Here is a 115,343-nt window from a genome sequence, read left to right as displayed (position 1 = left end):
AGAAACCGTTAGAAAACATCCGATAGGAAAAATTGCCGAAAGAACAATTGGTTACGACCGTATTGATCCGGCAACTGGAGTTGAAGTTGGAAAAGGAATTGAATGGGCATTTAAAAGTTATTTGAACGGAAAAGACGGGAAAATCCTAAAACAAAAAATCGCAAAAGGGCAGTGGAAACCCATTCGTGATTTAAATGAAGTAGACCCAATTGACGGTTATGATGTTATTTCGACAATAGATGTTTTCATTCAGGATATTGCACATCACGCTTTGTTAAAACAACTAGAAGATTACGAAGCAGATCACGGTTGCGTGGTAGTTATGGAAACAGAAACAGGCCATGTAAAGGCGATTTCGAATTTAGGAAGAGCAGAAGATGGATCTTATTACGAAACAACAAATTATGCTATTGCAGAATCTCAGGAGCCGGGATCGACTTTTAAACTAGTTGATTTAATGGCAATTTTAGAAGATAAAGTTGCTGATACAAGTACGGTGTATGATAGTCATGGCGGTGTAGTTAAATATTACGGAAGATCTGTACGTGATTCACACACGGGTGGTTACGGAAAAGTTTCTTTAGCACGCGGATTTGAACTTTCGTCAAATACTGTAATGGTTCAGGCGGTTTATGAAAATTACAAAAGTAATCCGTCTAAGTTTGTGAATCATATTAACGGATACGGATTAAATAAGACATTAGGATTGCATTTTAAAGGAGAAGGAAGACCCTATATTCCGCAGCCTGGAGATAAACATTGGTCAGGAGTTTCACTTCCGTGGATGGCTTTTGGATATAATGTTTCGGTAACACCAATGCAGACTTTGGCTTTTTACAATTCAGTTGCCAATAATGGGGTTATGGTAAAACCACAATTTGTATCTGAAATTAAAGAATGGAACAAAACGATTAAAAAGTTTGATGTTGAAGTAATAAACCCAAGAGTTTGTTCGCCTGAAACAATAAAAAAATTAAAAGCCGTATTACTAAATGTGGTGAAAAAAGGAACAGCTTCTAAGTTGTATTCAAAAGATTTTTCGATGGCAGGAAAAACAGGAACGGCTCAGATGAATTATGGAGGAAAAGAAGGAAAATCAGCATTGTATTATGCATCATCTTTCGTAGGATATTTTCCGGCAGATCATCCAAAATATTCTTGTATTGTGGTAGTTCACAAACCAAATACATCAAAAAATAATTATTACGGAGCAGATGTTGCAGGGCCGGTTTTTAAAAGAATTGCCCAAAAAATATTTACAGATGCACCTTCAACAAATCAAATAAAACAGCTGGATTCTAAAATTGCAAAACAAGAAAGCAGCTATGATAAGTTTGATGTAGAATCAAGAAAAAAATCAAATGCAATTCCTAATTTAAAAGGAATGCCCGGAATGGATGCCGTTGCTTTACTTGAAAATCTTAACGTAAAAATTAAGGTAAAAGTAATAGGAGTAGGAAAAGTGAAAAAACAATCTATTCAGGCGGGACAAGCAATAAATAAAAACACAACAATAGTATTAGAATTATCGTGAAAATACTAAAAGACATATTATACAAAGTGGCTATCGAATCTGTAGCAGGTTCAACAGAAATTGGTATCCAGAAAATTGAATTTGATTCACGTAAAGTAGAGTCAAATGATATTTTTGTGGCCATTCGCGGTTCATTATCTGACGGGCACGACTATATCGAAAAAGCGGTTCAGTTAGGTGCAAAAGCTATTATTTGTGACACACTTCCTCAAAATATTGAGAAAGAAGTAACCTATGTTCAGGTAAAAGATACCAATACAGCATTGGCTTTTATTGCGGCAAATTATTTTGGAGATCCATCTTCAAAACTAAAATTAGTAGGTGTAACAGGAACAAACGGAAAAACAACAATTGCATCGTTATTATTTCAATTGTTTCAAAAAGCAGGATTTAAAGTTGGTTTATTATCAACCGTAAAAATCATGGTTGATGATACAGAATATCCTGCAACGCATACAACACCAGATTCAATTACAATCAATCATTATTTAAATGAAATGATCGAAGCTGGGGTAACGCATTGTTTTATGGAAGTAAGTTCACACGGAATCCATCAAAAACGTACAGAAGCTTTGCATTTTGTAGGCGGGATTTTCACGAACCTTTCGCACGATCATTTAGATTATCACGCCACTTTTGCTGAATATAGAGATGTAAAAAAATCATTTTTTGATTCTCTGCCAAAAACAGCTTTCGCATTATCAAACATCGATGATAAAAACGGAACTGTAATGCTGCAAAATACGACTGCAAGAAAGTTTACATATGCCCTGAAATCGTATGCTGATTTTAAAGCAACAATTTTAGAAAGCCAATTGTCTGGTTTGTTATTAAAAGTAAACGACAATGAAGTTTGGGTAAAACTAATTGGAACTTTTAATGCTTACAATGTTCTGGCTATTTACGGAACTGCAGTTGAGTTAGGAATAGATAGCTTGGAAGCATTGCGTTTACTATCTGATCTAGAAAGTGTTTCAGGACGTTTTCAATACATTGTTACCGATTCAAAAATAACAGCAATTGTAGATTACGCACATACGCCAGATGCTTTAGAAAATGTTCTAAAAACGGTTGATGATATAAGAACCAAAAACGAACAACTAATTACAGTTGTAGGCTGCGGCGGAAACAGAGATAAAACAAAAAGACCAATTATGGCAAAAATTGCTACAGATCTTAGTGATAAAGCAATTTTAACATCAGACAATCCAAGAAACGAAGATCCGGAAGTGATTTTAGACGAAATGGAACAAGGTGTAGAAGCTCATAATTATAAAAAGATATTGAGAATTACAGATAGAAAACAAGCCATTAAAACCGCTTGTCAATTGGCACAGCCAAATGATATTATTCTGATTGCCGGAAAAGGGCATGAAACCTATCAGGAAATAAATGGTGTTCGCCACCATTTTGACGATATGGAGACTGTAAAAGAAATTTTAGACCAACTAAATAAATAATAAAATTTTTAAGTTCAAATACCACTAGAATTGGAATTTGGAGTTTCAAAATTGGAATTTAAAAAATAGAAAAATATGTTATACTATTTATTTGAATATTTTGACAAAACACTTGATTTACCAGGAACAGGAGTATTCCAGTATATCACATTTAGATCGGCTTTAGCATTTTTGCTTTCATTGCTTTTGTCAACTATTTATGGTAAAAGGGTGATTAACTTTTTGCGTCGCCAACAGGTTGGAGAAACAGTTCGCGAACTTGGTTTAGCAGGTCAAAACGAGAAAGCTGGTACGCCAACAATGGGGGGATTGATCATCATTTTTGCCACATTAATTCCGGTTTTTCTATTTGCAAGACTGCACAACATTTATATCGTATTGCTTATTGTAACTACGTTATGGATGGGAACTATTGGTTTTGTTGACGATTATATTAAAATATTCAAAAAAGACAAACAAGGATTAAAAGGAATTTTTAAAGTAATTGGTCAGGTTGGTCTTGGGATAATTGTTGGAGCAGTTTTATATTTTAATCCAGCCGTGACAGTAAGAACAGATACAGGTCGTACAGATGCTTTTAAAGCAAATTTAAGCACAACGGTAGTTTTACCAGCGCCAGTTGAAGAAAAATCGACAGCAACCACAATTCCTTTCGTGAAAAATAATGAATTTGATTATGCCGAAGTGCTGTCATTTATGGGAGACGGATATGAAAAATGGGCTTGGTTGGTATTTATTCCAGTTGTAATTTTTATCATCACAGCAGTTTCAAACGGAGCCAATTTAACAGATGGAATCGATGGTCTCGCGGCCGGAACCTCCGCAGTCTCGGTACTCGCACTCGGAATATTTACATTCGTTTCAGGAAATATCATTTTCTCAAACTATCTAAATATAATGTACATACCCAATTCGGGGGAAATGACCGTCTTTATATCGGCCTTTGTAGGAGCTTTAATTGGATTTCTTTGGTACAATTCATTTCCGGCGTCCGTATTTATGGGAGATACAGGAAGTTTGACTATTGGAGGAATCATTGCGGTTTTAGCCATTGCCGTTCGTAAAGAAATATTGATTGTTTTATTCTGTGGAATTTTCCTTGCCGAAAGTGCTTCAGTAATTATTCAGGTGACTTATTTTAAATATACTAAAAAACGTTTTGGCGAAGGCCGAAGAATTTTCCTGATGTCGCCGTTACATCATCATTATCAGAAAAAAGGATATCACGAAAGTAAAATTGTGACCCGTTTCTGGATTGTTGCCGTAATGTTAGCCATATTATCAATCGTTACATTAAAATTAAGATAGATGAGATTAGTGGTATTGGGCGGAGGAGAAAGCGGTGTTGGAACCGCGATCCTAGGTAAAAAGAAGGGATACGATGTTTTTGTGTCGGATTTTGGAAAGATAAAAGAAAGCTATAAAGAAGTTCTTGTCATTAATAAAATTGCCTGGGAAGAAGAGAAGCATACCGAAGATTTGATTCTAAATGCTGATGTAGTGATGAAAAGTCCGGGAATTCCAGAGAAATCTCCAATAGTTAAAAAGTTGATTGAAAAAGGGGTTAAAGTGATTTCAGAAATCGAATTTGCCGCTCCTTACACAGAAGCAATGACAGTTGGAATTACCGGAAGTAATGGTAAAACAACCACTACAATGCTCACGTATCATTTGCTTAAATCGGCCGGACTCAATGTAGGTTTAGGAGGAAATATAGGAAAGAGTTTTGCCTGGCAGGTAGCCGAAAATAAATTTGACGCATACGTTCTTGAATTAAGCAGTTTTCAATTAGACGGAATAATAGAATATAGGCCTGATATAGCGATAGTTACAAATATTAGCCCGGATCATTTAGACCGATACGAATATAAATATCAAAATTATATCAATTCGAAGTTCCGAATAACGATGAACCAAACCGAAAACGATTATCTCATTTATGATGCAGACGACGAGGCAAGTGCAGAATGGTTAAAAAACAACAAAACAAAAGCAAAATTAATTCCTTTTTCTCTGACTAAAAGTTTTGACGAAGGAGCTTCTATAAATAACAACAAAATGGAAATAAAGATCAACCAAGAAGAGTTTACAATGGAAACAGAATACATTGCGTTAGAAGGAAAACATAATATGAAAAACGCAATGGCAGCAAGCTCTGTAGCAAAATTGATGCAAATTAGAAATGCAACAATTCGTGAAAGTTTATCTAATTTTCAAGGTGTTGAACACCGTTTAGAAAAAGTGTTAAAAATCCAGAATGTACAATACATTAACGATTCAAAAGCAACAAACGTAAACGCTACTTTCTTTGCTTTAGACAGCATGAATGTTCCAACTGTTTGGATTGTTGGAGGAGTTGATAAAGGAAATGATTATAACGAATTAATGCCATTGGTTCGTGAAAAAGTAAAGGCCATTATCTGTCTTGGAGTTGATAACCATAAAATTATTAATGCTTTTGGTGATGTTGTTGATATTATGGTTGAAGTGAACAATATGAACGACGCTGTAAAAACAGCTCAAAAATTAACTGAAAAAGGCGATGCCGTTTTATTGTCTCCAGCCTGTGCAAGTTTCGATTTATTCGAAAACTATGAAGATCGTGGAAAACAATTCAAACAAGCAGTACACAATTTATGATTTTAGATTTTAGAGTTTAGATTGGTCTGAACTTTGAAATTATAGATTATAAAACATTTAAGTTCTTTTTGATTATGACGACGGATGAAATGAAGTTGAGAACAAAAAAGTTCTCTTTAATGATAATTGAATTGGCTGAAAAAATGCCAAATACAAATGTGGTTAGATCAATAACTAATCAAATAGTAAGAAGTGGAACATCTGTTGGAGCTAATTATCGAGCAGTATGCAGAGCCAGAAGTGATAGGGAGTTTGTTGCTAAAATGAATATAGTTTTAGAAGAAGCAGATGAGACTTTATTTTGGTTAGAAATTATAAAAGAAAAAATGTGGATTGCAAAATCTGAATTAGAAACAATTTGGAAAGAAGGAAATGAACTAACAGCAATTTTTGTCAGCAGTTTAAAAACAGTAAACAGAAGAATAAATAAATAAAAACCGAAGGTTTAGAAAATAATCTAAAATCTAAAATCTAAAATCTAAAATCAGAAATCTACAATGAAGCAATTGGTAAACAAACTAAAAGGAGATAGGGTAATATGGTCATTCGTGGCTCTATTGGCGTTGTTTTCGTTTATGCCTGTTTTTAGTGCGAGTAGTAATCTGGCGTATATCGGTCACGGAACCGGAAATACATTAGGTTATCTGGTAAAACATTTGGCACACGTTTGTATAGGTTTCCTTATTATTTACTGGGTTCACAAAGTGCCGTATCATTATTTTAGAGCAATTTCAAAAATTGCGCTTCCGGTGGTTTGGTTGTTGTTATTATACACCTTGTTAAAAGGAACTGTAATTGCAGGAGCAAATGCAAGTCGTTGGATTCAGGTGCCGTTCATTGGAATTACGTTTCAAACATCAACATTAGCGGCAAGCGTATTGTTTATTTATGTAGCCCGTTATTTGTCGAAAACCAAAGAAGAAAATGAGCCGTTTCAAACCTCATTTATTCAGCTTTGGGTTTCGGTGTTTATCACTTTGGCATTGATATTACCGGCCAACTTTTCAACTACAGCGTTGATTTTTGCCATGGTAATGATGCTCACGTTTATTGGTAAATATCCATTAAAATACATTGCCTTTATCATTGGCTCAGGAATTGCGATGTTAGCCTTTTTCCTTTTGGTGGCAAAAGCATTTCCGGAGTCAAGATTCTTCAGCAGGGTTTCAACATGGGAAAGTCGTATTATGAATTTTACGACAGACAAACCAGACGAAGATGATTATCAAATTGAAAAAGCAAAAATTGCAATCGCATCTGGAAGATTAGGCGGATTAGGGCCAGGGAAAAGTGTTCAAAAGAACTTTTTACCACAATCATCTTCCGATTTTATTTATGCCATTGTAGTAGAAGAATATGGTTTAGTAGGCGGAGTTTCAATATTAGTGTTGTATTTATTGTTATTATTCCGATTTGTGATTGCATCACATAAAGCCAATACCTTATTCGGAAAACTAGTCGTCGTTGGACTCGGATTCCCGATGATATTTCAGGCCATGATTAATATGGCTGTTGCAGTAGAATTGCTGCCGGTAACAGGGCAGACGCTTCCGCTGATAAGTTCAGGAGGAAGTTCCATCTGGATGACTTGTTTCTCACTTGGAATCATCATTAGTGTAACCAAGAAAGACGAAGAAATTGCCGAAGAACAAGAAGAAAAAGAAAGAAGAAAAGAAGCGCTTCAACGATTGATAGATAAAGAATTGGCAGAAGAAGATCTGCCGGTTGATGAAAGAGAAGAAATTTACGAAGAAGAAGCCATGTATTCCATTCAGGATAATTCAAAAAATCCGATGAATACAGTTTTAAACAAATAATAAAGGATAAATAGTTTAACGATAACTATTACGAGATATGACAAAGTATAAATTCATATTAAGCGGAGGCGGAACAGGAGGGCATATTTATCCTGCAATTGCGATTGCAAATGAATTAAAATTACAATTTCCTGATGCAGAATTTCTTTTTGTAGGTGCCAAAGATAAAATGGAGATGCAGAAAGTGCCTCAGGCTGGTTACGAAATACAAGGTCTTTGGATTGCTGGTTTACAACGAAAATTAACCTTGCAGAATATGTTGTTTCCTTTAAAACTGGCAGCAAGTTTATTGGAATCAAGAAGAATCATTAGAAAATTCAAACCAAATGTAGTAATTGGAACCGGAGGTTTTGCCAGCGGACCCTTATTGCAAGCGGCAGGATCGGCAGGAATTCCAACTGTAATTCAGGAGCAGAATTCTTTTCCAGGGATAACAAATAAGCTGTTAAGCAAAAAAGCAAATGCAATTTGTGTGGCCTATGAAAATTTAGAGCGATTTTTTCCAAAAGATAAAATCGTTTTGACAGGAAATCCGGTTCGTCAGGATTTAATTGATATTGATGATAAACGCGATGAAGCAATTGCTTTTTATGGTTTAGATCCAAATAAAAAAACATTGCTGGTTCTGGGCGGAAGTTTAGGCGCAAGAAGAATGAATCAATTAATTGAAAAAGAATTGCAAAATTTTCTTTCGCAGGATGTTCAAATCATCTGGCAGTGCGGAAAATTATATTTTGAAGATTATAAAAAACACAATCAGCAAAACGTAAGAGTAGTTGATTTTATTGAAAGAATGGATTTTGTTTACGCTGCCGCAGATGTAATTATTTCAAGAGCAGGAGCTTCATCAGTTTCAGAATTATGCATTGTGGGGAAACCGGTAATTTTTATTCCGTCTCCAAATGTAGCCGAAGATCATCAAACAAAAAACGCACAGGCTATTGTAGAAGCTAAAGGTGCCATTTTGTTGAAAGAAACTGAACTAGACAGCGAGTTTAGCATTGTTTTTGAAGCGCTGCTGAAAGATGACGGAAAACAAAAACAGTTAAGTGCAAACATCAAAAGATTAGCAAAACCAAAAGCAACACAAGATATTGCTGCTGAAATTGTTAAGTTAATCCAGCGATAAGCTTTAAGCAATAGGCTGTAAGCTTTATACTTGCTGCTTAAAGCAAAAAGAATCAAATAATAAAGGCAAAGTTAGAAAGGCCTAAAGCTTAAAGCGTATTGCTTAAAGCAAAAAAAAAGCAAATAAGAAATGAATTTAAATCAAATACAAAACGTTTATTTTATTGGCATCGGAGGAATCGGAATGAGTGCCTTGGCCCGCTATTTTAAATATATCGGGAAACAAGTTTCAGGTTACGATAAAACACCGTCAATGCTGACAAGTGAATTAATTGAAAGTGGTATTGATATTCATTTTGAAGACAATATTAGTTTAATTCCGTCTGATTATTATGTAGAGAATACGCTGGTAATTTTTACGCCTGCGGTTCCAAAAACACATTCAGAATGGAATTATTTCATAGAAAGAAATTATGAAATTAAAAAGCGTGCCGAGGTTTTAGGGATTATCACCAAAGACACTTTTAGTTTCGCAGTTGCCGGAACGCACGGTAAAACAACAACGTCAAGTATTTTAGGACATATTTTATACGAAAGCGGCGCAGATGTTACGGCATTTGTGGGCGGTATTGTAGAGAATTATAATTCTAATTTAATTGGAACCGGAAAAACGGTAACTGTTGTAGAAGCCGACGAATTTGATCGTTCGTTCCTGCATTTACATCCAAATATTGCCTGCGTGACTTCAATGGATGCAGATCATTTGGATATTTACGGAACAAGTGATGCTATTGAAGCTTCGTTTGTGGAGTTTGCTTCTAAAGTTGAAGATAAAAGCAAATTGTTTATAACCAAAGAATTGCCTCTTGACGGAGTTCAATGTGCTATAAATGAAGATGCTGTATACAAAGCATACAATGTTCGAATTGAAGACGGAAGTTATGTTTTTGATGTGCAGACGCCATCAGAAATTATAAAAGACCTTCATTTTGGATTGCCAGGAAAACACAATCTTATGAATGGGTTAATGGCTATTGCGATGGCAAAAACTTATGGCACCCCGACCGATGCCATCGCAAAAGCTATTGCCTCGTTTAACGGAATCAGAAGACGTTTTTCGTATCAGATTAAATCTGAAAAATTAGTTTATATAGATGATTATGCACATCATCCAACAGAAATAAATGCTGTTCATCAAGCTGTTAGAGAGTTATATCCGGAACGTAAAGTTTTGGCGATTTTCCAGCCGCATTTGTTCAGCAGAACAAGAGATTTTGCTGATGGATTTGCCGAAAGCTTATCTCAGTTTGACGAAGTGTTTTTAATGGATATTTATCCGGCACGCGAATTACCGATGGAAGGGATTACATCGCCGTGGCTGTTGGAAAAAATGACCAATTCGAACAAAAAAATTGTTGCAAAAGAAGATTTATTAGCGCAGATTAAAGCCAGTGATGCGCCGATAATTGTAACAATAGGAGCTGGTGATATTGGTGAAATGGTACCGTCAATTAAAAAAATGCTAAATGAAAATATTTAATTGGACAAATATTCGATTAGTACTCATTTTAGGGCTTGTTCTTTTTTTATATTCTTTCGCTCAACACCGAAACGGAGATAGAAAATTGAAGAAATCTATGGTTGTTTTTGTAGGAGAAAATACGCTTTTTGTAAAACCGGAAACGGTTAATAAATTGTTGATAGAAAATAAAAGGGACGCTTCAAGTATTAGAAAAGATGAAGTAGATTTGAATAAGATAGAAAAAAACCTTGATACACAAGACATGATTGAAAAGTCAGATGTTTTTGTAAGTATCGACGGTGTTCTAAAAGCGGTAGTAAAACAGAAGACACCAATAGCGCGAGTTTATGATGGTGATCGCTCTTTTTATATTGACTATGAGGGAAATAAAATGCCCTTGTCAGATAATTTTACGGCGCGAGTTCCTCTTGTTTCAGGGGCAATAAATGAAAAAAATAACGAAGATTTAGCTGCTTTATTTCGCACAATTTACGACGATGCGTTTTTGAAAAAAAACATCATTGCGATACAAATTATGCCTAATGGCAGCCTAAAAATGTTTAACCGAAACTATGATTACTTCATAGATTTTGGTCGTACAATGAATGTTGATAAAAAATTTAGAAACTATAAAGCGTTTTTTCAAAAAGCAGTTTTAGATAGTTCGTTATATAAATACAGCAAGATTGACCTTAGGTTTACGGAACAAGTAGTTTGCACAAAATAATAGAAAATGGAAAAAGATAACATTGCAGTAGGTCTAGATATTGGAACGACAAAAATAGTTGCCATGATAGGCAAGAAGAACGAATATGGCAAACTGGAAATTTTGGGTATTGGGAAATCCAAAAGTTTAGGTGTTGCACGTGGTGTTGTAAACAACATTACGCAGACTATTCAATCGATTCAGCAAGCAATACTTGAAGCAGAAAATAATTCAGGTTATAAAATAAAAGATGTTGTGGTGGGTATCGCCGGACAACACATTAGAAGTATTCAGCATACAGATTACATCAGCCGTAACAATCCGGAAGAAGTAATTGGCGAAAAAGATATTCAGCTTTTAATCGATCAGGTAAATAAACTGGCGATGTTACCGGGAGAAGAAATTATTCACGTTCTGCCGCAGGAATTTAAAATCGACGGACAGTCTGAAATAAAAGAACCAATCGGGATGTATGGCGGAAGATTAGAATCTAGTTTTCACGTTGTAGTAGGGCAGGCTTCTTCAATCAGAAATGTTGGAAGATGTATTCAGAGTTCAGGAATCGAATTATCAGGATTGACATTAGAACCATTAGCTTCGGCAGATGCAGTTTTAAGTCAAGAAGAAAAAGAAGCTGGAGTTGCACTTATCGATATTGGTGGTGGAACAACAGATTTAGCCATTTTTAAAGACGGAATTATTCGTCATACTGCTGTAATTCCTTTTGGAGGAAATGTAATTACAGATGATATTAAAGAAGGCTGTTCGATCATCGAAAAACAAGCAGAGCTTTTAAAAATAAAATTCGGTTCAGCATGGCCGGGAGAAAATAAAGACAACGAAATTGTTTCTATTCCTGGTTTAAGAGGTAGAGAGCCAAAAGAGATTTCGCTTAAAAACTTATCTAAAATTATTCACGCTCGTGTAGTGGAAATTGTAGAGCAGGTTTTTGCAGAAATCAAAGCTTACGGACACGAAGATCCCCGCAAAAAATTAATTGCAGGAATTGTTCTTACAGGTGGTGGAGCTCAGCTAAAACATATTAAACAATTAGTTGAATATATTACCGGAATGGACACCAGAATTGGATATCCAAACGAGCATCTGGCAGGAAACTCAAGCGAAGAAATTTCTAGTCCGTTATTTGCAACCGCTGTTGGATTAGTAATGAACAGCATTGAAAACAGCACACAAAGCGCAATTAGAATGGAAGTAGTAAATGAACAGCCAAAAGTTGTTTATAGAAATGTTCCTCCGCCGGTGCAGCGATACGAAGTTGAAGAAAACTACGTTGAACAAGTAGAAACTTTTGAAGAACCAAGAGAAGTGAAAACGACAAAGGTTGCTGCAGAATCTACAGAAACAAAAATAAGACGATCATTTTTTGATAGATATGTCGATAAAATCAAAGATTTTTTAGACAACGCTGAGTAAATATAAGCCGAATAAAAAGAGAAAAGGATTACTTTTTGCCCCAAGTCAAGAAGTAAAAAATGTACTAAATAAGAATTTCAAAAAACCAAAAAGATGATGAGCAACTCAGAATTTGGAAGTATTTCATTTGATTTACCGAAAAACCAATCAAATGTAATCAAAGTAATAGGTGTAGGTGGAGGTGGTAGTAACGCGATTAACCACATGTTTAAGCAAGGGATTAAAGGTGTAGATTTTATCGTTTGTAATACCGATTCACAAGCATTGCAAAATAGTTCAGTACCTAACAAAATTCAGTTAGGTATGAATTTAACAGAAGGTTTAGGAGCAGGAGCAAATCCTGATGTAGGACAGCAGTCTGCTATTGAAAGTATCGCTGACATTGAAAAAATGTTAGACCGTGGTACTAAAATGGTATTTATTACCGCAGGTATGGGTGGAGGAACCGGAACAGGTGCTGCACCAGTTATCGCACAATTAGCAAAAGAAAGAGAGATCCTTACAGTAGGTATCGTGACAATTCCGTTTCAATTTGAAGGGAAAGTACGTCAGGAACAAGCGCTTTTAGGAATCGAAAAATTACGTAAACAAGTTGACTCTTTAATCGTAATTAATAATAATAAATTAAGAGAAGTTTACGGAAACCTTGGTTTCAAAGCAGGATTCTCAAAAGCGGATGAAGTTTTAGCAACAGCCTCTAGAGGTATTGCTGAAGTAATTACGCACCACTATACTCAAAATATCGATTTACGCGATGCTAAAACAGTTTTGGCAAACAGCGGAACGGCTATTATGGGATCTGCTGTGGCAGAAGGAGAAAACAGAGCAAAAGATGCTATCGTATCTGCATTAGATTCTCCATTATTAAATGACAATAAAATTACAGGAGCCAAAAACGTATTGTTGCTTATCGTTTCTGGATCTAACGAAATAACGCTTGACGAAATTGGAGAAATCAACGATCACATTCAGGCAGAAGCAGGTTACAATGCCAATATTATCATGGGAGTTGGTGAAGACGAAACTCTTGGTGAAGCTATTGCTGTAACTATTATTGCGACTGGTTTTGATGTTGAACAACAAAACGAAATCGTTAATACGGAGCCTAAAAAGATCATTCACACGTTAGAAGATGAGCAAAGAAGTGTTCATAATTTAACAAACAGACCGCTTACTTCTTTTGATTTAAATGCAGAGACACCAACTGCAAAAACAGAAGATAAAGTAGTTTTTGAGTTAATGGAAGATACGGTTGCTCCCGTAATTCAAACTCCAGTTGCGCCGGTAACAACGCCAACAATTAATCAGGAAGAATTGGTAGTAATGTCTGAGTTTATTAAAAACCTTGACGTAACTTTTGAAATCGTTTCGCCAATTACTGATATTGATTTTAAAATTTCAACTCCGGCAGCAGTTGTTCAGGAAGTAAAACCTGTACAACAGCAAAGAACTTTTGAAAGAGAAGAACAAACTACTTTTTCATTTGATTTACCGCTTTTCAAATCTGAGCCAGAAGTGAAAAGAGAGCCAGCTGCAGAGCAGGAAAATAAAATCATGTTTGAGTTAACAAACGAAACTCGTAATATTAAAGTAAACGATCCAGTTTCATTTGTTCCGGTAACAGAACTTTCTGATAACGGAATTATCAAATATTCGTTAGAAGAATATATGGAAGTTGAAAACGAATTGACAGCTTCTAAACCAGTTGAAAAAGTGATCGAGGATACAGTTCCTGAGGAATTGAATATTACTTTAAAACCAAGAGTTGATTTTGCAAGTCAGCCTGATTTTACAACAACTTCAGAAGTTTCTCCAATGGAATTAACAATTGAAGAAACACTTCGTTTAAGAGCTGAAGAAAGAAGAAAGAAACTAAAAGAATTTAATTATAAATTCCATAATAACGTTTCAAGAATCGATGAGTTGGAAAAAGAGCCGGCTTACAAAAGATTAGGAATCGATTTATCGAATTCTCAATCTAACAATACAAATTCGAGAATTTCGGTTGGAACAGATAGTAACAACGATTTGCAATTGCGTTCAAACAATTCATTTTTGCACGACAACGTAGATTAATTTTACAATCATAATATTAGGATAGCCCGAAAATTGGATTTAATTTTCGGGTTATTTTTTTTATCTTCGCACAGAATTTAGAAATTTGACTTCTTTACCTAACTTTTAAAGTTAATTTTGTTGTCAGTTCAAGCGAAGTCGAGAACACTTTCGATACAGATATCAATTTATAAGCACTAGCTTATTCAAATAAAAAAATAAAAGATGAGTTTACAAACACAAATCATGGAAGAGATTAAAACTGCCATGAAAGCAAAAGATACAGTAGCATTAGAATCTTTAAGAGCAATTAAATCTGAATTATTATTAGCTTCAACAGCTTCTGGATCGAAAGAAGAATTATCAGAAGACGATGAAATTAAATTACTTCAAAGATTAGTTAAAACTCGTAAAGAAAGCGCAAGAATTTTTACAGAACAAAATCGTCCTGATTTAGCTGAACCAGAATTGGCTCAGGTTGCAGTAATCGAGAAATTTTTACCAGCACAGTTAAGTGAAGAAGAAGTAGAAGCTGTAATTGCAAAAATTATCGCTGAAACTGGAGCTTCAGGAATTGCTTCAATGGGTAAAGTTATGGGATTAGCTTCTGCTCAATTAGGCGGAACTGCTGAAGGAAAAACAATCTCAGCAATTGTAAAGAAACTTTTGGTTTAAAAATAATTTTAGATTTAAGAGTGTAGATTTTAGATTTCAACCAGCAATCTAAAATCTACACTCTTAAATCATAAATCTACTGACCGCGTAGTTCAACTGGATAGAATATCAGATTTCGGCTCTGAGGGTTGGGGGTTCGAACCCCTCCGCGGTCACTATAAAAAATGAAAGCCTGCAAAGTTTATATTTTGCAGGCTTTTTTATGGATCAACTAATTTTATTTTAAACAGTATTTCTTAAATTCTCAATCGCAATATTTAATCTTTTGATTATAATTACAAAATTAAACTTTATAAAGACTTCGCATAGCCTAAAAATATGGAATTATCTCGAAGATAAGCCGTAATCCAAATCAATGCCAATGGGATTGCAGGATTGAATATTGAGCCATCATGGGATAACTCTGTTGCCATTGCCCCTGCAAAATAACAAGACAGGAGAATAAAACCTATACGCATTGTCTTTGGAAAGACAAATAAGAGCGCAAAAGTCATTTCCATCAAACCAAGAAATATTGCTGAATTTGGTAAATTGAATTTAATTAAACCTTCTACCGACCAAGGCAGGTGAATAGCTTTCATAAGACCACTTACTACTACCATAAATGTGGTTAATGATATTAATAAAACAGTGATAATCTTTTTTGCTTTCATAAAAGTCTTTTCGATTAATTAGTTAAAGTTCTTGTTTCAATAATTAAAAAATAACCGATACGTTCTTTTATCAGCCATTTTCCATCTTTGAAAATGTATTTATCTTCATATTTAACACTGTAATCTGAGAGAATATCTTTTCCATCATTTTCTCTAATCATTTTTAATTGGGAGAAAGAAATTCCTTTTGCAGTAGCATCTCCAATTTCTACTTGATGCTGTCCATTCATTGTAAAATATGTTTTTACCTCTGAGGCATGTTTATTGAAATCCTTTTCCATATTCTCTCTTCCAGAAACAGATGATATTAATACGTTATTCATATAAACGTTATAGTTCATATCTGGGGTGAATAAATCCATTACTTGAGAGATTTTTTTTTCATCACCTAAAGAGGCGTATGCATCGATTAAGGTTCTCAATTCTTCTTTGATTTTTAAAATTTCTAATGTCATGATTTTAATGTTTTTTTTAAATTATTAGAGCAAAATTATAGTATATTAGCTTACAATTTATTAGTTGTTACTTAAAGGTTAGTAGCTTACAAAATTGTATATATGATGGATTCAGAAAAAAAGCAAATTGAAAATAAAGCATTTACTGAAGAATGCAACGCAGTTTTGATGGCTGTTTCCGACGCGCTATATGCAATAGGAGGTAAATGGAAATTAATGATAATAATTTCAATGGCTAGGGGAAATAAAAGATTTACCGAAATTCAACGACAAGTTAAAGGTATTTCTGCAAGAGTTCTTTCAAGTGAATTAAAAGAATTGGAGATTAATGGTTTCATTATAAAGAAAGTGGCTGTTGGATATCCCGTAACAATTGAATACGAATTACTACCTTATAGTCAAACGTTACAAGAAGTAGTAGAAGCGATGACAAAATGGGGGATGCAGCACCGCCAAAAAATTAAAACGGAAAGTTCATTGGATAAATCCAAAAACTGAATAAATAATATATAATTGAAATCTGTGAGGTAGCAATTACAGGTTTTTTGCAAAAATGTTCGCATAATATAAAAGTTAATTCTTGCAGTCTAAAAAGGAATTAAAGAGCTGGTATACCGAGCCTGTTACTGGATCCTCTAAAAAGAAGCCTGAGAGGTGAAAAATCTTGAAACAAGATTACAGTTATCACTTTTCACTGCCACAATCACACCGCCTGAATCAAGAGTTATATGGTCATACAACTGCCTGTTGATTTCTGGTGTAAACCAGCGTAAATGTATTTTTTCACCTTTGTCAACCAAGAAAACCCTTTCGGCAACGGCATTTTCATTTGCTGTTTTCAATAGTATTTCATCACTTAACCACTCTTCGAAGGGAAAAATACAGACCTGATTGCCGTCGAACGTCTGATCCGTAAAAGCATCTATCTTCAATTTTTAACTCTGCAAAAATATTTTTTTTAAAATTTAGGTAGGGTAAAAGCAAAGCAAATTGTTTTATTAAGTTATATACTTTCGTTATGTAAACCTCTTTGGTTTATTTTAAATAAAAAATTAATTGTTGGCTTATGGCTTTAAAGAATCAAGTTGAGGCGCAGCTGCCTACAGACTGGGGAATTTTTAAGATTATGGCGTATTCTGAGGATGTAGATGACTGGATGCCGCATATTGTTTTAGTGCATGAAAAGACAGATTTTAAAAAACCGGTTGCAGTTCGTTTACATTCGGAATGTTTGACTGGAGATATTTTTCATTCTTTGAAATGTGAATGTGGCAAACAGCTGCATGTTGCTATGGATTATTTTAGCAGCAATGGCGGTATTTTGATTTATTTACGTCAGGAAGGACGTAATATTGGAATTATTAATAAGCTTAAAGCATACAAACTTCAGGAGGAAGGTAAGGATACAGTAGAAGCTAATCTGGCACTTGGATTGTCAGCTGACGGACGCTCTTTTGATGAAGCTATAGCTATTTTGGAAGATTTGGATGTAAAATCTATTGTGCTTTTGACAAATAATCCTGAAAAAATGAAGGCTTTCGAGGATTCCAGTGTGGTATTGACAGATTGTATCCCCATTGAGATTGAGTCAACAAAAGAAAGTGAGGGTTACCTGCGTACAAAAAAAGATTTTTTCAAGCATTTTCTGAATTTGGATCCTGTTCAATAATGACACTTTGAGCGTATATGTATTTGATTTTATGAAAAGAAAAGAATTGACGGTCGATTGGTTATTTTATCACTCAGTTTTTATTTTGATTGGGTTGTTTATTGACATGGTCAATGGAACCGTATGTTTTTGTCTTATTGCAGGCGCTTTTGTTTTTTTGATCTTTCTGATTAAAAACTGGTCTGGATTTACAGAAAAAAAATACTGGGGCGGCATGCCTAATATGGTGACATTATTTCGGCTGATGTTGCTTTTTACGGCACCATTTATCATGAATGATCGTTTCAATATAGCTATTTTGGGTACTGCTTTTGTAATGCTGGATGGTGTTGATGGCTTTTTGGCGAGACGACTTGATCAGATTACGCATTTTGGAGGGATGCTTGATATGGAAGCTGATGCTTTTTTCTGTTTGATGTTTTCGTTGTTGATCGGATTAGAACATCCAGAAATGCGATGGGTTTTGGCTGCAGGAGGTATGCGGTATTTTTATAAAATTATTACGACAGTATGGAATAGAAAGGTTTTTGCAGAGGAAAAACAGAAATATGCCCGTTTTTTTGCAGGTTGTTATTTTGTTAGTCTGGTGCTGTTTTTTTATGTGGATTTTTCATTTGGAAAATATATTGTTGCGATTGGTAATGGGCTCGTTCTGTTTTCATTTTTGATTTCATTTTTACATTTTTTTAAAAAAAGAAGTGCGTGATTATTATTTTAACATCTGGCATTTGTGAAAAAATTAGCGGCGGAACAGTTTACAATACGAAGCTTTTTGAATTTTTAATAGCAAAAGGCCGCAGGGCAGCAGTTGATGTTGTACCAGATATTAATGGATATGATTTTAAAGATGATGTGTCCTATATAATTGATGGTATTTTGATTGATGAAAAACTGAATGTAACAAGGTTGAAGGGTTTTAAGATTTGTTTTTTGATTCATCTTTGGCCGTCTGTAAATGGTTTACACGTTAATAATAATAGGTTAATTAAGGTTGAGAAGTTGATTTGTGAGACGTTTATGATTTTTGCTACAGGAATGGTTTCATTAGATTATATAAACAATGTCATACAGCCTGCAGCCAAAACATGCTATTTAATAGAACCTGGTATTGATAGTGGTTGGAAGAAGAAAAATTGCTTTAATGAGAAACCGCAGAAAATAGTTTATCTGGCTAATTATATTGAAGGCAAGGGGCATATTAAACTTTTGGCGCTTGTTAAAAAGTTGAGATATTTAGATTTCAAGGTGGATTGTTTCGGAGAAATACTCTCAAAACCTTATTTTTTGGAGCTAGTAAATGAAGTTGAACGTTCTGAATTAGAGAGTATTACTTTTAATGAGGCTGTACCGCACGAACATATAAATGAATTGCTTTTAGAATATGATCTGATGCTGCATTTTTCGGATTATGAAAGTTATGGTATGGGAATTATGGAAGCACTTTGTGCACATTTACCTTGTATAATTACACCCACGGGTAATTTTAAAAAATATCAATCTATTGGTATTCAGGGTATTTTGAATTCGTTTGATGTGAGTGAAATGACAAATGCTGTAGAAGATGTTCTAAATTCTCCGGTCATGTATTTACAATTGATACAATCTGTAAAAGGATTAAATATGCAAAGCTGGGAGACTAACTTTGAATTGTTTTTAAGTAAAATAGAAGAGCTATGATAATTTTTGCATTTGTGTTTGGGTATCTTAGTTTACTTATTGAGTTGATATTTTTTCATGTGCCAAGTGTAGCAAATACACAGAATTTTTTCAAAAAAAACAATAATTATGAGGTTGATGAAAGTGAATATATTACTAAAATCTATAAATGGCCTATGTGGAAAAAAATTATGATTTTGGCAGTGCCGTTCTTTTTTATAAATGTTTATTTTTTGCTGCCTTTTTTATATTTTTTTCCGAATCTTCATGAAAGTAAATGGCTGGTTTTTGAAACGAATAATTGGCTGATTATTATCGGTACACTTTGTGTAATTGCAGGCAGATTGATAACATTTGGCTCTATGTTATATATGCGAAAAGAAAATAAACAAATACAAAATAGTTTTAAACTGCATGTAAGCGGCATTTTTAATTATTCCCGAAATCCGGGATTAGATGGTATGTTTTTGTTTTTCACCGGATTTGGCATTTTGTTTCCAAGTTTTTTAATTTGGGGAGGATTGATATTATATTTCTTTTATATGCGATTTAGAGTGAAAATTGAAGAGGAATTTCTGAAGAAATTATTTAAGGAAGAATATTTGGATTATATTATTAGAACGAAACGCTTTTTATTATTTTAAATGGAAAAAATGATTGAAAATCAGCAGCAAACAATTAAAACTTGGTTTGATAAAACGTATTTAACAAGAGGTGAAATGTATCTTCGGCCGAAAGAGGCGTATTATATTTTTGCTGAACTGCTTCAGATTAAACCTGATGCAAAATTTCTCGATGTTGCTTGTGGATTGGGCAGAATGTTAGAAATAGGATTAGATTATAAAGCAGAATGCAGCGGTGTTGATATTTCTAGTGTGGCAGTAGAAAAAGCAAAATTGAAACTGCCGGAAGCTGTAATTGTAGAAGCTAATGCCGAAGCCCTTCCTTTTGATGATAACATGTTTGATTTTGTTACCTGTCTGGGATCTTTAGAGCGAATGCTTGATAAAGATAAAGTGTTACAAGATATTAAAAGAGTTACAACTGCTGATTCCAGAATTTGTTTTATGGTAAGGAATTCTAATTCCTGGCGCTGGTTGTTTACTAAAAAACTTTTTTTTGCAGTTAATAAAAAAGGACATCAGGACGCAAAAAATTATCAGCAATGGAAAACTTTATTTGAGCAGCAACAGCTTGAAATTATAAGCTGTATCCCGGATCAATGGCCAATAATGCGCATATTACAGATTTTGACTTTTGGTAAATTTACTGGTTACAAAAACAAACAAAACAGTTTTACACCATTACAATATGCCAATGAATTTATTTTCATTTTGAAGAAGAATTAATTTGAATACACCAACCGACATAACGCAATTATATAATGCTCTTTTTGAAATTGAAGCTAAACTAAAATCCGATGGTGAATATCCAATTCATAAACGGTTAGATTTTGGGGGAATGTTTAATGATATTTATGAATTTTTGGTTTCAAAAATCGATATAAAAAATAAACATATCTTAGATGCTGGCTGTGGTGTGGGCTTCGGCAGTTTACTTTTTGCAAAAAACAATGCCGCAAAAATCACAGGAATCAGCGTTAGCAATTTAGAAATAGAAAGTGCTGATCGCAATAAAAATAAATATCATTTTGATAATGTTGATTTTAAAGTCAGCAATTTTGAAAATACAGCATCTTGTAATTATGATTTAATTTTTTGTGTAGAATCACTTAAACACTCTTTAGACTTTGATAAAGATTTTAATGCATTATTAAACGGGTTAAAGCCGAATGGTAAGTTAATCATTGTTGATGATTTTTTTGAAGGCAAAATTACAACAGCAGCATGTGAGGCTTTTATGTCTGATTGGAATTTGAATTTTTTATTTGCATTGTCTCATTTCTCCGGCATGCCGCATAAATTTACATTAGAACGGGAAGATTTAACACATTTTATGCCTAAAAAGTCTTTGTTTAAAATCAATATGCAGCTTCTGTTTTTTAAATTATTAAGACGTAAATCAATGCTTAAAAAGCTTTTTAAAGGCGGATTGTTACTTGATAAATTGTACGCAAAAAAAACAATGAAATATCAATTAATTATAATAACAAAACAAGAATGAAGCATACATTAATATATACGTTTTTAGGTATTCTGCCGCCCATCATTAGTTTTGTTTTATTACCTGTGTTTTTAAAATACCTAACTATAAATGAGTATGCAATATTGTCATTATCCAATGCTTTTTTTGCAATATTTTCTATAATTTTAAACTTAAAAGTAGATCAGGCGTTTAGACATATTTATTTTTTTGAGCCGGATAATACACCTAAACAGCTGGCATTGTTTAGGAATTTGTTTAATTTTCAGGTTATTATTTTTTGCTTTTGGATTCTCGTTATGTATCTGTGCGGCGATCAATTGTTTCATTTTGTTTTTAAAAACAATTTTTCGTTTTTTCCTTATACTTTTATAATGATGTTATCGCTATTTGTCAGCATGTTGAATGGCTTCTATTTTCTCTATTTGCAAAATAAATTTGAAGCTAAGAAGTATAGCTTATATTTTATTGTCAATATTTTGCTTACACCAATCTTACAGATACTATGTATAAAAATTTTTAAATTAGGGTTTTTATGGTTTTTGCTTTCTTCGCTTTGTGCTAACCTGCTTATGTTTTTGTTGATTATTTTTAATAACAGATTGCTTTTTAAAATTGAATTTTCAAAACCTGTTATCAAAGAAGCACTTCAGTTTTCGCTGCCGTTTATTCCGTTTTTGATATTATATAATTTAGAAAATCAATTAGACAGATTTTTTATAGAGAAGTTTTTGACACTTGAAGATTTAGTACGTTATTCAGTTTTGTTAAGCATTTCAAGTACCATTTTTATACTGTTTAATAGTCTGGATAATGCAATAAGACCGGAATTATTTTCGATACTTTCTAAAAAAACAGAAGGTTTTGAATTGTTAGTTCAGGAAAAAATGGATTTTTATCTTTTAATCGGTCTTATGGTATTAAGTTTTTTATCAGCTTTTGGTATAAATATTCATTGGTTTTTAAATCATCCAAAATATAATGGTATAAGTTTATATTTTCCGATAGTAGCTCTAGTATTTTTGCCATTAATTTTATTGCGTTTTTTAGGATTGATTTTAATGTATGAAAACAAAATTAAAAAGATTAATTATTTTGCAGTTGGTAAAATAGTATTGATGGCAATTCTATTTTATTTTTTAGTACCTCAGCTAAAAATTAATGGTGCGCTAATGACGATTGGAATTTCAAATTTGTTGAATGTTTGTGTTTTTTATGCTATTATTCAAGCAAAAATACTTCCCGGTCGAGAGATATATTTTTATGTCAGCCTATTTGTATTATTAAATAGTGTGATGTTGTTTTTGAATAAATCGACACTTGCACCCACAATAGCTATTCTTCAATTTGGTTTTTTTATTTTGATATTTCTGATAAAATATCAAAAAGAATTAAGAAAACAATGGCAACCATATAAAATAATCTAATATGAAAGTTAAGCCGGCCTATTGGGATCTGTTATTAAACATAAAAGAAACCTATCAAAGTATTGATGTCTCAACAGAAACGCTGAGCATTACTTATGAATATAATGTAATAAAAAGTACAGGTTCCTCTTTATCAGAATATCTGGCAGTCATTTGCTTTTATCCTGATAAAGAAAAAGAAGCTTTTTTTGAAGTTTTATATGGTAAGACTTTCCCAAAACAGCTAAAAAATGTTTTTAACCTGTATTTGGGCTATATATTAGTAAACAAACATTCTAAAATACCTTTCACCTGTGTTCACGTAGCACAAACTATTGATGGTAAAATTGCGACCGTGACCAGAAAATCTAAATGGATTGGTAATCAGGAAAATTTAATTCATAATCACCGAATAAGAGCACTGGTTGATGCAATACTTATTGGGGGTAATACATTTAGGATTGATAGACCAAAGCTTGATGTGAGACATGTAAAAGGCAAAAACCCTATTAAAGCCATAATTGCAAATTCACCGTTGGAACTTGAAGATTTAACACCGGGCAAAACATACCTTTTTAGTTGCAAAAACCTGTCATATAATCATATGCCTCCCGATGTAGAAGTAGTTAATATCAATGATGGGACTGAGTGTATACCTATAAAATCATTATTAGAAGTTTTGAAACAAAATGGTGTGCATTCTGTTCTTGTAGAAGGAGGGGCTTTAACAATTAGAAGATTTATTGAACACAAAATGCTGTCAAGAATAGAGTTTCATATTGCTCCAATGTTATTTGGTTCAGGTAAAAATGGAATTGAATTACAGGAAATTCAAGATTTAAACGAGGCAATATGTTTAAATAATCCAAAGTATTATAATATAGGAAATGCAATAATGATAGTTTCAAATTTATAGTTTATGAAAGCAAAGGCATTTTGGCATAACAATAAAAACACATCAGAAATAAAAACGGAACAGCTTAATTTTAGTAATATAAATCAAGCTGTTAAAATGCATACCAGATATTCTTCAATAAGTATAGGTACAGAAAAACTCGTTGCGAACGGCGAAATACCCCTAGATCTTTATACTAAAATGAAAGTAAATTATATGGGAGGTGGTTTTGATTTTCCTATAAAATATGGCTATTCATTAGTGGGAGAAACAGATGATCAAAGATGGGCACATGTTATGCATCCACATCAAGATCAAATTATAGTTAATGATAATGATTGTTATTTTTTTTCTCAGGAAGACATAGATCCTGTTGCTGCTACCCAGTTTTCTAATCTTGAAACAGTAATTAATGCCATTTGGACATCTAAAGTAAAACAAACAGATATTGTTTTAGTTTGTGGTACCGGAAGCGTTGGTGTTTTGTTGGCACAAACAATAAAAAAATATATTGGAGCAACAGTATTTGTTCAGGAAATAAATCCGGTAAAAAAAGAAAAATTAAAACACTTTGGGTTTGATTTATGTGAAAATAACCTCGAATATGATATTACATTTAATGTATCTGCCAATCAAAAAGGCTTGCAATATTGTATCGATCATACAGTTGAAGAAGGAAAAATAATAGAGTTAAGCTGGTATGGAAACAACCCTGTTTTACTGCAATTAGGTGGAAATTTTCATTATAAAAGACTGCAGATTATTAGTTCACAAGTATCTTCAATACCACATGAAAAAAAAGAAGTTTATAGCTTTTTGACCCGAAAACAATTAGTAGAACATTTACTTAAAACTATAGATTATAAGATTTTTATATCGAACACAATTCTTTTTGATGAACTCCCTCTTTATTTTGATCAAATTAGAAAAAACAAACCTAATGAAGATTTCATAACTATAGTAAAATATTAACCCAAATATAAAAATATGTATTTTGTAAAAATTAGAGAAAGCATGATGATTGCCCATTCCTTAAAACATCCCTTTTTTGGACCGGCACAAAATGTTCATGGAGCAACGTTTGTAGTAGACGTAACATTTAAAGCCACAAACCTTGACAAACATAATGTTGTAATTGATATTGGTCTGGCGCATAAAGTAGTAAAAGACATATTGTCAAAACTTGATTATCAAAATTTAGACGATTTGGATATTTTTAAAGGTAAACTCACCACTACAGAGTTTATAGCCCGATATGTCTATGACGAAGTAAGCTTAAAAGTAAAATCTTATTTTGAAGGCAAAATCAGCATTTCAATAAAAGAAAACCCCAATGCCTGGGCTGGTTTTGAAGAGGATTAATACAACGACAGATCTTACAATATATAATAAACAATAATATGATCGCAGTTACTATTTATTTATTACTTAATTTTTTGCTATTTGTTCCTTTGTATTTTTTCAATAAAGAAACCTCAACTTTTTTACCTATAGACCAAATCTTCAGGCGAAAAAGCTTGCGATTAGCAGGTAGAGCACTATTTGGGAGAATGAATAAAGACATATTTCGACTAAACATGGAATTCACAATAGTTATACTCTTGCTGTCAATATTGAAAAATTATATTAATTTTCAATATGTAACTATTCCATTTCAAATATATTATATACTTACCTTAATTGTATTTTACTATCACCATAGTATTTATGGTATTTATAATAACTTTCCTGCAATTGTTTCTGATTTTCAGCTTATTATAGAAGGTTTGAAAATCGCTTGGGCTGGGTATAAAAAGCAATTACTACTTGGTATTGGTGTTTTTTTAATTTTATTAATCCTCATCATTAAATTAAACATCATAATGCTTGCACAAATTCAAAATACGAATGTCATAATATTACAGATACTTGCATCAATTATTATATTCATACCACTTAGACACTTTTTTTTTCGCCGTATAAACTATATTTATTTGCAGGAGGAAAGCAATTTTGTACACTATTCAGGGATGGGAATTCAGGCTCTTTCATTTTTAATCAGTTCTAATATCTTTTTTAGTAAAAAAGCAAAGGACGAGATAGCTTTAATACCTCAAATTTATAACAAAACTAAGCTTATATTATCGCGAGTTCAAACGCTAAAGCAAAGTCCTAACATTTATTTTATAGCCTTGGAATCCTATGGAGCCATTTTATACGAAAACGAAGCATATACCCAGCCATACACTCAACTATTGGAAACCATACATCAAAAAATTCAAAGTGACCAATGGCATGCGACAAGTTTTTTATCAAATTCACCTGTAAGCGGCGGAGGCTCTTGGATGGCATTTTTTTCCGTTCTCAAAGGGATACAAATAAAAACAGATTCCCTATACCGTAAATTAGTCCAGCTAAGGGATCAATATCCTGTGCAATCCATTTTCACAGTATTAAGAAAATTTCAATACAACACCTTCTTGGTTTCAGGAATTGGAGGGTTTGAAAATTTAAAAGTGCCATGGAAAGAATTTTTAGAATTTGCAGATGTACAAGATGTAGTTACCCACAAAGATCTCAATTATACAGGTCCGTCATTTATTTTTGAGTCAGCACCAGATCAGTACTTTCTCAATCGATCAATTCAAATCATGAAAGAAAAGAACCAGGGTAAGCCCCTCGCTTTTTTTGTAGAAACTCTCAATTCTCATTACGATTTTTATACCCCCACAGTACTCTTGGATCAATGGGAAGACTGTAATACCACTTCTTTAGAACATTACAAACCAACAGATCCAAAAAACAATAACAAAGATAATTACTTTGAAGCCATTAAATATCAATTAAAGACCATTGAAAACTTAATTTTAAACGAGTCTCAAGATACTATTTTTGTCATTTTCGGAGATCACCAGCCACCAATGATAACAACCGACCAAAACTCGTTCAAAACCCCTGTGCATATCATTTCAAAAAACAAAGATTTTATTGCATTATGGCATCAAAAAAATTTTTCAAATAACCTCATCGTCGATATTGAAAAAACACCAATCGTCCATCATCACGAATTAAAAAACTTATTTCTAGAATGCTTTTTACAGCAATATTCAGTCTAAGGCCATGTAATTTCAGTAGGTATATTGTCAGATTAGATGTTTTTATATAAATCATAAAACAAGATCAATAAGATAAGGATAGAAATGGTTCCAGTAAAAGGTTCGAATTTTGTACCAAGGCATTCACTAAAACGGCCAAATATATAAAATATATTTGGCCGTTTTTTATAACTGTATTATTGGGTATTGTCAAAAATTAAAATGGAATATATAATCTTATTTAAAAAAATACCCAATCGTGACTTGAAAAACTCTATTTTTCATATCATTATTTATAAAACGATTGACATCACTTTCTTTAAAAACATTCGAATACGAAATATTATATCTTAAGTCAGTATAAAATTTATCTTTGAATTGATAGCCCAATCCAAAATTTACAGAGGTATCTATACCGCTTGAATAATCAGTCAGTTCAAAACTTTCCTTATTTTGGTACCCTAAAAAATTGTCTTCGTACTTATTTTTAGCATTAAAAAGAATTCCTATTTGAGGCCCCGCTTGAAGGCTTAATCCGTTTAGTACAAAATATTTTAGCATAACGGGAATATTTAAATAATTCAATTCAATAGTACCATTATAGTTTGAAATTATTACATCTTTATCAGAAAAAGAATGTTTAGTCCCCTGTTGGCTGTACAGCAATTCAGGTTGAAGCGAAAATCTTTTCGTCAACGGAATTTCGACCATTGCACCTGCCGTAAATCCGGTTTTTGATGATGAATTTAATTCGCTTTCATCGCAAGTCAGGGTTGAAATATTTAAACCTGCTTTTAGACCCACTTTAACTTTTTGATCTTGAGCTATAGCTGATACGCACAAAAAAAGTGCGCTTAAAATTAGCATTGATTTTTTCATTGCATTTTGTTTTTTAGATAGGCAGCTCTAGAATAGTAGAGCTGCCACTCTGTATTATTTTTACTTTTTAATAATCTTGGCGGTATATTTTTTGTCTTGTACACTGCATTCTAAAATATAAACCCCGTGACTTAGTGCGCTCACATTTATGTTTGAAGGTACATTTGCGTACGTTTTACTAAACATAGTTTTGCCATCTGTGGTGTAAATCTTGATTTGTGTTTCTCCTTCGGCCTTATCTGCTAAAAAGATATTTAGGTTATCTATAACAGGATTAGGAAATACTCTAAACGTTTTTGTTATTTTGCCCAATATCATACCTTTTGAATCAAATGGTGCTGATATTGCACTATTACAGCCGTTATTATTTATAATTTGTAAGCTGTAATTTCCTTCCCAAATCGTAATGATAGATTTTTGGGTTGCATTTGGTATAGGTCTGTCGTTTAAATACCATTGATATGAAGCTGCTTCGACTGAAGAAGTTAACTTTTTATCTCCCACAACCATAATCTCTGGTACGATGTTATTTTCAAGAATAGAAATATTGGTATTAAAAATTTTACCAATACCATTTTCATTGTAAACAGTTACATAATAATTGCCGCTTTCTGTTGTAGTATAAGTAGGGTCTGTTGAGCCGTCAAACCATTCATATGATTTGTAATTACCCGGAGACAAAACAACTTCTGGGCCGCATATATCCCCACTTACTAATTCAGATTCAAAAGTATCAAATGCAGCAGTTATGGTTTCAGTTAACGTACATCCATTTTTCATTATAGCGGTTACACTATAATCTCCTGCTTTATTTATTTCTATACCATTTGTACTATCACCAGTATTCCATTGATAGGAAAGAACATCTAATTTTTTGATGTTAAAATTAGTTCCCGCATCAATGTATAGGTTTTTGCCAGCGTATCCATATATAACGGGTTTGTCAAATATTTTAAAATCTGATGAAACTTCCTGATAGATATAATTCTTTACTTCATTATTGTATTGAATAGCATCATTCTCTAATTTTGCTACTACGTTAAAAACATGAGAATCACCGCTTGTATCAAGTTTAGGCTGTTTTTTGAAAATATATTCTATGCTTTGACCAACCGGAATTTCGGTAACAATAGACTCTGAAATAGTTTCAGCTGTATTAGCATATTCTAAATTTAATTGAATAGCGTTTTCTTTTATTGCAATTTGTCCTTCATTGGTTAGTTTAACTTTAAATTCAGAACCTCCGCAAATATCCTTAGGCGACAATATTTGAACAGATACATCTAAAAGAGGATCATTAATTACTTTTAAGTCATCAAAAACCATATAAGAATACCCAGCTGCTTTGGCATGTCTAAATCTAAACATTACAGATTTACCCGCATATTTACTTAAACTCACAGTTCCTTTTTGCCATTCCTTATCAGCATAAATTCCTTGTTTAGAAGTTCTCCATACTTCTTGCCATTCACCTCCCTTTGTTTTAATGTCAACAATAAGAGCATTGTGATAATTACTTTGCATTGCATAATAAAATTCTAATGCTGTTGCCTTGTCAGATAAGGTATATAATGGAGTTACCAATTCTCCATAAGTTGAATAATTTTCTAATTGATTGTACAACATGGTTGCAGCAGTATCGTTGGTATGATCTTTTTTTGGCAGTGTCAAAAAGGTATTATCAGGCTGAACAACAGCTCGCCATGGGTAGTTTTCATCGCTTTGATTTGAAACAAACCCTTTTGACCCAAACAGGGAGCCTTGAGATAAATTTGAAAAAGGTTCAAAATCTAAGGTTGGCGCTTTTGCCATAACCTGAAAAGCTTGTGTAAGACTTTCTGCTTTTTCTTTTGCCTGCCCGTTTACAATTAATTTTACTGTAATTTCATAATTTCCAGCCGGAAGTATTGGCAGCCTGTCTATTTGATAAGCAATTGTTTGATATTGCAATAAGTTAGTATTTCTATCTAATACAATTGGTTCTCCTATCGTTTTACCATTTTGTGTAATTTGATATTCAATTGTAACCTTGTCAATTGTATTGTAGAATAAATTTTTTGCACTTACAAAAAATTGATACGATGGTACATCCTGATATACATTTTCTGCCACGCTTAAGTTAGACAATTGCAGATATTCGGCTGTGTCTTTAATTTGAATATTGTCTACAGCAAAACCGCTGGCAAACAATCCATTGTCATCATGCTGAAATGCTAAAAGAACACAAGGATTTCCTGCATAAGCACTTAAATCTACCTGATATTCTATCCAATTATTGATATAAGGCATTTGAAAAATGGTGTTCCAGTTTTTACCTCCATCTGTACTTACTTTCACATATCCGTCAGAAAGTCCTGCACCATCTCCAAAACCATCAAATGTTAAGTGTGCTTCTTTATAATTGCTTAAATCAAATACAGGAGAAATCAACATATCGTTTGATGAGTCACAATTACATTTATCATCATTGCTGGCCATAAAATGTGTATGCTCTTTAATACGCCATCCCGGAGAATCTAAATCAGTATTTGTTCCGTATTTCCAGCCGTCGCTATTTTTGTTTTCAGATGTTCTCCATCCTTTGTATTTAGAAACATCTTCAAAATCCATTATGTACGGAAGAACAGAAACCTTCATATCGGCATTACTCCAATTATCGTAATTAAAAGTAAATGAATTATTACCTGGTTTCATGTCTTTATTTTCAGGATCAGGAAAAACAGAAACCGAAATAGTATTTTCACCTATATTTTTTAAATTAATATTGGGGATAGAGTAGGTTATAGTATCTCTGAATTTAGCAAAAACTAATTTGGCCTTTTCAGTTTTAGCAAAAACTTCTTTTTGTTCACTATCCAAAATTTTTACCGTAACATTTACCAGTTCATTTGTTGTTGCAAAATTATTAATGATTTGAGCTTTTATAGTAGCATTATTATTGTTAACAGTACAAGTTCCGGCATCTATATTTGCAGCAATAAGTTCTAAATCATAAGGAGCTTCACTTACAACAATATTGTCTATAAATACCCCTAAAAATCCATCATAATAGTCATCTGTAACTACGCGGAAACGAATTGCCCCTTTTTTACCGGCAAGTTCATTTAAATGTACTGTTATTGGCGCTTTCTGGAAATCATTGTTTATTCCTGTAAACCAAGGCCCAGATAGCAAGTTGTTAAAATGTATTGTCTCTGGATAATCGATACCAGTAACTTTTTGCCAGTTTTGATTGTCTTCAGAATACTCAACAATTAATCCGTCATAACCTTTATGAAATAGAGAAATTATATCAAACTCAACATACGGAAAGGCAACATTGGTAAAATCAAATATTGGCGATTGTAATGTGAAATCAGCATTAAGAGCCATTCTTTCACCATAATTAGCAAGGTTGACCGTTACCCATAAAGATTTTGAGTTAGTATCTCTAAATGAATAAGGAGTTGACTGCCATATAAATTTTTGATTTGTAAGTATTGATTTTGAATACCATCCGCCAAGGGTTCCTTCAAAACCTTCGTAATATGGAAACGCCGTTATACTGCCGTTATAAACAGCATTGATTATGCTGTTATTTGTCGTTACGGGATCTTGGCTGTATGTTACAAAAGCTTCATAAGTGTGCAGGCCGGCTGCAGATAAATCGATAGTGACACCAAAAGGAATTGTCATTTCTGAATTCATTTTTAGAGCCGTTTCTAATGTAATTTCTTTCCAGATAATTTCATTTTGCTGAAGCGTATTATGATATCCTATTTTTATTGGAGAACCTGCTGGTATATCCTGACAGCCCAGATTATAAACAGTAACAGCTAACGGATGGTTTGCCGAAAGTGCTCCGCCTGAATACTCTGGAAGATTTAGTCCTGTCACTTTAAGATCAAAATCTTTTTGACCAGGAGGCACTATCATATTAGAAACAAAAGAAACCCCATCTTTTACACCAAACTCTTCAATAGGTTTAAAGTCAAGTTTAACTTCTACGTAGTTTACAGTTGTGGCACTTATCTGGTAAGGAATCTGATCTTGTATTTTAATAGTCGTTTCTTCGCCTATGGCTAAATCTTTTTCAAACCTGATAGTACTGTCATTAGTATAAATAGACCTTAGCCTGCCGCCAAATGACGGTATCATTAATCTTAATTTATATTTTAAGCTTTCATTTGCTTTAATAATAACAGATCCTGTATTTTTAATTGTAACGTAAAAAGGTTCATCGCCTTTTAATGGGCCGCAAATAACTGTAGGTTTTTGAACAGAAACCAGTGTGATTTGTTTTTCTGTAAATGGAGCTCCAACACCAATTGCATACCATGCATTAGTTACTTGTTTGTATTCTTCAGAATTTAATCCGTATAAATCTTCTACAGCCATTAAAGTTGCCTGGCGCATATCGTTAAAATTCGAAGAAGGAGATAAATATTCGGTAAGGGTTATGTAAGCAATTTTCTCTGCCTTGGCCAGGCCAATAGCTTTTACATCATAGTTGTTATTTAGATCGTTTACGCCTTGTCCGCCTTCGCATAAAAGATAAAACCAATAATTTGTAATACCGCTGTTAATATGTACGCCCCCGTTATCTAAAGTAGTGTTTAATGGATTTGCCCAGTTTTCTCCACCGTAAGTGTCGGGCTGATTTTGTGCTTTTGGATTCGACATATTCCTCATGCTTCCATGTTTATACATTTCGTTACCCAGCATCCAAATGTTTTCTTTGGTATCTTTTCCAACATAAAATTCAACAGATACACCAAAAATATCGCTGAAAGATTCGTTTATAGCACCCGATTCTCCCTGATATATTAAACCGGCAGAAAACTGTGTTACAGCATGCGTTAGTTCATGTGCGGTAATACCCAGGCCAACAAAAGGCGAGTTATTGTTTCCGTCACCAAATTGTGCCCAGCCGCCAGTCCATGCCGCATTTTCGACATTAGTGCCTAAATGCGCAAGACCAATAACTTCCATTCCGTTGTTATCAACACTATTTCGGTTAAATTTTTCAGCATAATAATCAACGGTTTTTTGCATGCCCCAGTGAATATCTATTGCAGCTTCGTCATGATTTTTATTATAAAGTTCGTTCCAAATATTGTCTTCATCGATAAACTCTGTAATTACTTCATCTGATGCGCGGTTGGCATGATTCATATTTAAAGTAAAAATGGGAACTTTATATTTTCCTTGTATGGCTTCTAGTCTGTAACCATCAGAATATTGTTTCGTATTAAAAGTTACATCACCAGCATATCGTGCCTTTCCTTTACCCGGACTTTGCCCCGGAAGATTAACATCACGATTTAGATCTAAGGTTAATATTGTTTTTCCGGAGTTAGCGTCTATATAGATGGTCTGGCTGGATTGCGGATTGGTCGCATAAATATCAAATTTCCACGCCAGATGGTATTCTGCTAATTGAGAAGAAAATTCAGGACCAACATACACGAGTTCGCCCTGTGGTTTTGTACTTATTTTTTTATTAAGGATAGAACCTAATTTTTTACTCTCCCAAATATATTGCTTGGCATTTACGGTTTTAAGCGCATTTTGTAAAGCAGCTGCCGCACTTATTTTATAATTGCTGTTTGCAGGCAATTTTTTAGCAGCAGATCCAAAGGCATCAATTTTGGTTTTATTTTCCCTAACCTTGTAAATGGCTCCTTCAACCGGAATTGAATTGTGCAGCTGTTGATAAGTAGCAAGGACTCTGCCATGATTATTAGAAATTGATTTTAACTGCATTTTATCAGATTCTGTTAAATCAAAGTCTTTCTTTTTAACCTCAAATATATTTTTTACAGTTAAATTGGAGGACTTGGCAAATGATTTAACTTTTACGCTGACTGAATCTTGCGTTTTGCCAGCAGGACCTACAAGTTTTTTTTCAAATAATTTTTGGCTTTGTTGTGCTTGTTTTTTGACAGCTTCGCTTTCTGCTGCAGAAAGTTCAGTGCCATTTACCTTTTCTTCTTTTTGAGCGAAAAGATTATCTGCATCATTGCCTAGACTTGAATTTGATTTCTTTACATTTTTTTCTTCTGTATTATTTGTAACAGACGTTGCCGCCGTACTTGTGTTACTTTTATTTGTATTTTGAAAAATTGACTGTGCTGTTACTACAGAACAGGTAAAAAAACTCAACAAAATAAACAAATGCCTGACTTTTAAGTAAATGTGGTTCATTTCTTTTAAATTTAAATTAATACTATAGTTTGTTGGTTAATAATAATTGCGCTGAATAATAGTTTATAGGGAAACTATAGACGCAGATTTAAAAATCAACTTGGGGTTGATTTTTGTAATTTTTCAGAATTTTCAGGAGGTTAATCTTTTTGGTAACTGGTTCTTCTGAAAAATGGAATAAACTTGTGGAAGTTTTTTTTCTTTTAATCGATTTAGTAAATATAGAACAGACGTATATTTTTTTGAAAAAAAGCACTATTACAAAAACACTCGCAAGTAAACAAATACCACCCAAAAAACACTCAATAAAAAATAACCCAAACTAAATCAGGTGGTTAGTTTGGGTTTTATGTTTGTTTAAATTGAGCTATAATGTATTTAGATAAGTAGAGAGGTTTACTTTTTCGTTAGTTAAATCAAACTTTTTGCGTAGTCTGGTGCGGGCATTTTCGATTGATTTAAAAGACTGCCCTGTAATTTGAGAGATTTCTTTTGTAGTTAAATCGAGGTATAAAAGAGCGCATAATCTGCGATCTTTTGGGGTAAGAGAAGGGTAATCGACTATTAATTTGTAAAAAAAGGATTTATGGACTTGTTCAAAACTTATTTCAAATTCCTGCCAGCTATTTGTATTTAAGTTTTTTTCCAAACGCTTTAAAACTAAATCAATAGCCTGCTGTGTTTCTTTACTAACAGCTTTGAGCTTTATCTTTTTTAGATCGCTTAGGATTTCATTAATACTGTCTGTACGATGTATTTCTGACATTGCTTTTCCTATAAGAACTTTGTTTTTAGCGTCCAGATTTTGACTTAACACCTTCATTTTTGTTCTTAGTTTCTCTTTTTCCAGCTGATTTTTAATATTTGTTTTTCGGTATTTTATTAAGAGAATAATTAAAACTAATGTGCCTAACATTAATATCAATCCAATTATAAAGTATTTGAACGTTTTTTTTTGCTCAATAAGTGATTTTATCTGGCTGCGAACTTTATATTCTTGTTCAAGTTTAATTTTCTCCAGATTTATTGCTTTTTCTTCAATATGTATGCTATCGTTTATAGTATTGTATTTCTGAAAATAGAAAACAGCATTTTTATAATCCTGTTTATTTATATATACCTGATAGAGTATTTTGTTAAGGTTTAAACCCGAAATACTATATTCGTTTTCCCTGCATAATTCCAGTCCCTTTTTTGCATTTAGGATTGCGGTATCATATTTTTTTTCGTTTAAATTATAATCAGCAAAAGATTCATAAACAAATACCTTAACTAAATTATTGCCTGTATTTTTTACTAAAAAAAAGGCTTTATTAAAATAATAACCAGCATTTGCATTATCCCTTTTTAGCGCATAAGTTCTTGCTAAATTGGTACAGACATATATTTTTAAATCATCATTATTTATGGTTTGGTTAATTGCACGGGCTTTATGATAGTAATATAAAGAAGAGTCTAAATTTTTGCTTAAATAATTAGTACCCAGATTATTTAAAATTTTTACAAGTTTGACAGGGTCATTTTTTAATTTTTGATAGCGATATACTTTTAAAAAATATTGTAATGCTTTTTCTTTATTTTTCCCCTGGCTGTAAATAATCGCGAGATTGTTTTCTACTTTGGCTGTTTCCTCTGGATTGTCATTGTTTTTGTAAATATCATGGGCTTTTAAATAATATTGTAAAGCAATATCTAAAACCTCTTTTGACGAATACATTTTAGCAGCAGTAATATAAACCTGAGCCAGAGTTAGTTCTGATTTTTCTGTTTTTTTTGCTTCAGTTTCAGCCAGCTCTATATATTTTATGGCTCTGTCCCAGTCAGAATCTTGAAGTTTTAATGCAATTTTGCTGCACAATACTGCTTTTTTCTCATGATCGTTTATACTATTTAAACTATCAATGATTTCTTTTGTTGAAGATTGAGAATGAATGTTTAATGGAATAATAAAAAAGAACAATAAAAATATTCGTAACCTCATATAATAAATTCTGAATGATTAATCTCAAATTTAAATAAAAAAATAAGATTAATACTATAAAATTTAAAAATCAAAATTTATTATTATAAAATGTTACTTATAATTTATTTAGTAAATATGTATTAAGCAAAAAAACCTGTTTCGTAAAGAAACAGGTTTGATTTCAGGTGCATTATTTTTATTCATCATGTTTTGTATATATTTTAAATTTATAAAATATGATTATTTAATTGTTTCTCCAGCATTTCCTGTTTCTACTTCTCCAGCTCGTTTATAACTGACTAAAATGACACCGGTTGTAGTTACAGTACTTTCCGTTAAGGTAAATCCCGACGGATGTGCAGTATTATCAAACAACCTTTTTCCTTTGCCAAGCAATAAGGGATGAATTTTTAACCGGAGTTCATCTGCTAAATCATTTTTCAATAATAAATGAATAAGTTCGCTGCTTCCCCAAACCTGAATGTCTAAACCTTCAGATTCTTTGAGTTTCTTTATATCAGCTAGGCTTTTGATGAAATTAGAGTTTTTCCAGTCTGATTTTTTTCTGGTTTTCGAGAAAATGTATTTATTGCCTTCATTAATTCCCGTCCAAAATTCTTTGTTTTTGGGCCAGTACTCTTCCCAAATTTCAAAAGTTTTTCTTCCTAAAAGATAATCGGCAGGTTTTAGTTCATTTGTTACAGCTTTACTATAAACTTCGTCGCCAAACGGAGCAGTCCAGCCGCCAAATTTGAATCCATCTGATTTATCCTCTTTTGGCCCGCCCGGAGCCTGCATTACGCCATCTAACGAAATCATTGACAAAACAATTATTTTTCTCATAATATATTGGTTTTGTGTTTCGTAAATTTAATAAACTGTAGTAAAATAAAATATATATAATTCCAATTTTATATTTTAGCAACGCAGAGATCAACAAAGTTTTCTGTTTCATAAACTATGTTTTTTCTCTTTTTGCTTGTAGTTTTTTTTCTTTTAATAATCATATTCAGGATTATTGAACCTGCTTACTTACTGTTTTTTAATAAACCCTTATATATCTTTTGGTATCCTGTTTTAAATAAGTTAAACGGTTTTGATAAAACAATTCTGCGCGAGGAATTTCCTTATTACCTAAACTTATCCGATAAAAAGAAAAGCTACTTTGAACATCGTGTAAAAAGCTTTATTAAGCGTTATAATTTCATCGGAAAAGAAATTGAAGTTACTCAGGAAATGAAACTAATTATTGCCGGAACTTATGTAATGCTCACTTTTGGAATGCGAAATTATTTGTTCGAATTATTTGACAACATTATTATTTATCCCTCAGTATATTATTCAACCATAAATCAGGAATATCATAAAGGAGAATATAATCCAAGAATGAAAGCAGTGGTTTTTTCGTGGGAGGATTTTTTGAGCGGACATCAAACAAAAGACAATATCAACCTCGGACTTCATGAGTTTGGACATGTGCTGCATTTTTATTCCAGAAAAAGCTCAGATCCGGGAGCCGTTATTTTCTATGATGAATTTACCGAAATTGAAAAGTATTTTGATAACGAAGATTTGAAGAATCAACTAAAAGAAAAACACTATTTTAGAGATTACGCCTATACCAATAAATTTGAATTCCTTGCCGTGATTTTCGAACATTTTTTTGAAACTCCGGAAATCTTTAAAAAAGAATTCCCGAAGTTATATGAACATGTAAAAGCTATGATTAACTTTAAAGAAGAAGCTTAAATGCTTCTTAATTTTTAGAAGCTAATCCAGCCATACACTATATCTTTTGTGGTGAACCCCACCACAAAAGGATGCCGTTTCTGTCTGGGCTAGGGCACTTGTTTTCAAAAGAAACTTCCGGAAATCTATTTCGTGTTCTGTAAAAAATTATCGATGTAATTTACTACCAGTGGAATATTTTGATGCTGAGGAGCATGCCCTGTTTGCGGCAGGACAATTAACTGTGATGTTGGAAGCTGTTTGGTCAGCGGATACCAATTTTCTACAGCAAAACTAGTGTCGTGATCTCCGGAAATTATTAAAATGGGTGTTTTAGTCGTTTTTAATTTATCTCTAAAATTGTCTTTATCTTCGGCAGCGCCTTCGCCTCCGGCAAAATACAATTGAAAAGTCTCCATTGTAGAAGGAATTTTAGAAACATCAATTCTTTTAGCAATTCGGTCGTGAGAAGCTTTTGCTGCTTTTCTGCTTTCTTCAGACTCTGGTTCGAAGAAAAGTATAACTTCATCTTCAAAATCATTTATTGGTTTTAAAGCATGATCCAGAAAAGATTGTTCGAGCGGTACAACTCTTTTTCCTATTGGGCCAGTTCCTAACAATATTGTATGTGTCGCCAATTCGGGATATTGGTGTGTTGCGGCTTGTGTGACCAATCCGCCATACGACCAGCCCATTAAAATGGCGCTTTTGATTTTTAAGAAGTCGGCAAGATCTTTTACATCTTTAGCAACTTCTTTAATATCTGTAGGAAGTGTTCCTGTTGAATATCCAATTCCCGAATAATCAAAAGTAATAACCTGATGTTTTTCTGCAAGAAGATCTAAAAATAACGGATCCCAGGTATCAAGTATTCCTCTAAAGCGGTTAATTAAAATAATTGGATTTCCTTCGCCAATTGATCTGTAAGCGATTGTTCGGCCTGAAAGTTCGGCAAATTGAGTTTCTGAATTTGAAGCGTCTATTTTTGTGCTCATTGCTTTAAGTTTTTGGTTAATAATGAATTACTAAACAATTTTAATGCCTTTGAAAATTTATTCGCAAATCAAACCTTTACAGGATTTGAGTAATTATCGTCCTATTTTTATTTCGCTAAAAAGATGTGTTTTTACGAAATATAGAAAATATCATATCTCGATTGTATCACCAATTTTAGGTAAATAAAGATGGAGATTTGCATTTTTAAAATCACTTAAAGCTTTTTCATGATCCATTTTGATAAAACCAAAAGTGTCATAATGAACGCCCAATATTTTATCGACTTCAACCAGTTTTGAAGCTTCAATAGCTTCTTCAATTCCCATTGTTAATCCGTCGCCAATTGGGAAAACGGCAAAATCAAGTTTGGTAAATTTCGGAACCAGTTTCATATCTAAAGTTAAGGCTGTGTCGCCGCTGTAGTAGAAATTTCCGTCAACAGTTGTAAGTACAAAACCAGTTGCAATTCCGCCATAAGTTCCATCCATAAAACTGCTGGGATGCTGTGCGATTACACATTTTACAGTTCCAAAATCAAAACTGAATTTTCCGCCTGGATTAATTGGGTGCGCATTTTCGATTCCGTTTTTTAAGAGCCAGTTGTAAATTTCAAAATTCCCCAAAACCTTTGCCCCGGTGTTTTTTGCAATTCTTTCTACATCCAGGATATGATCGTAATGCGCATGCGAAATAAAAATATAATCGGCCTTTATTTCGTCGACGTTAATGTGTTTTGCTAATTCGTTTGGCGTAATAAAAGGGTCAAAGAGAAGATGTTTTCCATTTGCATAAACAGAAAAACAAGAATGTCCGTAATAAGTAAGTTTCATGATATATAGATTTTAGAATTTATAACAGTTAAGTTGTTTAATATCCAAAAAATATACCAGCAGAATTTACTCTGAATCCGCCATTATTCTTCGAATACTTTTTCAGTATCAACAGGATTGTTTTCCTGATATAATTTTTGTCCAATTTTACCTTGATCACCTAATGCACGTCCCTTGATAAGCCAAGCAGTTCCAAATGCAAAAAGAGCCAGCGCTTCAAAAACCAGAGTAGAATAAGAAAACAGTTTTAAACTCTCTGAAACCGGGACCAAAACAACAGAAACCAAAATAATATAACCACAGGTTCTGTAAATATTATTTTCGTTTAAAATGCTTTTAGGCGTTTCGATATATTTTTCCTGAGTAATGGTAAAAACATTAATGGCAAGTAAAGCCAATATCAAAAAAAGCAGTGCTGCAAAACCATAATGCAGCCAGCCGAGCCATTTCTCTGTTAATGGAATAATGGTATAGATTTTTTGTGAAATGTTTTCGGGATTTGTGGGAACCAAGGCAACGCCAATTGCCATAATTCCGGCAATATTGGTAAGTAAATTATCGTTTTTGAAAATTGATTTATTTCCCTGGCCTTTGTACCGAATCAAGAATAAACCTACGGCACACAAAGTTCCGGTAAAAATTTCCCTCAAATTTGTGTAATAATAATGACTGACAGAAGGCTGTACTTTGGTTTGAAAAAAGGGAATTAAAGAAAATCCAACTAAAAATATAGGCAGTAAAAATCCTAAATAACCAATTGCCCGCCTAATTCTTCGGTACGTGAAAATGTCATAATTTTCAATCTTTATTTCTTTGGTATCTATTCTCATAAAATGTAAACAAGAATCAATCAACTATTATTTTCAGATCTGGTTTCGTCAAATCCTGACGGCCATCCTCCATACCTGTTTTTAAATTCTAAAGGAGTTTCCGGCTGTCCCATATTTCCGTAAAATTTATTTGCTTCCTGCTCTTTTATTAATCTTTCCCATGTTTCATCGTCCATTGATTTTTTTTGAAAAGAAGCTAATTTTTCTGATTCAGGATAGTCTTTTCTTTCAATATTTCTGTTAATTCTAATTTTTTGTTCAGGTGTTAATCTGGCTGTAATTTGTTTCCATATTTCACCAATAGGGTTTTTAATTGCTAGTTCAGTCAGATTCTGAATTTCCTCTTCACTTAAATTTTTAGGAAAATCATCTGGATTAAAATCTTTCATATATAACAAAATTGAATTGTTTGGATCTTTAATAAAATTGGGAATAAAAAAAATTACTTTCTCGAAAATAAATTCTCTACAACCCAGGCCGGACCAATTAATAAAAACTGAAGATCTTTTAAGAACGAAGGTTTTTTGCCTTCAATATTATGTCCGTAGAACTGCCCAATCCAAGCGATTACAAAAACACCAATGGAGAAAATCCATAACGGAAAAACCTGTCCGATGTAATAATTAACAATTAGGCAAATTCCTGAAAAAATTGCAATTTTTATGGCCATCGAAATGGAAAGTCTAATGTAGAAAACAAGAACAAAAAGTAATACCACAAAGGCCCAATTTTCGATAATTGGTGCATTTAATTTTAAAGTATTGGCGATAAAACCACTCGGAATACTCATTAATAATCCAACAATAGAAAAGAAAATTGCCGGAACACAAATATAATGTATAGCTTTGTTTTTTGGGTTTTGATGACTTACGGCATATTCTGCAAACCATTGATCTAGTGTTCTCATTTTTGTGGTTTTAAAGGTTAGTTAACGTAAATCTAGTAAAATTTCCTTTAGGTTTTACCGTGTTGTATTTTCATAATCTCATCTACGATAGAAATCGCTTTTTGAAATGTTATTCCGTTTTCCTGGTCAATTGTCAAAGGATGATTTTCTTCAATCATTTTTATTTCTGGAATCAATCCTAACCCTTGCTCGATGGCAATACTTTGTAGTGAAATTGTTTTGCCATAAGTTGGTACATCAGTCTGCATCCATCCGAAATAAGGTTCCTGATTAATTCTATTAGGATCTTCCCACAAATCCATTCGCAGGCAGAAATTATCTTCGCTTATGGTTGTCCAGACATTAAAAACTAAATTTTCATGATAATCTATTATCGGAATTGTTAATCTTCCGCGGTGAAAAAAATGTTCTTCGTCGACATAACACCAGCTGCCGCCATATTCAATTCGCTGTTCTCTTTCTTCGGGTGGAATGGCAAAATAGTAAGCCGGAAATTCATTACCAAAACACAGTGGTATTTCGTCAAAAGTTTCTCCGCAGCAGGAACATTTATAGCTGTACATTTTCGGTTTTTTTAGGTAAAAATAATGTGAAACTTATTTCTGATTGTAATCAAAAACATTATCCCATAATTCATCAATTGTAACAAGTGCTTCATTTAGCGGAACAACTTCCCATTTTCCGTTAGTTTCTATTCCTAAACCAATGGTTTTTAACTTTAATAAAGCATCGTTTACATCAAAATCTAATTCGGTATTTAATTGAGACGCAAACCAGGATTCAATTTGAAGATCTAGTTCCTGAGCAGTTAACTGATTTTGGCTTTTATTTAAAAAGGTATAAGCCAAAATAGTTTCTTTTAAAGCTTCTTCTTCAGATGAATTTAAAAGAGAATAAAAGGCACCGCTGTTGTTTCCGACATTTTTAAAGTACAAACTGTCTGAAAGCATTTTAGAATATCTGATTTTCTTGTTTATGAAATTATTGTATTGGCGAAAGCAGTAAGCAGATAAAATTCCTAAAGCAATTAAACCTTGATTTAAAGAGGTTTTGCTGTTTAGTAAATCGATAGTTTCTCCGGTTTCATAAGCATTGTACATGTTTATTAAGGCTGGAATTACTTTGGCACTTAATAATGAAATACCGCCAAAAACTCCGGGAACCCAAAGTAACAGTTTGTCTTTTAAAGACATTTTAGGGATTGCATTTGGGAAAATCGTTTCGAGATCGTTTTTAGGAACGCGCTTAAATATTTTTAAAGCAATAGATCCCGGATCAATTGGCATTTTTCCCAATTTGACTTTTTTCTGGGTCAAATAATCGGCATCGCTGTAATTGAGGTAAATAAGGACACGATCATAATATTCGATTTCAACTTCTTTCTTCCAGAAATAATATTTTTTAACCGTTTCTTTTGCTTTATGGTGACCGCGAACATATAATTCGTAATCCTTAAAAGCATGAAAATCAATGGCGAGATTTAAGCCTATTAAATCAGATTCTGTAAAGGCTTCTTTTAAAGTTTCCTGATCGATTCTGTAATAATTGCCACGTTCTAAAACGGTAAGCAGTGTTTCTTTAAAAGCAGAAAAATCGCTTTTGTCAATAAAACCTTCGCGTTCTTTTTCGCTCAAGTCCGGATCATAGAGCGCGTAGTTTTGTTTTAAGTTTCGATTAAGATTAAAAGATTCATAATGATAATAATGCTCGATAATATCGAATAACTTTTTAAAATTATCAACCTTTTGTTTGTCATTGGCGAAAGCTGCAATTTGCTGTTCGAGTAAAAATTCTTTATTAAACGGAATATAATGTTCTCGTGCCATATTGATCCTGGGCTTTAATTTGTTTTTTGGCGTGGAAGCGCAAAGGTACAAAGGTTGTAAATAATTCAACGATTGATTATTACTAAAAGATTTATAAAAAACAAAAGCCGCAAAGATATTTCTTTACGGCTTAGTTTCTCAGGGGGATACATTAGATTATGCCAGGATCAGCTGCATAACTAATATTGTATCTATTACATGAATAGATGTTTGCAGCCCATTACATACACTTTGATATAGAAAATCCGGATTCTTCTACTCAAAGCTTTTGTTTATCTCGGAGAAAAAAGCTGGGCGGTTCTTTTTGGTAATTTGATCCAAATTGTTTAATGCTTATATATTATTTATTACTGCCTATTTCTTTTTTTAATCTATTGGCCTGACTCTCTCTCACGATCTTATATTCGTTGTCAAGCCTCTTATATTCTGCCTTTATTAGGTCGCAAATGATGCCTACACGATCCCCTCGAATCGATTTGCGAATGTAGTCGTAAGAAAAACCATGTTTTTCTTTAATAATCTTTAACACATCTTGATTGTAACTTGGCTTAGATTTTATATTTTTGCTCATTGCTTAATTTGTATTAAAAGTAAGACAAATATAGTAAGATATTTCTTAAGAACGAATATAAATTAGATTATTTCTATAAATAAAAATGAAGCATTATGGCAGAAAATACTATAAATAGGATCAAACAGTATTTAGATTACAAAGGTGTTAGAGTGGGTGCCTTTGAAAAAGTGGTGGGTATGTCTAACGGTTCTTTTGCGAGCCAGTTAAAACATAATAAAACGATAGGTGTAGATAAGTTAGAGAATATCTTAAAAAAATATACAGATATTGATGTAGAATGGCTTTTAACCGGCGAGGGTGATATGATTAAACTGAATGTCCTGCGCGAAACAGGTGAGGTTTATAAAAAGACGGAAAAGGTTACAGAACATGAAATTAACTACAAAGATCTGGCTGAAGCTAGAAAGGAAACAATTGAAAGCCTGAAAAAGATTATTCAGCATCAGGATGAACAAATTGCCGCTTTGAAACAAAACAAGTAGTATTGTGAAGTACTTATAAAGGAAAAAGTGAGATTTCTAATCGTTACCAGCGATATGAAATCTCACTTTCTTGTTCCAAAAAAATTGACAAAATTTACAAGTTTCCTTGCGGAAGACTATATTCTAAAAGAAAAAATTATTCCTTGCAATTTTACTACTTATAAAAATTCTGGCAATACGTATTTATACCTGTTTTTGTTTTTTTCGAGGTTCAAAGAAGCAGAGGTTCAGAAGAGGCAAAGGTTTCTTTAATTGAAGTCGGATTTTTTTAACTCGATTATCTGCTGAATGTATTGTATTAGGTTTTCTCTTTCTATCGAAAATTGGGCATTTTCACTTTCTGTATGAAGGTATAAATCTGCAATAGCTTCGGCGTCCATATTTTTGTTTAGGTAATGGTCCTGGGCATATTGTATAAGATTTTCTAAAAAAAGTTCTTTTTGTCTTCCTTTTTCGAGCGTTTCTTCGTCGCCATTTTTTATTTTTTCAATTTCAGATTCCGGTAAATCAATAGTGAGGTATGTTATATCTACAGGAACTTTTGAAAGCATTTCCTGAGTAGTTTTTCCAGAACCATTGCAGTAGGCGCAAGGGGCCGGAACCCATTTTAATTGTTTGTTTAAACGCCTGATATCATCCCAGTCAACAAAACCTTTCCCAAGACATCTGGGACATTGTAAATTTGTTTTTTTAAATAGGAAATTGAAGATGGACATTTTCTAACAAATTATATTAACATTTCTTAGATTGCTAAGGTAATTATTTATGTAAGAAAATTATTTTGTATGCGGATTTTTTTTTGAAGTTTAAGCCTTGTAACTACTAAATGTGGCGATATGACTTTGTAATTACTTCAAACTCTGCATTAAAATAGACGTACTATTTAGCCTGAAAAGGTAACATATAAGAGCTTCTTACGATTCTGTTATTTTGTTTTACCGGAGTCCATTTCATTGCTTTAAGGGCTTTGGTAAATTTTTTTGTTAATTCAGGGCTTTTACTGTTTAAAACTTTAATGTCGCTTAAACGTCCGTTTTTTTGATTATAAATTGAGCAAAAACTTTTGAGAACCTTGTTGTTCGAGTATTTCTTTAGTGATTTTAATTTTCTTTTCAAGAAAAGCAAAAATGGCTTTTTCACCACCCGGATATTCAGGGTTTACTTCAACTTTTCCAACAATAAATACTTCTTTGTCATAATCAATTGCGACTTGATTTGCTTCGATTTTTTCATAGTTGTCAACTGTTTTGGTTTCTTCTCGATTAACTTCGCTTTCGGTTTGAGCGAATGAAATACTGGTGATTAGTATTGTGAATAGTAGGATGAGGTTTTTCATTTTTTTTGATTTGGGGTTCGTTTTTTGGTAATGCTAATGTAAGGATTTTGTATTTTTGTGGAAGGGTTTTGGAATTAAAAAAAGCTGCTAGAGTTTTTAGGTCTGCAGCTTTTGTGTATTTTTATTTTTTTAAGGTTATTTTGATTTTGTGTAGAAATTAAGGATTGGTATATCTACAACAAATGCAATACTTAGCCTTGAATAACTATTGCTATATGTGTTATCAGCGGCGGTTACTTTTCTTAATAATGGACCAATTTGATAACCAAGATTAACAGATAATGGTGATTTTGGGATACCAAACGAATAAAATATACCTGGAGAAATAATATCTTTTAGTTCTATTTTGGGCGCAGATTCTGTTACATCATCTTGAAAACGGAATGCTGTAATTGCCCCAATATCTATTATTGATAAAAAAAGCGTATGTGACCAATGTCCCTTATATTCCTTTAAACTAGATAATGGAAGAACTTTTTGCTTTCCATAGCTTATTGATATACCTATAGGAGCAGTTACACCATAAGTGCCTTTATAGCAATTATCTAATCCTTCAATTTTCTCGCCTCCATAAAATAAACCACAATAAGCATTAAGTGCTACATTAAACATAGTTTCACGTTTAATGCGGGCTGAACCCGTTGGTAAAGCAAATGCTTCAATTGCTTCTTCAACTTGCTGCGAATTTTTAGCTTGTGTTACCGTAGCCATGAAAGTACCATATTTGAAAAAAACTTCATATTTATCTTTGTATTTTATCTCATTAGTATCAATATATTTTTTCAAATTAGTTATTGATACTTCAAGTTCTTTTCTTAATCTTTCGAGTTCTTTTTTTTCCTTGTCTTCATTTTTTCCTTGAAGATCATTCATTACTATATCTTGCTTGTCAAAACTTTCTTTTAATACATTAGCTTTAGCCTGTAACTTTATTAATTCGGGATCATTTTTTTTATAAATTTCAGATGAGATATTAAATAATTCTGCAATATTTACTATGGCAGATGTATAGTTTTTTCTATTAACGTCAACTGCGGCATCAGCAGCAGTTTGTGCCATGTCAAAGTAACGGTTTGAGTCTTCTTTGAGCTTTATGTTAAGTTTAGGAAAATGCGGCAGTGTTTCAATTTTGACTGCTTTTTTCATTAAATCGAGTGTATTTGATATAATGCTATAATATTTTTCAAATTTTAGAGAGTCATTTTCAGTTACAGGCAGTTCATTAATCTTTATTTCTATGGTTTGGGTTTTTTGAACAATTTCTTTTATAAAAGTTCTATAGGAATTAATGTTATTGGGTAAACTCGCTGCAGAATTTATAATTTCATTTAAATTTTGAGTTTTCTTATCCGATTTTTCAAAAGTTATATTGTCTAATTGAGCTTGTTTAACAACCAATCCCAAATAAAGTTTTAATAAATTATCGTTTTGAAAAAGTTTCTTTATTTCCGAATAAGGAAGCCAATATACGTTTCCTCCATTTGAATTTCTAAATGATCGACTAAAAAGCTTTATGGTTTTAAAAGCAGCGCGGTAATTTTGATTAATCGAAACATCTGCCCAATCTTCATCTGGAAAATCTTCTACAATTATCCCAGGGTGTGTACCATTTTTTATTTGATCAGCCAGATAAAAGCTTGATAATAGTGAAGCTTTTAATTCTAAATGCTCATTAAAGAAATCTGGATTATTATCTATAATTGTTGGCAGGTTTTCAGGTAAATTCGATAAATCGGATTTAAAAGCTTCTCGTAAAGTTTGAATATAAGCTTTGAACATATAAATTTCTTTATCAATGACATTCAGAGATTTATAAGTTTGAGGAAAAACGGTTTGAATATTAGGGTTGTCATCTAATTCTTTTTTAAACTTTTCAAAAAAAGTAATACTCAATTCTTCTTTAGTACGTTTTACTATAAATCGGGCAAATCCATCTGCTAAGTTAGTAACATCAAGCCCTCCAACCATTGAGCTGATATTTGAGATATTTCCTAAGTAATTTCCTGCTTGTTGATTCTTATCTAATGATAATGTTTGAATTTTAAAGTTTTCACTATTCCAAGTTTTATTTATATATTCCTCTATATAGGTGTTTTCTTTATATTCTGCAAGTACATTATTTAGGTCAGAACCATCAATGTTTTTATTGGCATGTGTTGATAAAATGTCTATAACTAATTTTAAATTGGTTCCATCTTTGTATTTTTCCAGTAATAAAGCATCTTCCATAATGTTACCAGTAGCTTTTTCTTCTTCTTGAGATGTTTTAGTCAAAGAATCATCTTTTTTATCTTCTGAGCCTTTAACAGCATTGATAGTAAAGCCTTTAATTTTTTTGTCGTTATCGTAAAATGTAATTACTAGGGTGCCGGCTGCTAAATCTTTTTTTTGAATTAATGTGCTGGAAGTATTTTCTGAGGTTTTATTTAAAACAACTTTTTTCTCATTAAGGCTATTAACTTTATAATCTATATGGTATGTTGGGCTACTATTAGGAGGATATACTAATGTTATTTTTAAATCATCTGTAATGTTATGTTTTAGTACATAAGAATTGCCTTTACTATCTTTTCCAATTTTGATGGTTTGATCTTCAACGTCAAATTTGATTTCATTTTGTCCATAAATTTTTACTGATCCAAAAAATATGAGAAGTAAAAGAGAAATAAATGTGAATTTAATTTTCATGATAATGTGATGTTTAATTGGTTGAAAATGGTTGCTATAGGTATTGCATAAGTTAATTCACTATTTCCGCCCACTACTATCCCTATAACTCTGTTTTGTTCATCTAAAACTGCAGCTCCTGAATCGCCTCCAAAAGTGATTGATTTGCCTTCCTCATCAGATATTGCAATTAAATTATTGAGTTCCCAAGGTTCTTTTTTATTGTTTGAAATCTTATAATTTATTGTAGCACTGTTGTATAAAGAGCGAACTATACCTTTTTTAGAATTGCTCCTTTTATTGTAGCCATTTACCATTACTTTGATATTAGAATAGCGTTCTTCATAAGCAATCGTTCTAATAGTACTGATTTCACCAAACTCATTAACATTTGAAGTTGTAATGTTTGGGTCTATAGAAATTAAAGCGGCATCAATTTCATTGTTTCTGATTCCAAAATTTAGTTTGCCTATAACGACACCTTCATCTCCATGTGGGTGAATTATTTCGCCTGCTATTTGATAATCAAATTCTTGGTAGTTATGATTTTCATCAATTACAACATGATAGCAGGTTAAAACCATATTTTTTGATTTTCCATTTTTTGCCTTTACAACTAAGCCGAGAGTTCCGAAATTATCTTTTGTTTTATTATTTGCAATGTCACTTCCAGATTTAATACTATTGCTGAAAGTTGAAATAGGAGAAGAAACTACTACTTTTATATCTACTTTTCGTACGGTGTTGTTGGGTAAATAATAGGGTAGTGAGTTTGGAATAAGATGAGGGTTATTTGTTGTAACGACTTCAATATATTTTGAGTTATTGTTATGACCTATACCAACTGAAATTACATCTGGTATATTTTTTAAAATATCTCTATTTTCTTCAAATACTTTTTTAACAATATCAGCTTCAGTAATTGCAATCCATTCATCTAACTCTTTTAAAGTTTCTATTTTGTAAGTCTCTTTATCGCCTAATTTCTCCTTTAAATTCTTAGTATAAAATAGCATATCGAGTGTATCATGCCAAAATTTAGAACCTAAACTAATTAGTAAACCGCCAAAAATGCATCCGGAGATTTCATAAAAAGAACTTAGAGTTTTGGTCTCTTTATTGTCAGTAATATCTTTCCAACTCAAATATTTAAGAGGATCGTCATGCAATATTGTAAAAATATTGGCATGAATTAAAAAGGCAATGATTATATTAAGGGAAATATTCAATAGTAATATTCGCTGTTCACGTTCTTTCTCAAATACAGGATCATCTGTTTTAACAGAATAATCTTTTTCCCAGTTAAAAAAATACCAGAATAAAGTATTCCCTTTCTTGAAAAAATATAACTTAAACCAAGTTATAAATCGTTCTGATACCAGACTTAGTATAAAAAAAATAGTTGCGATTTGAATAGATTGCCCTAGCTTATCCATAATTGTTTTGATATTATTTTTTAACATTTGTTTAAGCAAGATTACCACATTTTCAAAAACCTACACCACGTATTTACACGGTATTTTATTACTAAAAAAAATAAAAAAACCCTCAACTAATTTAAGTTGAGGGTTTTGAATAATTTATTAAACAAAAAAGAAACTACTTCAAAAAACTATCTAATAAAATCTGGTATTTCCTCCCAACAGGAATAATTTCACCATTAGACATAGTAAGATTTTTAAACGTAACCGCCGAGATTTTGTTTACGTTTACAATAAAAGAGCGATGCACTTGAACAAAACTCGAGCTGTCAATTTCTGAGGCAATGCTCGAGAGCGAACCATAAACAATATGTGGTAAATTAAGCTTGGTACAGTAAAGTTTCATGTAGTTGCCAAGACTTTCGATATAAATAATATCACAAAGCGGCATATCGATTGTTTGTCCGTTTAGACGGTAAGAAAGGTTTTTTGCGCTGGTATTGTTTTCTTTTTTCAGACTGTTGCCGGAAAAATAGGTTTTAGCTTTTTCGATTGCTTTGGCAAATTTATCGGGCGAAATAGGTTTTAGCAAATAATCGATCGCATCGTTTTGGTAAGCCGAAAGTGCAAAATCAGAATAAGCTGTTGTGACAATCGTGAGCGGTCTATTAGGCTGGAGTTCCATTAATTCAACACCCGAAATTACAGGCATATTAATGTCCAGAAAAATAATATCATATTGGTTGGCATTAAGTAGTTTTAGGGCTTCCATGCCACTAAAAGCACTTCCGGAATGTTCCAGTTCCTCAAACTTTGAAATATGTGAGGCAAGCGCTTTATGCGCCGGCGATTCGTCGTCGACTATAAGACAGCGGTAGGTAAGTGCCATATACTTAATTTTACAACAAACATATTTTTCTCTTTTTCGCAGCTTAAATCATGTCTTAAGCGATAAACCTCTAAACGCCTTTTTAGATTTTCAATTCCAATTCTCGTTCCCGAAAGACGTGATCCGGATTCGAGATAATTGTTTTTAATGGTAAAAGTCAAATTTCGTGATTTTACTTTTAAATCTAATTCAATAAAAGGCATTGGAGTTTCGGCAGAAAATTTAACCGCATTTTCTACCAAAGGTAAAAAGAATAAAGGCGGAATCTCGATTTCATCAAAATCACCTTCAAAATTCTGAGTAATATTCAATCGATCATTTCTAAAAGAATAATATTCAATATATTTTTTAACGAAAGCAATTTCTTCTGCAACTAAAACATAATCCTTTTTAGTAGCCTCAATTTGATAACGCAGCAAATCCGAAAGATTCAGGATTCTGTCCGGAACTTTATCTGGTTCGGATAATGCTTCTCCATAAAGGTTATTCATGGCATTCAATAAAAAATGCGGATTGAGTTGTTGCTTTAAAAATGAAAGTTCAGACTTGAAATTCATAATATCCTTATCAGTATCCATGATTTTTTTAGTAATCACAACATGAATAAAATAAAAAAACATTCCGTTGATAAGCAGCGATAATATCTGCAGTGTTTTAAAATTTCCGAAACCAACTAAAGGAAAAAACCAATTAATGAAAAAGTAAAAAGAAGTCCAATACGTTAAAAACAGCAGAAAGAATATTTTGACCTTTTTTTTGAATAATAATCGTTTAATTATAAAAAGATTAAAAACAGTAATCCAGAGAATGCAGGGAAAATATCCTATTGCAATTTTAGTGATCATATAACAAAAGTCATGACCAGCTAAACGAAGTTCATCATACACACAGGCAAAAATTACCATTAGTATGAAGGTATGCACGATGAGGTTTCTGAGAAAGAAGTTTTGGTAAATTTTGAGGATTTTCATGAAGGCAAAAATAGTTTAATATTATAGTTCATAGCTATTTGAGGATAATATTTTATACAAACGCCATTCGTATAAATGATACGCCGTTGGTATAAATATCCTATTATAATAGGTAACTCTAAAGTATTTTTGACTTCGAATTTAATTATCCTCTAAAACCAAAAAAGACATGGATTTTATTTTGTCACAGTATTTTTTATTTCAAAAGGAATTTCAAAACAATGGAATTTCCGTAGAAACAAAATCAAATACTGAAAGTTTTTACTTAAATTTAAACACCTCAAATTTAAAAGGCGTTTATGAGCTGAATCAGCCGGAATTTAAATCCGCTGCTACCTACGATTATTGCTTTACGCCAGAATTAGAACATCTTATATCTTTTTCAACGAAATTAATCCCACAGTTTAAAAATTAAATTAATAATTATGGTTGTTGAAATTTTTAAAACAAACGTCTGCAAAGAATCAGACAAAAACTATGTAACTGCCGTTATCCAGACTCAGTTTCCGGATTATAAAATCAACTTTGACCTCGAAGACTGCGACAAAATATTGCGTGTAGAAGGCGTTGAATTGCATTGCGATAATATTATAGATTATGTTAATTGTCTTGGTTATACCTGTATTCGTTTAGATTAACATTTTATTAAACAAAACAGGTAGAAATACGCAGCTGAATATATCAGTTTATAAATAGTTTTGTGTAATAATTCTAAAAATTAAACAAATAAAATGATAAGTTTCATACTTTCGGTTTTCGTTTTTCTTTTAAAACAGTTTTGTTAGCATACTGTTTGGTTTCTTGTAAATACTTTTTCCACTAGAGAAGGTTAATTCTATTTGGGCATTATTTTCTACATTTGTGCCTTATGAAAAAAGCTTTCCAACTCTTCGATTTTACCCAAAAGGTCAATTATAAAAATGAAATTTTAGCCGGATTTACTGTCGCTATGACAATGATTCCAGAATCTTTGTCGTTTGCAATTTTGGCAGGTTTTCCACCTTTGGTTGGCTTATACGCTGCTTTTATTGCCGGATTAGTTACGGCAGTTTTTGGCGGAAGACCCGGAATGATTTCGGGTGGAGCAGGAGCAACAGTAATCGTTTTGATTGCCTTAATGAAATCGCACGGAATAGAATATGTTTTTGCAGCCGTCGCACTTGGCGGTGTCGTGCAAATTTGTATCGGACTTTTCAAACTCGGAAAATTTATTCGTTTAGTGCCGCAGCCTGTTATGTTTGGTTTCGTAAACGGTTTGGCTGTTGTCATTTTTATGTCACAGTTAGAGCAGTTTAAAACTATGGTAAACGGTCAGGTTTCTTGGCTTCAGGGAACACCGCTCTATATTATGTTAGGTTTAGTTGCACTTACGGTTGCGATTGTTTTGGTTTTTCCTAAAATCACAAAAGCAGTTCCTGCATCTTTGGTTGCTATTATGATTGTTTTTGCTTTGGTAATTGTATTTAATATCGAAACCAAAACAGTCGAAGATATCGCATCGGTTCAAGGCGGATTTCCACCATTTCATATTCCGAATATTCCAATTTCTTTTGAAACTTTAAAAATAATATTTCCGTATTCTGTTATTGTTGCGGCTGTTGGTTTGACTGAAGGTTTGCTTACGCTGAATTTAGTTGACGAAATTACCGGAACACGCGGAAACAGTAATCGAGAATGTATTGCACAGGGAAGTTCGAATATCTTAAACGGTTTTTTCTACGGAATGGGAGGCTGTCCAATGATCGCGCAGACTTTAGTGAATCTTGGTGCAGGTTCTAGAGCAAGGCTTTCGGGGATTATTGCATCTTTGACAATTTTAATAATCATACTTTTTGGAGCGCCTGTAATTGGGAAATTACCAATGGCGGCTTTAGTTGGTGTTATGATGATGGTAGCGATTACTACTTTTGAATGGGCAAGTTTTAGGATTATCAACAAAATGCCAAAACATGATATTTTCGTCGGAATCCTGGTTGCATTAATTACAATTGTATTGCATAATCTGGCTTTGGCGGTTTTAATTGGTGTGATTATCTCAGCTTTGGTTTTTGCCTGGGAAAGTGCCAAAAGAATTCGTGCGAGACATTTTATCGATGAAAACGGAATAAAACACTACGAGATTTACGGTCCGTTATTTTTTGGTTCTATAACTACTTTTATGGAAAAGTTTGATGTACAAAACGATCCAAATCACGTTATAATCGATTTTAAAGAAAGCAGGGTTTCAGATATGTCGGCAATTGAAGCATTGAACAATCTGACTAAAAAATATAAACAAGAAAATAAAACCATAGAATTACAGTATTTAAGCACAGACTGCCGACAATTACTTAAAAATGCCGATGCCGTTATTAATGTCAATGTAATTGAAGATCCTACGTACAAAGTAGTGTCTTAAATAATTGTGAATTGTTAATTATTGTTTGTGAATTAATTTTCTCGTCCTGATTTTCCGTAGAGACGCACAGCAGTGCGTCTTGCGCAACGTAACCACAATATTTGATATACCTGACGTAGACGCACAGCAGTGCGTCTCTACAGATATGCGTTGTGTAAAAATTATTTCATTTTCTAATTACTAAATTTTCTAATGATTGTCAGGCTGAGCGAAGTCGAAGCCCACGTGCCAATTGGAACGCCCTTCGACTTCGCTCAGGGTGACAATCGGTTGGTAATACAATTAATTATGAAAGATGGCAATTCAAATATTCCAGTTTTCTGTAGAGACGCAGAGCAGTGCGTCTCACGCAACGTAACCACAATATTTGATATACTTGACGTAGACGCACTGCTGTGCGTCTCTACAGATATGCATTGTGTTTATCATTTTCTAATTACCAAATTATCTAATTTGTTTGATTTTCGTAACTTTGCCAAATGAAACTAACAGAAACTCTTGAAGATTTTTACACGATAAAAGTAAACGGAATGCCCGAGAATCTTAAAAAAGAAATCGGACACTTTAATGTTTTTAAATTGGATGATTTTGTTGGAAGCATCTGTAAACCATTTCCGTATACTCGAAAAGACTTTTATAAAATCAGTTTGATCATCGGAAAAAACAAAGTGCATTATGCTGATAAGATTTCGGTTATTGAAGATCAGGCTTTGTTTTTTGCTAATCCGCAGATTCCATATAACTGGGAGCAGGTTGATGAAAACCAAACTGGATTTTTCTGCATTTTTACAGACGCTTTTTTTAGCCAATACGGTAATTTAAAAGAATATCCATTATTTCAGCCGGGCGGAAATCCAATTGTTCCTATTTCTATGGAATTGGCAGAATCTTTAAAAACGGTTTATTTAAGGATGTTTGACGAAATCAATTCTGATTATGCATTTAAATATGATGTACTCCGAAATTTGGTTTTCGAAATTATTCATCTTGCACTCAAAACCCAAACGGTAACTACCTCATTATATAGTAAATCAAACGCGACAATCCGAATTTCTTCATTGTTTTTAGAATTACTGGAACGCCAGTTTCCGATTGAATCGATTACGCAGCAAGTTAATTTTCGCTCGCCTTCAGAATATGCAAGTCAGCTAAATGTGCATGTTAATCATTTAAATAAAGCTTTAAAAGAAACCACCGGAAAAACAACATCACAGATTATTTCAGAAAGAATTGTTCAGGAAGCGATGATTCTGCTCAAACAAACCAATTGGAATATTAATGAAATTGCATGGTGTTTAGGCTTCGAAGAATTGTCTCATTTTATCAATTTCTTCAAAAAAAATGTTCAGGTTTCTCCTAAAAACTATCGTTTAGCCGAAATTGTTTGATTTTCGTAACTTCTTGCTTGATTACTTTAATTTTCCAGAAGCACTTCACTAATACCTTTGTCCTGTAATTAAAACGTAAAAAATTAAAATCATGGGACATAACAAAGTTTGGTTTATCACAGGTGCTTCAAAAGGACTTGGATTAGAATTAGCTAAAAAATTATTGACAGAAGGTTTCAAAGTTGCTGCAACATCAAGAAGTCAAGAAGCTTTAGTAAAAGTATTAGGAAATTCATCTGAAAATTTTCTTCCACTGGAAATGGATTTAGTTAATGAGAAAAGTGTAAAAAATGCAATTGAATTAGCGGTCAGCCATTTTAAAACAATTGATGTTTTAGTAAACAATGCAGGTTATGGTTTATTAGGAACATTAGAAGAATTGACGGATGCAGAATCAAGAAAAAATTACGAAGTAAATGTTTTCGGATTACTGAATGTGATCAGAAATACAATGCCGTATATGCGTGCTGCGAGATCAGGACACATTTTTAATATTTCTTCTGTTGGAGGTTATTATGGAGAATTTCCGGGCTGGGGAATTTACTGCTCTACAAAGTTCGCTGTTGCTGGTTTAACAGAATCATTATCTGCAGAAATTAAGCCTTTTGGAGTTCACGCTACTATCGTTTATCCGGGCTATTTTAGAACAGATTTCTTAAAAGACAGTTCATTATTATTGCCAGAAAATCCAATTGCAGAATACAAAAACGTAAGAGAATCTGAAAGTGCTCACAAAGACGATATCAACGGAAATCAGCCCGGAGATCCTGTAAAATTAGCAGAAGCATTAATTAAAGCAAGTCAGGATCAAAACCCGCCGTTACATTTGTTTTTAGGAGAGGATGCATACAATATGGCAAATCAAAAAATAGCAAGTGTTCAGGGTGAATTGGAACAATGGAAATCAGTTTCTGTTTCAACGGGGTTCTAATTTGACAATGAGAGAATGTGCCAATTTGAAAATTAGATAATTTTTGAATTAGTTAATTCTGAGGTTAGATTGTTGTAATGATTTCTAATTTCAATTGTCTCCAGATTTATCTGGAGGGATAAATAAAGCCTTTTATGTATTTTATAAAATAAACCTCCAGTTAAAACTGGAGGCAATTCATTTTTTAATGATTGAAAAAATAAATAGATTCCAATTTTCTGTAGAGACGCACAGCTGTGCGTCTACGTCTCGTATATCAAATATTGGGGTTACGTTGCGTTAGACGCACTGCTGTGCGTCTCTACAGAAAATTGGGACGTATAAATCAATTCAAAAATTATCTAATTTTCAAATTGACACATTATCTAATTGACCAACATCGATTTTACATCACTCAACTTCCCATCAACCTGATCAATCTGCAATCCTAAAATATGGGCAATTAGCGGATAAACGGAAACATTTTGAAATGTTTTTACTGTTTTGTCTACTTTAAAAGCGGGTCCTTTCGCATAAAAAATAGCATGCATATCTTTCTCATCGTTGTCATAACCATGTGTACCGCCATTTATATGCGTACTTTCTTTACCAACTAAACTCCATCCTTTATCTGCTTCAATAACAAAATCATGTACACGCGGATTTGTTCCGTAATGTAATCTCTTCGGAACTTCGGTTGATTTCCAAAACTTGATATGTGGTACTTTTTTTAAAGCTTTTGCGATTGAATCTTGAAAGCCTGAATTTGCCTGAAGACTCATAATTGGATTAATAACATCTTTATAACCCAGCCATTCTGGTTTTAGATAATCCAGAACAGCTACTTTTTTATCATTGCTGATATCAGCCATTCCGTGATCTGAAACAATAATTAAATTGATTTGTTTTCCGATGGCTAATTGATCTAATTTTTTAGTCAATTGGCCCATAATAGAATCCATTTTAATGACCATTTTTTTGTTTTCAGGAGAAAGCGGACCAAAATTATGTCCGGTATGATCCGGTTCATCAAAATATAGAGTCACCAAATGCGGACGCTGTTTTTCTGGAAGTTGCAGCCATTTTAAAACGGTATCGATTCTCGCTCCATATGGAATTTTATTATCGTAATTTTTATAATAGCTTGGATTTCTTTTGTCAATATCAGATCCCGGCCAAAAGAATGATGCAGCTTTTACACCTTGCTGCTCAGCCACATTCCAAATAGGATTTCCGCCATAAAAACGTGAATCATTTTTTGCTTTGGATGACAATGAAAATATTTCATTTAGTGATGCGTCATAAAAAACATTATTGATGATTCCGTGATGATCTGGATAAAGTCCCGTCACAATAGAATAATGATTAGGGAAAGTTTTACTCGGATAAGAAGGTTTCATTGATTTTGCATGAACGCCTTCTTTTGCAATCTGCTTTAAATTTTGAAGATTAAATTGCTTTTGATAATCCCAGCGAAATCCATCCATAGAGACTAAAACTACATAAGAGTCTTTACTAGATTGGGCTTGTAAAACAAAAGAAAGTGAAAGGAAAATTAAAGATAGGAGTGAGGTAAAATGCTTTTTCATTATTGAATTTTATTGAATTCACAAATTTACCTATAAGAGTCTTTAACAGCAAAAAGAGAATGTTAAACAATCATAAAATAAAAGAAGGTTTGCCACGAATTACACGAATTTTCACGAATGCTTTGTGTGAAAAAAGTTTGCCACAGATTAAAAGGATTCTCACAGATTATAATTTTTTTAATCCTTTTAATCTGTGGCTAAAAAAAAATAATTCGTGAAAATTTGCGTAATTCGTGGCAAACAAAAACAAAAAAACGCCAGATTAATATCTGGCGTTTTAATTTTAAGAAAAGGATGATTACATCATTCCTGGCATACCGCCGCCCATTGGCATTCCGCCAGCGCTTTCTTCTTTAATATCAATTAATGCACATTCTGTAGTTAAGATCATTCCGGCAACAGATGCAGCATTTTCAAGAGCTACACGAGTTACTTTTTTAGGATCAATAATTCCAGCTGCAAGCATATCTACATATTCGTCAGTTTTAGCATTGTACCCAAAATCACCTGAACCTTCAGAAACTTTAGCAACAACTACAGAACCTTCAAGACCTGCATTTTCAACAATAGTTCTTAATGGAGATTCAACTGCACGAGAAACAATCTGGATTCCAGTTGCTTCGTCAGCGTTATCTGCTTTAAGTTCAGCTAAAACAGCTTTTGCTCTTAATAAAGCAACACCACCACCAGCAACAATTCCTTCTTCAACAGCAGCACGAGTTGCGTGTAAAGCGTCATCAACTCTGTCTTTTTTCTCTTTCATCTCCACTTCAGAAGCTGCACCAACATAAAGAACAGCAACACCACCAGCTAATTTAGCTAAACGCTCCTGTAATTTTTCTTTATCATAATCAGATGTTGTAGTTTCCATCTGGCCTTTAATTTGGTTAACTCTGTTTTTGATGATATCTGCTTCACCAGCTCCACTTACAATAGTTGTATTGTCTTTATCGATAGAAACTCTTTTTGCGTTTCCTAACATTTCGATAGTTGTATTTTCAAGCGTATAACCTCTTTCTTCAGAAATTACAGTTCCACCAGTTAAGATTGCGATATCTTCTAACATTGCTTTTCTTCTGTCTCCAAAACCTGGAGCTTTTACAGCAGCAATTTTAAGAGCACCTCTTAATTTGTTTACTACTAAAGTAGATAAAGCTTCTCCGTCAACATCTTCAGCGATAATCAATAATGGTTTTCCTGATTGTGCAACTGGCTCTAAAACCGGAAGTAATTCTTTTAAAGAAGATACTTTTTTGTCGTATAATAAGATGTATGGAGAGTCTAATTCAACTTCCATTTTCTCTGGGTTTGTTACGAAGTAAGGAGAAAGGTATCCTCTGTCAAACTGCATTCCTTCAACAACGTCAACGAAAGTATCAGTTCCTTTAGCTTCTTCAACAGTAATAACTCCTTCTTTACCCACTTTAGCGAAAGCAGTAGCGATCAACTCACCAATAACTTCGTCATTGTTTGCAGAGATAGAAGCAATTTGTTTGATTTTGTCAGAATCACTTCCAACAACTTTAGCTTGTTTTGCTAAGTCAGCAACAATAGCTTCAACCGCTTTATCGATACCACGTTTCAAGTCCATTGGATTTGCACCTGCAGCAACGTTTTTCAAACCTTCTTTTACGATAGCCTGAGCTAAAACTGTAGCAGTCGTAGTTCCGTCACCTGCTAAATCATTGGTTTTAGAAGCAACTTCTTTAACCATTTGCGCGCCCATGTTTTCTAATGGGTCTTTTAATTCGATTTCTTTTGCAACCGAAACACCATCTTTAGTAACTGTTGGTCCACCAAATGATTTTCCAATAATTACGTTACGACCTTTTGGTCCAAGCGTTACTTTTACAGCATTTGCTAATGCATCAACACCACGTTTTAATCCGTCACGTGCTTCAATATCAAATTTTATATCTTTTGCCATTTTTTTTATTTGCTTTAGGCAGTAGGCTTTAAGCTTTCTACTGCTGAGTTAATTTTTTTTTTACTGCTTTAAGCTTTAGGCAGTAGGCTTTACGCTTTGTTTATAAGCTTATTGCTTACGGCTTACAGCCTATTGCTGACTTAATACTTGTTTTAGTTTGTAAATTTTGCTTTTTATGCTGTTGATTTTTTCTATTTGGCTTTCAGCAATCTCATTGTCGAAATACTGTAGGTCTTTAGCTAAAATCAAAAGATATTCTGTCTCATTTGCAGAACCCAAAGCTATGTTGAGAAATTGATTGAATTCTTTGTCGCTGTTTCTTCCGCATCCTTCGCTAATGTTAGTTGGAATTGATGAAGAAGCTCTTCTTATCTGACTTGTTAATCCATAAAGTTCTTCTTTTGGAAAAATAGAAGTTATTTTATAAATTTCTAAGGTAAAAGAATGGCTTAGCTGCCAAATATCATATTTTTTAAAATCTCTCATTTTTTGTTAGCTTTAAGCTTTAGGCAATATGCTTTAAGCTTTTTGTTGGAGCTTAAAGCCTACAGCTTATAGCTTACAGCAATTTTTAAATTATTGCAAGAATATCATCCTCACGCATGATCAAATAATCAGTTCCTTCTAATTTCAATTCTGTTCCGGCATATTTACCGTACAAAACTGTATCACCAACTTTTACAGTCATAGTATGATCTTTAGATCCGTTTCCAACTGCTACTACAGTACCTTTTTGTGGTTTTTCTTTGGCAGTATCTGGAATAAAAATACCTGAAGCAGTTTTAGTCTCAGCTGCAACAGGTTCAATAAGTACGCGGTCTGAAAGCGGTTTAATGTTTAAAGCCATGATTTTATATTATATTAAGTTATACGTTTTTTAATGTTCAATAAACTTTCAGAAATTATGCCATGCTCTGTAAACTGACATTATTTCCTAAAAAAAATGCCAGCTTTGACAGGCTGGCATTTTAATTTATATCAAAATTATTATTTTGCTGCAGGTGCTGCCGGAGCAGGAGTTTGTTGAGCTGGCGCAGCAGGTGTAGATGCAGGCGCTTCTGTTTTATCAATAATTTTAGATCCTGTATCACCTAAAGCTCCAGTGAAGCTTAAGCTTGAAAGTAAGATTAAAGCAATCAAAATAGTAGCTAGTGTCCAAGTACTTTTATCTAAAAAGTCAGTTGTTTTTTGTACACCGCCTAACATTTGAGTTCCGCTGATAGTTGACGATAATCCTCCACCTTTAGGGTTTTGTACCATAATTACTACGATCAATAGAAAGCAAACTATTGTGATTAAAACTAAGAAAATTGAAAATGTGCTCATTGTATTAAATGTTATTGTTATTTTGTTGTAAAATCTTTATATCCGAAATGCGGTCTGCAAAGAAACTAATTTTTTCTGGATATTTCAAAATTAATATTTCATATGCTTGTATGGCCTTTGTATATTTTTTTTGTTCTAAATAAACACGGGCCAAAGTCTCTGTCATTAGGTATGAATTCTCCTCTTCATTAATATTAAAAGAAATAGGAGGAGTAGCCATTGTTGGTTTTATTGGAGAAATTTTTGGGTTTGTTTCAATAAAACGGTCAATTATTTCTGCCTTTTTTTTCTTTTCTTCCTCAACAGAAACTATTTCAGTCGTTTCAGTTGTTTTTTTTTCATCGGTTTCTGCATCTTTTGGAGCATCTGAACTTCTGTCAATAGGTTCTGCTTTAGCTAATTGCAGCCATTCCTGAAAAGAATGTTTCTCACGTACAAAATCTATTGGCTTGCCTATTTCTAAATTTTCCTCTGCTTCTTTTACAGATTCAGAAACTTCAATTTTAGGAATTTCAAATTCTAACAGTTCTGCTTCAGCTTTTGGTTCTTCAGCAATTATTGGTTCTTCAAAAGTTACGGTCGATGCTTCTTTAATAGAAACTATTATAGATTCCTTGATTGGATCAACATGTACTTCCTCAATTTCATCGTCTTCTACTACTTCATCAAAGAAAGTTATTTTTGTAACAGGTTTTTCGATAATAACATCAGCTGTTTTTTCTTCAATTTCTGGTACTTCTTTAAATGTATTTAGTATTTCTTCTTCGCTTGGAGTTACGATAGTTTCTTCTGTTTCCGCTTCAATTGTTTCTTCCTCAGTTTCGGTTACTTCTTTAAAAGTATCTAATATTTCTTCTTCACTTGGAGTAAGAACAGATTCATTAACAATTGCTTCAACAGTTATGTTTTCAATTTCTACTTCATTAAAAGAACTCTCTAATTTTTCTTCTTCAAAGGCAGCGATTGGTTCTTCTATAAGTTCTGGTTCAATTGTTTTTTCTTCAACTTCAGTTACTTCTTTAAAAGAGTTGAATATTTCTTCTTCATTAATAATAGCAATTGGCTTCTCTGCAGCTAAATTTTCAGTTGTTTCTTCAACAGCTGTTACTTCTTTAAAAGTGCTAAGTATTTCTTCTTCTGTTGGAATTACAATTGATGGCTCTGCAATATGATGTTCAATTGTTTGTTCCTGAACTTTTACAGGTTCTTCAAAAGTATTGGATTCAATTTCTTCTATTTGGTCTGAAGGTGATTCTTCAATAATCACTTCAGCTGTTTTTTCTACAATTTTAGAAGGTTCTTCAAAAACAACAGTTGTAGCCTCTTTAATCGATTTTAAAATAGATTCTTCAATTGGGTCAATTCGAACCCCCGGAATTTTTACAACCGGTTCAAAAGTAACGACTTCGCTGTCAAATACTTTTATTTCTAAAAGTTCTCTTAGTTTTTGATCGTAAAAATCATTCTGAATAGAAGTAAAAGTTTCAGAAGTTATAAAATCAAACAAAACCGAACGATCTGCCGTATGTGCCGCCGTTACTTTTAATGCATAATTATACTTAAAACTGTTTTGATTGTAAAGTCCTTTTAATCGAAGTGCTCTGGCACTTTGAAAATATGGAAATTCATTCAAAACACTTCCTAATGCTTCAGCCTGATTTTCTGTAATAGCATCAGGTTTGTTCATTAAGTATGTATAATCAGTAACGTTCATTTTTTATTGTTTAATCGTTTTTGTTTGTTTAACCGTTTATTTGTTTAACTGTTTAATTGCTTTAAAATCGATTAACCAATTAACCGATTCAACAAATAAACATTTTTACCATTTTGCCAATGATTCATTAAAGATATCCTGCGTGATTCTTTCGTAAATCGTTTTAATGGCTGTATTTAAAGTAGATCCTGTTGGAAGATCTCTTCCTTCGAAATCATAATAAAATTCGAAAGGTTTCTCAAAATCGTCAGTTTCTTTCTTTTTATTGGTAAACCTTACATTAATACGTATGGTTAAACGGTTTTGTGCCGCTTGCTGATCCGCTGTTGCGGTCATTGGAGTAATTCTGTAATCTACGATTTCTCCTTCATATATTAAATCCCCGCCATTACTAACCAGGTTTAAATTGGTTTGATTCATGATTAAATCCTGTAATGCCAGTGTAAAATCTCTATCAATTCCAGGTTCAATCAAATCAGCATTATTATGGAAAAAGTTAACCTGAAAAGTTTTAGCATCAATTTGCCCTGTTGAACCAGTAAAATTGTAAAATCCACAACCGCTAAAAGTTGTCGCAATTAAAAGAATTAGAAGATATTTTAAGTGTTTCATTTTATTTTATAAGATTACTCCGCCAGTTTGCTAACGTTTGGGTCAAAGATATTCAATTCGTTTAAAACATTTTTGAGTTTTAACTTCTTTACAGGAAATTACAAGTCGAATTGTTTAATTTTTCTGTACAAAGTTCTTTCAGAAATTCCTAATTCATCTGCAGCCGCTTTTCGTTTTCCTTTGTTTTTTTCTAATGATTTTTTGATCATTTCGATTTCTTTTTGTTCTAAACGCAGAATTTCTTCTTCCTCAATAGTTTCGGCAAATAAATAATTATCATCGGGAATCTGCTGATAGTTTTCTTCGCGGGTGTTTGGCGTCATAACCGCTGTTCTTGGTTCTTCTTCAAAATCAATTTCGCTGTCATTTTCCTGCGATCCGTATATCTTCTGAATCAAATTCGGATTAATATCCTGCATTTTTGAAGTGCCATTTTTCATCAATTCCAAAGTCAGCTTTTTCAGATCGTTTAAGTCGCTTCTCATATCAAAAAGCACTTTGTACAGAATGTCTCTTTCAGTACTAAAATCGCTGTCTTTCTTAGTGTCGTTTATTACAGATGGTAAATTGCTTCCTTCTGACGGAAGATAAGAGGATAAAGTCGAAGCCGAAATATCGCGATTGGTTTCTAAAACCGAAATCTGTTCAGCTACATTTCGAAGCTGACGAATGTTTCCGTTCCATCTAAATTTTTGAAGTACGTTTACCGCATCATCATCTAATTTTAACGGAGGCATTTTGTATTTATGGGCAAAATCGGCTACAAATTTTCTGAACAATAAATGAATATCGTCATTTCGCTCACGCAAAGGAGGTAATGTAATTTCGACCGTAGTTAAACGATAGTATAAATCCTCACGAAATTTTCCTTTTTCGATTGCATTAAACAAGTTTACGTTTGTTGCTGCTACAATACGAACATTGGTTTTTTGAACCTGTGACGAACCTACTTTTATAAATTCACCGTTTTCAAGAACACGCAGTAATCTCACCTGAGTTGTTAATGGCAATTCACCAACTTCATCAAGAAAAATAGTTCCGCCGTCGGCTACTTCAAAATAACCTTCACGTGTACTTGTAGCACCTGTAAAAGCTCCTTTTTCGTGTCCAAAAAGTTCACTGTCAATAGTTCCCTCCGGAATCGCTCCGCAGTTTACGGCAATATATTTACCATGCTTTCTGTGTGAAAGCGAATGTATAATTCTGGGAATATTTTCTTTACCAACACCACTTTCTCCAGTTACCATAACCGAAATATCAGTTGGAGCAACCTGAATGGCTTTTTCTATGGCACGATTTAATTTTGGATCATTACCAATAATCTCAAATCGTTGTTTTATTGCTTGAACTGTTTCCATGTATATTTTGTTTCAAGTTTTTGTTTGTTTCAGGTTTCACATTTAGCGTTTAACCTTAAAACTTAGGCTTATATTTTATTTTGCCACAGATTAAAGTGATTAACACAGATTATTCTAAATTATAAAATATATCTTTTATATTGAAGAGATTTTGTTTGAAAATTTACAAGCAATCCTACTTCTGAATCTGATAATTTTATGTAATTCAAGATCTGAGCAATATGTTCATTTGAAAATTCTTTTATTGCTTTTACCTCTAATACTATATCTTCATTAATAATGAAATCAGCATAAAATTTATGAGGCAAAATTTTACCCTTGTATTCAATTGAGTATTCCTTTTCTCTTTCAAAAGGAATGTTATTTTCTTTAAATTCTAATTCTAAAGCATCTTTGTAAACTACTTCTAATAGACCAGGTCCAAGATTTCGGTGTACTTCCATACAAATTCCAATAATCTTATAAGTGTCTTTCTCTCTATAATGTTGCATGAATATTTATTTGCTACAAATTAAAGAAAGAAAAATAATACAAAAATCATTTTAATCCTTTTAATCTGTGGCAAAAAAAAATTAATTCATGCTGCTTAATCCAACCGCTTCACCTTTTAAAGTTCCGGAAGTACAGCTTGTGATCTTTACGTTTACGAAATCTCCAATTTTATAATTCTCTTTAGGAAACACAACTGTAATACTTTGAGAATTTCTTCCTGAAAATTCGTCTTTTGATTTTTTAGAAACTTTTTCTACTAAAACTTCAACTGTTTTTCCAACAAATTCCTCACTTCTAAACCAAGCATGTTTTTGCTGTAAATCGACAATTTCCTGAAGTCTTCTGGCTTTCGTTTCTTCCTCGACATCATCTTTCATTTTTCTTCCTGCCAAAGTTCCTGGGCGTTCAGAATACGAATACATATAGCCAAAATTATATTTTACATATTCCATTAAACTCATCGTATCTCGGTGATCTTGCTCCGTTTCAGTTGGGAAACCGGCAATCATATCCTGCGAAATCGAAGCATCTGGAACAATCGCCCTGATTTTATCAATCAAAGCCATATATTCTTCACGAGAGTGAAGACGATTCATTTCTTTTAAAATTCGGTTACTTCCAGATTGAACCGGCAAGTGAATGTGTTTACAAATATTTGGATATTTTGCAATAACATGCAGAATGCTTTCGTGCATATCCTGCGGATTTGAAGTCGAAAATCTGATACGCATTTTAGGGAATCCAACAGCAACCATTTCAAGTAATTGATCAAAATCAACTGCAGTCGCTTTTTGCATATCTGAAGCGTTTACGAAATCCTTTTTCAAACCGCCGCCGTACCAAAGGTAACTGTCCACATTTTGACCTAAAAGTGTAATTTCTTTAAAACCTTTATTCCATAAATCCTGAATTTCGGTCATAATACTTTGAGGTTCACGACTACGCTCACGTCCACGTGTAAAAGGCACAACGCAAAACGTACACATATTATCGCAGCCACGAGTAATAGAAACCAAAGCAGTAATTCCGTTACTCATTAAACGAACGGGCGAAATATCTCCGTAAGTTTCTTCTTTGGATAAAATTACATTGATAGCGTCGCGGCCTTCTTCAACTTCTGCTAATAAATTCGGAAGATCTTTGTAAGCATCAGGACCAACAACAAGATCAACTATTTTCTCTTCTTCCAAAAACTGACTTTTCAAACGCTCCGCCATACAGCCTAAAACGCCTACTTTCATTTTTGGATTTGTTCGTTTAACGGCGTTGTATTTCTCTAAACGTTTACGAATAGTCTGTTCGGCTTTGTCACGAATAGAACAAGTGTTCACCAAAACCAAATCGGCTTCTTCTAGAACCGAAGTAGTGTTGTAGCCACCGTCAGACAAAATGGAAGCCACGACTTCACTGTCCGAAAAATTCATCGCACAGCCGTAACTTTCTATAAATAGTTTTTTAGTATTCTCAGGTTTATTCTCCAAAACAAGACTTTCGCCCTGTTTGCTTTCTTCAATAATCTTTTCCATTGTAAAAATTCAAAGTGCAAAGATAGGGTAAATACAGTCAATATGACAAGATGGCAGAGGAGAAATTTTAGATTTTAGATTGTAGATTGTAGATTATTTGTGCTTTTATGAAATTTTTGGGAATCTAAAATCTACATTCTAAAATCTAAAATATTTAAATAGCACTGAATCTTCAGCTTACATTAAATCTTTGCGAACTTTGCGTAAACCTTTGTGAACTTTGCGGTTAAATTTTTAGTTTTAGCACTTAGATTTTATATTAATAGAAATGAATTAAGATTCATGAGAAAGCTAAAATCTAAAACCAGCAATCTAAAATAAAAGAATTTGACGGTCATAATCCTATAAAAGTTATACCTATATATATATTACAGAATATTACAGATAAATCTGCAATTTTAAGTTTCATAATATCAAAATACCTCAAAAATTCAATCGCGAGGTTAATATTTAAAAAAAATAAATACTTTTGTTGCAGAAAATAAGAGCAATGGCAAAGAATTTAGTAATAGTGGAATCACCTGCAAAGGCGAAAACGATCGAGAAATTTCTTGGGAGCGATTTTCAGGTGGAGTCAAGTTATGGTCACATAGCCGACTTACCATCAAAGGAAATAGGGGTAGATGTAGAGAATGGTTTTAAACCTAAATATGAAGTTTCTCCGGATAAAAAAGCCTTGGTAAGTAAACTTAAGACACTATCTAAAAATGCCGAAATGGTTTGGTTAGCAAGTGATGAGGACCGCGAAGGAGAAGCTATTTCATGGCACTTGGCGGAAGAACTGAAACTGGATACAAAAAAAACAAAGCGAATTGTTTTTCATGAAATCACCAAATCTGCGATTCTTAAAGCAATCGAAAACCCAAGAGAAATTGATTATAATTTAGTAAACGCACAACAGGCACGTCGTGTTCTGGATCGTTTAGTAGGTTACGAATTGTCTCCGGTTTTGTGGAGAAAAATCAAAGGCGGACTTTCTGCAGGTCGTGTACAGTCTGTTTCTGTACGTTTGATTGTGGAGAGAGAACGCGAAATTCAAAGTTTCAATGCTGTTGCAACCTATTCAATTGTTGCCGAATTTGTAAACGAAGCAGGAAAAGCTTTTAAAGCAAAACTTCCAAAAAATTTTAATACTAAAAAAGAAGCCGAAGATTTCTTAAATCAAAACATCGGTTCAAAATATACGGTAGCTGATTTAGAAACTAAACCTACCAAAAAATCACCAACAGCACCTTTTACAACTTCTACGCTTCAACAGGAAGCAGCAAGAAAATTGTATTTGCCAGTTGGAATCACAATGCAGTTAGCACAGCGTTTGTACGAAGCGGGACTTATTACTTATATGAGAACTGACTCGGTGAATCTTTCAAAAGATGCAATGGGTGCGGCTGAAGCTGAAATCATAAAATCATACGGAAAAGAGTTTTCAAAACCGAGAACTTTTGCAACAAAAAGTAAAGGAGCACAAGAAGCGCACGAAGCAATTCGTCCGACTGATATGTCTCGTCATACTGTAAATATTGATCGTGATCAGGCTCGTTTGTATGATTTGATCTGGAAAAGAACATTGGCTTCGCAAATGAGCGATGCACAATTAGAAAGAACAAACGTGAAAATTGAAGCTGATAATCACAGCGAAATTTTTGCAGCTTCGGGAGAAGTTTTACTTTTTGAAGGTTTCTTAAAAGTTTACTTAGAAGGTCACGATGATGACGAAGAAGAACAAGAAGGAATGCTTCCTGCATTAAAAGTAAATGAAAAACTAGCTAACAATTATATTACAGCTACAGAACGATATTCAAGACCGCCTTCAAGATATACTGAGGCATCTTTGGTTAAAAAACTAGAGGAACTTGGAATTGGACGTCCGTCTACTTATGCACCAACAATCTCTACAATTATCAACAGAAATTATGTTGAAAAAGGTACACTTGAAGGTCAGGAACGTAAATATACACAGCTTACTTTGCAAAACAGTAAAGTAGGAGAGAAGGTTTTAAAAGAAAATACAGGTTCTGATAAAGGAAAATTAGTTCCAACAGATATTGGAACTATCGTAACAGATTTCTTAGTTAAGAATTTCGGAAATATTTTAGATTATAATTTTACTGCAAAAGTAGAACAGGATTTTGATGAAATTGCCGAAGGAAATATTGACTGGGCAATCATGATGCAGGATTTTTACAATAAATTTCACCCAAATGTAAAAGAAGTTGAGGCAAATGCTGAACGTGAAAGTGGTGAAAGAATTTTGGGTAAAGATGCTGACGGAAGACAGGTTTCTGTTCGTTTAGGAAAATTTGGACCAATGGCTCAAATTGGAGAAGCAGACGATGAAGATAAAAAGTTTGCCAGCTTAATGGCGGATCAAAATATTGGAAATATTACGCTTGAAGAAGCTTTGAATTTATTCTTGCTTCCTAAAACTTTAGGAGATTATAAAGGAGAAGAAGTAGAAGTTAGCAACGGTCGTTACGGTCCTTATGTTCGTCATGGAAGTGTGTTTATTTCATTACCTAGAGGAGAAGATCCTTTGAGTGTTACCAAAGAAAGAGCTCAGGAATTAATTGATGAAAAAGCTCTTGCAGATGCTCCAATTGCGGTTTATAAAGGAGAAGCTGTTCAAAAAGGTGTGGGACGTTTTGGTCCTTTCATTAAATGGAATGGTCTTTTTGTAAATGTTAGTAAAAAATACAATTTTGATAATTTATCTCAGGCTGATGTTGAGGAATTAATTGAAGATAAATTACAAAAAAACATAGATAAAGTTCTTCACAATTGGGAAGACGAAGGAATTTTGGTTGAAAAAGCGCGCTGGGGACGCTCGGTTATTACAAAAGGTAAAATCAAAATTGAGCTAAGCAAAGATGTTGATGCAACAAAGTTAACATTGGCCGAAGTTCAGGAAATGATCGAGAAAAAAGCACCGGCTAAAAAAACCGCTGCCAAGAAAACAACAGCAGCAAAAAAAGCACCAGCAAAAAAAACAGCAGCAAAAAAGAAATAAAGAATGGAATTTGATTTTCTAGAGCCTTTAAATGATGGAATTTTAAAATTCATTAGTTCATTGTCTTCACAAGAACTGGGAAGTAAAATTGTTTTGCATACTCAGGATCAATTTCCGGATATTAGTAAAATTAACATTGCAATTGTTGGAGTTTTAGAAGACCGACGCAATATTAACATGGTTAATGAAGTTAATCTTACTACAGTTCGTAAAAAGCTTTATGGGATGTTCCCTGGAAATTGGGATGCTTCAATTGCTGATTTAGGAGATATCCTTGCTGGAGATTCTGTAGAGGATACTTATTTTGCAGTTAAAAAGGTAACTTCTGCATTAATTAAAAATAAAGTCATTCCTATAGTTCTAGGAGGTTCGCAGGATTTAACATACGCTTTATATCGCGCATATGATGATTTAGAGCAAATGGTAAATATGGTTGCTGTAGATAACAGATTTGATTTTGGCAAAGAAGATGAAACCGTTTCGGCTAATTCATATTTAACAAAAATCATAATTGATGAGCCTAATAATCTTTTCAATTACTGTAATATAGGATACCAAACGTACTATAATTCGCAGGAAGAAATTGATTTAATTGAAAAATTGTTTTTTGATGCTTACCGTTTAGGTGAAATCTCAAACAAAATAGCACTGGCAGAACCTGTTTTTAGAGATGCTGATTTAGTTAGTATCGATTTGAATTCGGTAAAGTCTTCAGCTTCAGGAAATACAATTTCATTTGAACCAAATGGTTTCAACGGAAAAGAAATTTGTTCTTTGGCACGATATGCGGGAATTAGTGATAAAGTATCTTCTTTTGGAGTATTTAATCATAATAGCACAGCTGCAGAAGCGCCTATTATTGCTCAGATTGTTTGGTATTTTATAGAAGGATATCATTATCGTTCAAAAGAATACCCATTTGGAAGCAGAACAAATTATTTAAAATATATTGTTCCTTTAGAAGAAGAGGAGCTGGTATTTTATAAAAGTGATAAAACAGAGCGTTGGTGGATCGAGATTCCATTTGAAACAAACGGCAGCAATAAACTAAAAAGAAATACGTTATTACCGTGTTCTTATGAAGAATATTTGAGCGCTTGTAATCAGGAATTGCCAGAAAGATGGTGGAAAGCACAGCGAAAAAATGCTTTGTAGAAGAAAATTTTAATGAAAATCTTAATTTTTTCAAGTTTTTCAAAATATAGTTAAAAAATTTAGTAAGATAAGGTTTATATATTATAAAATTTAACGTTTTACGTCGATTTTTTTAATCAGTTTGTCGATGAAATATTTTTTTTTTATTTTATTTAACATTATTTTTGAACGGTAAAATAAATTTCGCAAGTAGTATTGTTTTTTAGATAAATAATAAATACGTTTACGGACTTTTAATAATGAATAGATAATCCCAAATTTATATGAAGAAGTTTATTGCATTTGCAGCAATGTTAACACTAGTAATCGGCTGTGGTAAGTCAGGTGACAAAGGTGAATTAGTTGGTGTTACAGGAGGGAAATGGCATCCCGAGAAGCCTTATGGAATGACATTAGTTCCTGGTGGATCTTTTATCATGGGTAAATCAGATGCTGATTTAGCTAACGTAGAAGATGCTCCAACTAAAACAGTAACGGTTAGATCATTTTATATGGACGAAACTGAGATTACTAACAGTGAGTACCGTCAATTCGTAGAATGGGTAAAAGATTCTACAATGAGAGTACGTCTTGCTATTTTGGCTGATGAAACTGGTCAAAAAAGTACTGGTGGTAAAGGTGCTAAAGGAGGAAGTATCGCTGATTATGCATTTAATGATTCTGAGCCGGATAAAATGACAGCTTACGATAAATATATGTATGATAACTACTATAGTGTAGGAACAAAAGATGATCCGTATGCTGGTAGAAAATTAAACAAAAAAGTTAAGTTAATTAGAGATACTAAAGCTTATCCAGATGAGTATTATGCTGAAGTAATGGATTCTATGTATTTACCAATTGAAGAATCATACAATGGTTTAAGAACAATTGATGTAAATAAATTGAAATTCCGTTATTCTTGGATGGACATTCAGGCTGCTGCAAAAGCTAAAGTTGGAAAAAGAAAAGACTTCGTTAAAACTGAACAAGTTAGTGTATACCCTGATACTACGGTTTGGATTAAAGATTTCGCATATTCATATAATGAGCCAATGCACAATGATTATTTCTGGCATAAAGCTTATGGAGATTATCCAGTAGTGGGTGTAACTTGGAAACAAGCTAAAGCATTCTGTGCTTGGAGAACTTTAAACAAAAACAGCTACATTAAATCTAAGAAAAAAGGACGTGACCTAGTTAACGCATTCAGACTTCCAACAGAAGCAGAATGGGAGTATGCTGCAAGAGGTGGTCTGGAGTCTGGTACTTATCCTTGGGGAGGTCCTTACACTAAGAGTGACAGAGGATGTTTCATGGCAAACTTTAAGCCTAACAGAGGAGATTATGCTGCCGATGAAGCTTTATATACTGTTGAAGCGAAATCTTACGAACAAAACGGATACGGATTATATAACATGGCAGGAAACGTTTCAGAGTGGACAGATTCAGCTTACAATCCAAACGCATACGAGTATGTTTCTACAATGAACCCTAACGTAATTGACGGAAAGAACCAAAGAAAAGTGGTTCGTGGAGGATCTTGGAAAGACGTTGCTTACTTCCTACAAGTAAGTACTCGTGATCACGAATATGCTGATTCTGCAAGAAGTTATATCGGTTTCAGAACTGTACAAGATTACATGGGAACTCAAGTAACTGGAAACGGAACTGGTAAAAAGAAATAGTAATTTATAATTCAATCAATACAATAACCAAATCGAATCTATTTTAAAATTAAAACCTAAAAAAAAATTATTATGGCATTATTAAGTAAAAAAGCAATGAATTTCGCTTATGGTATGGGAGCGGCAGTAGTAATCGTTGGAGCATTATTCAAAATTACTCACTTTGAAATTGGACCATTAACAGGAACAGTTATGCTTTCAGTTGGTTTATTAACTGAGGCGTTAATCTTCGCGTTATCTGCTTTTGAACCAGTTGAAGACGAGTTAGATTGGACTCTTGTTTACCCAGAATTAGCTAACGGACAAGCTAGAAAAAAAGCGGATAAACCAGAAACTACTGATGCCCAAGGATTATTATCTCAAAAATTAGATGCAATGTTAAAAGAAGCTAAAGTTGACGGTGAGTTAATGGCAAGCTTAGGAAACAGCATCAAAAACTTCGAAGGGGCTGCTAAAGCAATCTCTCCAACAGTTGACTCTATTGCAGGACAAAAGAAATATTCTGAAGAATTATCTGTTGCTGCTGCTCAAATGGAATCATTAAACAGTTTATACAAAGTACAATTAGAAAGTGCAGCAAGAAATGCTGAAGCTAATAAAGAAATCGCTGATAACGCATCTAAATTAAAAGAGCAAATGGCGTCTATGACTGCAAACATTGCTTCTTTAAATAGTGTTTATGGTGGTATGCTTTCTGCAATGAGTAACAAAGGATAATTAGTTTTTAACTATTATATTAAAATTATTAATAAGAACTAATTAGAAAAAAATGGCAGGAGGAAAATTAACCCCTAGACAGAAGATGATTAACCTGATGTATCTGGTTTTCATCGCGATGTTAGCAATGAACGTATCAAAAGAAGTAATTTCTGCTTTTGGTTTGATGAATGAAAAATTTGAAGCTGCAAATACTACTTCAGTTACAACAAACGAAGGCTTATTACAATCTTTAGATCAAAAGGCTGCTGAGGCAAAAGGAGAGTTCATTACTGCAGCAGAAACTGCTCACAAAGTTGAAGGAATCTCAAAAGAATTTTACGATTATATCGGTACTTTAAAAGCTCAGTCTATCAAAGGATTTGAGGTTGAAAAAGAAACTGGAAAACTACCATACGAAGCTATGGATAGAGGTGATAACATCGATGACTGGTTTACAGGAGACGGTTACACTAAAAAAGGTAACGAAATCATCGCTAAAATCGAAAAATACAAAGCAGACTTAAAAGCTGCTTTAGGAACAGATAAAAAGTATGCTAACATTATTGCAGAAGTTGATAAGAAATTTGATGTTTCTGAAGTAAAAAACAAAGAAGGTATAAAAGAAAAATACTTAGCTTACCACTTTAAAGGTTTTCCTGCAATCGCATCTGCTGCTAAACTTTCAGCTTGGCAAAATGATGTTAAAAAAGCAGAAACTGATGTTTACAACAGTGCTTTAGGAAAAGCTGCAGTTGCTGCTGCTTCTTATAGCAACTACCAAGCAATCGTTGTTTTAGATAAAAATGCTTATTTCCAAGGAGAAAAAGTTACAGGTAAAGTAGTTTTAGGTCGTTATGACGAAAATACAAAACCAACTTCATTCCAAGGTCCTGGACAAATTGTTAACGGACAAGCTGTTATCTCTTTAACTGCAGGTGGTGTAGGTGAACAAAACATTAATGGTCAATTTACTTTCTTAGAAGACGGTAAAAATATTCCATTGAAATTTAAAGGAACTTACGTTGTAGTTCCAAGACCAAACTCAGCTACGATTTCTGCTGATAAAATGAATGTAGTGTATAGAGGAGTTGTTAACCCAATCTCTGTATCATTTGCAGGAGTTGATGCTAACAAAATTTCTGCTAGCGCTCCAGGATTATCTTCAGCTGGTAAACCAGGTAAATATAACATGAGCCCAGGTTCAGGAACAGAAGCTACAATTTCTGTAACAGGAACATTACCAAACGGAGATAAAGTTACTGATAAGAAATCATTCAGAATTAAAGGTATTCCTGGACCAACAGGAACAATTAGAGGTGAGATGGGAGTTGTTAAAGGTCCTAGATCTAACTTAGAAATTGCTACTATTGGTGCTAAATTACTTGATTTTGATTTTGAAGTTGGTTTAGATGTTGTTGGATTTAACATGAAAATTGCCGGACAGCCTACAGTTGTTGTTACTGGTAATAGATTAAATGCACAATGTAAGCAAGTACTTTCAAGAGCAGGTAAAGGAGATCAAGTTACTATTTCTGAAATTAAAACTAAACTTGTTGGAGCTGGTAGTTATTTATTACCAAGAACTGCTCCGGTAATTTATGAAATACAATAATTAAGTACTGAAATCTTCAGTCAATATCTTATAATAATACCACGATGAAAGTAAGAAATTTTTTAATAGCTATTGTTCTAATCGCTGGAGGTTTTGCTTCTAATGCGCAATCAAATTTGCTTAATGCAAAAACGCCTGCCCAAATTGGGCTTAAAACTCCTGCGCAACTTATCTCTGATAATGATAAGCCTTTAGCTTACGGTTATGTAGATGATAGAGATATCTTGATGGGTAAAACAACTTGGGAGATTATTGACTTAAATGAAAAGATCAATTTCCCTATGTATTTTCCAGTAGATACTGCTAATATTGGTTCTGATAGACGTTCATTATATGATGTTTTGACGAAAGCCGTTAGAAAAGGCCAAATAACTGAGGTTTATTCTGATAGTTATTTCAATACTAAAAAATCTATGAAAGACATCGAAGGTGCTTTATCTCGTATTGACACAACAGATGCAGGTAGAGAACTTATCAACCAATATCCAGATGACTATAAAGCACGTGTTGTTAAGAAAAAAGTAGTTACTGGTACTGGTAAAAAGAAAGTTGTTACTTATGTAGATGAAACAGTTGGGCCAACAAGAACAGTTCCTGCTGAATATATCTTAAAGCAAGATCTTACTGCTGCAGATGTTACTCAGTATAAAATTAAAGGATACTGGTATTTTGATAAACGTCAAAGTGAATTAAAATATCGTTTACTTGGAATTTGCCCTGTAACTCCAGACGTTTACACAATGAATAGTGACGAAAAGGATTATATCGAATTATTTTGGGTTTTCTTCCCAAATGCGAGAGCGGTGCTTCATGATGCAAAAGCTTTCAATGATAGCAATTCTGCACTTCCAATTTCATTCGATCAGATTTTAAATTCAAGACGTTTTAATGCGATTGTCTATAAAGAAGAAAACTTGTACCAAGATCGTGAGATCAAAGAATACATGAAAGATAACGCTCAAAATCAGTTATTAGAATCTGAAAGAGTAAAAGAGAAGATTCGTAACTTTGAACAAGATATGTGGAACTACTAAGTTCTAAAATTAAATTATAAGAAAAACTCTTACTACAAACGTAGTAAGAGTTTTTTTTTGATCAGATCTCAACACTTTTTAATACTACATTATATAAGATTGTATTAATTTTTAGATTTTAAAAAAAAATAAAATACTAGGGAAAGATATTGCAAAAGGCATGATTTTATTTTGTAATACTCAGATTTATAGTGTTTTGTGAACTATTTATTGTATGTTAGCTAATCGTTAATTGAAATTAAATTTTTAAATTTGTAATTATAATTTCTACAAATTGATATAATTGTAAGAAAAATAACAATATTACTCATCAAACTGCGTTTAGGTTTATTATAAAAAATATTATGATGAAAGTGAAAAGTTTTTTAATGGTTATTGTTTTTATCGCTGGCGGTATTATTTCTAATGCTCAATCTAATTTACTGAATGCTAAAACAGCTGACCAAATTGGGCTTAAAACAGCTGCACAGCTTATTTCAGATAATGATAAGCCTTTAGCTTATGGCTATGTTGATGATCGTGATGTTTTGATGGCAAAAACTACTTGGGAGATTATAGATTTAAATGAAAAAATCAACTTTCCTTTATATTTTCCTGTAGATACGGTCAATATTGGTTCTGACAGACGTTCACTTTATGATGTTTTGACTAAAGGAATTAGACAAGGAAAAATAACTGAAGTTTATACAGATAGTTATTTCAATACCAAAAAATCTATGAAAGACATAGAAGGTTCATTAACTCGTGTTGATACTACAGATGCTGGCCGTGAACTTATAAATCAATATCCTGATGATTTTAAAACACGTGTTGTAAAGAAAAAAGTAGTAACGGGTACTGGTAAAAAGAAAGTGGTAAATTATGTTGATCAAACTATAGGTCCAACAAGAACAGTTCCTGCTGAATATATTTTAAAACAAGATCTTACAGCTGCGGATGTTTCACAATACAAATTAAAAGGATATTGGTACTTTGATAAACGTCAAAGTGAATTGAAATATCGTTTACTTGGAATTTGCCCAGTAACACCAGACGTTTATACAATGAATAGTGACGAAAAAGACTATATTGAACTATTCTGGGTTTTCTTCCCAAATGCACGAACAGTACTTCATGAAGCAAAAGCTTTTAACGACAGTAATTCGGCACTTCCAATTTCTTTTGACCAAATACTCAATTCAAGACGTTTTAACGCAATTATTTACAAAGAAGAGAATATGTACGGAGATCGTGAGATTAAAGATTACATGAAAGATAATGCACAAAATCAGCTGTTAGAATCAGAAAGAGTAAAAGAGAAGATCCGTAACTTCGAAGAAGATATGTGGAACTACTAAAGATCTAAACCAATTATAAGAAAAACTCTTACTACCTTTGCAGTAAGAGTTTTTTTATTTTATCTATACATTCACAATGCTTGATTATTTAATCGTCGGATCTGGGTTGGCTGGTATTTCCTTTGCAGAAGTTGCCCTTAAAAACAATAAAACCATATTAGTTCTCGATAATAAATCTCAAAACTCATCCCGAGTTGCTGGTGGTTTATACAATCCGGTTATCCTAAAGCGTTTTAGTGAAGTTTGGAATGCTCAGGAACAACTTGGTTTGATGAATGATTTCTATAATCAAATCGAAGATAAACTGAAGGAAAAATTTAATTTTAAAATGCCCGTTTTAAGAAAGTTTTTCTCTATTGAAGAGCAAAACAACTGGTTTGCAGCTTCAGATAAAATAAACTTAGCTCCTTTTTTATCTACCAAATTAATTACAAGAAAATACAAAAGTATCGATTCACCATACGATTATGGAGAAGTTTTGCATACAGGTTATGTTAATACAGCTTTATTGGTAGATACTTACAAAGAATATTTAATTGCTAATAACTTATTTCTTGAAGAATCTTTTAATTGTAGTTATATTGAATTTTTAGAATCGGGAATTCAATACAAAAATATTCAGGCCAAGCATATCATTTTTGCAGAAGGATTTGGGCTTCTTAAAAATCCATTTTTTAATTATCTGCCTTTAGACGGTACAAAAGGAGAATTGTTTATCATAAAAGCACCAAATTTAAATTTGGATGTAATTGTAAATACGAGTGTTTTTATTTTACCACTTGGAGATGATTTGTTTAAAGTAGGTGCAACTTACAATTGGCATGACAAAACAGATACTCCTACAGAAGAAGGAAAGCAAGAACTTTTAGATCGTATAAAAGAGATTATAACCTGTGATTTTGAAATTATCAAACATTTTGGAGGTGTTCGCCCTACAGTTGCAGACAGAAGACCTCTGGTGGGTACCCATGAAATATATAAATCAATTCATGTTCTTAACGGATTAGGAACACGTGGTGTAATGCTTGGTCCGGCAATGGCACAAACATTATATGAACATATTGAAAACGGAGCTTGTATAGACCGCGAAGCTGATATCAAGCGATTCCATAAAAGATATTTAAAATCTCTTATTCCTGACCGGCCTTAGGATCGTATGAAATAAACATATTAATATATAAATTTCGGGAAAGTCGCAAAACAAACGGAAACAATACAATAAGGGAAATAACTATTGCTATAAAAGATTCTCCTATGCTTGCTCCAAAAAATACAAATGAAACGATAAAGGCAGCAATTCCCACCGCAACATTTAATCCGTAACTCACATACATTGCACCATAAAAAAACGAAGGTTCAATTTGATATTTTAAACCGCAATGACTGCAATTGTCGTTCATTTTTAGAACTTTAGTCAAGTGAAGCGGATTTTTGTCTGAATACATGCTCTCTTTTTGGCATTTTGGACAACTTCCTGTTAAAATACTATTTAGTTTGGATCCTTTTTTTAACATTTGCAAAAAATTTACATTACCATTTATCTAGGTAACGCAAATTTACAATTTTCATTCTCTGTTTAAGGTATCAAAACATGAAACTTTAAACTTTAAACAACAATTTAATGCTTAATATACATAATCTTTCGGTTTCTTTTGGAGGAACATATTTATTTGAAGAAGTTACTTTTCGTTTAGGCGCCGGCGACCGTGTAGGTCTTGTTGGTAAAAACGGAGCGGGTAAATCGACAATGCTTAAAATGTTAGCAAGAGATTTTGCTCCAGATTCAGGAGTTATCTCTCAGGAGAAAGATATCAAAATGGGATTTTTACGTCAGGATATTGATTTTGAACGTGGAAGAACCGTATTAGAAGAAGCTTATGAAGCTTTTACCGAAATTAAGATTGTAGAAAAAAAATTAGAAGAAATCAATCATCAATTGGTTACCAGAACCGATTATGAAAGTGAAGAATACGGCCAGATTATTGAAGATTTATCTGATTATACACATCGTTTTGATCTTCTTGGAGGTTATAATTATGTTGGAGATACAGAGAAAATTCTTTTAGGATTAGGTTTCAAAAGAGAAGTTTTCAATAACCAAACCGAAACATTTTCAGGAGGTTGGAGAATGCGTATCGAATTGGCTAAATTATTATTACAATCCAATGATGTATTGCTTCTGGATGAGCCAACGAACCACTTAGATATCGAAAGTATCATTTGGTTAGAAAGTTTTCTTCGAAATTATCCCGGAGTTGTTGTAATTGTATCGCACGATAAAATGTTCTTAGATAATGTTACAAACCGTACAATCGAAATATCTTTAGGAAAAGCATACGATTTCAATAAACCTTATTCTCAATATTTAGAATTACGTCATGAAATTCGTGAGAAGCAATTGGCAACGCAAAAAAATCAGGCGAAAAAAATAGAAGAAACAGAAAAACTAATCGAGAAATTCCGTGCCAAAGCATCAAAAGCTTCGATGGCACAATCGCTGATTAAAAAGTTAGATAAAGTAGAAAGAATTGAAGTTGATGAAGACGATAATTCTGTAATGAATATTTCGTTTCCGGTATCAAAAGAACCTGGAAAGGTAGTCGTTGAAGCTGAGAATGTTACAAAAGCATACGGCGACAAAGTTATTTTAAAAGAGATTGATTTATTAGTAGAACGCGGAAGTAAAATTGCTTTTGTTGGTCAAAATGGACAAGGAAAATCGACATTTATAAAAGCCATCGTAAACGAATTTGAATACGACGGAACTATTAAATTAGGACATAACGTACAATTAGGTTATTTTGCTCAGAATCAGGCAGAATATCTTGATGGCGAAATCACTTTGCTTCAAACTATGGAAGATGCTGCAACAGACACAAACCGATCTAAAGTTCGTGATATGCTGGGATCGTTTTTATTCCGCGGCGATGATGTCGAGAAAAAAGTAAAAGTACTTTCTGGAGGCGAGCGTAACCGTTTGGCACTTTGTAAGTTATTATTACAGCCAATTAACGTATTGCTGATGGATGAGCCTACGAATCACTTAGATATAAAATCTAAGAATGTTTTGAAAGCAGCACTTCAAAAATTTGGCGGAACTTTATTATTGGTTTCTCACGACAGGGATTTTCTTCAGGGAATGTCAAATATTGTTTACGAATTTAAAGATCAAAAAATCAAAGAATATTTAGGCGATATCAATTATTTCTTAGAACAGCGCAATCTTGAAAACATGCGTGAAGTGGAGAAAAAAGATGTTGCAAAAGCGGCTGCTCCAAAAGAAACAAACAAAGCATCATACGAAGATCAGAAAAAAGGAAAAGCACTTCAAAACCGATTAAGTAAAATTGAAAGTCAAATTCAGCAATTAGAAAAAGACATTCAGCACGATGATAAAATGCTTGCTTCTAATTACGACAAACACATCGAAGACGCTTCGTTTTTTACGGCATACAACAAAAAGAAAAAAGATTTAGAACAATTACTTATAGACTGGGAAGTTGTTCAGGAAGAGATTGATAATTTTAATGTTTAGTTAAGATTGTTTCAAGTTGCAATTTTGACGAGTAAATTTAACCGCAAAGCACGCTAAGATTTTTTATAGTCTGGATTTATAATGTACAAAGTTCGCAAAGCTTTATCAACTAATAGCTTTGCGAACTTTGCGTTTTATGAAACCTCGCAGATCAAAAAATCTTAGCGTGCTTTGCGGTTAAATATTCATTCAGTTCAAACCTGAAACTTGAAACCTGAAACTTGAAACAAAAAAACTATTTAATAATCCCAATAGATCTAGAATGCGCAATTGCCTCACTGCTTTCTTTAAAATAACAAACAGAAACATCAAGCGATTCTAAATTTTTCATGATTTTTTTGACTTCCTTTTTTTTGCTTTTGCCGGTTTGTCGAATGTAAACGGCTATTACAGTAACTGGAAATATTTTGCAGATTCGTTCGTATAAAACCGGATCATGCTGAGAATCATCTCCCAATAAAACATATTTAAGATTAGGATAAAACTCCAAAACATGCTTTATTTTTTCAAATTTATGATCGTGATTTCCGCGTCCGCTCATGAAGAAATCAGTAATTCCTCGTCTAATATCTTTCAATAAAACAACAGCGCGCGGCAGATTATGAATTTTAGTAAATTCTATAATAAATCGGTACAAATTCCACTCGCTGCTCGAAACATAAAAAAAAGCATTTTCTTCTTCTTTATTGTGTCGTCCGGCCGAACTTAATGCCTGATAATGCGGAACAACATCTTTAAAAACCTTTCGATCATTTACATTTTTGAAAAGTAAGATGTACATTTTTTTGAAGATATTCTGCGTATGCGAAACTAAAAAAGTATCGTCGATATCAGAAATGATTCCTAAATTTCCTTTATGCGGACGTATAAAACTTCCTTTTGAAACAATAGTTTTACCGCTATATTTGATGCTGACTTCGTATTCGATCCATCCAAAATGAGTTTCTTTTTCAAGCGGAATACAGAATGTAAAATAACCATCGTCAAGCGTTTTGGTATGTATTTCCTGTTTGTGGAATTTTAGGTAAACATCAAAATTTTCAATCGTTTTTATTCTGAATTGGTTGACAACCGAACGTGCATTTTTTAAATTTTTCTTCTGAAAATCATAATCATACGTTCTCTTAAAGACATGTCCCATTACAATTAATTCTTCTTCATTGGCATAGCCTCGATATAATTGTAAAATTGGTTTCATTAATTCCGTATATTTATATAACACTGTAAATTAATTATTTTAATTGGTTTTAAAAATAAAATTTTGAAAAAGAGTATCATATTTGTTGTAAACCCTATTTCGGGAGATCTTGATAAATCAAGCTTAATTGAGGCTGTTCAGGAGTTTGCAGCTGCAAATCATTTTGATTTAGAAGTTTATGAAACTACCGGCAAAAATGACCTGAAAGAAATACAAGCACTTTATAATCAATATCAGCCAGAACGAATTATAGTGGCAGGCGGCGACGGAACCATAAAAATGGTTGCCGAAGCTATGGAAGAACACGATGTCATTATCGGGATTTTGCCAGCCGGATCTGCAAACGGACTTTCGGTCGATTTAAATCTGCCTGTTGGAATCGAAGAAAATCTTAAAATTGCGTTTCAGCATCATTATATCGAAATGGATATGATTTGTATAAACGGAAAAAAAAGTATCCATTTAAGTGATCTTGGGTTGAATGCCAGCTTAGTCAAAAATTACGAGCAAAGCGATGTAAGGGGCTTTTGGGGTTATGCTTTGCAGGCCTTTACAACATTAACAGAATCTGATGAACCTTTTGTGGCAACAATATCGGCAAACAATAAAACCGTTGATCATGTGGCAAGAATGATTGTTATTGCTAATTCGCAGAAATACGGAACCGGCGTAATCATTAATCCAAATGGCGCAATGAACGACGGAAAATTTGAATTGGTGATTTTAAAAAGTCTGGATTTGTTACTAATTGGAAAAATTATTACCGGAAATATGCCAATTGATTCTGAGGATATTGTAATTATTTCGACAGACAAAGCAGAAATAAGAACAGATTATCCGGTTCATTTTCAAATTGATGGTGAATATTGCGGAGCGCAAAAGGAGTTAGAAATTCATATTCTGCACAAACAAATGAAACTTGCCGTCCCTTAAGCTATTATTTAAAAGGATTGCGTTCCTGCCATTCTGCTTTTGGTTCCAAATAATTAAAAAACCTTGCAATATTATGATTGATTAAGGTATTAGTATGCGTGATCAAACCATACATTTTTACAGGTTTAGCACCAACAGAACTTTTAATTTCGAGAGCTGTTCTGGCAAAAACAATTTCCTTAAATCCTTTTTTTATGGAATAGGCAATCATATCGTAAAGCATATTCAAATACAGCATTTTTTCACGCTGAACACTTTCGTCATAACCTAAAAAATAAGTGTCCATAACGTCTCCGTTTTTTATCAGCGTGTTGAAACCGATGAGTTTTTCATCTAAAAAATAACCATAAAGCAAAAAGTTCTCTTTCATGATTTCTTTAAAAAAACTGAAATGGTTTCTGGCCAGAAAAAAAGTATTAAAAGGAGCATTTTTAGCTACATGGAAGTACAACTCATAAATAACATCTTCATATTTTCTAATGTCAGATAAAGACATTTGCCGCTTTTCTATTCCTCCAGATTTTTTGCGGGCACGCTTGTATTGATCCCGATATTTTTTTGACAATGCATCAACGTAATCTTGTTCTGTTTTCCAATTTTCGTTGATTTTAAAAATCATATTCGGCTGTATCGAAAACGTATAATTGTTTTTAAATTCAGCCTGTAAAGGTTCAATTTCTTTTGCAGTAAAGTCTTTTATGCTGGTGATGTGAACTTTTTTTCCATTTGCTTTTAAATCTTTTTTAAGCTGATTGATAGCTTTGTGAAGAGTTTTAACAGCCTTAGCTTCTTTACTACTTTGAGCGAAAACAAAAGCATTTTGTCCGGTTAACATATTGTTTCCAACAAATAATACGTGGGAAGCGAAATTTTTTAGAGCAAAATTACGAACAGATGTTTTTAAACATTGGTCGCGTTCGCCAAACGATTCCAGTTTTTCGGCAAATAAAAATTGGGTTAAAACAATCCCGATAAGTTTTTCCTCTTCAAAAATTCCAATAAAATGACAAATCATATTTACCGGACAAGAGTTTTCCAGTACTTCGAGATATTCCCGTGTTAAAAAAATATTATCTGCGGCCAGCGAATTCCATTCTAAAGGTAGTAATGATGCGCTGTTATAGATTTGAAAAGAATAAGTTGTATTCAAAAGTCTGAGCTAATTTCTTCAAAATTAGATAATATTTGTAATAACTCATTTTCTTTAAGTTATTATTAAGAAAAACCCGTTTGAGTTTTGGCTTCAAGCGGGTTTGTAGTATTTATAAATTAGGCAAACTGGCAAACAATACCGCCAATTATAGTAAGGGTAAGTATCCAATATCCTGCATGAATAAAGATGTATTTCCATGATTTTCTTTCAAATAAACCATTAATTCCGACTATAGGAAAAGCAAAAAATAATCCCGACATAAATCCATGAAGTGAGCCATGCTTAAAAGTACGATAAGCAGTTCCATAATCAGCCATGAAAGCATGGAAAGATGGTTTTGCAGTTTCAATAAAAGGCGGTCCGCCAATCATTCCAAGAGCACCCGACTGATGAATGGTAAACGACATTAAAGCCATCGAAATCATTACCGAAAAAATGTAGGTAAACCCAAATATTTTGAGCATGTTTCCTTTTTTCAGATCTTCTTCAGTAAAATTATTTTCTCTCATCCAGATTGTTCCAAAAACTTTTGGATGATACCAGATAAAACCGATTATGAGTGTCACAATCGCGGCAACGAAAAATGTAACTAGGTTAATTTCCATAATATTTATTTTTTGTAATTAGTTGTTTCAAAAATAGTTAAAAAACTATAACGATTTCGAAAATTTTATAAAGAAGAAAAGTAAGACGAATTTTTTATTTATTAACACTTTATCGACATAAGATGCTTTATATCTAGTAATTAACTAATTTTGAAGCAGAAAAACATATCCCCCAAATCTGTTATGAAAAGCCTTGCAACACTTTTTTTAGCATTTGTTTTTTCTCTTAATATTTTTGCAGATACTGTTTCAGATAAAGAGAAAGACGCGCTAATTAAATTATATCATGCGACAAATGGTTCGCAGTGGAAAATAAAATGGGATTTATCACTATCAGTCTCAACCTGGTATGGAGTTCGTGCCGAAAATGGAAAAGTAATTTATTTAAATTTAGCTGATAATAATTTGCAGGGAGAACTGCCTGCTGAATTTTTTGAGCTGGTAAATTTAGTGACAGTTGATCTTCATAAAAATAATCTTAAAGGACAATTACCAAATTCAATCAGTAATTTTAAAGAGCTTCAGGTTTTAAATGTTTCTGGTAATCAGTTATCTGGAACAATTCCGGGAAGTATTTGCGATTTAAAGAATTTGAAAGATCTGGAACTTTTTAAGAATAATATTTCCGGTGAATTACCTCTGGAAATTGGAAAACTGAATCGATTAGAAGTTCTGTGCTTGTTTGATAATCAAATCGCTGGTGTTTTGCCAAGTTCGTTGTATAAGATTTCTACTTTAAAAATACTACTGTTAAATAACAATAGATTATCAGGCGTAGTAAGTTCAGATATTTCTAATTTAAATATTCTGCAAAATTTAAGTTTGTTCAATAATAGTCTTGGCGGAGAAATTCCTAAGGAATTAGAAAAAATGCCAAATTTATCAGAAATGAATCTTTCCTATAATAAATTCAAAGGATCGGTTTCAAAAAATCTTACCTTATTAGATGCTTTGAATATGACAATGTTTGATGAAAATGGGAAGTTGTTTTTATTAGATGTAAACGAAGAAAGAAAAACTGAAAGCAATATTGTAAACTAATTTTGTTTATGAAATTTCACTTGATTATTGATGATCAGGTATTTAAAAATATGAAAGCTGTAATTCGTTACAGCTTTTTTTTTTGTTATTAATTTAGGAGAAATATATTTTTGATATTTCGTTAATACAATGATTTTCAATGAAATATCGATATCTTGTAATTGTGTAAAAAGCTAGAAATCAATAAATTAAGTTAAGGTTTGAATTTTGGAATCAGTTAGTTCTAATTTCTAAAATTCAAAACTATGAGTACGTATCAAAACCATCGAACTGCATTATTATTAGTTGATCCCTATAATGATTTTCTTTCAGAAAAAGGAAAACTTTGGCCTTTTGTAAAAGAAACCGTGGAAAGCAACAATATTATTGCAAACTTAAAAAGTCTGTTGACTGCGGTTAGAAAACATAATATAAAAGTAATTTATGTGCCGCATCGTCAAACGCAAAAAGAAGATTATTTAAAATGGAAATATTTTTCTCCATCACATAACGGAAGTAAAAATTTAATCCTTTTTGAAAAAGGAAGCTGGGGAGCAGAATTTCATCCCGATCTTTTGCCGGAATCGGGAGATTTAATAGCTCAAAATCATTGGACAGCAAGTGGTTTCGCCAATACTGATTTGGATTTTCTTTTAAAAATACATGATATAGACCATATTGTAATTGCTGGAATGAGAGCTAATACTTGTATTGATTCAACCGCAAGATATGGTGTAGAATTAGGATATCATGTTACTTTGATCAAAGATGGAATAGGTTCTTTTAATCAGGACGAGATAATCGCAACCGTAGAAATTAATTTTCCCAATTATGGGCATTCACTTTTATCTGCACAAGAATTCATTAAAATTTTAGAATCATAAAGATGAAAATACTTGCCGAATGTACTGCAAGGGCTATTATTGATTGTCCTGCAGAAAAAATTAATATTACCGAATGGCTGTTTAATTTGAAGGATTTTGAATATCAATCGTGTTCAAAAGCACATATTGCCAGTGGAGTTTCATTTTCTGAAGATGGAAAGCGAATGTCCATAAATGTAGAAAAAGTTGCAGATAATTTTTTAGTGCAGCATTATGTTGAAGAAATTGGAAGTAAAAACCATTGCAAAGTAAATTCTGTTTCCGATTCGATTTCGCCCTTAGGAACAACAAAAATAGGAGTAACCTGGGAGCTTAAAATTGTCCCAATATCAAATGATCAATGCGAACTTCATAATCATGTTGCCGTTAGTTCGACTTCTGAGTTTTTGGCGGTGCTGAAATCGTTAGATATAAATGATTTAACATTAGTAAAAAGTCAGATGCTGCAAAATTTAGAAGCACATAATAATGAAGAAACACCTTTGTTTGCCAATAATATTACACAAAAAGGAATAGCTGGTATTTGGGGTTAATTAAGTTTGATGTAAAAATGCAGTAAATAGAATTTATACTAACTTTGCCTAAACAAATTTGATGCGAGTTTTTATAAAGCATTCAATATTTTTTATAACTTTAAAATTGAATTCAATTCTAAAGAAAATTTAAACATAAAATACTAACCTTTTTACTATAAAATTATGACACTACAATATCAAGGTGAACAATACGGAAAGTCAACCACATTTACCATCAGAATTATTGGTAATAACTTATCAAAAAGCAGTTCGAATTATCAAATTGATCTTTTAGTTGGAGACAAAAGACTGCCAACTTTTACAAGTGAAATTCATCAAAGTTTATCAAACTGTTTGAGAGAAATTTATTTATTCAGAAAACATAACGGAATTAAATTTGATGAATCATCAGAGAAAATAGTTTCGCTTTATGTTCCTTATGATAAGGTTTTGTATAACTATAATAAGTTTGCTTTGTTTAGAGCTTAAGCTTTTCTTTTATTATAAAAATATATCTAAAAAAGACCGCCATAAAAGGCGGTCTTTTTTTATTATGAGAAATTTCTAAATGTTAGAATGATAATTAATTAAGCCTACAAAAATATATCTTAATTTCGATTGAATAAATGTTAATATTTATGATATAAAATAAAATTATTTTATAATATTTGTCGTACCAAAAACAAACATCTTAATAAACTAAAAATACCTTATATGTAAGTCTTCTTTACTATTTTATTCAATTACAATTCTTTGTAAAAAATAGCCAAAAGCCAATTCATTATCAAATAACCTAAATTTTTATTTTGAAAAAATCTCTTTATGCCCTAATTTGGGTTATGTTTTTTTGTGTATTAACGGGAGTAAATGCACAAGATGCAGGCAATGACCCGACTAATTTTGTACCTAATATAATACCGCCTTCGCCTACTGCTTATGCCCTTGGTACATACGTGAACAATCCTGTCGGATTATTCACGGGATCTCAGAATATAAATATCCCTCTTTACAGCTATAAAACAGCAAATTTAGAAGTGCCGATTTCTATGTTTTACAGTTCAAATGGTATTAAGGTGGACGAAATATCTTCAAATATAGGACAAGGCTGGAATTTAAACTTGGGAGGTGTCATTACCAGAGTGGTAAGAGACAAACCTGATGAAGATAGGGGAGAATATCCTATCCCAATTTCCGTAACGGAAGAAATGGGACGCTACTCTCCACAGTCTTTGGAATTTTATCAGTACATTGGAGAAAATGATGTGGATACTGAGTCTGATATTTTTAGTTTTAATTTTGGGAAATATTCAGGAAAATTTGTTTTTGACAATAATGGAGCAATTGTTTTGATGCCTGCACAGGAATTCCAGATAGAAACTACAAATTCCAGTGAAGGTTTTGACTTTGTAATTACTGCCTCTGATGGTGTTAAATATTATTTCAGCGATAAAGAAATTACCACACAGAGAGTGCTTGGTTCAGGTCATTCTATTCCAAATATAACAGTATCTTCATGGTACTTAAGCAAAATAGTCCACCCAAAAGGAGATGAAATCCAGTTTGTATATAATAATACAACATCTAGTTATGTCGCTTCAAAATCACAGACATTTAGAATGTTGTCTCCAAGAATACAATATGATGAGGCGGGTAATCTTGAATATCCTACAGAAGCTTTAAGCGCAGTATGTGATCATAGTATCAGTTTAAATGGAAAAGCAATAAAATCGATAAAAAGCAATAATCTCTTTTATGGTGAAGTGACATTTACTTATCTTACCAGTTCTAGTGCCGATGTGACATCCGGGAATAATAAAATATCTCAGATTATCATAAAAGACGGAGCCGCCGCAGAAATTGATAAGATTGGTTTTACTTATACTACCACCACGAACAAAAGAGTTTTTCTGGATAAAATCCAGTTTAAAGACCCCAATCAAAATTATCAGTTTGAGTATGATGACAGAAATAATCTGCCTCAACGATTATCATACAGCCAAGACCACTGGGGATATTATAATGGCAAGAATAATCTGAATATTGTGCCTAAAAATATTTTGCTTTATGACTTAAATTTTGCAAATTACAATGGAGCAGACAAAGAACCGGATGTAAACTATGTAAAAAAAGGCCTGCTGACAAAAATAGTTTATCCAACAAAAGGATATACTCTGTTTGATTATGAACCTAACACGTATCCAGGCATAAAAAAAGTATATCCTCCAAAGGTTTACAAAAATTTAGGAGCGGTCACTACAGAAGAAACCCATTCTGATATAAAAAAATTGACCTTTACAAATACAACTCTGCAGGATATCCCATTAGTAGCCGGAGTCAGTTTTTATTGTTCAGACGAAGGATTAAATATAGGCAAAAATCAGGCATATGTCAGCGTTTATGACAATACTGCAAAGCTATACGTGTCTCTTAGAAGATCTGATAATAATGCTGTGATAAGTGACGGCAGTATGTATACTATAAAACCCAATACTGAGCCTGCTGCTAAAAACCTTCTTTTTACAGCAGAGCTTAACCATGAATATATTGTTACATTAGAATCTGATTTTACTTGTACATCATCAACTTTAAATTTAAATTACTATCCATCAGCGCCAGTTAATCAGCAAGCTAACCTTATTACCGGGGGTGTACGGGTATCCCGCACTGCTGACTATTCTTTAAATAAGCCGGAACCTGTGATTAAACAAATTATCTATGCAAAAAGAACTGATCTGAATACATCATCTGGTAATCAAGGGCAGAATCCATATTATCTAGACCGTTTCAGGGTAGACAGAATTATGGATTCTCCAATAAATGGTGTCTTTGGAGTGGTAACCAGTAAAACAATGCTCAATTTATCATCGAGCAGCCTTGTTTCTTTATTTGATACAGGAAGTTCAAATGTGTATTATAAATATGTTACTATTTCGTATGGAGATAATTTTTTAAACGGAGGTGAAGAACATGAATTTATTATACATCGCGATGCCCCTGACGGATTTGTTTTTGGAGGATATGATGTAAGGAGCGTTCCATTTAGCAACGGAGGATGGGATAATGGCTTATTAAAAAGAGTGGATTATTTTAATAAAGATTTGAAAACCATTAAAGAGACCATCAATACCTACGAGGAAAGACCTGAGTTTAGAAAAGAAGTAAGATCATTTAATGCCAGAAAGAATTTCGAAAAAATTTCTTCTGGAGACGTCAATTATGCATGTACTCAGGCAGATCTGACAAAAAGAACCGAGTATAGAACCTGTGTAGCAGATCATAAACACCTGCATATGACCAATGGACTGTTTGGAAGTTCTTGGGTTTGTATAGCCTTGGGGCATGACAATAGAACCATATATTTCAATCATCCTTGTTATGGAGCAGTTCTGCCTAAAACGATTTCAAATCTGGAAAATATTGATAACCTAAGTATTGTTTCTTATAAAAATACTGGTTTCTGGCATTATTTGAAATCGAGCCAGGAGATTACTTATGATATAAAAGGATTAAACCCCCTAAGTAGTACAGTTACATATAATTATAGAGGGATTAACCATATACAATTGTCATCTCAAACCACAACAAATTCTAAAAAAGAAACAATAGAGACTAAATATTTTTATGCAAAAGATACTGAAATAGCGAATAAACCAAGTATCACCCAACTGGTTGAAGCCAATATTATAGAAACTCCACTAAACATTATAACATATAATGGAGGAACCAAATTATCTGAACAGCTTACGACGTATGAAAAAAGTACTGCAACCAGTAATTTGTTATTGCCAAAAGCGATTTATTCTAGTAAGTTTCCCAATATGCTGCCTGTTATTTTAACAGATAAAAATCTAGAAAAGAAAATAACTTTTGATCAATATGATTCTAAAGGAAATATTACACAATATACGCTTGAAAACGGAACAAGTGTAAGTTTTATTTGGGGATACGATAAAACATTGCCAATTGCTAAAATTGAAAATGCAACACTGGCGCAAATTGCCTCAGCATTAGGAATTACAACCGCAGTTTTAGATACTTATACAGAAGCAAATATGGCTGTATTGAATGGACTAAGAAGCAATGCTTCACTTGTAAATAGTATGATAACAACTTTTACACATCTGCCGCTAATAGGCATTAGTACAGTAACAGATCCTAAAGGAGATGTCATGACTTACAATTATGATAGTTTTAATAGGCTATTAACTGTAAGAGACAGAAGTAATAATATTTTGTCTGAAAATCAATACCATTACAAAAACTAACAAACGGCTCAAATGAAAAACAGATTATTATATATTTTTATATTTCAAATAGTTACTTTTTTGGGTTATGCACAGAATGATACTATAAATCAACGAATAGAAACTCCACAATCAGCAGCAGTTGTTGACCCTGGCGAAGAAGACCCAACAGGTTATCAATGGAACAGAGATGCAGATGGAGACGGATATGGAAACCCGGATGTTTATATTTTTAAAACCACTAAACCTGCGGGTTATGTCGCTAACCAATCTGACTTGGATGATGGTGATAAATATATTACAGATATACCGCCGCATACTGTTTATAGAGATGTTGATGTTGATGGTTTTGGAATTCCGGGTGTGTATGCAGAAGCTAGTGTTTCGCGTCCGGGTTATGTTGATAATTACACAGATTGTAATGATAATGATGCGACAGTAAACCCTAATACTATTTGGTATCGTGATGCCGATGCCGATGGATTTGGTTCAACAACCGTAACCACTAAAAGCTGTTTACAACCAGCAGGATATATTAAAAATAATACAGATTGTAATGATGCCGATGCTGCATTAAATCCAAATACAACCTGGTATCGCGATGCCGATGGTGATGGTTACGGAGCTACAACTCCTACATTAAAACAATGTACTCAACCTGCAGGCTACGTTCGAAACTCGTCTGATTATAATGACACTACAATTAACATTACTAATATTACGCCCTCAACTTTTTACAGAGATGCAGATAACGATACATTTGGAAGTCCAACTGTGACAGTTTACTATAGTGTTAAACCAACAGGATATGTTACCAATAATGCGGATTGTAATGATGCAGATGCAACTATAAACCCGAATACAAAATGGTATGCAGATAATGACTTAGATACTCTTGGAGATCCAGCGAACTTTGTAACACAATGTACTGCCCCGGCAGGAAATTATGTGCGGGATAGCTCAGATAACTGTCCTACAATACAGGGTATGAATTCAAATTGTTTGTCAATTCCTAACCCATCTGTAGATAGGAATTATATCCTTACCAAAACATATAAACAGCCCGTTACTGCGGTTGTACCTTTACCTACTTTAGATCAGGCTGTTCAAAACATAACTTATTTTGATGGATTAGGAAGACCTGTTCAAACGAATGCTAATAAACAATCTAACACAGGAAAAGATATTATTACTGTTATAGACTACGATGATTATGGAAGACAGACGAAAGAATACCTGCCTTATAAATCAGAAAGTGTTAATATGTCTTTTGACTCTGGTGCTCTGGGTAATTTAAGTTCTTATTATGCAAGTCCAACTGTTGCGAGAAACGGAAATCCTAATCAGGAGGCGACTAATTTTCCGTTTAGTGAAAAATCATTAGAGAATTCTCCATTAAACAGAGTTTTAAAACAAGCTGCTTCAGGAAACGACTGGAGACAGGGGCTTGGTCACGAAATAAAAATGGATTATCAGACGAATGCTGGTGATGTTAAAAATTTTAATGCAGTTACAACATGGAGTACAGTACTTGGATTGTATGATATCTCTTTGGGGAATGCCGCAGGAACTGTTTTTTATGATGCAGGACAGCTCAGCAAAACAGTTACTTACGATGAAAATACTGCGGCTTCTCCAGCAGAACTTAACGGTTCGACTGTGGAGTTTAAAAATAAGCTGGGGCAGGTTATTCTAAAAAGAACTTACGGCAAAGTTGGAACTGGTACGGTTAACGAAAAACACGATACCTATTATGTGTATGATCAATATGGAAATCTTACGTATGTAATTCCGCCAAAAGCAGATGGAGCACTTACAGCAACTATTTTAAACGATTTATGCTATCAATATAAATATGATTACCGCAACCGACTTGTAGAGAAAAAACTGCCGGGTAAACAATGGGAATTTATTATTTATGATAAACTTGACAGAGTAGCTGCTACCGGACCTGCCAGCTCACCTTTTAGCGATTTAACCTCTACAGGATGGCTGGTAACTAAATATGATGCCTTCAACCGACCTATTATTACAGCATGGTGGCCTGCAGCAGCCGTAACTAACGTTGAGAGAAAAACACTTCAGGATGCTCAAAATGCAGTAACGACAAATCCTAGCGAAACTAAAATTGCCACAGCAACAAATACTGTAGTACCACCCACAACGGGAGTGAGTTTTAGATATACTAATCTATACTGGCCAACATCTGGGTATCATGTTTTAACGGTTAATTATTATGATGATTATAATTATCCGGGTGCCCCAACTGTACCTTCTACTGTAGCGGGTACAGATCAAAATGTTTATTACAACAGTTCTATAAAGCCTATAGGTTTGTCTACCGGAAACTGGGTTCGTGTTTTAGAAGCAAGTACTGCCAATAGAAATGAACTTACATATACTTTATACGATGCTAAGGCAAGACCTGTAAGAACCTATACTACAAACTATTTAGGTGGTTATACTTATACAGACAGTAAATTGGATAGTTTTTCTGGAAAGCTGGAATATAATATTACAAAACATAAAAGACAGACTACAGATACAGAGCTAACGACAAAAGATGCCTTTACATACACAGCTCAGGATCGTTTGCTTACACAGACACATCAAATAAATGGAGGTACGATTGAATTAATTGCCAGTAATGTATATGATGAATTAGGAAATCTAATTTCTAAAAAAGTTGGTAATACAGCAGCTGCACCAACCCAAAATATAAATTATACCTATAATATTCGTGGATGGCTTACGGGAATTAATGATGTAACCGCTTTAAGTAAAGCAGGAGACCCTAAAGACCTTTTTGCCTTTAAGCTAAATTATAACACTACAACTACAGCAGGTGTAAGTGCTTTATATAATGGAAACATTTCAGAAACATACTGGACAAGTATTAACTCTGAAACTGCAATAAGAGGTTATGGTTATGTATACGATAATTTGAATCGATTAAGAACAGGTATTTCTAAGCAAAACGGCACTGTAAATAATTATTATGACGAAACTTTAACGTATGATAAAAACGGAAATATCATGTCTTTGGTTCGTAATGGTAATGCAGCTGCCATCCAGCAGATTGATAATTTAGCATATTATTATGGTTCTACTAATAATTTAAACCAGCTTACAAAAGTTATTGATAATGCAGCTGCTTACAAAGCAGGTGGTTTTGTAGACAGCGCAGCCAATACGGTAGATGATTACAGTTATGATGCAAATGGCAATATGACAAAAGATAATAACAAGAATATTACTACTATTGGCTATAACCATTTAAATCTTCCAATCAAAATAACTTTTGCCACAACAGGAAACATTGCATATCTTTACAATGCAGCGGGGCAGAAATTGCAAAAAATTGTGAGTGAAACGTCTAAGCCTGTTGTAACTACAGATTATTTGGGAGGTTATCAATATGATAATGCTGTATTGAAGTTTTTTCCAACAGCCGAAGGGTATGTGGAACCAGTATCAGGCTCTTATAAATATGTATACCAATACAAAGATCATTTAGGTAACATTCGTTTGAGTTATGATAAAACGCTTGCTATTAAAGAAGAGAGTAATTTTTATCCTTTTGGATTAAAACAAGAAGGATATAATAATGTTAAAACAGGTGTAGAGAATAAATATAAGTATAACGGCAAAGAACTGCAGGACGAGCTGGGGCTTAACTTCTACGACTATGGAGCAAGGAATTATGACCCTGCTCTGGGACGTTGGATGAATATTGACCCGTTAGCGGAGAAATACTTTAATTTGAGTCCATATAATTATGTAGCTGATAATCCAATAATATATATCGACCCTGATGGCAAGGAAATTATTGTTGCTAATAAAGCAGACCAAGGTACAGTCTTAAAAATGATAAATAGTAAAGCATTAGGAACTTTTGCTTTTAACAAAAGTGGTCATTTATATTTAGCCAAAGCTGGTGGGGATTCTTCTAAATTCTCATCTTATTACTCAAAACAACTTGTAGCGGCAATAAATGATAAAGAGAAAATAAATATTTCCATAGGTCAGACCTTTCAAGAAAAAGGCAAAACAAAAAGTGTAGATAATGATGCTGGTGGAGGTGTTACCAGTAAGAAGAGTACAACTACAACATATTCAGATGGTACGAAAACTGTTACCAAAGAAGCTGATGTTACTATTTCTGGAAATCCATTAGTAGGATTAAAAGATACAAACGGTAATGCTTTGACTGATAATCCTGCGGATATTTTAGCTCATGAGCTAGTGGGACATGCTATACCATACATTACTAAAACAGATACTGGTAATGCAGTTGATAATGAGAATAAAGTTAGAAAAGACACTAACTCACCAGAGAGAGCAAACGAACCTAATCATAAAGAATAATATTCATGAAAACAAAATTAATTATATTTATAAGTTTGGCACTGATATGTTGTAATAAGAATACAAAACAAAAGGCAGAAGTAATAAACATAAAACAACAACAATTAGATGGTTCTGTATTTGGTGTATGGCAAATGTGCAAAAGTACTGGAGGTGGTGAAGAGACCTCGTATAACGTGTGTCCAACCATACTTTTTTCTGAAGATGGAACTGGAAATATAAAATCTTTGGAAAAAAAATACTGTGATTTTCAGTTTTCATCTAAAAACGATAGAATTGTTTTCTCTTTTAAATCTGCAAATGATAGAAACGCTTTTTTTGCAACTGGTACAGAGTTTATCTTTAAATTTAACATTGCAAATAATATAGAAACACTTGAACTCTCTCAATTGAATACAGATTATAAATTTATATTAAGCAGGATTTCTCGATAAGATAAAACCAGATAGCTCGGAAATATACTAAATTTCGTCAACGGATAGAGCAGTTTATAAACTGTACTCACAACAATAATCAAAAAAGCCACTTCAATATCGGAGTGGCTTTTGGTTTTTATGGAGTTGCTACATGTTTAGGGAATAGCCGTAAATGTACCTGCGGTGATATTGAATCTTTTTTCTACTATTTTAGTACCGTCACAGTAACCTAATGGAAAACCATTATCATTGGTTAAGTTACTAATATTGAATTCCTCAGCCGACGCTCCTGCGGTCTGGGCTTCTGCCAGCGCTCCTGCAGCACATTGCAAGTTGTTCCGCAGGCTCCACAATTGCAATAAGCTGCTCCCAACGCTCAAAGCCCAGCCCACTCCCAAGCTATGTTACATAACAAGCAATTATAGTGCAGGCCCTTCGGGTTCGCTTTGCCCTTCACTATAAGCTCGTTATGTAAAATAGCCGCACTCCCGACGCGCCACCCCCCAAGGCCGACGCTTCTGCCAACGCACTACGAACCTTAATTATTTGTTCAATCGCCACAAGGGCTATGCTCATTTTTTTGGAAGAATGCCAGGAATGTTTTTTTTTCAATTGAAATATTAAGGAAGGCATCCTTCCAAAAAAATCGAGCCTTCCAATCCATCGAAAATAGTTGAAATCTTCAACTTTTTTTAATCTCCCGAATATATAATGTTGCTGTAAATCCATGTCACAGCATATCTAAAATACGCTGCTTTAATTTGTAAAAATGAAAAAAAACAAAAGGTTAGGCAGGGCAGTTTTTAGTGTCCTATTTTATTTTAAGGCTTGTAAATACCTTGCAGACGCTGGGATTTTTAGAAACCGTCCTTTTTTAGAGTCTAAAACCCTAATAGGCGAATAAAAAAATAATTTAAAAAAAAATCAACTTTTTTAGAAAATGGGAATATTTATATATAAACGAAATATCATGAACACAATCTTATTATCATTAATAATTGTTTTAGTCTTCATCGTTGTGATGACTATTATATTAAATTTTGTCGAAAAAGACAGAATACCACTAATAACGAATTTTTTTGAAAAAGTACTTCCGAAAATACCATTCACTAAAATATTTGGAAAGAAATAATGAATTTATTTTTTTTCAAATGAAAAGAAAAATTGTAAGAAAAATAATTATATTTTTTCTTTTCATTTGAGAATATAATCTATTTATTTTTCTATTTTTACCAAGTAGGAAAAATGAAAAAGAACGTTCTTAAAAAGAAGATGCTCGCGCGAAGCTTGATATTGCACAGGACAATACAAGTATAAGTACAATGGAAAAGAACTACAGGATGAACTAGGGCTTAACATGTACGACTATGGAGCACGTAATTATGACCCTGCACTTGGGCGTTGGATGAATATAGACCCGATGGCAGAAAGATATTTTGGAGAAACACCATATAATTATGTTATGAATAGTCCAGTTAATTCGATTGACCCTGACGGAATGGATGTATACTTATTAACAGAATCAGGAAGAACTATATTAGCTTTAAAAGAAAAAGATAAAAAAACAGATACAATGTATGCCGTTGATAGTAGTAGTATAACAGACATAACTTCTTCAAGTGGAACAAAAGATACTACTTCAATATTTGATATGAAAGACACTAATGGTGATGGACAATTTACTAAGGAAGATGGTGTTACTGTTAAATCTGGGTTGATAGGACAATTAAGTAAAGAATCTGATAAAGGCAATGGTAGTTATCTATCAACAAGTGATTATACTAATGATAATGAAAACAATTATCTAAGTCTTTTTAAATATATTTCAGACAATTCTTTAGAAAATGAATTTTCTTTGCATTTTTTTAGAGATGGAGGTAAAAATAAAATTCAACTGGGAACTTATTATATTAATGATAAATCTCCTGGAATTGCTCACGATAAAAAAATAAAATCATATCATAATCATTCAGATACGGATTTTATTGATGAAAGAATGAGTATGGGAGATAATGGACATGGTAAACCAGAGTACGCACATTATCCAAATGATTTTAACCCGCTCTCCGAAGAGTTCCTTATGAAAAGCTGCGCAAACGTCTCTGAACTGCCCCCAAATAGTGTCTAACTTTTTGGGGGCAGTTCACTCTGACTTTGCGCAATTTTTTTGTTCTTAGAAATTATAAGCGTGTCAAAAGTCTCTGACTTTTCTTGTCTATTTCTAGAAATGATAAAATAAATAAGTTAAATCTTATATTTTTGTAAAAAAAATATAATGAAAGAAGGATACGTTATCAGGGATCAGGCATTGCCACATTTTATAACCTCTACAGTTGTAGACTGGGTAGATATTTTTACACGTCAGATTTATAGAGATATTGTTATTGAAAGTTTAGAATACTGTATTCAGAATAAAGGAATGATTTTATATGGTTATGTTATTATGAGTAATCACATACATTTAATTGTTCAGTCTGAAAATGGGAAATTATCAGATTTAATAAGGGATTTTAAAAAGTTTACTGCTAAAAATATTCTCGAAAAAATTCAAAATAGTCCCGAAAGTAGAAGAGAATGGATGTTGGAACGTTTTAAGTTAGCTACACAAAGCCATTCAAGAAATAAAGAATACCAATTCTGGCAATACGGAAACCATGCAGAAGAAATTTATACAAATGAATTTATGTGGTCTAAATTAGATTATATACATTTAAATCCTGTAAGAGCTGGACTTGTTGCTAAAGCCTCAGATTATGTTTATTCAAGTGCAAGTAATTATGTTTATGATTCAGGCTTGCTAAAAATAGAAAAAGCAGATAATATAATTGTTAATGTTTTAGATAATAAATCATTTGTTCGTTATAATCAGTATTGAAATCTATTTTAAAGTCAGAGACTTTTAGACGTTTTCGTTTTCTGATGGAAATTTAAAAAGTGGCGCAAAGTCAGAGACATTTGCGCAGCGTGCATTGAATTAGAAAACACTTCGGAGAGCGGGAATAATAATGTTAAATTAAATTATAGTAATCTCTATGAAACAAATACTTGGATACATATCGTTTTTATTTCTAATTTTGATTGTTTCTTGTAATGGACAAGAGAATAAAAATAAGAAGATTGATACTTCAAAAATAAAAGAAATTACAATAACAAATAAAGTTTTTTGTAATGGTGGTCATAACCTTAAAAGTGGAAACTTAGTTATTACAAATGAAGCAGAGATTGAGAAGATAATTAATGGACTCTCCAATTCAGAACCTATTAAAGCCGATGTTAATATGAAGATGAACAATGGGTTTTTCGACATAAATTTTTATGAAGGAGGGAAAGAATATTTGTATACTATAAATTACACTATTTATAATGGAGTCATTTTATGGAATAATGGAAATCTTTATAAAAATGACAAATTAGAAGTGCTCATTTATCAAATGTTTGCTGAATAGACAATGAATAATTTGATATTTAAGAAAACCTTTTTTTGTAATAGACTAGGTGTGTTGATGGTTAATAATTCCATATAACATTTCCATATAACATTTCCAGATAATCAGAGATTGATAGTAGTGTCCCCTCTCATTGGTGCGTCCCGCTCGTACAAATGAAAAAAATTAATAAAACAAAGTATAAAACACAAAAACCTCACAGATGTGAGGTTTTTGTGTTTTATACTTTGTGAAATAATATAGATTATTTACAAGCGTTAGATCAAGTATTCAAAACCTAAATAATTCAATATAATCTATTTGCAATGCCTCACAAACTCTTTCTAAAGTTGAAAGTGTAGCATTAGCATTTCCTTTTTCTAATCGAGACATATTGCTCTTTTCAAAATTACACTTTGCAGCTAATTCCTGTTGAGTGATATTTTTCTGAATTCTAATTTCTTGAATTCTTTTTCCAACCTTTTGTTGTATAGTTTGCTCCAAAATAAATTATCTTTTATGATAATTCAAATTTTGTTATATATTTGCGGAAACTGGTTATCTTATACGATAACTAAATGTAAAGATTGGATCAAGTAAAAATAAAGTAGAAGAATAGATAATTATGGAAACAAAACAAACTAAAAATTTAGACAATATTAAAAAGCTATCCGCATTGTACTTCAATACCCTAAAACGTGCTAATGATGAAAAAGATATTTATACTGCCGAAATTAAATTGATAAATTATTATGAGCTAGGCTGCGTTATTAAAAATATGCTGCAATTATGTATTTTGGCGGTAGATCACGAAACGCATAAAATTTCAGAAACAGGAAAAAATCAATCTATTAATGTAGGGCTTATTTTAGAGTTAGTGCTGCAGCTTTTTCCTTTGGATGAATTTGAATTTTTGGATGAGGTCAATGATTTATTAGAAACGAACATTTAATACATATGCTAAATTTAAACTCTTCTTCCAATTAAACTCTCTGCAAAAGCTCTCAATAATGCTTTTTTATCTTCATCTATATTAATCTTGTCTAAAATTTCAGAAGCTTTAGAAGTATATTTTCTAATAGATTCCTGAGAAGCTTTTGGTACTCCAGATTTCAAAAATAATGCTGTAATGGTTTCAATTTTTTTGACATTATCATCAAGTCGAACGGCATACAATTCCATTAATTGTTCTTTTTCGCTTTCAGTTAGAACTTCAAGAGCTTTGAAATATAAATAGGTTTTTTTATTCGAAATAATATCGCCGCATAATCGCCTTCCGAAGGTTGGAGTATCACCAAAAAGATCCAAATAATCGTCTTGCAGCTGAAATGCTAAGCCCAAATTAAGCCCGAAATCATAAATTAAATCGCAGTTTTCGGGAGAAGTTTGAGCAATAATGGCACCTATTTTTATTGATGTAGCTATGAGCGCTCCGGTTTTGCACTCAATCATTTTTAGGTATTCTGAAACCGTAACATCTTGTCGCGTTTCAAAATCAACATCCCATGTTTGCCCTTCGCAAACTTCGATCCCCATTTTGTTCATTGCTTTAGTCAAAGTTTTGGCAAGATTGGGTTCGTAACTTTGCAGATAGTGATAGGTTAGAATAATCATGGCATCTCCGGCAAGAATTGCGACGTTAGTATTCCATTTTTTATGTACGGTTGGTTTTCCTCTTCTTATAGGATCTTCGTCTATAATATCGTCATGAACTAGTGAAGAATTATGAAAAACCTCTATGGCTAAAGCTGCTGGTAATGCTAATTTGTAGTCTGTACCAAAAATTTCTGTAGTAAGTAAAGTAAGAACCGGTCGTATTCTTTTTCCTCCCAATGACATTATATAATTTATAGGCTCATAAAGATTTTTAGGCTCTTTGTCTATAGTTTGATTCTCTAAATAACTAATAAAAAAATCTGTGTATTGAGCTATTGAATACATAAAATTAAAATTATTAATTTATAAACAGCTAAAATACAGCTTTTTACAAATTAAATTAAGAAAAATTCTACAAATTAATTTATTCTCTAAATCAGATGCGTATTATTTAATTTTTTTAGGATTTTTCTTAAATTATTGAGTTTCAATTATGTTCAATAAAAAAAGCTCCAGATTTCTCTGAAGCTTTGGTATGGATTATAAAGGATGATCTTAAAAATTAGTATTTACTTTTTTAGAACGATCGGCAATGTATGAAATAAGCCAGGTTACTTGTCCTTCTTTTACAAAGTATACTTTCTTTGTCTCTAAATTTGGAACACCTTCTAGGCAGGCAATTAATATGTTGTTTGCAGAAATTAGGTATTCCTGATTATAAGTACTCAAAACTCTTGCTGCTTCTTTATTGGTTTTAGCAAGGTTAGTGAATTTAACGAAGTTATTTTTAAGGATTGCATCGTAATTAAGAATATCTTCCATGTTTAAAGAAATATAATGCTCTTTTACATTTTCATTATAATATAGAGTTGCAAAAGCCCAGACAGCTCCACCTGATAAATATATTTTGTCTTTTTTTAATAAAAGAGGATTTTTGTCCAGCAATGCCTGCACTTTCTTACGCAGCACCGAGTTAAAATCAAAAGATTTTTCCTGATATGCCGACATATCATTAACCTGACTTTGATTTACAACCGTTTTTTTCACTGCATCAGTAAGTGTCATTGTACCAAAATCAAGCTCCAAAGGAATAAACTCTAATTTGTTATCTTCAAGCTCATCAATGTATCCGCCTTTAGTAGTTTGTGCGCCAATATCAAGCAAAAAAGCATTAGAATAATCAACAGGAGGCATTGCACCTTTAACTAGTGTTTTTGCCTCTTCGTTAACATTAAGTATCTCTAGTTCTTTGTTTGTTAGCGTAGCAATTTTATTTTTTAAAACATCAGCGTTGCGGGCAGATGAAAAAACAGGAGCGGCTACAATAAAAATGTTGGTTTCGGGCATTTTATATTCGGCTCTAATTTTTACCAATTGTTCTGCTGCTATAGTACTGGCTTTGTTAATATCGTCTACAGTAAGTTCGCCGGTATTAGCAATATGTTCGGCAAAATTGATTCTCTCAGTCCAGAAAGAAAGAATTTTATAATCGGCTTTTTTGATATTACTTACATCCAGAACTGAAACTTTTATAGCTCTTCGGCCAACTTCAATTCCGGCATAAAGATTTTTTTGAGAAAATGAATTGATGGAAAAAAATAAACTTAAAAAGGTAAGAATAAGAATTTTGGGGCTGTTTTTTTTAAACATTGGAGTTTACGATTAAAATATAATTTTAGATAAATAATTAAGATAATTATTGCTTTTCTTCTCGTTAACGCAAAGAAAATCAATCAAAAAGCTAGCTTTTTTGCAAACCGCTTTTTTTTTATAAAGAAAAAAGCTCCAGATTTCTCTGAAGCTTTACTTAGTAGCGGGAACAGGACTCGAACCTGTGACCTTCGGGTTATGAGCCCGACGAGCTGCCTACTGCTCTATCCCGCGATGTTTCGGGTGCAAAGATACGCACTAAATACTGTTATGCAAAGAAATTATTGAAAATTTTTTATTTTAATAACTTTAATTTTAAGTAACTGATATTTAGTAAATTGCGACTTGTGATTGCTTAAGTCACACTTTGTATTCTAGTAATTCTAAATATGGATTGGCTTTTAAACCTAATAATTCGCCAAAAGCAGGCTCGGTTTTGTAACCATTTTGTTTGAGTTTGATGATTTCTAAACGAAAATTTTCGCCTTTTGATTCTAATATTTCATGTTCAATAATCATATGCTTGTAGGCATTTTGATTTTTGGTTGGAATATTTTGTCCGAAGATTTCAATTTCAAAATCATCTATTTTAAAATTAGCGATTACAGATTCGCGTTGATCAATAATAGTTTCTCTAATTTTAAATCCATTTTTATTTTCGAAAGAAGAAGAAATTGCGGCAATAAATTCGGTTTTGTTTTTCCAATAACAAATAACATCAAGATCGCTGTTTTCAATATCAATATTAATGGGAATTGTTCCTGCCAAGATTGGATCAAATTCAGAAAGAACTTCCATAACCTTATTTTGCTTTAAGGTTTCGTAAGCTTGAACCTGTTTTGGGTTCCCGGTTTTTAAATATTCAATATTTGTGAAATCGATCATTTATTTGGCGTAATTTTTTTCTTCCTTGATTTCCTGTTCAAGTCTTTTATTGATATTGATTTTGGCTTTCGTGAAAACGAAAATACTAGTTCCGTATTCTCTTGCATATTTATTGGTGATTCCGTCTGTAACAAAAGCAGATTCAAAAAACGGACTTGTCTCTTTAAACTCGGTACTGTTTTCTTCAAATTCCTTAACCCTAATTAGGTTTGCATAATAAAGATTCAAGTTAAACCAGTTTACATAATCAGCATTAAAAGAAACCGCTTTAATTCCTTTTTTGGTGTAATAATTTATAGCTCCGGCCTGACCGTAATTGTCACAAAGTACCAGAGTATTTTCTGTTTTTGGGAACAAAGTATAAACCGAATCTGTTTTATGGGCAAGTTCTTTCCAACCCAGCATATCGGCAAAATCCTGCGATAAATTGTGTTCTTTTCCATCTTCCCAGCGATGCGTTTCCAGTTTTTCGGCTACTATTTTTTCTGGACTTTTATTGGGAAAAGCCAAGTAATACATCGGAATAAAAAATAATAAAGGAAGCGCAATAAATACGGGTTTTAAAAAACGTTTCCAGCCATTTTGTAAAACATCTGCAAGAAAAACTGAACCAAAGGCAATATAAATAGGGTATAAGCCAATTGCATAATAAGCTTTTGCCTTGAAGTATAAAAAGACAATTAATGTAAAAATTATCGAGGCAAAAAAGAACTTATATTTTTCAAAAGGTTTATAAAAAAGTAAAGCATAAAAAGAAGAAATAATAACAAAAAAGCCGCCTATGAAAAATAAAATCTGCTCTTTGGCAAAATCGGCGCGATCTACGTTTACCAATTGCGTTTCGGCCAATTCTTTCATATGATACACAATTGGGAAATGATTATTGTACTGCCATAATAAATTCGGCAGAATCAATAATAATCCTAAAATCAAGGCGAAGTATAATTTTTTCTCTGCAAATATTTTTCTTTGTTTAGAAAGTATAATTGCCGGTAAAAGACCAATTAAAAGAAATAAGATATTATATTTATTTAAAAAACCGAAAGCAAAGACAACAGCGCCAATATAAAGCCATTTTGATTTTTCTGCAGTAACATATTGAATTAAAATATAATAGAATAATGTCCAGCACAAAACATCAAATGAATTGGGCTGATACAGCATGTTGATTCTTAATAAAGCGGAAAATAAAATACAAAGCGCACCCAAAACCAAGGCGTATAAATTCCCTTTTAAAAACTCAATAGTTTTCCAGACAATTAAAAGTGTTAAAGCGCCAAAAAGGGCAGGGAAAAACTTCACCCAAAAAACAGAATTTCCGAGCAGTAATATAATATAAGAAAACCAAGAAGTTACCGGCGGAACAGATAAATAACCCCAAGCCAAATGATGGGCCTGATCAAGGTGTAAATATTCATCGCGCTGCAAATCATATTCGGGACTTATCAAAACATATTGCAGGACAAATTTTAAAATAATAAACCCAATTAAAATAAGTGCTTTTTTATTCATGGAGTTTTTGGTTTGGTTGTAAGTGGTTTTGTATAACGAATATAGGATTTATTTTGATTTGAAAATAGGTGTAAGCTTTACTGCCAGAAAATAAAAAAGCCCCAGATTTCTCTGAAGCTGATTTATTAAAATTTCAATATTGGAATTTGGAATTTTAATTTTTTAGAATTTTAAAAAAATTATTCCTCTACGGTTTCAAATTCCATGTGATCTATTATTTCTTCATCTGCTTTTGCAGGTTTTGAAGCTTTAAGAGCGTTGAATCTTTCCAGCATTTCGGTTTCTTCTTCCTCACCGCTAAAATAAGGGAAAACATCCATAATTGGCGACTCTGAAATGGCAGGAATAGAATATTCTCCCATTGTGTTTTTCATAACATGAATTGTGTTATCAAAAGCTTCTCTCACATCATTTGCCTGAACTAACATATACATGTTTGATTTTCTTTCTTTTCCGCTTTCTTCATCATATGCAATCAAAGACACTTTCGATTTAAACCAGCGGTCGGCATTTTCAAAGGGATGGATCTCAGCATAATTAGCTACTTTAATATTGGTGATTTTAAATTCTTCACTAATATAAGCGGCCATTTCTTCGTTAATTCTTTTTTCAGCTTCTGTATAAGATACTGCATCTACCAAATAAGGTTCTGTTAAAACTTTTTGGCCTCCAGTTTCATCGGTTTTTCTATACTTTACTTTGCATTCGTACCAAATTGCACTCATTTTTTCTAATTTTTAAGGATGCCAAAGATAGATTTTACAGGAAAATAAATCAGGGTTTCGGTAAATAGATATTCACAATTTGCTTTTGTTTTTTGTAAAGTATTGATTGATTTGAAATTAGAATTTTAACTCTTGTAATTTTATTCTAAACGGTAAGCCAAGCCAGTAGTCTGCTTCTTTTTTCTCTGCTGACAATAATATCCTTGTCAAATGAAAAAAGTAGATTAACTTTAAGCTTTCTCGGAAAATAATCACTCACATCGATAATAGCGTTACGGTTCACTAAAAATTGTCTGTTCATTCTAAAGAATTTCTCTGCCGTTTTATGTTCCAGTTCTTCAAGACTTTCACTCATAGAATAAATTTTTCCATTATGGCATTGCACATAGGTAACTTCATTTTCAAGATAAAATAAAGCTATTTTGTCATGGGTAAAAGGCAGCAGTCTGTCTCTATATTTAACCATGATTGTAGTACTGCTGTTTTTATTTTTGGCATTTAATGCTTCCATTGCAGCTTCATATTTTTGAGCAATACTTCCGGCCATGATTTTCTGCATATTTTGAAATTTCATCAGTGCTTTTCCTAAAGATTCCAGACTAAAAGGTTTTAGGATATATTCGATTCCGTTAACCCGAAATGCTTCCAGGGCATATTCATCAAAGGCAGTGCAAAAAATAACAGGAACATCTATGGTGATATCTTTTGCAATATCAAAGCTTAATCCGTCACCAAGCTGAATATCACTAAAGATAAGATCCGGCTGCGAATTCGCATTAAAATAATTTACAGCTTCTTTTACAGAACTTAAAATAGTTACAATTTCAATATTTGGATCTATTTGTTTAAGATTGCTGACAAGTTCTTCTGCAACAAGTATTTCGTCCTCAATAATTACGATTTTCATGACTCATGATTTTAATGCTGACAGAAAAAGAAATTCCATCATTTTTAACTATAATTTCCTCACCAGACCATAGCAGATAACGTTCGGCTAAATTGCTTAGTCCGCTTTTAGTAGATGTTTCTCCTGCATTTCTCAAGTTAATAATATTAAATACAGTTATATAAGAATCTCGCTGTTCAATTAAGATTTTCAATGGCATTTCTTTGGTAAATATATTATGCTTAATGGCATTCTCCAACAATGGCTGAAGCGAAAAAGCAGGTATATAACCTTTTAACATTTCAGGATCTTCTATCTGTAAATTCCATTCTAATGCATCATTGAAACGAATTTTCTGCATATTCAAATAGTTTTTACAAATTTCCAATTCTTGTTCAAGTGTAGCTGCATGGCTATTATTTAATGATACTGCCGAACGTAGAAAATCTGCTAACTGCAGCAAATACACTTCTCCCAAATCGGGATCTTTTTTATATAAAGCTTTTAATGTATTTAAGGAATTAAATAAAAAATGAGGATGGATCTGCTGTTTTAGTAAGAGATTTTCAGCCTGAGTACTGCGAAGCTGTAAACGTGAATAATCAAGTTCTGTCTGGATTTTATTTTCTTTGAATATTACAAAATCATGAAGAAACAGTATAATGGTAGTCAATACCGTAGAAATAGCTATAAAAGCAGCTAAGAGTTTATAATTATCTAAACGAGTGGGAATATTAGCCAGAGAGGCAAAAATAGGCCACAATGTAAGATAGATTGTAATGCCCGAAATATAACTTAGGGTATATCTGCAGCAATTAAATTTGAAAAGGTTATCAGGAAATTTTTTAGCACTGTACTTTAATATCCAGACTAATAAATTACTTGTGATAAGCATATAGCAGGCGGTTTTAATAGCGAGAACAAAGAGGGCAGAAAGGATTTCCTCAAAAAGAAAAAGCAATAAAAAAGTAAACGGAAAAGCCAATCCTACGAGAAACATATTAAGCCTTCGGATTTCTTTGGTGTTTTGAGGAGTTACTGATCTTTTTATATTTCTTATCATCTAAATATGCAGTACTAAAAAATCGAATTATTTTCTTGATTATAAGGATTCTATTTATTTTAGGGAATATACAAATTTAATGATCTATTGCTGTGATAAAGCGGGGAGGGTAATTATAATTTTGTATTTAATCAGCAGTTCCTAATTACTCTCAAGTATTAGAAGCTGCTGATTGTTGATAAAACAGTAAATATGTGATAATTTTTTATCTATTAAAAGATATAAAACAAGCTTACTTGTGCGTTGTTATTTTGAAAATCACTATTTATGCCCGCTGTTTTTATTTTGGTAACATCGGTAAAAGAATGGTAATATCTGGCTCCAATTCCAAGTCCGTTTTGAAATTGATAACCAATTCCGGCAGCGACTTCGCCGTCAATTTTTTCAGCAAATTTTGTATCAGAACTAATTCCCAGACTTGTAAAATCTTCATCTACCAAAATTCCAACTTGTGGCCCGGCTTCAAGGTACAATCCGAAGTTTGTTTTGTATTTTAAAAGAATCGGAACAGTTACGTACGAAAGCTTTATATCTTCGTCATCCATAATACCGCCTTTAATTTTTGCCCCTTGAGTTGAGTATAGAAACTCTTCCTGAACTGCGAAGTGATCATTGAATTTATACCCAACCAAAGCACCAGCATGAAACCCGGTCAAGCCTTCAGTATCAAAATCGGCATTTGTAAAATCACTGTAATTTGCTCCTGCTTTTACACCAAAATAAAGATGCTCCTGCAGGTTTTTAAGGAAACTTTGACTAAAGCCGCTTACAGAGACAAGAAAAAGAGAACCAATGAATAATTTTTTTAAGATTTTCATAATTTAAATTTTAATATGTACTACTTATTGTTTTTATATAAGCCAAAAGTATAGCGGCCTCAATTAGTTCATGGGATATATTTTGGGGAGACGGACAAAATTGTGGCTGAAACGGTTTTTAGGAGATATTTGTGCGGCAAGGGAAAACTTAATGAAAGCTTTTTCTAACCTAGAATAATTTTTTTACAAAACATCAAATTTTGTATATTTATATTGTTATTTATTTGATTATTAAATATTTGTAATTATTTGCAGCATATGGAAAACAATAAAAAAACCTTGCCAAATGAAACGGATGAAATATTTTTAACAGATGGCGGACTCGAAACAACATTAGTTTTTCTGGAAGGATTTGATCTTCCGTATTTCGCCGCTTTTGATTTATTAAAAAATCAGGAAGGATATAATGCCCTTAAAAATTATTACACCCGATATTTAAAAATCGCAAAAAAGTATCAAACCAATTTTATATTAGAAACTCCCACCTGGCGCACAAATCCAGATTGGATTGAAAAGATTGGTCATCACAAAAACGAATTAGCCACACTGAATGAAAAAGCCGTTATTCTTTTAGCAGATTTAAGAACAGAATTTAAAAACGATATAAATTCTATTTTAATAAGTGGCTGCATTGGCCCTCGCGGCGATGGTTATGTACCAGAAAATTGTATGAGTGTTGAAGAAGCACAGCAATACCACACAGCGCAAATAGAAGCTTTTAGCCAGACTTCAATAGATTTTGTTTCGGCACTTACAATGAATTATATCGAAGAAACAATTGGAATTGTTAAAGCGGCAGCATCTTTTAATTTACCTGTAGTTATTTCTTTTACGGTAGAAACAAATGGTAAACTTCCAACAGGAATGAGTTTAAAAGATGCTATCGAAAAAGTAGATCAAAGTGTAAATATCCCGCCAATATATTATATGATTAATTGTGCGCATCCAACACATTTTTTAAACGAATTAAGCGAAAGCAAAAATGAAAACTGGGTAAAACGAATAAAAGCCATTCGCGCAAATGCATCCTGTAAAAGTCACGCCGAATTAGACGAAGCCACAGAACTGGACAGGGGAGTACCCAAAGAATTAGGAAAAGAATATAAAACATTAAAAGATTCTTTCCCGCATCTAAATGTTTTTGGCGGCTGCTGCGGAACCGATGAAGAACATATTGTTGAAATTGCTGGTCAATTGAAAATAATGTAAATTAAATTCCACTATGAAAAATAGCAGGAAATTTATCTTGGTTTGCAAAAACCAGCTTCACTAATTCATAATTGGTATCCGAATCCAGAAGTGTATTTTCAATTTCTTTTACTTCGGATACTGTAGCCATTTTTCCAATCTTTTTTCCCTGTTTGCGGAAAGAAGTACGGGTAAAACCATGAAGAATTCCATTTTGGATTATTGAAAATTGAAATTCATCATTCATTTCTCTTTTTTCGAGATCATAATTTCTCAACTCATAACGCTGTATACTAAAAACCGAATCAAAATATTCTCCGGGCATGATGTAATCGATATATTGTTTGATGAAACTCTCTATGGTATAATTTGTTACTAAAGGATTAAAACTTTGAAACTCGATAAAATGTTCGCCCGAAATTTTCTCAAGAGTATGAGCCGTTATCAGATCTGATTTTATGTCTTCGCCAATTAATGATTCTGGTCGGTCAATTATTCTTAATCTGCCGTTCCATTTGCAATATTCTTTAACTTCCTCTGAATCAGTGTTAATTACAATACTTTCAAATTCATTGAATTTCAGTAATTTTTCAATCATATACTGATACATAGGTTTACCATTAAATGGAAGAAAATTTCTATTAGGTAAAACATGCGAAGGATACTCTTTTTGTATTGGTAAAAAGGCAGTAAGAAAATTGCTCATAGCGTCTTTAATAAGAGAATTAAAAATAACGATTATTTTGTAAAACTAATTTATAAAGATAGAACAAATTGGGTTCAGGTAAAAATACTTGATTTGAAGTAGCCGCCTAAAGAAAAAAAACAGTAAATAATTGGCAGTGTATTATCTGCTTATGTTTTATCATATAAATTAAGACTTGAAATGTGCCGTTAGGCACTAAATATTGTTAGTCAATATTAGGTTCGAAATTCATTGGTGTGCCGTAGGTACGCAACGAAATGATAACTATTACGTACCTACGGCACGCTAAATTTATTTCAATTCATGTTTTCTACCAATATTTAGTGCCTAACGGCACATTTCAGCTCTTGATTCGTATTACTTAATAATTAAAAGCATAGACTTTTGTTTACATCATTTTCCCTTCCTTAGCATATTCCTTTTTAATTCCCTGAAGCAGATGATTAAGGTTGATGCTTTTGTTTTGATCTTCTAAAGTTCTCAAACAAGCATATTGAATGATATTTACAATATTGGCGCCCGTAATATCGTATTTTTTTGAAAGCTCGTTAAGGTTTACATCTTCCGCAATCTTAATTCCTGCTGGAAGATTATTTTGCCACAATCTTAAACGTTCGCCGTAAGAAGGCACTTCAAACTCAATTATAGATTGAAATCTTCGGGTAAAAGCTGTATCAATATTTGCTTTAAAATTAGAAGCCAGAATAACCAATCCCGGATGATTTTCGATGCGTTGCAGTAAATACGAAACTTCCTGATTGGCGTATTTATCATGTGCATCTCGAACATTTGTTCTTTTTCCGAAAACTGCATCGGCTTCATCAAAAAACAGAATCCAGTCTTTATCTGTTGCTTTGTCAAAAAGAGAAGACAGGTTTTTTTCGGTTTCACCAATGTATTTCGAAATCACCATAGATAAATCAATTCTATAAACATCTCTTTGGGTATATTTTCCTAAAAGTGAAGCCGTAAGCGTTTTTCCCGTTCCTGGTGCACCGTAAAACATTACTCTAAAACCAGGTTTTATTTTGGCTTTCATATTCCATTCATGAAGTAAAATATCGTTGAATTTAAGCCATGTTTCTATCTCTTTAATTTGATTTAAAGTAGAAGAATTGAGCACCAAATCGTCCCAGTCTAATTGGGTTTCGATTAATTGGGCAGGGAAAATACTGCTAAGCTGCGGTTTTAGGATTTTTCCGGTAATGAATTTTTCGATGTATTCGTCTTCTAAAATCAGTAAACCACTCAATTTAGGTTCACCATTTGGAACAGATTCTATTTTGATGATTTTTTTCTGATAAAGAAAAGACTGATTGTGCAGGTAATCATAAAATGAAATTCGGTCATCAAGATCATTACCGGCAATTAAAAACTGAGCCGTTTCGCCCGTTGGTAAAATTCCGCGATGGTTTTTGGTTTTTATTCCGCCAAATTCAGGTAATTCACCGCCATTTGGTAAATATTCGGCAATAACCGAACTTAAAAAATCGGGTTTCACGTGCGGCGCAAGAGCTAATCCCAACAAAAGAATGTCAATTTCTGTCAGGTTATTTTCGATGATGAATTCGTTTATAAACCCATTTGAATCAATTTGATTCAAGGCAGGTTTTTCCATTGGGTTTTCGGTCTGAAAAAGATTATCAAGCTGAAATACGAATTGGTTTTTTAGGTAAGTGAATACATTTTCCATTTTATACTTTTTTAAAGAATGTCCAATGCTGTTTTTATTTATTTATATTGCTAAGATCAAACTGATCACTTTTCCAGAATTCTTCTAATCCTATAAGATCTATAATGTCATTTTCACCTTTTGTTAAAGGATAAATTCCGGTAAGACATATTTGATAGTCCAGCCCAATATCAATATTTAAAAATTGATTAGACTCAATAATTTCTGGAGCAAAAATTAAAAAATACGATATGTTTGTTCCTTCAATTTTCTTATTGAGATTGATTCTTTGACCATATGAAAATGGAAATTTACCTCTTAATTCTGAAGCCAGATCAGCAATGAGAAGTGCCCAATTTACATCATTAGATTTTATAGAAAGTAGAAGTTCAGGACGTTTGTTTTTATTCCATTTTTCGTGGTTTACAAATGAAAGACCATAGGTTACGCAAGTCAGATATCCTTTTTCAGGCACATCATTAAAAACGAGAACAGCCGGTTCAAGTATATCGTCATTTGATGGTGCTGCTCTATATATTGATGCTTTTGCTTTAAAAATAGATTCCATTTTTGTTAAAAAAGCAGCAGCTGGTTGAGAGGAGTCAATCATATTTTGAGTTTTTGTTTTATTGGTTCAGGAATTAGATCTAATGCAGATCGATTTGCGCAGTTTTTAATTGTTAAGTCGGTACCTTTTTTTACTAATTGATCCAGAGTATCAAAATTGGCACCAGCTTTCCAATTCATGATAGCAACCCATGCAGGGGTATTGCCATGAATATCTTTAATATTTGGATTTGCTTTATTTTCCAGCAAAAGCATTGTTGAATCTATATTTCCTTCTTGGGCTGAGAAATGCAGTGCTGTATAACCATTTTTATCTTGTAAATTAATATCAGCCCCTTGTTCTAAAAGCCATTTTATTATAGCTGTTTGATTGTACAATGCAGCATTTATGATTGCAGTTCTGTTGAAGTTATCGGTGGTGTTAATATCTCTTGTTTTAAAAAATGATTTAACATTATCGATATTTCCATTTTGGATATCAATAAAAAGTGTGTTTATATTTTCCATTTTTTTCTTGTAAAGTTATAAATTAATCTCCATAATATATTCCGGGCGGTGCTTCTCCCTGATGTCCTTGATTTGAACTTGGTAATTCAGGACGATAATGATTAGGATTGTTATACTCATCAATAAATTGTGTTCGCCCAATTCCTCGTTGTGCAGCACTTACTCTATGTTTCCAAAACTCGAAACCATAACGATGCCCCATATCCCAAGGTTCTTCTGGTAACATTGTTCTACCTGTTAAAGGATCTCTTACAACGCCATCAATACTGCCTGCTTCCGCATTGCTCCATGTTGTGTCTCTGACTCCTGTTCTAAATCCTGATGGACGTTCATAGTACCATCGGCCATAATCAGTTAATTCGCCAGTAGCAGAATCTATTACAGGCTGCTGCGGAGTAGCAGGTCTTTCTCCACTAAATTCTGCTGTTGTTACCCTTTGTCTTGGACGATAATTACGTGGGTTGTTATAATCATTCAAAAATTCATTTCTTCCAGCTCCTCTTTGCGCTGCATTGCGCTGTAATGTAGCAAGGTCTTGCCCTGGACGTTCTTCGAGAATCCAGTTGTCTGGACTTATTTCTTCTCCTGAAACAGGATCTCTTACAGTTCCATTTCCTTCTTCGACAGCATTTTCCCAAACTGAGTTTCTTAGGTTTTGTCGATTTCTGAAATTACCCGGTCTTTCATAATACCATCTTCCATATTCAGTTAAATTTCCATTTTCATCAATTACCGGCTGTTCTGGCATGGCTGGTCTTCTTCCTCTCAAAGGATTAGCAGGGGTTTCTTCCGGAGTTGGTCGGAATAGCCTTCTAACGAAATCCACAAATCCTTCAGCTTGTCTAAAAGCTTCATATATACGAGTTCCGGCATTTCTAATGGTTGTTCCTATGGCAACAATATCGCCCCAAACTCCCTTGACGTTTTCAATAAAACTGAAAGCTCTCCAGCCATTAAATATGCTAGTAGGTCTTAAGAAAGTTCCCGGCGGCGCTCTAAATGCTTTAATACCTGCTCTTGCGCCCATTATTATTCCTGCTAAGGTAACGAATCCAATTGTACCTCTTCGTCCTCGTTCTGTTTTGTTTAATGTATTTCCAGTTACATATTCTACTCCTGTATATGCTTCTACAATTCCGGTTATACCTGTTGCATCAGAAAGAGCATAGAGTAGCGTTTCTCCAAATCCGGCATCCCTGCCCATAGCCTGAAATTGTGCAGATCTATAACTGTATGCTGCTATTACACTAATTACAAGGAAGACAGCACCTACAATTAAAAGTGCCGCACCTAAGGTAATTCCTGCCAATATAGCTACAACTAAAGCTATTGCCACTAAAATTAAGAATCCAACTAATAACTCACCAATTGCTGATATTATTCCATCAAGCCATGACCCTTCTAAATCTCGAGCTGCAGCATCTGCTCTTGTACTGGTTTGGTCTGTTAATGGTTTTTTTGCATCAACTATACTTTGGTCGGTAGCTTCTTTTGCAACACCTCTAAATTCAGTAGTTACAGCTCTTAATTCTTCTTTAGATTGTTCTATTCCGGCATCAATTTGGGTCAAACCATTGGTAATTATTTCTTGTTGCTGCGTTGTCAAATTAGCTATTGCCGTCTGTGCATCAGTTTGTCTTTTGCCTGCTGTTTTGTCAATAGAAGCTATCGCTTTATTTACTAGTTCGTCTGCTTGCTGTGTCCCACTTTGTAGTGTTTGATCTGTTGCAGTTGAAAATTGTAACTGTGTTTCGGTCATTAAACTTGAACTTTCAGAGGTAAATGTCTGTAGTTGCTCTAATCCATTGGCTGATGTTAACTGTATGTTAGCTCTCGATGAATCTATAATTTCTCTAATCGCATCAAGATATGGAGCCTCTTCTGCAGATATTATTGTTTCTGTTTCTGTAACAATGTCATCTATAGAAGTTATTATTTCTTGCTTGTTTTCATTAATTTCATTAATTGTTTGTTCGGCAATACCTTGAATTTCGCTTGTGGTTTCTTCACCTTGACTTTGAATTTGACTTATACTAGCAGATTTTGCCGTTTCAAGTGCTTGTGTATCTGAAGCCAGTCTTTGATCAATTGCTTGAATAGTAGTTTCTTTTTGGGTATCCAAGGTAGTTTTGGTGCTAGCTGCTATTTCATTTATAGGAGTAATGAGCTGTGGTTTTACTTCATCTATTTTTTCGTGTATTTTTACAGCAAATC

103 protein-coding genes and 2 tRNA genes (2 of these 105 cut by a window edge) are annotated in these 115,343 nt (G+C 33.0%); 54 read left to right on the top strand and 51 right to left on the bottom strand.

Annotated features, from left to right (window positions below; genetic code table 11):
* From BUE10_RS21590 to BUE10_RS21530, 13 genes are all read left to right on the top strand, one after another.
* A protein-coding gene (locus BUE10_RS21590; protein WP_073488920.1) for a penicillin-binding protein crosses the window boundary here: on the top strand, positions 1–1,534 show its 3' portion. The gene continues 482 nt to the left of window position 1, outside the view; only the last 1,534 of its 2,016 coding nucleotides appear in the window; its start codon lies beyond the left edge, outside the window; the stop codon is at positions 1,532–1,534.
* Positions 1,531–2,994: a UDP-N-acetylmuramoyl-L-alanyl-D-glutamate--2,6-diaminopimelate ligase gene (locus BUE10_RS21585; protein ID WP_073488918.1), complete on the top strand. Its 1,464-nt coding sequence runs from the start codon at positions 1,531–1,533 to the stop codon at positions 2,992–2,994. The genes BUE10_RS21590 and BUE10_RS21585 overlap by 4 nt, the downstream gene beginning before the upstream one ends.
* A gap of 75 nt (positions 2,995–3,069) precedes the next feature.
* Positions 3,070–4,302, top strand: a complete 1,233-nt coding sequence (mraY, locus tag BUE10_RS21580; RefSeq protein ID WP_073488916.1) for a phospho-N-acetylmuramoyl-pentapeptide-transferase — start codon at positions 3,070–3,072, stop codon at positions 4,300–4,302.
* Positions 4,303–5,634: a UDP-N-acetylmuramoyl-L-alanine--D-glutamate ligase gene (gene murD, locus BUE10_RS21575; RefSeq protein WP_073488914.1), complete on the top strand. Its 1,332-nt coding sequence runs from the start codon at positions 4,303–4,305 to the stop codon at positions 5,632–5,634. It begins immediately after the preceding gene.
* Between the two features lie 119 nt (positions 5,635–5,753).
* Positions 5,754–6,068: a four helix bundle protein gene (locus tag BUE10_RS21570; RefSeq protein WP_234984786.1), complete on the top strand. Its 315-nt coding sequence runs from the start codon at positions 5,754–5,756 to the stop codon at positions 6,066–6,068.
* A gap of 63 nt (positions 6,069–6,131) precedes the next feature.
* Positions 6,132–7,451 (top strand): FtsW/RodA/SpoVE family cell cycle protein, encoded by a 1,320-nt coding sequence (locus tag BUE10_RS21565; RefSeq protein WP_073488910.1) that lies wholly within the window; start codon positions 6,132–6,134, stop codon positions 7,449–7,451.
* A 37-nt stretch (positions 7,452–7,488) separates the two neighbouring features.
* Positions 7,489–8,580: an undecaprenyldiphospho-muramoylpentapeptide beta-N-acetylglucosaminyltransferase gene (gene murG, locus BUE10_RS21560; protein WP_073488908.1), complete on the top strand. Its 1,092-nt coding sequence runs from the start codon at positions 7,489–7,491 to the stop codon at positions 8,578–8,580.
* A gap of 129 nt (positions 8,581–8,709) precedes the next feature.
* Positions 8,710–10,059, top strand: coding sequence for a UDP-N-acetylmuramate--L-alanine ligase (murC, locus tag BUE10_RS21555; RefSeq protein WP_073488906.1), 1,350 nt, complete (start codon positions 8,710–8,712; stop codon positions 10,057–10,059).
* Positions 10,046–10,768 (top strand): cell division protein FtsQ/DivIB, encoded by a 723-nt coding sequence (locus BUE10_RS21550; protein WP_056204843.1) that lies wholly within the window; start codon positions 10,046–10,048, stop codon positions 10,766–10,768. The genes murC and BUE10_RS21550 overlap by 14 nt, the downstream gene beginning before the upstream one ends.
* 6 nt (positions 10,769–10,774) lie before the next feature.
* The gene (ftsA, locus tag BUE10_RS21545; protein WP_053472098.1) at positions 10,775–12,181 is read left to right on the top strand and encodes a cell division protein FtsA; all 1,407 of its coding nucleotides are present in this window, start codon (positions 10,775–10,777) and stop codon (positions 12,179–12,181) included.
* 93 nt (positions 12,182–12,274) lie between these two features.
* The gene (gene ftsZ / locus BUE10_RS21540; protein ID WP_073488904.1) at positions 12,275–14,257 is read left to right on the top strand and encodes a cell division protein FtsZ; all 1,983 of its coding nucleotides are present in this window, start codon (positions 12,275–12,277) and stop codon (positions 14,255–14,257) included.
* A 204-nt stretch (positions 14,258–14,461) separates the two neighbouring features.
* Positions 14,462–14,911 (top strand): GatB/YqeY domain-containing protein, encoded by a 450-nt coding sequence (locus BUE10_RS21535; RefSeq protein ID WP_073488902.1) that lies wholly within the window; start codon positions 14,462–14,464, stop codon positions 14,909–14,911.
* Positions 14,912–14,992: 81 nt separating this feature from the next.
* Positions 14,993–15,066 (top strand) — tRNA-Arg (locus BUE10_RS21530).
* 135 nt (positions 15,067–15,201) lie between these two features.
* Here the strand turns inward: BUE10_RS21530 and BUE10_RS21525 are convergent.
* Positions 15,202–15,564: a DoxX family protein gene (locus tag BUE10_RS21525; protein ID WP_073488900.1), complete on the bottom strand. Its 363-nt coding sequence runs from the start codon at positions 15,562–15,564 to the stop codon at positions 15,202–15,204.
* 14 nt (positions 15,565–15,578) lie between these two features.
* On the bottom strand, positions 15,579–16,019 hold the full coding sequence (locus tag BUE10_RS21520) for a nuclear transport factor 2 family protein (RefSeq protein WP_073488898.1): 441 nt from the start codon (positions 16,017–16,019) through the stop codon (positions 15,579–15,581).
* Positions 16,020–16,121: 102 nt separating this feature from the next.
* Between BUE10_RS21520 and BUE10_RS21515 the strand changes: the two genes are divergently transcribed.
* A complete protein-coding gene (locus BUE10_RS21515; RefSeq protein ID WP_083598247.1) occupies positions 16,122–16,517 on the top strand; it encodes a winged helix-turn-helix transcriptional regulator in 396 nt (131 codons plus the stop codon).
* Between the two features lie 137 nt (positions 16,518–16,654).
* Here the strand turns inward: BUE10_RS21515 and BUE10_RS21510 are convergent, their stop codons facing one another.
* Entirely contained in the window at positions 16,655–16,951 is a 297-nt protein-coding gene (locus tag BUE10_RS21510) for a PhzF family phenazine biosynthesis protein (RefSeq protein WP_073488896.1), read from the bottom strand.
* A gap of 134 nt (positions 16,952–17,085) precedes the next feature.
* On the opposite strand from BUE10_RS21510, the gene ribA reads away from it, so the two are divergent.
* The 11 genes from ribA (at position 17,086) to BUE10_RS21455 (ending at position 26,843) form a co-directional block, all read left to right on the top strand.
* The gene (gene ribA / locus BUE10_RS21505) at positions 17,086–17,688 is read left to right on the top strand and encodes a GTP cyclohydrolase II (protein ID WP_073488894.1); all 603 of its coding nucleotides are present in this window, start codon (positions 17,086–17,088) and stop codon (positions 17,686–17,688) included.
* Between the two features lie 31 nt (positions 17,689–17,719).
* Entirely contained in the window at positions 17,720–18,394 is a 675-nt protein-coding gene (locus tag BUE10_RS21500) for a CDP-alcohol phosphatidyltransferase family protein (RefSeq protein ID WP_073488892.1), read from the top strand.
* Positions 18,391–19,365: a glycosyltransferase gene (locus BUE10_RS21495; RefSeq protein WP_073488890.1), complete on the top strand. Its 975-nt coding sequence runs from the start codon at positions 18,391–18,393 to the stop codon at positions 19,363–19,365. The genes BUE10_RS21500 and BUE10_RS21495 overlap by 4 nt, the downstream gene beginning before the upstream one ends.
* Positions 19,362–19,988: a methyltransferase family protein gene (locus BUE10_RS21490; RefSeq protein WP_073488888.1), complete on the top strand. Its 627-nt coding sequence runs from the start codon at positions 19,362–19,364 to the stop codon at positions 19,986–19,988. The genes BUE10_RS21495 and BUE10_RS21490 overlap by 4 nt, the downstream gene beginning before the upstream one ends.
* A 9-nt stretch (positions 19,989–19,997) precedes the next feature.
* Positions 19,998–20,693: a class I SAM-dependent methyltransferase gene (locus BUE10_RS21485; protein ID WP_159439081.1), complete on the top strand. Its 696-nt coding sequence runs from the start codon at positions 19,998–20,000 to the stop codon at positions 20,691–20,693.
* Position 20,694: 1 nt separating this feature from the next.
* Positions 20,695–21,468 carry a class I SAM-dependent methyltransferase gene (locus BUE10_RS21480; RefSeq protein WP_073488885.1) on the top strand — a complete coding sequence of 258 codons (774 nt, stop codon included), beginning with the start codon at positions 20,695–20,697 and terminating at the stop codon, positions 21,466–21,468.
* Positions 21,465–22,874, top strand: coding sequence for a lipopolysaccharide biosynthesis protein (locus BUE10_RS23955; protein WP_073488883.1), 1,410 nt, complete (start codon positions 21,465–21,467; stop codon positions 22,872–22,874). Before BUE10_RS21480 ends, BUE10_RS23955 begins: the two co-directional genes overlap by 4 nt.
* A 1-nt stretch (position 22,875) precedes the next feature.
* Positions 22,876–23,769, top strand: a complete 894-nt coding sequence (locus BUE10_RS21470) for a RibD family protein (protein WP_073488881.1) — start codon at positions 22,876–22,878, stop codon at positions 23,767–23,769.
* Positions 23,770–23,772: 3 nt separating this feature from the next.
* A complete protein-coding gene (locus BUE10_RS21465) occupies positions 23,773–24,720 on the top strand; it encodes an MDR/zinc-dependent alcohol dehydrogenase-like family protein (protein WP_073488879.1) in 948 nt (315 codons plus the stop codon).
* A 15-nt stretch (positions 24,721–24,735) separates the two neighbouring features.
* On the top strand, positions 24,736–25,110 hold the full coding sequence (locus BUE10_RS21460) for a 6-pyruvoyl trahydropterin synthase family protein (protein WP_073488877.1): 375 nt from the start codon (positions 24,736–24,738) through the stop codon (positions 25,108–25,110).
* Between the two features lie 215 nt (positions 25,111–25,325).
* Entirely contained in the window at positions 25,326–26,843 is a 1,518-nt protein-coding gene (locus BUE10_RS21455; RefSeq protein ID WP_159439080.1) for a sulfatase-like hydrolase/transferase, read from the top strand.
* A 216-nt stretch (positions 26,844–27,059) separates the two neighbouring features.
* On the opposite strand, the gene BUE10_RS21450 is transcribed toward BUE10_RS21455, so the two are convergent.
* From BUE10_RS21450 to BUE10_RS21435, 4 genes are all read right to left on the bottom strand, one after another.
* Positions 27,060–27,701: a porin family protein gene (locus BUE10_RS21450; protein WP_073488873.1), complete on the bottom strand. Its 642-nt coding sequence runs from the start codon at positions 27,699–27,701 to the stop codon at positions 27,060–27,062.
* A 60-nt stretch (positions 27,702–27,761) separates the two neighbouring features.
* Positions 27,762–33,887: a M4 family metallopeptidase gene (locus BUE10_RS21445; RefSeq protein ID WP_083598243.1), complete on the bottom strand. Its 6,126-nt coding sequence runs from the start codon at positions 33,885–33,887 to the stop codon at positions 27,762–27,764.
* A 367-nt stretch (positions 33,888–34,254) separates the two neighbouring features.
* Complete coding sequence (locus BUE10_RS21440) at positions 34,255–35,868, bottom strand: tetratricopeptide repeat protein (RefSeq protein ID WP_073488869.1); 1,614 nt, start codon at positions 35,866–35,868, stop codon at positions 34,255–34,257.
* 222 nt (positions 35,869–36,090) lie between these two features.
* Positions 36,091–36,693: a dihydrofolate reductase family protein gene (locus BUE10_RS21435; RefSeq protein ID WP_073488867.1), complete on the bottom strand. Its 603-nt coding sequence runs from the start codon at positions 36,691–36,693 to the stop codon at positions 36,091–36,093.
* 117 nt (positions 36,694–36,810) lie between these two features.
* Here BUE10_RS21435 and BUE10_RS21430 point away from each other — a divergent pair, with 117 nt between their 5' ends.
* The gene (locus tag BUE10_RS21430) at positions 36,811–37,599 is read left to right on the top strand and encodes a zinc-dependent peptidase (protein ID WP_073488865.1); all 789 of its coding nucleotides are present in this window, start codon (positions 36,811–36,813) and stop codon (positions 37,597–37,599) included.
* A 125-nt stretch (positions 37,600–37,724) separates the two neighbouring features.
* Here BUE10_RS21430 and BUE10_RS21425 read toward each other — a convergent pair whose 3' ends face one another.
* From BUE10_RS21425 to BUE10_RS21390, 8 genes are all read right to left on the bottom strand, one after another.
* On the bottom strand, positions 37,725–38,573 hold the full coding sequence (locus BUE10_RS21425; RefSeq protein WP_073488863.1) for an alpha/beta fold hydrolase: 849 nt from the start codon (positions 38,571–38,573) through the stop codon (positions 37,725–37,727).
* A 150-nt stretch (positions 38,574–38,723) separates the two neighbouring features.
* The gene (locus BUE10_RS21420; RefSeq protein ID WP_073488861.1) at positions 38,724–39,404 is read right to left on the bottom strand and encodes a metal-dependent hydrolase; all 681 of its coding nucleotides are present in this window, start codon (positions 39,402–39,404) and stop codon (positions 38,724–38,726) included.
* A gap of 83 nt (positions 39,405–39,487) precedes the next feature.
* Positions 39,488–40,234 (bottom strand): hypothetical protein, encoded by a 747-nt coding sequence (locus BUE10_RS21415; protein ID WP_073488859.1) that lies wholly within the window; start codon positions 40,232–40,234, stop codon positions 39,488–39,490.
* Positions 40,235–40,254: 20 nt separating this feature from the next.
* On the bottom strand, positions 40,255–40,623 hold the full coding sequence (locus BUE10_RS21410; protein ID WP_073488858.1) for a hypothetical protein: 369 nt from the start codon (positions 40,621–40,623) through the stop codon (positions 40,255–40,257).
* A 53-nt stretch (positions 40,624–40,676) separates the two neighbouring features.
* Positions 40,677–41,141 carry an Mpo1 family 2-hydroxy fatty acid dioxygenase gene (locus BUE10_RS21405; protein WP_073488856.1) on the bottom strand — a complete coding sequence of 155 codons (465 nt, stop codon included), beginning with the start codon at positions 41,139–41,141 and terminating at the stop codon, positions 40,677–40,679.
* Positions 41,142–41,188: 47 nt separating this feature from the next.
* Positions 41,189–41,704, bottom strand: a complete 516-nt coding sequence (locus BUE10_RS21400) for a DUF2199 domain-containing protein (protein WP_073488853.1) — start codon at positions 41,702–41,704, stop codon at positions 41,189–41,191.
* Between the two features lie 33 nt (positions 41,705–41,737).
* Positions 41,738–42,967 carry a TMEM143 family protein gene (locus tag BUE10_RS21395; RefSeq protein WP_073488960.1) on the bottom strand — a complete coding sequence of 410 codons (1,230 nt, stop codon included), beginning with the start codon at positions 42,965–42,967 and terminating at the stop codon, positions 41,738–41,740.
* Between the two features lie 340 nt (positions 42,968–43,307).
* Complete coding sequence (locus BUE10_RS21390; RefSeq protein ID WP_073488851.1) at positions 43,308–43,538, bottom strand: hypothetical protein; 231 nt, start codon at positions 43,536–43,538, stop codon at positions 43,308–43,310.
* Positions 43,539–43,633: 95 nt separating this feature from the next.
* On the opposite strand from BUE10_RS21390, the gene BUE10_RS21385 reads away from it, so the two are divergent.
* The gene (locus tag BUE10_RS21385) at positions 43,634–44,023 is read left to right on the top strand and encodes a hypothetical protein (RefSeq protein ID WP_073488849.1); all 390 of its coding nucleotides are present in this window, start codon (positions 43,634–43,636) and stop codon (positions 44,021–44,023) included.
* A gap of 248 nt (positions 44,024–44,271) precedes the next feature.
* Here the strand turns inward: BUE10_RS21385 and BUE10_RS21380 are convergent, their stop codons facing one another.
* The 6 genes from BUE10_RS21380 to BUE10_RS21350 all read right to left on the bottom strand — a co-directional run bounded on the left by BUE10_RS21380 (position 44,272) and on the right by BUE10_RS21350 (position 51,307).
* Positions 44,272–44,739, bottom strand: coding sequence for a hypothetical protein (locus BUE10_RS21380; protein ID WP_073488848.1), 468 nt, complete (start codon positions 44,737–44,739; stop codon positions 44,272–44,274).
* Between the two features lie 326 nt (positions 44,740–45,065).
* Positions 45,066–45,359, bottom strand: a complete 294-nt coding sequence (locus BUE10_RS23950) for a hypothetical protein (protein WP_073488844.1) — start codon at positions 45,357–45,359, stop codon at positions 45,066–45,068.
* A 135-nt stretch (positions 45,360–45,494) separates the two neighbouring features.
* Positions 45,495–48,047 (bottom strand): hypothetical protein, encoded by a 2,553-nt coding sequence (locus BUE10_RS21365; protein WP_073488842.1) that lies wholly within the window; start codon positions 48,045–48,047, stop codon positions 45,495–45,497.
* Complete coding sequence (locus BUE10_RS21360) at positions 48,044–49,489, bottom strand: trypsin-like peptidase domain-containing protein (RefSeq protein WP_073488840.1); 1,446 nt, start codon at positions 49,487–49,489, stop codon at positions 48,044–48,046. Before BUE10_RS21360 ends, BUE10_RS21365 begins: the two co-directional genes overlap by 4 nt.
* A gap of 136 nt (positions 49,490–49,625) precedes the next feature.
* Positions 49,626–50,336, bottom strand: a complete 711-nt coding sequence (locus BUE10_RS21355; protein ID WP_073488838.1) for a LytR/AlgR family response regulator transcription factor — start codon at positions 50,334–50,336, stop codon at positions 49,626–49,628.
* Entirely contained in the window at positions 50,309–51,307 is a 999-nt protein-coding gene (locus BUE10_RS21350; protein WP_073488836.1) for a sensor histidine kinase, read from the bottom strand. The genes BUE10_RS21355 and BUE10_RS21350 overlap by 28 nt, the downstream gene beginning before the upstream one ends.
* A gap of 169 nt (positions 51,308–51,476) precedes the next feature.
* On the opposite strand from BUE10_RS21350, the gene BUE10_RS21345 reads away from it, so the two are divergent.
* The 5 genes from BUE10_RS21345 (at position 51,477) to BUE10_RS21320 (ending at position 56,024) form a co-directional block, all read left to right on the top strand.
* Positions 51,477–51,722 (top strand): hypothetical protein, encoded by a 246-nt coding sequence (locus BUE10_RS21345; RefSeq protein WP_073488834.1) that lies wholly within the window; start codon positions 51,477–51,479, stop codon positions 51,720–51,722.
* 10 nt (positions 51,723–51,732) lie between these two features.
* The gene (locus BUE10_RS21340; protein ID WP_053472125.1) at positions 51,733–51,945 is read left to right on the top strand and encodes a hypothetical protein; all 213 of its coding nucleotides are present in this window, start codon (positions 51,733–51,735) and stop codon (positions 51,943–51,945) included.
* A gap of 230 nt (positions 51,946–52,175) precedes the next feature.
* Positions 52,176–53,705 carry a SulP family inorganic anion transporter gene (locus BUE10_RS21335; RefSeq protein WP_073488832.1) on the top strand — a complete coding sequence of 510 codons (1,530 nt, stop codon included), beginning with the start codon at positions 52,176–52,178 and terminating at the stop codon, positions 53,703–53,705.
* A 479-nt stretch (positions 53,706–54,184) separates the two neighbouring features.
* A complete protein-coding gene (locus BUE10_RS21325) occupies positions 54,185–55,093 on the top strand; it encodes a helix-turn-helix domain-containing protein (RefSeq protein ID WP_073488828.1) in 909 nt (302 codons plus the stop codon).
* 91 nt (positions 55,094–55,184) lie between these two features.
* The gene (locus BUE10_RS21320; protein ID WP_073488827.1) at positions 55,185–56,024 is read left to right on the top strand and encodes an oxidoreductase; all 840 of its coding nucleotides are present in this window, start codon (positions 55,185–55,187) and stop codon (positions 56,022–56,024) included.
* Positions 56,025–56,389: 365 nt separating this feature from the next.
* On the opposite strand, the gene BUE10_RS21315 is transcribed toward BUE10_RS21320, so the two are convergent.
* From BUE10_RS21315 to miaB, 10 genes are all read right to left on the bottom strand, one after another.
* Positions 56,390–57,592 carry an alkaline phosphatase family protein gene (locus BUE10_RS21315; protein WP_073488825.1) on the bottom strand — a complete coding sequence of 401 codons (1,203 nt, stop codon included), beginning with the start codon at positions 57,590–57,592 and terminating at the stop codon, positions 56,390–56,392.
* Positions 57,593–57,890: 298 nt separating this feature from the next.
* On the bottom strand, positions 57,891–59,519 hold the full coding sequence (gene groL / locus BUE10_RS21310; protein WP_073488823.1) for a chaperonin GroEL: 1,629 nt from the start codon (positions 59,517–59,519) through the stop codon (positions 57,891–57,893).
* A 129-nt stretch (positions 59,520–59,648) separates the two neighbouring features.
* Positions 59,649–60,005 carry a four helix bundle protein gene (locus BUE10_RS24160; RefSeq protein ID WP_200801727.1) on the bottom strand — a complete coding sequence of 119 codons (357 nt, stop codon included), beginning with the start codon at positions 60,003–60,005 and terminating at the stop codon, positions 59,649–59,651.
* An 85-nt stretch (positions 60,006–60,090) separates the two neighbouring features.
* Positions 60,091–60,366, bottom strand: a complete 276-nt coding sequence (gene groES / locus BUE10_RS21305; protein WP_012023920.1) for a co-chaperone GroES — start codon at positions 60,364–60,366, stop codon at positions 60,091–60,093.
* Positions 60,367–60,506: 140 nt separating this feature from the next.
* Entirely contained in the window at positions 60,507–60,845 is a 339-nt protein-coding gene (secG, locus tag BUE10_RS21300) for a preprotein translocase subunit SecG (RefSeq protein WP_073488821.1), read from the bottom strand.
* A 4-nt stretch (positions 60,846–60,849) separates the two neighbouring features.
* A complete protein-coding gene (locus BUE10_RS24155) occupies positions 60,850–62,559 on the bottom strand; it encodes a tetratricopeptide repeat protein (protein ID WP_073488819.1) in 1,710 nt (569 codons plus the stop codon).
* A gap of 105 nt (positions 62,560–62,664) precedes the next feature.
* Complete coding sequence (locus BUE10_RS21290; RefSeq protein WP_073488818.1) at positions 62,665–63,171, bottom strand: LptE family protein; 507 nt, start codon at positions 63,169–63,171, stop codon at positions 62,665–62,667.
* Positions 63,172–63,269: 98 nt separating this feature from the next.
* Complete coding sequence (locus BUE10_RS21285; RefSeq protein ID WP_073488816.1) at positions 63,270–64,529, bottom strand: sigma-54 interaction domain-containing protein; 1,260 nt, start codon at positions 64,527–64,529, stop codon at positions 63,270–63,272.
* Between the two features lie 119 nt (positions 64,530–64,648).
* Complete coding sequence (locus BUE10_RS21280; protein ID WP_073488814.1) at positions 64,649–65,020, bottom strand: GxxExxY protein; 372 nt, start codon at positions 65,018–65,020, stop codon at positions 64,649–64,651.
* Positions 65,021–65,101: 81 nt separating this feature from the next.
* Positions 65,102–66,547 (bottom strand): tRNA (N6-isopentenyl adenosine(37)-C2)-methylthiotransferase MiaB, encoded by a 1,446-nt coding sequence (gene miaB, locus BUE10_RS21275; protein WP_073488812.1) that lies wholly within the window; start codon positions 66,545–66,547, stop codon positions 65,102–65,104.
* A 490-nt stretch (positions 66,548–67,037) separates the two neighbouring features.
* On the opposite strand from miaB, the gene topA reads away from it, so the two are divergent.
* From topA to BUE10_RS21235, 8 genes are all read left to right on the top strand, one after another.
* On the top strand, positions 67,038–69,554 hold the full coding sequence (gene topA, locus BUE10_RS21270) for a type I DNA topoisomerase (protein WP_073488810.1): 2,517 nt from the start codon (positions 67,038–67,040) through the stop codon (positions 69,552–69,554).
* A 3-nt stretch (positions 69,555–69,557) separates the two neighbouring features.
* Positions 69,558–70,709: a formimidoylglutamase gene (locus tag BUE10_RS21265; RefSeq protein ID WP_073488808.1), complete on the top strand. Its 1,152-nt coding sequence runs from the start codon at positions 69,558–69,560 to the stop codon at positions 70,707–70,709.
* A gap of 263 nt (positions 70,710–70,972) precedes the next feature.
* Positions 70,973–72,376 carry a T9SS ring complex lipoprotein PorK/GldK gene (gldK, locus tag BUE10_RS21260; protein ID WP_053470628.1) on the top strand — a complete coding sequence of 468 codons (1,404 nt, stop codon included), beginning with the start codon at positions 70,973–70,975 and terminating at the stop codon, positions 72,374–72,376.
* Positions 72,377–72,448: 72 nt separating this feature from the next.
* Positions 72,449–73,093, top strand: a complete 645-nt coding sequence (gene gldL, locus BUE10_RS21255; protein ID WP_056204976.1) for a type IX secretion system motor protein PorL/GldL — start codon at positions 72,449–72,451, stop codon at positions 73,091–73,093.
* Between the two features lie 52 nt (positions 73,094–73,145).
* Positions 73,146–74,687, top strand: coding sequence for a type IX secretion system motor protein PorM/GldM (gldM, locus tag BUE10_RS21250; RefSeq protein WP_073488806.1), 1,542 nt, complete (start codon positions 73,146–73,148; stop codon positions 74,685–74,687).
* A 44-nt stretch (positions 74,688–74,731) separates the two neighbouring features.
* The gene (gene gldN, locus BUE10_RS21245) at positions 74,732–75,721 is read left to right on the top strand and encodes a type IX secretion system ring subunit PorN/GldN (protein ID WP_073488804.1); all 990 of its coding nucleotides are present in this window, start codon (positions 74,732–74,734) and stop codon (positions 75,719–75,721) included.
* A 347-nt stretch (positions 75,722–76,068) separates the two neighbouring features.
* Positions 76,069–77,058: a type IX secretion system ring subunit PorN/GldN gene (gldN, locus tag BUE10_RS21240; RefSeq protein WP_073488803.1), complete on the top strand. Its 990-nt coding sequence runs from the start codon at positions 76,069–76,071 to the stop codon at positions 77,056–77,058.
* A gap of 76 nt (positions 77,059–77,134) precedes the next feature.
* Positions 77,135–78,208 (top strand): NAD(P)/FAD-dependent oxidoreductase, encoded by a 1,074-nt coding sequence (locus BUE10_RS21235; RefSeq protein ID WP_073488801.1) that lies wholly within the window; start codon positions 77,135–77,137, stop codon positions 78,206–78,208.
* On the opposite strand, the gene BUE10_RS21230 is transcribed toward BUE10_RS21235, so the two are convergent.
* Positions 78,189–78,572, bottom strand: coding sequence for a DUF983 domain-containing protein (locus BUE10_RS21230; RefSeq protein WP_073488799.1), 384 nt, complete (start codon positions 78,570–78,572; stop codon positions 78,189–78,191). The genes BUE10_RS21235 and BUE10_RS21230 overlap by 20 nt on opposite strands.
* A 107-nt stretch (positions 78,573–78,679) precedes the next feature.
* On the opposite strand from BUE10_RS21230, the gene BUE10_RS21225 reads away from it, so the two are divergent.
* Complete coding sequence (locus tag BUE10_RS21225; RefSeq protein ID WP_073488797.1) at positions 78,680–80,593, top strand: ABC-F family ATP-binding cassette domain-containing protein; 1,914 nt, start codon at positions 78,680–78,682, stop codon at positions 80,591–80,593.
* Positions 80,594–80,828: 235 nt separating this feature from the next.
* On the opposite strand, the gene BUE10_RS21220 is transcribed toward BUE10_RS21225, so the two are convergent.
* Complete coding sequence (locus tag BUE10_RS21220) at positions 80,829–81,791, bottom strand: App1 family protein (RefSeq protein WP_073488795.1); 963 nt, start codon at positions 81,789–81,791, stop codon at positions 80,829–80,831.
* Positions 81,792–81,854: 63 nt separating this feature from the next.
* On the opposite strand from BUE10_RS21220, the gene BUE10_RS21215 reads away from it, so the two are divergent.
* Positions 81,855–82,724, top strand: coding sequence for a diacylglycerol/lipid kinase family protein (locus BUE10_RS21215; protein ID WP_073488793.1), 870 nt, complete (start codon positions 81,855–81,857; stop codon positions 82,722–82,724).
* Positions 82,725–82,728: 4 nt separating this feature from the next.
* Here BUE10_RS21215 and BUE10_RS21210 read toward each other — a convergent pair whose 3' ends face one another.
* Both BUE10_RS21210 and BUE10_RS21205 read right to left on the bottom strand, forming a co-directional pair.
* Positions 82,729–83,874 (bottom strand): GNAT family N-acetyltransferase, encoded by a 1,146-nt coding sequence (locus BUE10_RS21210; RefSeq protein ID WP_073488791.1) that lies wholly within the window; start codon positions 83,872–83,874, stop codon positions 82,729–82,731.
* Positions 83,875–83,993: 119 nt separating this feature from the next.
* Entirely contained in the window at positions 83,994–84,482 is a 489-nt protein-coding gene (locus BUE10_RS21205; RefSeq protein WP_073488789.1) for a DUF1761 domain-containing protein, read from the bottom strand.
* 183 nt (positions 84,483–84,665) lie between these two features.
* Here BUE10_RS21205 and BUE10_RS21200 point away from each other — a divergent pair, with 183 nt between their 5' ends.
* From BUE10_RS21200 to BUE10_RS21170, 7 genes are all read left to right on the top strand, one after another.
* Positions 84,666–85,523 (top strand): leucine-rich repeat domain-containing protein, encoded by an 858-nt coding sequence (locus tag BUE10_RS21200; RefSeq protein ID WP_073488787.1) that lies wholly within the window; start codon positions 84,666–84,668, stop codon positions 85,521–85,523.
* A gap of 245 nt (positions 85,524–85,768) precedes the next feature.
* Positions 85,769–86,386: a cysteine hydrolase family protein gene (locus BUE10_RS21195; RefSeq protein WP_073488785.1), complete on the top strand. Its 618-nt coding sequence runs from the start codon at positions 85,769–85,771 to the stop codon at positions 86,384–86,386.
* Positions 86,387–86,388: 2 nt separating this feature from the next.
* Positions 86,389–86,919 (top strand): hypothetical protein, encoded by a 531-nt coding sequence (locus BUE10_RS21190; protein WP_073488784.1) that lies wholly within the window; start codon positions 86,389–86,391, stop codon positions 86,917–86,919.
* A 165-nt stretch (positions 86,920–87,084) separates the two neighbouring features.
* Entirely contained in the window at positions 87,085–87,390 is a 306-nt protein-coding gene (locus BUE10_RS21185; RefSeq protein WP_073488782.1) for a hypothetical protein, read from the top strand.
* A gap of 317 nt (positions 87,391–87,707) precedes the next feature.
* On the top strand, positions 87,708–91,166 hold the full coding sequence (locus BUE10_RS21180) for a sugar-binding protein (RefSeq protein ID WP_200801726.1): 3,459 nt from the start codon (positions 87,708–87,710) through the stop codon (positions 91,164–91,166).
* A 12-nt stretch (positions 91,167–91,178) separates the two neighbouring features.
* Complete coding sequence (locus tag BUE10_RS24365) at positions 91,179–95,513, top strand: DUF6443 domain-containing protein (RefSeq protein ID WP_304456938.1); 4,335 nt, start codon at positions 91,179–91,181, stop codon at positions 95,511–95,513.
* 5 nt (positions 95,514–95,518) lie between these two features.
* Positions 95,519–95,947 (top strand): hypothetical protein, encoded by a 429-nt coding sequence (locus tag BUE10_RS21170; RefSeq protein WP_091291046.1) that lies wholly within the window; start codon positions 95,519–95,521, stop codon positions 95,945–95,947.
* Between the two features lie 137 nt (positions 95,948–96,084).
* Here the strand turns inward: BUE10_RS21170 and BUE10_RS21165 are convergent, their stop codons facing one another.
* Entirely contained in the window at positions 96,085–96,327 is a 243-nt protein-coding gene (locus BUE10_RS21165; protein WP_073488776.1) for a hypothetical protein, read from the bottom strand.
* Between the two features lie 959 nt (positions 96,328–97,286).
* Between BUE10_RS21165 and BUE10_RS21155 the strand changes: the two genes are divergently transcribed.
* The 3 genes from BUE10_RS21155 (at position 97,287) to BUE10_RS21145 (ending at position 99,375) form a co-directional block, all read left to right on the top strand.
* The gene (locus tag BUE10_RS21155; RefSeq protein ID WP_073488773.1) at positions 97,287–98,057 is read left to right on the top strand and encodes an RHS repeat-associated core domain-containing protein; all 771 of its coding nucleotides are present in this window, start codon (positions 97,287–97,289) and stop codon (positions 98,055–98,057) included.
* 147 nt (positions 98,058–98,204) lie between these two features.
* Positions 98,205–98,804, top strand: coding sequence for an REP-associated tyrosine transposase (locus BUE10_RS21150; protein ID WP_073488771.1), 600 nt, complete (start codon positions 98,205–98,207; stop codon positions 98,802–98,804).
* Positions 98,805–98,961: 157 nt separating this feature from the next.
* A complete protein-coding gene (locus BUE10_RS21145; protein ID WP_073488770.1) occupies positions 98,962–99,375 on the top strand; it encodes a hypothetical protein in 414 nt (137 codons plus the stop codon).
* Positions 99,376–99,645: 270 nt separating this feature from the next.
* Here BUE10_RS21145 and BUE10_RS21140 read toward each other — a convergent pair whose 3' ends face one another.
* Positions 99,646–99,858, bottom strand: a complete 213-nt coding sequence (locus BUE10_RS21140; RefSeq protein ID WP_083598240.1) for a helix-turn-helix domain-containing protein — start codon at positions 99,856–99,858, stop codon at positions 99,646–99,648.
* Positions 99,859–99,979: 121 nt separating this feature from the next.
* Here BUE10_RS21140 and BUE10_RS21135 point away from each other — a divergent pair, with 121 nt between their 5' ends.
* Positions 99,980–100,306 (top strand): hypothetical protein, encoded by a 327-nt coding sequence (locus BUE10_RS21135; protein WP_073488766.1) that lies wholly within the window; start codon positions 99,980–99,982, stop codon positions 100,304–100,306.
* A gap of 14 nt (positions 100,307–100,320) precedes the next feature.
* Here BUE10_RS21135 and BUE10_RS21130 read toward each other — a convergent pair whose 3' ends face one another.
* From BUE10_RS21130 to BUE10_RS21090, 9 genes are all read right to left on the bottom strand, one after another.
* Positions 100,321–101,295, bottom strand: a complete 975-nt coding sequence (locus tag BUE10_RS21130; RefSeq protein ID WP_073488764.1) for a polyprenyl synthetase family protein — start codon at positions 101,293–101,295, stop codon at positions 100,321–100,323.
* A gap of 210 nt (positions 101,296–101,505) precedes the next feature.
* Positions 101,506–102,600 carry a Ppx/GppA phosphatase family protein gene (locus BUE10_RS21125; RefSeq protein WP_073488762.1) on the bottom strand — a complete coding sequence of 365 codons (1,095 nt, stop codon included), beginning with the start codon at positions 102,598–102,600 and terminating at the stop codon, positions 101,506–101,508.
* A gap of 161 nt (positions 102,601–102,761) precedes the next feature.
* Positions 102,762–102,834, bottom strand: a tRNA-Met gene (locus tag BUE10_RS21120).
* Between the two features lie 126 nt (positions 102,835–102,960).
* Positions 102,961–103,485, bottom strand: coding sequence for a DUF4269 domain-containing protein (locus BUE10_RS21115; RefSeq protein ID WP_073488760.1), 525 nt, complete (start codon positions 103,483–103,485; stop codon positions 102,961–102,963).
* On the bottom strand, positions 103,486–104,997 hold the full coding sequence (locus BUE10_RS21110) for an ArnT family glycosyltransferase (protein WP_073488758.1): 1,512 nt from the start codon (positions 104,995–104,997) through the stop codon (positions 103,486–103,488).
* Between the two features lie 179 nt (positions 104,998–105,176).
* On the bottom strand, positions 105,177–105,722 hold the full coding sequence (locus BUE10_RS21105) for a DUF4494 domain-containing protein (protein ID WP_053470608.1): 546 nt from the start codon (positions 105,720–105,722) through the stop codon (positions 105,177–105,179).
* 145 nt (positions 105,723–105,867) lie between these two features.
* Complete coding sequence (locus tag BUE10_RS21100) at positions 105,868–106,629, bottom strand: LytR/AlgR family response regulator transcription factor (RefSeq protein WP_073488756.1); 762 nt, start codon at positions 106,627–106,629, stop codon at positions 105,868–105,870.
* Positions 106,610–107,671, bottom strand: coding sequence for a sensor histidine kinase (locus tag BUE10_RS21095; protein WP_073488754.1), 1,062 nt, complete (start codon positions 107,669–107,671; stop codon positions 106,610–106,612). Before BUE10_RS21095 ends, BUE10_RS21100 begins: the two co-directional genes overlap by 20 nt.
* Positions 107,672–107,883: 212 nt before the next feature.
* Positions 107,884–108,489 (bottom strand): porin family protein, encoded by a 606-nt coding sequence (locus tag BUE10_RS21090; protein WP_073488752.1) that lies wholly within the window; start codon positions 108,487–108,489, stop codon positions 107,884–107,886.
* 258 nt (positions 108,490–108,747) lie between these two features.
* Here BUE10_RS21090 and BUE10_RS21085 point away from each other — a divergent pair, with 258 nt between their 5' ends.
* Entirely contained in the window at positions 108,748–109,698 is a 951-nt protein-coding gene (locus BUE10_RS21085) for a homocysteine S-methyltransferase family protein (RefSeq protein WP_073488751.1), read from the top strand.
* A gap of 1 nt (position 109,699) precedes the next feature.
* Here BUE10_RS21085 and BUE10_RS21080 read toward each other — a convergent pair whose 3' ends face one another.
* The 5 genes from BUE10_RS21080 to BUE10_RS24150 all read right to left on the bottom strand — a co-directional run.
* Positions 109,700–110,383, bottom strand: a complete 684-nt coding sequence (locus BUE10_RS21080) for a cytidylyltransferase domain-containing protein (RefSeq protein WP_073488749.1) — start codon at positions 110,381–110,383, stop codon at positions 109,700–109,702.
* 388 nt (positions 110,384–110,771) lie between these two features.
* Positions 110,772–112,076 (bottom strand): ATP-binding protein, encoded by a 1,305-nt coding sequence (locus BUE10_RS21075; RefSeq protein ID WP_073488747.1) that lies wholly within the window; start codon positions 112,074–112,076, stop codon positions 110,772–110,774.
* A 34-nt stretch (positions 112,077–112,110) separates the two neighbouring features.
* On the bottom strand, positions 112,111–112,665 hold the full coding sequence (locus BUE10_RS21070) for a suppressor of fused domain protein (protein ID WP_073488745.1): 555 nt from the start codon (positions 112,663–112,665) through the stop codon (positions 112,111–112,113).
* Positions 112,662–113,129, bottom strand: coding sequence for an ankyrin repeat domain-containing protein (locus BUE10_RS21065; protein WP_073488744.1), 468 nt, complete (start codon positions 113,127–113,129; stop codon positions 112,662–112,664). The genes BUE10_RS21070 and BUE10_RS21065 overlap by 4 nt, the downstream gene beginning before the upstream one ends.
* A gap of 22 nt (positions 113,130–113,151) precedes the next feature.
* Positions 113,152–115,343 carry the 3' portion of a GH-E family nuclease gene (locus tag BUE10_RS24150; RefSeq protein ID WP_073488742.1) on the bottom strand. Its footprint extends 1,843 nt past the window's final position, so 2,192 of the gene's 4,035 nt are visible here — the last part of the coding sequence; its start codon lies beyond the right edge, outside the window; the stop codon is at positions 113,152–113,154.

This window comes from Flavobacterium sp. CF108 (assembly GCF_900129795.1).
Classification (GTDB): Bacteria; Bacteroidota; Bacteroidia; order Flavobacteriales; family Flavobacteriaceae; genus Flavobacterium.
The sequence above is the reverse complement of the archived record's forward strand: the minus strand, read 5'-3'. Positions and strand labels throughout refer to the sequence as shown.

Excerpts from the sequence above, each read along its gene's own strand:
- BUE10_RS21440 (WP_073488869.1), bottom strand. The coding sequence starts at position 35,868 with ATGAGGTTACGAATATTTTTATTGTTCTTTTTTATTATTCCATTAAAC.
- BUE10_RS21535 (WP_073488902.1), top strand. The coding sequence starts at position 14,462 with ATGAGTTTACAAACACAAATCATGGAAGAGATTAAAACTGCCATGAAA.
- BUE10_RS21130 (WP_073488764.1), bottom strand. The coding sequence starts at position 101,295 with ATGTATTCAATAGCTCAATACACAGATTTTTTTATTAGTTATTTAGAG.
- BUE10_RS21460 (WP_073488877.1), top strand. The coding sequence starts at position 24,736 with ATGTATTTTGTAAAAATTAGAGAAAGCATGATGATTGCCCATTCCTTA.
- BUE10_RS23955 (WP_073488883.1), top strand. The coding sequence starts at position 21,465 with ATGAAGCATACATTAATATATACGTTTTTAGGTATTCTGCCGCCCATC.
- miaB (WP_073488812.1), bottom strand. The coding sequence starts at position 66,547 with ATGGAAAAGATTATTGAAGAAAGCAAACAGGGCGAAAGTCTTGTTTTG.
- BUE10_RS21470 (WP_073488881.1), top strand. The coding sequence starts at position 22,876 with ATGAAAGTTAAGCCGGCCTATTGGGATCTGTTATTAAACATAAAAGAA.
- BUE10_RS21090 (WP_073488752.1), bottom strand. The coding sequence starts at position 108,489 with ATGAAAATCTTAAAAAAATTATTCATTGGTTCTCTTTTTCTTGTCTCT.
- BUE10_RS21455 (WP_159439080.1), top strand. The coding sequence starts at position 25,326 with ATGGAATTCACAATAGTTATACTCTTGCTGTCAATATTGAAAAATTAT.
- BUE10_RS21340 (WP_053472125.1), top strand. The coding sequence starts at position 51,733 with ATGGTTGTTGAAATTTTTAAAACAAACGTCTGCAAAGAATCAGACAAA.
- murC (WP_073488906.1), top strand. The coding sequence starts at position 8,710 with ATGAATTTAAATCAAATACAAAACGTTTATTTTATTGGCATCGGAGGA.
- BUE10_RS21115 (WP_073488760.1), bottom strand. The coding sequence starts at position 103,485 with ATGATCGATTTCACAAATATTGAATATTTAAAAACCGGGAACCCAAAA.
- ftsZ (WP_073488904.1), top strand. The coding sequence starts at position 12,275 with ATGATGAGCAACTCAGAATTTGGAAGTATTTCATTTGATTTACCGAAA.
- BUE10_RS21450 (WP_073488873.1), bottom strand. The coding sequence starts at position 27,701 with ATGAAAAAATCAATGCTAATTTTAAGCGCACTTTTTTTGTGCGTATCA.
- BUE10_RS21430 (WP_073488865.1), top strand. The coding sequence starts at position 36,811 with ATGTTTTTTCTCTTTTTGCTTGTAGTTTTTTTTCTTTTAATAATCATA.
- BUE10_RS21490 (WP_073488888.1), top strand. The coding sequence starts at position 19,362 with ATGATAATTTTTGCATTTGTGTTTGGGTATCTTAGTTTACTTATTGAG.
- BUE10_RS21570 (WP_234984786.1), top strand. The coding sequence starts at position 5,754 with ATGATAATTGAATTGGCTGAAAAAATGCCAAATACAAATGTGGTTAGA.
- BUE10_RS21225 (WP_073488797.1), top strand. The coding sequence starts at position 78,680 with ATGCTTAATATACATAATCTTTCGGTTTCTTTTGGAGGAACATATTTA.
- BUE10_RS21525 (WP_073488900.1), bottom strand. The coding sequence starts at position 15,564 with ATGAAAGCAAAAAAGATTATCACTGTTTTATTAATATCATTAACCACA.
- BUE10_RS21335 (WP_073488832.1), top strand. The coding sequence starts at position 52,176 with ATGAAAAAAGCTTTCCAACTCTTCGATTTTACCCAAAAGGTCAATTAT.
- BUE10_RS21395 (WP_073488960.1), bottom strand. The coding sequence starts at position 42,967 with ATGGCACGAGAACATTATATTCCGTTTAATAAAGAATTTTTACTCGAA.
- BUE10_RS21100 (WP_073488756.1), bottom strand. The coding sequence starts at position 106,629 with ATGAAAATCGTAATTATTGAGGACGAAATACTTGTTGCAGAAGAACTT.
- BUE10_RS21355 (WP_073488838.1), bottom strand. The coding sequence starts at position 50,336 with ATGGCACTTACCTACCGCTGTCTTATAGTCGACGACGAATCGCCGGCG.
- BUE10_RS21415 (WP_073488859.1), bottom strand. The coding sequence starts at position 40,234 with ATGAGAATAGATACCAAAGAAATAAAGATTGAAAATTATGACATTTTC.
- gldN (WP_073488804.1), top strand. The coding sequence starts at position 74,732 with ATGAAAGTAAGAAATTTTTTAATAGCTATTGTTCTAATCGCTGGAGGT.
- BUE10_RS21070 (WP_073488745.1), bottom strand. The coding sequence starts at position 112,665 with ATGATTGACTCCTCTCAACCAGCTGCTGCTTTTTTAACAAAAATGGAA.
- BUE10_RS21515 (WP_083598247.1), top strand. The coding sequence starts at position 16,122 with ATGATGGATTCAGAAAAAAAGCAAATTGAAAATAAAGCATTTACTGAA.
- BUE10_RS23950 (WP_073488844.1), bottom strand. The coding sequence starts at position 45,359 with ATGAAAAACCTCATCCTACTATTCACAATACTAATCACCAGTATTTCA.
- BUE10_RS21190 (WP_073488784.1), top strand. The coding sequence starts at position 86,389 with ATGAAAATACTTGCCGAATGTACTGCAAGGGCTATTATTGATTGTCCT.
- BUE10_RS21135 (WP_073488766.1), top strand. The coding sequence starts at position 99,980 with ATGGAAACAAAACAAACTAAAAATTTAGACAATATTAAAAAGCTATCC.
- gldK (WP_053470628.1), top strand. The coding sequence starts at position 70,973 with ATGAAGAAGTTTATTGCATTTGCAGCAATGTTAACACTAGTAATCGGC.
- BUE10_RS21065 (WP_073488744.1), bottom strand. The coding sequence starts at position 113,129 with ATGGAAAATATAAACACACTTTTTATTGATATCCAAAATGGAAATATC.
- ribA (WP_073488894.1), top strand. The coding sequence starts at position 17,086 with ATGGCTTTAAAGAATCAAGTTGAGGCGCAGCTGCCTACAGACTGGGGA.
- BUE10_RS21425 (WP_073488863.1), bottom strand. The coding sequence starts at position 38,573 with ATGAGCACAAAAATAGACGCTTCAAATTCAGAAACTCAATTTGCCGAA.
- BUE10_RS21085 (WP_073488751.1), top strand. The coding sequence starts at position 108,748 with ATGGAAAACAATAAAAAAACCTTGCCAAATGAAACGGATGAAATATTT.
- BUE10_RS21290 (WP_073488818.1), bottom strand. The coding sequence starts at position 63,171 with ATGAAACACTTAAAATATCTTCTAATTCTTTTAATTGCGACAACTTTT.
- secG (WP_073488821.1), bottom strand. The coding sequence starts at position 60,845 with ATGAGCACATTTTCAATTTTCTTAGTTTTAATCACAATAGTTTGCTTT.
- BUE10_RS21230 (WP_073488799.1), bottom strand. The coding sequence starts at position 78,572 with ATGTTAAAAAAAGGATCCAAACTAAATAGTATTTTAACAGGAAGTTGT.
- BUE10_RS21365 (WP_073488842.1), bottom strand. The coding sequence starts at position 48,047 with ATGAAAATTAAATTCACATTTATTTCTCTTTTACTTCTCATATTTTTT.
- BUE10_RS21405 (WP_073488856.1), bottom strand. The coding sequence starts at position 41,141 with ATGAGAACACTAGATCAATGGTTTGCAGAATATGCCGTAAGTCATCAA.
- BUE10_RS21400 (WP_073488853.1), bottom strand. The coding sequence starts at position 41,704 with ATGTACAGCTATAAATGTTCCTGCTGCGGAGAAACTTTTGACGAAATA.
- BUE10_RS24160 (WP_200801727.1), bottom strand. The coding sequence starts at position 60,005 with ATGAGAGATTTTAAAAAATATGATATTTGGCAGCTAAGCCATTCTTTT.
- groL (WP_073488823.1), bottom strand. The coding sequence starts at position 59,519 with ATGGCAAAAGATATAAAATTTGATATTGAAGCACGTGACGGATTAAAA.
- BUE10_RS21465 (WP_073488879.1), top strand. The coding sequence starts at position 23,773 with ATGAAAGCAAAGGCATTTTGGCATAACAATAAAAACACATCAGAAATA.
- BUE10_RS21220 (WP_073488795.1), bottom strand. The coding sequence starts at position 81,791 with ATGAAACCAATTTTACAATTATATCGAGGCTATGCCAATGAAGAAGAA.
- BUE10_RS21125 (WP_073488762.1), bottom strand. The coding sequence starts at position 102,600 with ATGTTTAAAAAAAACAGCCCCAAAATTCTTATTCTTACCTTTTTAAGT.
- BUE10_RS21205 (WP_073488789.1), bottom strand. The coding sequence starts at position 84,482 with ATGGAAATTAACCTAGTTACATTTTTCGTTGCCGCGATTGTGACACTC.
- BUE10_RS21195 (WP_073488785.1), top strand. The coding sequence starts at position 85,769 with ATGAGTACGTATCAAAACCATCGAACTGCATTATTATTAGTTGATCCC.
- BUE10_RS21145 (WP_073488770.1), top strand. The coding sequence starts at position 98,962 with ATGAAACAAATACTTGGATACATATCGTTTTTATTTCTAATTTTGATT.
- BUE10_RS21150 (WP_073488771.1), top strand. The coding sequence starts at position 98,205 with ATGAAAGAAGGATACGTTATCAGGGATCAGGCATTGCCACATTTTATA.
- BUE10_RS21385 (WP_073488849.1), top strand. The coding sequence starts at position 43,634 with ATGGCAGAAAATACTATAAATAGGATCAAACAGTATTTAGATTACAAA.
- BUE10_RS21390 (WP_073488851.1), bottom strand. The coding sequence starts at position 43,538 with ATGAGCAAAAATATAAAATCTAAGCCAAGTTACAATCAAGATGTGTTA.
- BUE10_RS21345 (WP_073488834.1), top strand. The coding sequence starts at position 51,477 with ATGGATTTTATTTTGTCACAGTATTTTTTATTTCAAAAGGAATTTCAA.
- BUE10_RS21105 (WP_053470608.1), bottom strand. The coding sequence starts at position 105,722 with ATGAGTGCAATTTGGTACGAATGCAAAGTAAAGTATAGAAAAACCGAT.
- BUE10_RS21550 (WP_056204843.1), top strand. The coding sequence starts at position 10,046 with ATGAAAATATTTAATTGGACAAATATTCGATTAGTACTCATTTTAGGG.
- BUE10_RS21235 (WP_073488801.1), top strand. The coding sequence starts at position 77,135 with ATGCTTGATTATTTAATCGTCGGATCTGGGTTGGCTGGTATTTCCTTT.
- BUE10_RS21285 (WP_073488816.1), bottom strand. The coding sequence starts at position 64,529 with ATGGAAACAGTTCAAGCAATAAAACAACGATTTGAGATTATTGGTAAT.
- ftsA (WP_053472098.1), top strand. The coding sequence starts at position 10,775 with ATGGAAAAAGATAACATTGCAGTAGGTCTAGATATTGGAACGACAAAA.
- gldM (WP_073488806.1), top strand. The coding sequence starts at position 73,146 with ATGGCAGGAGGAAAATTAACCCCTAGACAGAAGATGATTAACCTGATG.
- BUE10_RS21280 (WP_073488814.1), bottom strand. The coding sequence starts at position 65,020 with ATGCAACATTATAGAGAGAAAGACACTTATAAGATTATTGGAATTTGT.
- BUE10_RS21410 (WP_073488858.1), bottom strand. The coding sequence starts at position 40,623 with ATGAAAGATTTTAATCCAGATGATTTTCCTAAAAATTTAAGTGAAGAG.
- BUE10_RS21520 (WP_073488898.1), bottom strand. The coding sequence starts at position 16,019 with ATGACATTAGAAATTTTAAAAATCAAAGAAGAATTGAGAACCTTAATC.
- BUE10_RS21445 (WP_083598243.1), bottom strand. The coding sequence starts at position 33,887 with ATGAACCACATTTACTTAAAAGTCAGGCATTTGTTTATTTTGTTGAGT.
- BUE10_RS21200 (WP_073488787.1), top strand. The coding sequence starts at position 84,666 with ATGAAAAGCCTTGCAACACTTTTTTTAGCATTTGTTTTTTCTCTTAAT.
- BUE10_RS21265 (WP_073488808.1), top strand. The coding sequence starts at position 69,558 with ATGGAATTTGATTTTCTAGAGCCTTTAAATGATGGAATTTTAAAATTC.
- BUE10_RS21325 (WP_073488828.1), top strand. The coding sequence starts at position 54,185 with ATGAAACTAACAGAAACTCTTGAAGATTTTTACACGATAAAAGTAAAC.
- BUE10_RS21185 (WP_073488782.1), top strand. The coding sequence starts at position 87,085 with ATGACACTACAATATCAAGGTGAACAATACGGAAAGTCAACCACATTT.
- BUE10_RS21080 (WP_073488749.1), bottom strand. The coding sequence starts at position 110,383 with ATGAGCAATTTTCTTACTGCCTTTTTACCAATACAAAAAGAGTATCCT.
- BUE10_RS21380 (WP_073488848.1), bottom strand. The coding sequence starts at position 44,739 with ATGTCCATCTTCAATTTCCTATTTAAAAAAACAAATTTACAATGTCCC.
- BUE10_RS24155 (WP_073488819.1), bottom strand. The coding sequence starts at position 62,559 with ATGAACGTTACTGATTATACATACTTAATGAACAAACCTGATGCTATT.
- BUE10_RS21485 (WP_159439081.1), top strand. The coding sequence starts at position 19,998 with ATGATTGAAAATCAGCAGCAAACAATTAAAACTTGGTTTGATAAAACG.
- BUE10_RS21360 (WP_073488840.1), bottom strand. The coding sequence starts at position 49,489 with ATGTTAAAAAATAATATCAAAACAATTATGGATAAGCTAGGGCAATCT.
- BUE10_RS21350 (WP_073488836.1), bottom strand. The coding sequence starts at position 51,307 with ATGAAAATCCTCAAAATTTACCAAAACTTCTTTCTCAGAAACCTCATC.
- BUE10_RS24365 (WP_304456938.1), top strand. The coding sequence starts at position 91,179 with ATGAAAAACAGATTATTATATATTTTTATATTTCAAATAGTTACTTTT.
- BUE10_RS21315 (WP_073488825.1), bottom strand. The coding sequence starts at position 57,592 with ATGAAAAAGCATTTTACCTCACTCCTATCTTTAATTTTCCTTTCACTT.
- murG (WP_073488908.1), top strand. The coding sequence starts at position 7,489 with ATGACAAAGTATAAATTCATATTAAGCGGAGGCGGAACAGGAGGGCAT.
- groES (WP_012023920.1), bottom strand. The coding sequence starts at position 60,366 with ATGGCTTTAAACATTAAACCGCTTTCAGACCGCGTACTTATTGAACCT.
- BUE10_RS21500 (WP_073488892.1), top strand. The coding sequence starts at position 17,720 with ATGAAAAGAAAAGAATTGACGGTCGATTGGTTATTTTATCACTCAGTT.
- BUE10_RS21420 (WP_073488861.1), bottom strand. The coding sequence starts at position 39,404 with ATGAAACTTACTTATTACGGACATTCTTGTTTTTCTGTTTATGCAAAT.
- mraY (WP_073488916.1), top strand. The coding sequence starts at position 3,070 with ATGTTATACTATTTATTTGAATATTTTGACAAAACACTTGATTTACCA.
- BUE10_RS21565 (WP_073488910.1), top strand. The coding sequence starts at position 6,132 with ATGAAGCAATTGGTAAACAAACTAAAAGGAGATAGGGTAATATGGTCA.
- BUE10_RS21155 (WP_073488773.1), top strand. The coding sequence starts at position 97,287 with ATGTACGACTATGGAGCACGTAATTATGACCCTGCACTTGGGCGTTGG.
- murD (WP_073488914.1), top strand. The coding sequence starts at position 4,303 with ATGAGATTAGTGGTATTGGGCGGAGGAGAAAGCGGTGTTGGAACCGCG.
- BUE10_RS21170 (WP_091291046.1), top strand. The coding sequence starts at position 95,519 with ATGAAAACAAAATTAATTATATTTATAAGTTTGGCACTGATATGTTGT.
- gldN (WP_073488803.1), top strand. The coding sequence starts at position 76,069 with ATGAAAGTGAAAAGTTTTTTAATGGTTATTGTTTTTATCGCTGGCGGT.
- BUE10_RS21435 (WP_073488867.1), bottom strand. The coding sequence starts at position 36,693 with ATGAGAAAAATAATTGTTTTGTCAATGATTTCGTTAGATGGCGTAATG.
- BUE10_RS21075 (WP_073488747.1), bottom strand. The coding sequence starts at position 112,076 with ATGGAAAATGTATTCACTTACCTAAAAAACCAATTCGTATTTCAGCTT.
- topA (WP_073488810.1), top strand. The coding sequence starts at position 67,038 with ATGGCAAAGAATTTAGTAATAGTGGAATCACCTGCAAAGGCGAAAACG.
- BUE10_RS21110 (WP_073488758.1), bottom strand. The coding sequence starts at position 104,997 with ATGAATAAAAAAGCACTTATTTTAATTGGGTTTATTATTTTAAAATTT.
- BUE10_RS21095 (WP_073488754.1), bottom strand. The coding sequence starts at position 107,671 with ATGATAAGAAATATAAAAAGATCAGTAACTCCTCAAAACACCAAAGAA.
- gldL (WP_056204976.1), top strand. The coding sequence starts at position 72,449 with ATGGCATTATTAAGTAAAAAAGCAATGAATTTCGCTTATGGTATGGGA.
- BUE10_RS21320 (WP_073488827.1), top strand. The coding sequence starts at position 55,185 with ATGGGACATAACAAAGTTTGGTTTATCACAGGTGCTTCAAAAGGACTT.